Annotated in this window: 117 protein-coding genes, 1 pseudogene, 1 riboswitch and 2 other annotated features (2 of these 121 only partly in view); of the genes and pseudogenes, 22 read left to right on the top strand and 96 right to left on the bottom strand. The window is 42.4% G+C overall.

Annotated features, from left to right (window positions below):
- The 7 genes from sdaAB to CYL18_RS04145 form a co-directional block, all read right to left on the bottom strand.
- On the bottom strand, positions 1–179 hold the start of the coding sequence (gene sdaAB / locus CYL18_RS04175) for an L-serine ammonia-lyase, iron-sulfur-dependent subunit beta (RefSeq protein WP_104848172.1). The gene continues 487 nt to the left of window position 1, outside the view; 179 of the gene's 666 nt are visible here — the first part of the coding sequence; the start codon lies at positions 177–179; its stop codon lies off the left edge, out of view.
- A 25-nt stretch (positions 180–204) separates the two neighbouring features.
- Positions 205–1,266, bottom strand: coding sequence for a PTS sugar transporter subunit IIC (locus CYL18_RS04170; protein WP_104848171.1), 1,062 nt, complete (start codon positions 1,264–1,266; stop codon positions 205–207).
- A gap of 55 nt (positions 1,267–1,321) precedes the next feature.
- Complete coding sequence (locus CYL18_RS04165; RefSeq protein WP_236636225.1) at positions 1,322–1,987, bottom strand: helix-turn-helix transcriptional regulator; 666 nt, start codon at positions 1,985–1,987, stop codon at positions 1,322–1,324.
- Between the two features lie 421 nt (positions 1,988–2,408).
- A complete protein-coding gene (locus tag CYL18_RS04160) occupies positions 2,409–4,211 on the bottom strand; it encodes a multicopper oxidase family protein (protein WP_104848170.1) in 1,803 nt (600 codons plus the stop codon).
- A gap of 641 nt (positions 4,212–4,852) precedes the next feature.
- Positions 4,853–5,002, bottom strand: a complete 150-nt coding sequence (locus tag CYL18_RS04155; protein ID WP_104848169.1) for a lmo0937 family membrane protein — start codon at positions 5,000–5,002, stop codon at positions 4,853–4,855.
- A gap of 75 nt (positions 5,003–5,077) precedes the next feature.
- Positions 5,078–5,542 (bottom strand): dCTP deaminase/dUTPase family protein, encoded by a 465-nt coding sequence (locus tag CYL18_RS04150; protein ID WP_104848168.1) that lies wholly within the window; start codon positions 5,540–5,542, stop codon positions 5,078–5,080.
- 18 nt (positions 5,543–5,560) lie between these two features.
- Positions 5,561–7,879 (bottom strand): ATP-dependent DNA helicase, encoded by a 2,319-nt coding sequence (locus CYL18_RS04145; RefSeq protein ID WP_104848167.1) that lies wholly within the window; start codon positions 7,877–7,879, stop codon positions 5,561–5,563.
- A gap of 137 nt (positions 7,880–8,016) precedes the next feature.
- Between CYL18_RS04145 and CYL18_RS04140 the strand changes: the two genes are divergently transcribed.
- The gene (locus CYL18_RS04140; RefSeq protein ID WP_104848166.1) at positions 8,017–8,511 is read left to right on the top strand and encodes a hypothetical protein; all 495 of its coding nucleotides are present in this window, start codon (positions 8,017–8,019) and stop codon (positions 8,509–8,511) included.
- Between the two features lie 163 nt (positions 8,512–8,674).
- Here CYL18_RS04140 and CYL18_RS04135 read toward each other — a convergent pair whose 3' ends face one another.
- Together CYL18_RS04135 and CYL18_RS04130 are read right to left on the bottom strand one after the other, a co-directional pair.
- Complete coding sequence (locus tag CYL18_RS04135) at positions 8,675–9,091, bottom strand: CBS domain-containing protein (RefSeq protein WP_104848165.1); 417 nt, start codon at positions 9,089–9,091, stop codon at positions 8,675–8,677.
- Between the two features lie 82 nt (positions 9,092–9,173).
- Positions 9,174–9,824: a GTP pyrophosphokinase gene (locus tag CYL18_RS04130; RefSeq protein ID WP_104848164.1), complete on the bottom strand. Its 651-nt coding sequence runs from the start codon at positions 9,822–9,824 to the stop codon at positions 9,174–9,176.
- A gap of 190 nt (positions 9,825–10,014) precedes the next feature.
- On the opposite strand from CYL18_RS04130, the gene CYL18_RS04125 reads away from it, so the two are divergent.
- Positions 10,015–10,452 carry a hypothetical protein gene (locus tag CYL18_RS04125; RefSeq protein WP_104848163.1) on the top strand — a complete coding sequence of 146 codons (438 nt, stop codon included), beginning with the start codon at positions 10,015–10,017 and terminating at the stop codon, positions 10,450–10,452.
- Between the two features lie 112 nt (positions 10,453–10,564).
- Here CYL18_RS04125 and CYL18_RS04120 read toward each other — a convergent pair whose 3' ends face one another.
- The 7 genes from CYL18_RS04120 to CYL18_RS19675 all read right to left on the bottom strand — a co-directional run bounded on the left by CYL18_RS04120 (position 10,565) and on the right by CYL18_RS19675 (position 14,701).
- Positions 10,565–10,759 carry a hypothetical protein gene (locus CYL18_RS04120; protein ID WP_104848162.1) on the bottom strand — a complete coding sequence of 65 codons (195 nt, stop codon included), beginning with the start codon at positions 10,757–10,759 and terminating at the stop codon, positions 10,565–10,567.
- A gap of 19 nt (positions 10,760–10,778) precedes the next feature.
- Entirely contained in the window at positions 10,779–11,231 is a 453-nt protein-coding gene (locus CYL18_RS04115; RefSeq protein WP_104848161.1) for a hypothetical protein, read from the bottom strand.
- Positions 11,232–11,317: 86 nt separating this feature from the next.
- Positions 11,318–11,515 carry a cold-shock protein gene (locus tag CYL18_RS04110; RefSeq protein ID WP_104848160.1) on the bottom strand — a complete coding sequence of 66 codons (198 nt, stop codon included), beginning with the start codon at positions 11,513–11,515 and terminating at the stop codon, positions 11,318–11,320.
- Positions 11,516–11,594: 79 nt separating this feature from the next.
- Positions 11,595–11,795, bottom strand: a complete 201-nt coding sequence (locus tag CYL18_RS04105) for a cold-shock protein (protein ID WP_049670717.1) — start codon at positions 11,793–11,795, stop codon at positions 11,595–11,597.
- A 216-nt stretch (positions 11,796–12,011) separates the two neighbouring features.
- A complete protein-coding gene (locus CYL18_RS04100) occupies positions 12,012–12,566 on the bottom strand; it encodes a mismatch-specific DNA-glycosylase (protein ID WP_104848159.1) in 555 nt (184 codons plus the stop codon).
- A gap of 126 nt (positions 12,567–12,692) precedes the next feature.
- Positions 12,693–13,778 carry a YecA family protein gene (locus tag CYL18_RS04095; RefSeq protein ID WP_104848158.1) on the bottom strand — a complete coding sequence of 362 codons (1,086 nt, stop codon included), beginning with the start codon at positions 13,776–13,778 and terminating at the stop codon, positions 12,693–12,695.
- Positions 13,779–13,948: 170 nt separating this feature from the next.
- A complete protein-coding gene (locus CYL18_RS19675; protein WP_407984513.1) occupies positions 13,949–14,701 on the bottom strand; it encodes a 3D domain-containing protein in 753 nt (250 codons plus the stop codon).
- A 351-nt stretch (positions 14,702–15,052) separates the two neighbouring features.
- Between CYL18_RS19675 and CYL18_RS04085 the strand changes: the two genes are divergently transcribed.
- Positions 15,053–16,645: an ABC-F family ATP-binding cassette domain-containing protein gene (locus CYL18_RS04085; RefSeq protein WP_104848157.1), complete on the top strand. Its 1,593-nt coding sequence runs from the start codon at positions 15,053–15,055 to the stop codon at positions 16,643–16,645.
- A gap of 182 nt (positions 16,646–16,827) precedes the next feature.
- Here the strand turns inward: CYL18_RS04085 and CYL18_RS04080 are convergent, their stop codons facing one another.
- The 6 genes from CYL18_RS04080 to helD all read right to left on the bottom strand — a co-directional run bounded on the left by CYL18_RS04080 (position 16,828) and on the right by helD (position 23,288).
- Entirely contained in the window at positions 16,828–17,427 is a 600-nt protein-coding gene (locus CYL18_RS04080) for an HAD-IA family hydrolase (RefSeq protein ID WP_104848156.1), read from the bottom strand.
- 10 nt (positions 17,428–17,437) lie between these two features.
- Entirely contained in the window at positions 17,438–18,295 is an 858-nt protein-coding gene (locus CYL18_RS04075) for a CvfB family protein (protein WP_104848155.1), read from the bottom strand.
- Positions 18,296–18,345: 50 nt separating this feature from the next.
- On the bottom strand, positions 18,346–19,245 hold the full coding sequence (locus CYL18_RS04070) for a DUF1848 domain-containing protein (protein WP_104848154.1): 900 nt from the start codon (positions 19,243–19,245) through the stop codon (positions 18,346–18,348).
- A 24-nt stretch (positions 19,246–19,269) separates the two neighbouring features.
- The gene (locus tag CYL18_RS04065) at positions 19,270–20,031 is read right to left on the bottom strand and encodes an ABC transporter permease (RefSeq protein ID WP_104848153.1); all 762 of its coding nucleotides are present in this window, start codon (positions 20,029–20,031) and stop codon (positions 19,270–19,272) included.
- A complete protein-coding gene (locus CYL18_RS04060; protein WP_104848152.1) occupies positions 20,012–20,932 on the bottom strand; it encodes an ABC transporter ATP-binding protein in 921 nt (306 codons plus the stop codon). Before CYL18_RS04060 ends, CYL18_RS04065 begins: the two co-directional genes overlap by 20 nt.
- Positions 20,933–21,053: 121 nt before the next feature.
- Complete coding sequence (helD, locus tag CYL18_RS04055; RefSeq protein ID WP_236636222.1) at positions 21,054–23,288, bottom strand: RNA polymerase recycling motor HelD; 2,235 nt, start codon at positions 23,286–23,288, stop codon at positions 21,054–21,056.
- 79 nt (positions 23,289–23,367) lie between these two features.
- Here helD and CYL18_RS04050 point away from each other — a divergent pair, with 79 nt between their 5' ends.
- Positions 23,368–23,625, top strand: a complete 258-nt coding sequence (locus CYL18_RS04050; RefSeq protein WP_104848150.1) for a hypothetical protein — start codon at positions 23,368–23,370, stop codon at positions 23,623–23,625.
- Positions 23,626–23,667: 42 nt separating this feature from the next.
- Here CYL18_RS04050 and CYL18_RS04045 read toward each other — a convergent pair whose 3' ends face one another.
- Complete coding sequence (locus CYL18_RS04045) at positions 23,668–25,200, bottom strand: hypothetical protein (protein ID WP_104848149.1); 1,533 nt, start codon at positions 25,198–25,200, stop codon at positions 23,668–23,670.
- Positions 25,201–25,378: 178 nt separating this feature from the next.
- On the opposite strand from CYL18_RS04045, the gene CYL18_RS04040 reads away from it, so the two are divergent.
- Both CYL18_RS04040 and CYL18_RS04035 read left to right on the top strand, forming a co-directional pair.
- Entirely contained in the window at positions 25,379–25,930 is a 552-nt protein-coding gene (locus CYL18_RS04040; RefSeq protein ID WP_236636221.1) for a biotin transporter BioY, read from the top strand.
- 102 nt (positions 25,931–26,032) lie between these two features.
- The gene (locus CYL18_RS04035; RefSeq protein WP_104848148.1) at positions 26,033–26,734 is read left to right on the top strand and encodes a type 1 glutamine amidotransferase domain-containing protein; all 702 of its coding nucleotides are present in this window, start codon (positions 26,033–26,035) and stop codon (positions 26,732–26,734) included.
- A gap of 89 nt (positions 26,735–26,823) precedes the next feature.
- On the opposite strand, the gene trhA is transcribed toward CYL18_RS04035, so the two are convergent.
- The 20 genes from trhA to CYL18_RS03940 form a co-directional block, all read right to left on the bottom strand.
- Complete coding sequence (gene trhA, locus CYL18_RS04030) at positions 26,824–27,468, bottom strand: PAQR family membrane homeostasis protein TrhA (protein WP_104848147.1); 645 nt, start codon at positions 27,466–27,468, stop codon at positions 26,824–26,826.
- A 125-nt stretch (positions 27,469–27,593) separates the two neighbouring features.
- Positions 27,594–29,045: an NAD(P)H-hydrate dehydratase gene (locus CYL18_RS04025; protein ID WP_161497075.1), complete on the bottom strand. Its 1,452-nt coding sequence runs from the start codon at positions 29,043–29,045 to the stop codon at positions 27,594–27,596.
- A 215-nt stretch (positions 29,046–29,260) separates the two neighbouring features.
- A complete protein-coding gene (locus tag CYL18_RS19215) occupies positions 29,261–29,419 on the bottom strand; it encodes a hypothetical protein (RefSeq protein WP_161497074.1) in 159 nt (52 codons plus the stop codon).
- Positions 29,420–29,579: 160 nt separating this feature from the next.
- Entirely contained in the window at positions 29,580–30,251 is a 672-nt protein-coding gene (locus tag CYL18_RS04015) for a 5'-methylthioadenosine/S-adenosylhomocysteine nucleosidase family protein (protein ID WP_104848144.1), read from the bottom strand.
- Positions 30,252–30,512: 261 nt separating this feature from the next.
- A complete protein-coding gene (locus CYL18_RS04010; protein ID WP_104848143.1) occupies positions 30,513–30,986 on the bottom strand; it encodes a DinB family protein in 474 nt (157 codons plus the stop codon).
- 70 nt (positions 30,987–31,056) lie between these two features.
- On the bottom strand, positions 31,057–31,851 hold the full coding sequence (trpA, locus tag CYL18_RS04005) for a tryptophan synthase subunit alpha (RefSeq protein ID WP_104848142.1): 795 nt from the start codon (positions 31,849–31,851) through the stop codon (positions 31,057–31,059).
- The gene (gene trpB / locus CYL18_RS04000) at positions 31,832–33,049 is read right to left on the bottom strand and encodes a tryptophan synthase subunit beta (protein ID WP_104848141.1); all 1,218 of its coding nucleotides are present in this window, start codon (positions 33,047–33,049) and stop codon (positions 31,832–31,834) included. Before trpB ends, trpA begins: the two co-directional genes overlap by 20 nt.
- Entirely contained in the window at positions 33,049–33,663 is a 615-nt protein-coding gene (locus CYL18_RS03995) for a phosphoribosylanthranilate isomerase (RefSeq protein WP_104848140.1), read from the bottom strand. The genes trpB and CYL18_RS03995 overlap by 1 nt, the downstream gene beginning before the upstream one ends.
- On the bottom strand, positions 33,663–34,451 hold the full coding sequence (trpC, locus tag CYL18_RS03990; RefSeq protein WP_104848139.1) for an indole-3-glycerol phosphate synthase TrpC: 789 nt from the start codon (positions 34,449–34,451) through the stop codon (positions 33,663–33,665). Before trpC ends, CYL18_RS03995 begins: the two co-directional genes overlap by 1 nt.
- Complete coding sequence (gene trpD / locus CYL18_RS03985; RefSeq protein WP_104848138.1) at positions 34,436–35,476, bottom strand: anthranilate phosphoribosyltransferase; 1,041 nt, start codon at positions 35,474–35,476, stop codon at positions 34,436–34,438. Before trpD ends, trpC begins: the two co-directional genes overlap by 16 nt.
- Positions 35,469–36,062: an anthranilate synthase component II gene (locus tag CYL18_RS03980; RefSeq protein ID WP_104848137.1), complete on the bottom strand. Its 594-nt coding sequence runs from the start codon at positions 36,060–36,062 to the stop codon at positions 35,469–35,471. The genes trpD and CYL18_RS03980 overlap by 8 nt, the downstream gene beginning before the upstream one ends.
- Entirely contained in the window at positions 36,043–37,425 is a 1,383-nt protein-coding gene (locus tag CYL18_RS03975) for an anthranilate synthase component I family protein (protein WP_104848136.1), read from the bottom strand. Before CYL18_RS03975 ends, CYL18_RS03980 begins: the two co-directional genes overlap by 20 nt.
- Before the next feature lie 50 nt (positions 37,426–37,475).
- Positions 37,476–37,701 (bottom strand) — a binding site (T-box leader).
- 42 nt (positions 37,702–37,743) lie between these two features.
- Positions 37,744–37,992, bottom strand: a binding site (T-box leader).
- Between the two features lie 415 nt (positions 37,993–38,407).
- Entirely contained in the window at positions 38,408–39,667 is a 1,260-nt protein-coding gene (gene odhB / locus CYL18_RS03970) for a 2-oxoglutarate dehydrogenase complex dihydrolipoyllysine-residue succinyltransferase (RefSeq protein ID WP_104848135.1), read from the bottom strand.
- 15 nt (positions 39,668–39,682) lie between these two features.
- Complete coding sequence (sucA, locus tag CYL18_RS03965; protein WP_104848134.1) at positions 39,683–42,529, bottom strand: 2-oxoglutarate dehydrogenase E1 component; 2,847 nt, start codon at positions 42,527–42,529, stop codon at positions 39,683–39,685.
- Positions 42,530–43,439: 910 nt separating this feature from the next.
- Positions 43,440–44,117, bottom strand: coding sequence for a DUF2642 domain-containing protein (locus CYL18_RS03960; RefSeq protein WP_104848133.1), 678 nt, complete (start codon positions 44,115–44,117; stop codon positions 43,440–43,442).
- A gap of 506 nt (positions 44,118–44,623) precedes the next feature.
- Positions 44,624–45,979, bottom strand: a complete 1,356-nt coding sequence (locus CYL18_RS03955) for an arsenic transporter (protein ID WP_104848132.1) — start codon at positions 45,977–45,979, stop codon at positions 44,624–44,626.
- Positions 45,972–46,109 (bottom strand): hypothetical protein, encoded by a 138-nt coding sequence (locus tag CYL18_RS19210; protein ID WP_161497073.1) that lies wholly within the window; start codon positions 46,107–46,109, stop codon positions 45,972–45,974. Before CYL18_RS19210 ends, CYL18_RS03955 begins: the two co-directional genes overlap by 8 nt.
- A gap of 612 nt (positions 46,110–46,721) precedes the next feature.
- A complete protein-coding gene (locus CYL18_RS03950) occupies positions 46,722–47,372 on the bottom strand; it encodes a hypothetical protein (RefSeq protein ID WP_201741230.1) in 651 nt (216 codons plus the stop codon).
- A gap of 1,212 nt (positions 47,373–48,584) precedes the next feature.
- Positions 48,585–52,025: a methionine synthase gene (metH, locus tag CYL18_RS03945; protein ID WP_104848131.1), complete on the bottom strand. Its 3,441-nt coding sequence runs from the start codon at positions 52,023–52,025 to the stop codon at positions 48,585–48,587.
- A complete protein-coding gene (locus tag CYL18_RS03940) occupies positions 52,022–53,872 on the bottom strand; it encodes a bifunctional homocysteine S-methyltransferase/methylenetetrahydrofolate reductase (RefSeq protein ID WP_104848130.1) in 1,851 nt (616 codons plus the stop codon). The genes metH and CYL18_RS03940 overlap by 4 nt, the downstream gene beginning before the upstream one ends.
- A gap of 85 nt (positions 53,873–53,957) precedes the next feature.
- Positions 53,958–54,065: riboswitch (SAM riboswitch) on the bottom strand.
- Between the two features lie 123 nt (positions 54,066–54,188).
- Here CYL18_RS03940 and CYL18_RS03935 point away from each other — a divergent pair.
- A complete protein-coding gene (locus tag CYL18_RS03935) occupies positions 54,189–54,785 on the top strand; it encodes a class I SAM-dependent methyltransferase (protein ID WP_104848129.1) in 597 nt (198 codons plus the stop codon).
- A 66-nt stretch (positions 54,786–54,851) separates the two neighbouring features.
- On the opposite strand, the gene CYL18_RS03930 is transcribed toward CYL18_RS03935, so the two are convergent.
- The 4 genes from CYL18_RS03930 to CYL18_RS03910 form a co-directional block, all read right to left on the bottom strand.
- Positions 54,852–55,520, bottom strand: coding sequence for a phosphatase PAP2 family protein (locus tag CYL18_RS03930; RefSeq protein ID WP_104848128.1), 669 nt, complete (start codon positions 55,518–55,520; stop codon positions 54,852–54,854).
- A gap of 34 nt (positions 55,521–55,554) precedes the next feature.
- Complete coding sequence (gene dapF / locus CYL18_RS03925) at positions 55,555–56,532, bottom strand: diaminopimelate epimerase (protein WP_161497072.1); 978 nt, start codon at positions 56,530–56,532, stop codon at positions 55,555–55,557.
- A gap of 94 nt (positions 56,533–56,626) precedes the next feature.
- Entirely contained in the window at positions 56,627–57,415 is a 789-nt protein-coding gene (locus CYL18_RS03920) for a hypothetical protein (protein ID WP_104848126.1), read from the bottom strand.
- A gap of 629 nt (positions 57,416–58,044) precedes the next feature.
- The gene (locus CYL18_RS03910) at positions 58,045–58,368 is read right to left on the bottom strand and encodes a DUF4870 domain-containing protein (RefSeq protein ID WP_104848124.1); all 324 of its coding nucleotides are present in this window, start codon (positions 58,366–58,368) and stop codon (positions 58,045–58,047) included.
- A gap of 140 nt (positions 58,369–58,508) precedes the next feature.
- Between CYL18_RS03910 and CYL18_RS03905 the strand changes: the two genes are divergently transcribed.
- Both CYL18_RS03905 and CYL18_RS03900 read left to right on the top strand, forming a co-directional pair.
- Positions 58,509–59,291: an undecaprenyl-diphosphate phosphatase gene (locus CYL18_RS03905; RefSeq protein WP_104848123.1), complete on the top strand. Its 783-nt coding sequence runs from the start codon at positions 58,509–58,511 to the stop codon at positions 59,289–59,291.
- 255 nt (positions 59,292–59,546) lie between these two features.
- Positions 59,547–60,116, top strand: coding sequence for a GNAT family N-acetyltransferase (locus CYL18_RS03900; protein ID WP_104848122.1), 570 nt, complete (start codon positions 59,547–59,549; stop codon positions 60,114–60,116).
- A gap of 51 nt (positions 60,117–60,167) precedes the next feature.
- Here CYL18_RS03900 and CYL18_RS03895 read toward each other — a convergent pair whose 3' ends face one another.
- The gene (locus CYL18_RS03895) at positions 60,168–60,329 is read right to left on the bottom strand and encodes a YflJ family protein (protein ID WP_104848360.1); all 162 of its coding nucleotides are present in this window, start codon (positions 60,327–60,329) and stop codon (positions 60,168–60,170) included.
- Between the two features lie 145 nt (positions 60,330–60,474).
- Between CYL18_RS03895 and CYL18_RS03890 the strand changes: the two genes are divergently transcribed.
- Positions 60,475–61,830, top strand: a complete 1,356-nt coding sequence (locus tag CYL18_RS03890; protein WP_104848121.1) for an MATE family efflux transporter — start codon at positions 60,475–60,477, stop codon at positions 61,828–61,830.
- A 46-nt stretch (positions 61,831–61,876) separates the two neighbouring features.
- Here CYL18_RS03890 and CYL18_RS03885 read toward each other — a convergent pair whose 3' ends face one another.
- Positions 61,877–62,638: an SDR family oxidoreductase gene (locus tag CYL18_RS03885; RefSeq protein ID WP_104848120.1), complete on the bottom strand. Its 762-nt coding sequence runs from the start codon at positions 62,636–62,638 to the stop codon at positions 61,877–61,879.
- Positions 62,639–62,861: 223 nt separating this feature from the next.
- On the opposite strand from CYL18_RS03885, the gene CYL18_RS03880 reads away from it, so the two are divergent.
- A complete protein-coding gene (locus CYL18_RS03880) occupies positions 62,862–63,275 on the top strand; it encodes an Hsp20/alpha crystallin family protein (RefSeq protein ID WP_236636219.1) in 414 nt (137 codons plus the stop codon).
- A gap of 33 nt (positions 63,276–63,308) precedes the next feature.
- Here the strand turns inward: CYL18_RS03880 and CYL18_RS03875 are convergent, their stop codons facing one another.
- A complete protein-coding gene (locus CYL18_RS03875) occupies positions 63,309–63,788 on the bottom strand; it encodes a DUF6385 domain-containing protein (RefSeq protein ID WP_104848118.1) in 480 nt (159 codons plus the stop codon).
- An 85-nt stretch (positions 63,789–63,873) separates the two neighbouring features.
- Positions 63,874–64,281, bottom strand: a complete 408-nt coding sequence (locus CYL18_RS03870) for a FixH family protein (protein ID WP_104848117.1) — start codon at positions 64,279–64,281, stop codon at positions 63,874–63,876.
- Between the two features lie 127 nt (positions 64,282–64,408).
- Here CYL18_RS03870 and CYL18_RS03865 point away from each other — a divergent pair, with 127 nt between their 5' ends.
- Positions 64,409–64,654, top strand: coding sequence for a DNA alkylation repair protein (locus CYL18_RS03865; RefSeq protein ID WP_104848116.1), 246 nt, complete (start codon positions 64,409–64,411; stop codon positions 64,652–64,654).
- Between the two features lie 202 nt (positions 64,655–64,856).
- On the opposite strand, the gene CYL18_RS03860 is transcribed toward CYL18_RS03865, so the two are convergent.
- The 8 genes from CYL18_RS03860 to CYL18_RS03825 all read right to left on the bottom strand — a co-directional run bounded on the left by CYL18_RS03860 (position 64,857) and on the right by CYL18_RS03825 (position 71,947).
- Positions 64,857–66,335, bottom strand: a complete 1,479-nt coding sequence (locus tag CYL18_RS03860) for a S41 family peptidase (protein WP_104848115.1) — start codon at positions 66,333–66,335, stop codon at positions 64,857–64,859.
- A gap of 66 nt (positions 66,336–66,401) precedes the next feature.
- Positions 66,402–67,193, bottom strand: a complete 792-nt coding sequence (locus tag CYL18_RS03855; RefSeq protein WP_407984512.1) for a M15 family metallopeptidase — start codon at positions 67,191–67,193, stop codon at positions 66,402–66,404.
- A gap of 87 nt (positions 67,194–67,280) precedes the next feature.
- On the bottom strand, positions 67,281–67,985 hold the full coding sequence (deoD, locus tag CYL18_RS03850) for a purine-nucleoside phosphorylase (RefSeq protein WP_104848113.1): 705 nt from the start codon (positions 67,983–67,985) through the stop codon (positions 67,281–67,283).
- 98 nt (positions 67,986–68,083) lie between these two features.
- Positions 68,084–68,404: a YodL domain-containing protein gene (locus tag CYL18_RS03845; RefSeq protein WP_104848112.1), complete on the bottom strand. Its 321-nt coding sequence runs from the start codon at positions 68,402–68,404 to the stop codon at positions 68,084–68,086.
- Positions 68,405–68,552: 148 nt separating this feature from the next.
- Positions 68,553–69,236 (bottom strand): hypothetical protein, encoded by a 684-nt coding sequence (locus CYL18_RS03840; protein WP_104848111.1) that lies wholly within the window; start codon positions 69,234–69,236, stop codon positions 68,553–68,555.
- Positions 69,237–69,418: 182 nt separating this feature from the next.
- Complete coding sequence (locus tag CYL18_RS03835; RefSeq protein ID WP_104848110.1) at positions 69,419–71,158, bottom strand: ATP-binding protein; 1,740 nt, start codon at positions 71,156–71,158, stop codon at positions 69,419–69,421.
- 97 nt (positions 71,159–71,255) lie between these two features.
- The gene (locus CYL18_RS03830; protein ID WP_104848109.1) at positions 71,256–71,477 is read right to left on the bottom strand and encodes a YozE family protein; all 222 of its coding nucleotides are present in this window, start codon (positions 71,475–71,477) and stop codon (positions 71,256–71,258) included.
- A 302-nt stretch (positions 71,478–71,779) separates the two neighbouring features.
- The gene (locus CYL18_RS03825) at positions 71,780–71,947 is read right to left on the bottom strand and encodes a YjcZ family sporulation protein (protein ID WP_104848108.1); all 168 of its coding nucleotides are present in this window, start codon (positions 71,945–71,947) and stop codon (positions 71,780–71,782) included.
- 151 nt (positions 71,948–72,098) lie between these two features.
- Between CYL18_RS03825 and CYL18_RS03820 the strand changes: the two genes are divergently transcribed.
- Positions 72,099–73,196 carry an SGNH/GDSL hydrolase family protein gene (locus CYL18_RS03820; protein ID WP_104848107.1) on the top strand — a complete coding sequence of 366 codons (1,098 nt, stop codon included), beginning with the start codon at positions 72,099–72,101 and terminating at the stop codon, positions 73,194–73,196.
- 488 nt (positions 73,197–73,684) lie between these two features.
- On the opposite strand, the gene CYL18_RS19465 is transcribed toward CYL18_RS03820, so the two are convergent.
- The 3 genes from CYL18_RS19465 to msrA form a co-directional block, all read right to left on the bottom strand.
- On the bottom strand, positions 73,685–74,185 hold the full coding sequence (locus CYL18_RS19465) for a hypothetical protein (RefSeq protein ID WP_236636217.1): 501 nt from the start codon (positions 74,183–74,185) through the stop codon (positions 73,685–73,687).
- Positions 74,186–74,661: 476 nt separating this feature from the next.
- Positions 74,662–75,090: a peptide-methionine (R)-S-oxide reductase MsrB gene (gene msrB / locus CYL18_RS03810; RefSeq protein WP_104848106.1), complete on the bottom strand. Its 429-nt coding sequence runs from the start codon at positions 75,088–75,090 to the stop codon at positions 74,662–74,664.
- Positions 75,091–75,095: 5 nt separating this feature from the next.
- Positions 75,096–75,611 carry a peptide-methionine (S)-S-oxide reductase MsrA gene (gene msrA / locus CYL18_RS03805; protein WP_104848105.1) on the bottom strand — a complete coding sequence of 172 codons (516 nt, stop codon included), beginning with the start codon at positions 75,609–75,611 and terminating at the stop codon, positions 75,096–75,098.
- 112 nt (positions 75,612–75,723) lie between these two features.
- Here msrA and CYL18_RS03800 point away from each other — a divergent pair, with 112 nt between their 5' ends.
- Positions 75,724–76,452 carry a DUF4397 domain-containing protein gene (locus tag CYL18_RS03800; protein ID WP_104848104.1) on the top strand — a complete coding sequence of 243 codons (729 nt, stop codon included), beginning with the start codon at positions 75,724–75,726 and terminating at the stop codon, positions 76,450–76,452.
- 53 nt (positions 76,453–76,505) lie between these two features.
- Here the strand turns inward: CYL18_RS03800 and CYL18_RS03795 are convergent, their stop codons facing one another.
- The 10 genes from CYL18_RS03795 to CYL18_RS03755 all read right to left on the bottom strand — a co-directional run bounded on the left by CYL18_RS03795 (position 76,506) and on the right by CYL18_RS03755 (position 83,922).
- On the bottom strand, positions 76,506–77,102 hold the full coding sequence (locus CYL18_RS03795; RefSeq protein WP_104848103.1) for a YpmS family protein: 597 nt from the start codon (positions 77,100–77,102) through the stop codon (positions 76,506–76,508).
- Complete coding sequence (locus CYL18_RS03790) at positions 77,083–77,940, bottom strand: SGNH/GDSL hydrolase family protein (protein ID WP_104848102.1); 858 nt, start codon at positions 77,938–77,940, stop codon at positions 77,083–77,085. Before CYL18_RS03790 ends, CYL18_RS03795 begins: the two co-directional genes overlap by 20 nt.
- A 121-nt stretch (positions 77,941–78,061) precedes the next feature.
- Positions 78,062–78,646, bottom strand: a complete 585-nt coding sequence (locus tag CYL18_RS03785; protein ID WP_104848101.1) for an SCO family protein — start codon at positions 78,644–78,646, stop codon at positions 78,062–78,064.
- A 208-nt stretch (positions 78,647–78,854) separates the two neighbouring features.
- Positions 78,855–79,007, bottom strand: a complete 153-nt coding sequence (locus CYL18_RS19205; protein ID WP_161497071.1) for a hypothetical protein — start codon at positions 79,005–79,007, stop codon at positions 78,855–78,857.
- Between the two features lie 101 nt (positions 79,008–79,108).
- Complete coding sequence (locus CYL18_RS03780; RefSeq protein WP_104848100.1) at positions 79,109–79,951, bottom strand: DegV family protein; 843 nt, start codon at positions 79,949–79,951, stop codon at positions 79,109–79,111.
- A 159-nt stretch (positions 79,952–80,110) separates the two neighbouring features.
- On the bottom strand, positions 80,111–80,863 hold the full coding sequence (tatC, locus tag CYL18_RS03775; protein ID WP_104848359.1) for a twin-arginine translocase subunit TatC: 753 nt from the start codon (positions 80,861–80,863) through the stop codon (positions 80,111–80,113).
- A gap of 82 nt (positions 80,864–80,945) precedes the next feature.
- Positions 80,946–81,140, bottom strand: coding sequence for a twin-arginine translocase TatA/TatE family subunit (tatA, locus tag CYL18_RS03770; RefSeq protein ID WP_104848099.1), 195 nt, complete (start codon positions 81,138–81,140; stop codon positions 80,946–80,948).
- Positions 81,141–81,264: 124 nt separating this feature from the next.
- Positions 81,265–82,533: a threonine ammonia-lyase IlvA gene (ilvA, locus tag CYL18_RS03765; protein WP_104848098.1), complete on the bottom strand. Its 1,269-nt coding sequence runs from the start codon at positions 82,531–82,533 to the stop codon at positions 81,265–81,267.
- A 141-nt stretch (positions 82,534–82,674) separates the two neighbouring features.
- Positions 82,675–83,403 (bottom strand): lysophospholipid acyltransferase family protein, encoded by a 729-nt coding sequence (locus tag CYL18_RS03760; protein ID WP_236636215.1) that lies wholly within the window; start codon positions 83,401–83,403, stop codon positions 82,675–82,677.
- Between the two features lie 18 nt (positions 83,404–83,421).
- Positions 83,422–83,922, bottom strand: coding sequence for a dihydrofolate reductase (locus CYL18_RS03755; protein WP_104848096.1), 501 nt, complete (start codon positions 83,920–83,922; stop codon positions 83,422–83,424).
- A gap of 523 nt (positions 83,923–84,445) precedes the next feature.
- Between CYL18_RS03755 and CYL18_RS03750 the strand changes: the two are divergent.
- Positions 84,446–84,934: pseudogene (locus CYL18_RS03750) on the top strand (transposase); the annotation flags it as partial.
- A 187-nt stretch (positions 84,935–85,121) separates the two neighbouring features.
- Here the strand turns inward: CYL18_RS03750 and CYL18_RS03745 are convergent.
- The gene (locus CYL18_RS03745) at positions 85,122–85,469 is read right to left on the bottom strand and encodes a DUF1360 domain-containing protein (RefSeq protein WP_104848358.1); all 348 of its coding nucleotides are present in this window, start codon (positions 85,467–85,469) and stop codon (positions 85,122–85,124) included.
- 131 nt (positions 85,470–85,600) lie between these two features.
- On the opposite strand from CYL18_RS03745, the gene CYL18_RS03740 reads away from it, so the two are divergent.
- The gene (locus tag CYL18_RS03740; RefSeq protein ID WP_104848095.1) at positions 85,601–86,083 is read left to right on the top strand and encodes a CotY/CotZ family spore coat protein; all 483 of its coding nucleotides are present in this window, start codon (positions 85,601–85,603) and stop codon (positions 86,081–86,083) included.
- A 410-nt stretch (positions 86,084–86,493) separates the two neighbouring features.
- On the opposite strand, the gene CYL18_RS03735 is transcribed toward CYL18_RS03740, so the two are convergent.
- The 5 genes from CYL18_RS03735 to CYL18_RS03715 form a co-directional block, all read right to left on the bottom strand.
- On the bottom strand, positions 86,494–87,081 hold the full coding sequence (locus CYL18_RS03735; RefSeq protein WP_104848094.1) for a CotO family spore coat protein: 588 nt from the start codon (positions 87,079–87,081) through the stop codon (positions 86,494–86,496).
- Positions 87,082–87,211: 130 nt separating this feature from the next.
- Positions 87,212–88,192 (bottom strand): thymidylate synthase, encoded by a 981-nt coding sequence (locus tag CYL18_RS03730; RefSeq protein ID WP_104848093.1) that lies wholly within the window; start codon positions 88,190–88,192, stop codon positions 87,212–87,214.
- 115 nt (positions 88,193–88,307) lie between these two features.
- A complete protein-coding gene (gshAB, locus tag CYL18_RS03725) occupies positions 88,308–90,602 on the bottom strand; it encodes a bifunctional glutamate--cysteine ligase GshA/glutathione synthetase GshB (RefSeq protein WP_104848092.1) in 2,295 nt (764 codons plus the stop codon).
- Positions 90,592–91,914: an MATE family efflux transporter gene (locus tag CYL18_RS03720; protein ID WP_104848091.1), complete on the bottom strand. Its 1,323-nt coding sequence runs from the start codon at positions 91,912–91,914 to the stop codon at positions 90,592–90,594. Before CYL18_RS03720 ends, gshAB begins: the two co-directional genes overlap by 11 nt.
- A 354-nt stretch (positions 91,915–92,268) precedes the next feature.
- Positions 92,269–92,979, bottom strand: a complete 711-nt coding sequence (locus CYL18_RS03715) for an anthrax toxin lethal factor-related metalloendopeptidase (RefSeq protein WP_104848090.1) — start codon at positions 92,977–92,979, stop codon at positions 92,269–92,271.
- A gap of 30 nt (positions 92,980–93,009) precedes the next feature.
- Between CYL18_RS03715 and CYL18_RS03710 the strand changes: the two genes are divergently transcribed.
- A complete protein-coding gene (locus tag CYL18_RS03710; RefSeq protein ID WP_104848089.1) occupies positions 93,010–93,432 on the top strand; it encodes a GIY-YIG nuclease family protein in 423 nt (140 codons plus the stop codon).
- A gap of 78 nt (positions 93,433–93,510) precedes the next feature.
- On the top strand, positions 93,511–93,951 hold the full coding sequence (locus tag CYL18_RS03705) for a nucleotidyltransferase domain-containing protein (RefSeq protein ID WP_104848088.1): 441 nt from the start codon (positions 93,511–93,513) through the stop codon (positions 93,949–93,951).
- A gap of 70 nt (positions 93,952–94,021) precedes the next feature.
- Here the strand turns inward: CYL18_RS03705 and CYL18_RS03700 are convergent, their stop codons facing one another.
- The 4 genes from CYL18_RS03700 to CYL18_RS03685 form a co-directional block, all read right to left on the bottom strand.
- Entirely contained in the window at positions 94,022–94,786 is a 765-nt protein-coding gene (locus CYL18_RS03700) for a TerC family protein (protein ID WP_236636212.1), read from the bottom strand.
- Between the two features lie 97 nt (positions 94,787–94,883).
- Complete coding sequence (locus CYL18_RS03695) at positions 94,884–95,480, bottom strand: YpjP family protein (protein WP_104848087.1); 597 nt, start codon at positions 95,478–95,480, stop codon at positions 94,884–94,886.
- Positions 95,481–95,532: 52 nt separating this feature from the next.
- Positions 95,533–96,312, bottom strand: a complete 780-nt coding sequence (locus tag CYL18_RS03690; protein WP_104848086.1) for a class I SAM-dependent methyltransferase — start codon at positions 96,310–96,312, stop codon at positions 95,533–95,535.
- Between the two features lie 70 nt (positions 96,313–96,382).
- Positions 96,383–96,814, bottom strand: a complete 432-nt coding sequence (locus CYL18_RS03685; protein WP_104848085.1) for a BrxA/BrxB family bacilliredoxin — start codon at positions 96,812–96,814, stop codon at positions 96,383–96,385.
- A 457-nt stretch (positions 96,815–97,271) separates the two neighbouring features.
- Here CYL18_RS03685 and ilvD point away from each other — a divergent pair, with 457 nt between their 5' ends.
- The gene (ilvD, locus tag CYL18_RS03680; protein ID WP_201741238.1) at positions 97,272–98,960 is read left to right on the top strand and encodes a dihydroxy-acid dehydratase; all 1,689 of its coding nucleotides are present in this window, start codon (positions 97,272–97,274) and stop codon (positions 98,958–98,960) included.
- Positions 98,961–99,266: 306 nt separating this feature from the next.
- Here the strand turns inward: ilvD and CYL18_RS03675 are convergent, their stop codons facing one another.
- The 8 genes from CYL18_RS03675 to CYL18_RS03640 form a co-directional block, all read right to left on the bottom strand.
- On the bottom strand, positions 99,267–100,217 hold the full coding sequence (locus tag CYL18_RS03675; protein WP_104848084.1) for a bile acid:sodium symporter family protein: 951 nt from the start codon (positions 100,215–100,217) through the stop codon (positions 99,267–99,269).
- A gap of 82 nt (positions 100,218–100,299) precedes the next feature.
- Entirely contained in the window at positions 100,300–101,433 is a 1,134-nt protein-coding gene (locus CYL18_RS03670) for a conserved virulence factor C family protein (RefSeq protein WP_104848083.1), read from the bottom strand.
- 78 nt (positions 101,434–101,511) lie between these two features.
- A complete protein-coding gene (locus CYL18_RS03665) occupies positions 101,512–103,404 on the bottom strand; it encodes an ABC-F family ATP-binding cassette domain-containing protein (protein ID WP_104848082.1) in 1,893 nt (630 codons plus the stop codon).
- Entirely contained in the window at positions 103,401–104,015 is a 615-nt protein-coding gene (locus tag CYL18_RS03660) for an HD domain-containing protein (protein ID WP_104848081.1), read from the bottom strand. The genes CYL18_RS03665 and CYL18_RS03660 overlap by 4 nt, the downstream gene beginning before the upstream one ends.
- Positions 104,016–104,030: 15 nt before the next feature.
- A complete protein-coding gene (locus CYL18_RS03655; RefSeq protein ID WP_104848080.1) occupies positions 104,031–104,870 on the bottom strand; it encodes a DegV family protein in 840 nt (279 codons plus the stop codon).
- Positions 104,871–104,956: 86 nt separating this feature from the next.
- On the bottom strand, positions 104,957–105,433 hold the full coding sequence (locus CYL18_RS03650; protein ID WP_104848079.1) for a glutathione peroxidase: 477 nt from the start codon (positions 105,431–105,433) through the stop codon (positions 104,957–104,959).
- A gap of 33 nt (positions 105,434–105,466) precedes the next feature.
- Positions 105,467–105,973: a hypothetical protein gene (locus CYL18_RS03645; protein WP_104848078.1), complete on the bottom strand. Its 507-nt coding sequence runs from the start codon at positions 105,971–105,973 to the stop codon at positions 105,467–105,469.
- Between the two features lie 156 nt (positions 105,974–106,129).
- Positions 106,130–107,818: a formate--tetrahydrofolate ligase gene (locus CYL18_RS03640; protein ID WP_104848077.1), complete on the bottom strand. Its 1,689-nt coding sequence runs from the start codon at positions 107,816–107,818 to the stop codon at positions 106,130–106,132.
- Between the two features lie 181 nt (positions 107,819–107,999).
- Between CYL18_RS03640 and metA the strand changes: the two genes are divergently transcribed.
- On the top strand, positions 108,000–108,908 hold the full coding sequence (gene metA / locus CYL18_RS03635) for a homoserine O-acetyltransferase MetA (protein WP_104848076.1): 909 nt from the start codon (positions 108,000–108,002) through the stop codon (positions 108,906–108,908).
- A 180-nt stretch (positions 108,909–109,088) separates the two neighbouring features.
- On the top strand, positions 109,089–109,295 hold the full coding sequence (gene cspD / locus CYL18_RS03630) for a cold-shock protein CspD (protein ID WP_104848075.1): 207 nt from the start codon (positions 109,089–109,091) through the stop codon (positions 109,293–109,295).
- A 42-nt stretch (positions 109,296–109,337) separates the two neighbouring features.
- Here the strand turns inward: cspD and CYL18_RS03625 are convergent, their stop codons facing one another.
- Positions 109,338–109,535 (bottom strand): zinc-finger domain-containing protein, encoded by a 198-nt coding sequence (locus CYL18_RS03625; protein ID WP_236636211.1) that lies wholly within the window; start codon positions 109,533–109,535, stop codon positions 109,338–109,340.
- A 1-nt stretch (position 109,536) separates the two neighbouring features.
- Positions 109,537–110,202 (bottom strand): reverse transcriptase-like protein, encoded by a 666-nt coding sequence (locus tag CYL18_RS03620; protein WP_104848074.1) that lies wholly within the window; start codon positions 110,200–110,202, stop codon positions 109,537–109,539.
- Between the two features lie 192 nt (positions 110,203–110,394).
- Here CYL18_RS03620 and CYL18_RS03615 point away from each other — a divergent pair, with 192 nt between their 5' ends.
- Complete coding sequence (locus CYL18_RS03615) at positions 110,395–110,787, top strand: reverse transcriptase-like protein (protein ID WP_104848073.1); 393 nt, start codon at positions 110,395–110,397, stop codon at positions 110,785–110,787.
- Positions 110,788–111,174: 387 nt separating this feature from the next.
- On the opposite strand, the gene CYL18_RS03610 is transcribed toward CYL18_RS03615, so the two are convergent.
- From CYL18_RS03610 to CYL18_RS03595, 4 genes are all read right to left on the bottom strand, one after another.
- Complete coding sequence (locus CYL18_RS03610; RefSeq protein WP_104848072.1) at positions 111,175–111,444, bottom strand: DUF6123 family protein; 270 nt, start codon at positions 111,442–111,444, stop codon at positions 111,175–111,177.
- A 137-nt stretch (positions 111,445–111,581) separates the two neighbouring features.
- Positions 111,582–112,469: a 5'-3' exonuclease gene (locus CYL18_RS03605; RefSeq protein ID WP_104848071.1), complete on the bottom strand. Its 888-nt coding sequence runs from the start codon at positions 112,467–112,469 to the stop codon at positions 111,582–111,584.
- A 104-nt stretch (positions 112,470–112,573) separates the two neighbouring features.
- Complete coding sequence (locus CYL18_RS03600) at positions 112,574–113,404, bottom strand: sulfurtransferase (protein WP_236636210.1); 831 nt, start codon at positions 113,402–113,404, stop codon at positions 112,574–112,576.
- A protein-coding gene (locus tag CYL18_RS03595; protein WP_104848070.1) for a dynamin family protein crosses the window boundary here: on the bottom strand, positions 113,382–115,343 show its 3' portion. Its footprint extends 1,677 nt past the window's final position; 1,962 of the gene's 3,639 nt are visible here — the last part of the coding sequence; its start codon lies off the right edge, out of view — the gene reads right to left on this strand; the stop codon is at positions 113,382–113,384. Before CYL18_RS03595 ends, CYL18_RS03600 begins: the two co-directional genes overlap by 23 nt.

The following is a 115,343-nucleotide window of genomic DNA, read 5'->3' as shown; positions in this document are numbered from 1 at the left end:
GTTCCGTGCCCCTTATAAGTCTTGGCAAAAGAACCATATAATGAGATGACTGCTCTCTTGGGTTTTTTACCAAAAATAGTCCTGGCTGCCCGTCCAATTTTCGCAGCACCAGCAGTATGTGAACTCGATGGTCCAATCATGACCGGGCCAATTATATCAAATGCTGAGCGATACTTCATTGTATTTTACTCCTCCACTGCTTTTTTAGATAGCTAGTTTTTCTTCTGCCTCTTCAAGCTTCTCTTTGCTTTCTTCTCGACTTATTTGATCGGCAGTTTTAATCTTAACGTTTTTAAACAATAAAGAGCCAATATAACCGCTCACCAAACCTGCAGCCGCACATCCAAGGGCGACCAATGTGACTTTAAACGGATCATTGAATCCATACATAACGGCCAGTCCGGCTATTGGAGTGGCGGTACCGGTCGCGTTATTTATTAATCCGGATAAAGCCACAATGACACCAGCACTCGCACCTCCGATAAAATTCGTGATATAGATCGGAATTGGGTTAGCTGAGATGATATGGGCCTGTGTCAATGGCTCGATGGCCACGGCAATCGTCGTCTTGCGGTCACCAAACTTCATTCGTTTAAATAAAATAAAATTCATGAAGGATGAGCCGAAAACGGACAAAGCCCCAATTGCCATCGGCACACCAGTCAGTCCAAGCATAGCTGTTAATGCCATTGAGCTAAGCGGTGCTGTTGCGACTGTAGTAATGACGCCTCCAAGAATAATTCCCATTAGGATTGGGCTGCTATTGGCTGTTTCCGTGATGATTCCGCCAATATTCAGTAAGGTAGCATCCACTACCGGCTGCATCCATACAGCTACCAATCGAACAAGTGGTGCTGCCACAATAATCGTAACAATTAAATCCAATCCGCCCGGTATTCTTTTCTCAATCCATTTCACCAAAAAGGCAATCAAATAACCAGCAATGAAACCAGGCAGTAGACCAAGACCCGCTACAGATACACCCATCATTAGAGCATAAACAGGTGAAACCCCAATCGCAAGGGAAACGAGTGCGGCCGCTGCCACCCCTCCCATACTTCCCGCTGCGTCTCCTACCTCTCCAAGAAACTCTATTTTCAGCAGATCTCCGCCAACAAACAGCTGGAAGGCTTCGACCAGGAAAGCGGCTACTGCGGCATTGGCCAGTGCTCCCATCGCCTTCATCCCTTTAGGCGCCTTATAGCTAAATAAAGAAAATAACCCCAAAACAATCAGTAACAATAACGTCCCTTTGATAATTTCCATGATGCTTTCTCCCTCTTAAGTAAATTTTGTATGTAGGAATTGCTTCAGTTTGAATCTAGCATTCTAGTTGGTATTCCGCTTGTATTCGTATTTTTTGCAGATAATTATAGATGGTAAACTTCGATACACCTAAAACAGATGCTAAATATTCGGTTGAACCTTTGATTAAGAATGCGCCCTTATCCTGTAATTGTCGTACGCATTCAATCTTTTCTTCTAAGCTCAGCATTGAAGGCGCTTTCTTAAAGCCAGATAAAACCTGACCGACCATGTCTTCAATCACTTCTTGTACGGTAGAATAGAACGTTTCTGATTTCTCTTCTGTCCCATTAAACATAAGGAATTCCTGCATTTCTGTCTCGTATTGCATCATCATGGATATATCATAGTTAATGCAAAGAGCCCCAACCACCTGATTCCCTGCATCCCTTAAGAAAATTGTTGAAGATTTCATCGTGATTCCGTTCGGCAATCTCGTTTTATAATTTGGAATATCCTCTATTTCAGCTACAGGTTTTGTTAATTCATTTAAGACTAAATCTGTACTCGGGCTGCCCATTTCCCTGCCCGTAACATTTCCAGCCAAATAAACCAGAGATTTTTTCAAGTCAGAAAAATCATGCACGGCCACTTCACATCGAGGACCAAACATGTTAACGAGCATATCTGCTGTACGCATTGCCATATTAAAAATTGGTGCATCTACATCTTCCCTCATCATCTCACCCCTCCATGTAAACGATTTCAATATAAGCAAAAATAAAAACCCATCAAATTATGGGATTTTTTGGCAGCACAAATATCATAGCATACATTTGATAGATTTCAAATATTTTTGTAATCGTTACAAAAATATTGTAATTTCTATTAAATAATTTTATTGTTTGAAGGAAGATGACCAGCCTAAACAGCTTAAATATACAATGATAAACTGATATCCCTTTGCATCATTGCTACAGATACATTTATTCAGTCATTTCTTTCACACGCAGACAGCAAAATAAGCTAGTCATCAACTAGCTTATTTATAGGTTTTTATCAAAAATAGTTGGACAGAGGTTAAAACTAAGCCCCGAATCGCTTTATCTAAAGTATCAGCAATTCGTGCTGTTGCTGATAGTTTCAACACATCTTATAAATCTCTACTTCCGAAAAATCCACTTCCAAAACTTTCTCCACTTATCCATAAATGGCGCAGACCTGACTTTATATGGTCTCATCATCTCATTATCCTCATGCTCTAATATATGGCAATGCCAAACGTAGCCTGGACCATTGCTTGGGTTAAAAGGAAATGGTGTGCCGTCTTGAGAGGTAAAGCGAACTAAAATTCTCGTGACTTGACCAGGATTCATTCTAATCGTATCCTTCCACCCGGCTTCATTTGGAGCTGGCGGAATAGGCGGGTCCTGTAAATATGGCCTAATATCCAATGTCTTAGGTTCCATCATATAAGGAGGCGGACCCCCATTTAATGTCTCCCAATCTACTAAATATTGATCCGCATCTACATTCTGGCGATTCTTGAGCAGGAATTGGATTAAATGTAAATGAATGGGGTGGGTGTCTCCGGTAAGATTGATAATTTGCCATTCTTCGGTTGTTCCTGCTTTTGGAAGTTCCGTAATAGCACTGTTATAAGGCTGGCCATTCAGCAAAAGCTGCACAGGACCATCAGGGCCACTCAGTTCGACAAGAGTTAAGGTTCTCGTTTTTTTAGGTCTTAAAACAGGAATCTTGTTTAATTTTCGTGGGATTGGCCTTTTGACAGAAGGAGTATCAGGGACGACAGTAAACATCATGATTTGCCCTGTCGTTTCAGGATCTGGCGCATCGCCAGCAGGAAATGGCGCATTGGCGTCATTTCTCAAGATAAGCTTAGTGCCAGGTGCAAGTTTGGAAAAATCGATAATGACATCAGCACGTTCTGCAGGGGCAATTAAAAGGGATGTTAACTCAGCAGTCTCTGGTAAATAGCCTCCGTCACTTCCAATCTGCGTGAATGGCTGATTATTCGATAGTGATAAATGATAAAAGCGGGCGTTTGATCCATTGAGCATTCTGAACCGATATTTTCTAGGCTTCACATTCAGGTTAGGCCACACCTTTCCATTTACGACAATCGTATCGCCAAAAAATTCCGGCACCCAATAAGGATGAATATCAGGATTCACACCCACCTGATCATAGAAAAATGAACCGTCTGTGTTAAAGCTCCGATCTTGAATAAGCAGCGGAATCTCAAATTCCCCGCTCGGGAGATGTTTAGCAAGTTTATCCTCCGGGTCCCTTAGCAAATAAAAACCAGCCAATCCTGCCAACACGTTCAGTCTCGTTATGCCTAGCGCATGATCGTGATACCAAAGAGTCGTTGGCTCCTGTTTATTTGGGTACGTATAATGCCGCGTGTCAAATTTCGGACCTGTTATTCCATTTGCCGTAAACCAAGCTTCGGGATGACCGTCAAAGGCTGAAGGGTTCTCCCCTCCATGCAAGTGCGTCACAATGGGAACCGGAAACTGCGCCTCGGGATATCCAGGCGGAAAGGGAATAAAGGGTGGTGATGGCGGCGGGAAACGATTAGGGTTTGCCCAATCGATTGTTGGGTCTACAGGAAATAGATGTGGCCCTTTTAGATTATTAATCCATTCTACATTGATTGGGATTCCCCTGACCGCTTCAAAGGTCGGACCCGGGTAATGCTGGAAGAACACCTTCTTTCCTGTTCGCTTATCCTTGATATCTCCCCCATACCCCCACACGGTTGTTTGCGGATAATTATCAGGAAGGACCTGTTGCTTGAATTCACTAGCCTTCACTTTATATTTATGGGCTTGTACCTTCCCTTTTTTCCGGTCTTTCACGATTTCTGGTACAAAAGCCGGCGGGATTGCCAATTGATTCACATATTTCGGAATTGAAGCCGAATTAATTCTATCCATCATCTTCCTCCTTTCGTTATTCCATTAAATGCGAAGGGTTGTCCATTTGCTACACGGCAACTGTTTGTTTTATTGAAAATGGGGATTTGTATGATGCGAAATTAAAGCTGGAGGGTAAATAAAGTCCGGACCAGTTTGAAATAATCACCTTCGATGAATCGGTTTGACTTCCTGGACCAATAATTTGCTAACATAAAAAAAAGATGACGCAGCTATACCACCGTCATCTTCTATTAACTAGTTATAAGCCATTCATTCAATCTTTAACAAGCTGTATCTGAATTAATTATTTGTTTTTTCGCCAAGATTCTCGCATATCTATCGTAATTCACTAGAAAGAGAGTCGACAAGTTAGGAAAACACTAGTTTACTTATTTTCCCAGTAGTTCAAAACCACTAATAAACGAATTTTTCAGAAATCAACATAGAGAAAATAACCTAAGTCCCACAGGGCTTACGGCTCCTGCCTGGTATTTTAAAGCGAGACAGTGGAAGAGCTATTCGTTAATAAGGCGGGGAAAAACATAATTTTTAAGAAAAATAGCATCCTTCAAGCAGGTATAGCTACTAGACAAAAAGGAAAAAAGGTCACCAAACCGTCCTTATAAAGGACAATCAGGCAACCTTTTTTACTTCTACTCTATTCAGGCTCGAGTACCTCTTCCACGAATGATATTGATGACAAACACAATCGCAGCCACCGCCAACAAGATATGAATCAAGTTCCCGGCTACATCAAACAGGAAACCAAGGAGCCAAACAGCTAATATAATTCCAATAATCGTCCAAAGCATCTAATTCACTCACTTTCTTTAATTGATTTAATGAATTAGTACCCTATATGGAGCGAATTGAAACAATTGGTTTATTTAGCGATTGCTGGAACCAAATCCACCTTCTCTTTGCTGATGAAGGACTTGGTCATCATCTGCGACTAAGTATTTTTTAAAAATGCCTTGAGCTATTCGTTCTCCCTTCTCAATTACGACAGGCTCACTTCCACAGTTAACAAGACAAATGCCAATATTGCCGTCATTGCCGGGATTCCCATAATAAGAGGAATCAATAATACCTGTCCCGTTCGCTAACGCCAGCAAGTGCTTAACTCCGAGGCTGCTCCTAATGTATACTTCAAGCACCTCATCGGCAAGCATATAAGCTTTTACGTCTGTCCAGAAGAGGTGCTTGTCCCTTGGTTCAAGCGTGATTGTTTCATTGGAGAAAAAGTCGTACCCAGCAGAGCCGCCATCTCCTCTGATTGGCAGTTGAATGCTCAATTCACCATGCTTTCTGAACGTATTTTCTACTGTTTCAAATCCTCTTGTTTTCTTCATCTTGTTTTTCCTCACTGTTCAATTTCTTTTCAAGCATGACATCCATAGCTCTGGAAATAGCGCTTGATATTTCTTTGTCAAAAAACGGTCATCGATCAGGATCAGCTTCCCACGGTCCTGCTCAGACCGAATCAGTCGCCCGCCTGCCTGCATCACCTTATTCATGCCCGGATAGACATACGCATAATCAAATCCATTTACGCCGATTGATTGGTAATAGTCTTTGATCAGGTTACGGTCCTCATTCACTTGCGGCATCCCTGCCCCAATGATAATGACGCCGCTTAAGGCTTCGCCAATTAGGTCAATTCCCTCTGAGAAAACACCGCCCATCACGGCAAATCCTATGACAGCCTTCTTCCCCTTCTTTTCAAAAGCTAAGAGAAACGCATCCCTCTCATCCTCATTCATACCTTGTGATTGAATAAGAACCTCATGCGTCTCTTCTAAATCGTTTAATAAGCCGGTAACTAACATCATGTATTGATACGAGGGGAAGAAGACGAGGCAATTATCGTTATCAGATGTATGGATTCGAATAACCTCTGCTATGGCTTGTGCTGTTCTTTCTCGGTCTTTATATCTCGTCGAAAGGCCAAAGATTTGAACATCCAGCTGCTCATCCGAAAACGGAGATGGTACAGATAATGCATAATCTTCCGAATCACCACCAAGAGCATCCATATAATATTTGGCAGGCGTTAACGTCGCTGAGAAAAAGATTTTTGCCGCAAAACCCTTACACATCGATGCAAGATTGGCAGATGGGTCCAAGCAATAGATTTTCAGCCCCATATTTTGCTGCTCAAAGAATAGCTTTGTCACATATGCCTCACTATAATATTTTGAGATTCTAAGGAAGGCTTGCGCGCTGAAGTACACATCCAGCAAAGCGGCTGCATTTTCTCCGCCTCTGGCAAGCTCACCCTCAAGAACAATCACAAACTGCTCAATTAATTGTATGAAGGCTTCCGGTTTTTCCTTATCGACCTGAATCCTTTGCTGTCCCATCCCTTTTTTCGCATCGATGAAATAGCGATTGACCACCTTAGCGGATTCTGAGAGCGCTGGATTCGTATGCTTAAATTCACGTTGGATTTGGAGAAAATCCTTTTTCCACAAGGTTTTTGAGAACATCTCCCTGCCCCGCTCGACAAGATTATGCGCCTCATCAATCAGCAGCACCGTTCCCTTCCTCTCCTCTTCAAATAATCGCTTCAGGGAGACTCCGGGATCAAATAGATAATTATAATCACAGATGAGAACATCAGAGAGATACGCCAATTCAATCGAATACTCAAATGGGCAAACCTGATGCTTCCTGGAATAGGCCTGTATGGTCTCCTTATCCATGATATCCTCCTGGCTAAGAATATCGAGGATGGCCTCATTAATTCGATCAAAATGTCCTTCCTCATATAAGCATTGCACGCGTCCATAATCATCCACTGGTCCCTCACACATCTTGTCCTTCGCGGTCAAAGAGACAACCTTCGCTTTAAGACCACGGTCAACGAGCATTCTCATCGTGTTCTCTGCCACTTTTTTCGTTGTCGTCTTGCCAGTCAGGTAAATGATTTTTTTGACCTGTTCTCCCGCATCGGCACCCATCTGCTTGATGGAAGGGAACAGGAAGGAAATGGTTTTCCCTGTGCCAGTTGGCGCAAGTGCAAACAGGTTCTTTCTTTCACTTATCGCTTTCCATGCTGCTCCCATCAGCTTGCGCTGACCCGCTCGGTAATCCGAGAAAGGGAAGGGAGCTGAATCAGCGGTGACTCTCTTCTCTTCTATTCGTTTCAATTGCAGCCTCGCAAATGGCAAATAGGCATGCAGGATATCCTGTACACAGCCTTCCAATTCATCGACAGTCCATCTTTCCCTGTGGGTAACGGTTTTTTTCGTCTGTTTTTCCACATATAGCAGCTCTAAGTTGATGGCCTTCAAATGATGCTGCACGGAATATATGTATGCATAGCATTTCGCCTGTGCCCAATGGACAGGGTAACCCTGCTCCTCAAGCTCCTTAATATCCTGGGATGTCGATTTAATCTCCTGAATAATCACTTCTTCTCCGCGATGAAGTATGCCATCACATCTCCCCTCGAGTGTGAACAAAATGCCCTCCTTCTCAATTTGGTGGCGAAGGAATACCTCTTTCTCATCCTCAGGTTCATAGGCTGACTGTATCTCCTGATGGATTCTCGTCCCCTCTGACATGGATGTGGCCACCCTGAAACGATTATCCAAATCCCCGCCCCGATATACATATTCCACTAAATGACGGATTGATATCCTGTATTCCTTCTGCATGTCGCCATCACCACCTTGTCCGTTCATATCCCTTCTATCTTACCATATAACGTACAGATGTTCTGGGTTAGACAGGATATATTGATTTGTTAAGAGGAGTTCACCCATAAGGAAAATTATGTAATATACTAATGAGTAATAGGATATTTTTAAGGAGTGATTTGATGAAAAGAATCTCCAAGATGTTCATTTATGTGATTATGCTTCTTTTTATGACAGCATGTACCTCAGAGAACACGGTTATAAGCAAAACCGTTTTACCTGCTGGTATTCCTGAATTTGTTCAAGAAATCGATTTTGACAAAATCAATTGGGATAGGAAAGCGGTTGAATTCGGTTCCAATGGAATAATTGGAAATGAAAACAAATCAGGCGTTATCGGTGCTGATATGCCGAGCTTAGAGGGTCAAAAGTGGATGTGGCATCTTTGGGGAGTTGAAAATGCCAAAAAGCTAACTGTCGTTGGCTATCATAAGGCATCTGAAACCGCTCATCAAATTACAAAAGACCGTTGGACACTGGAACTTGGCGGACCGAATAACAATGCCGATGCACATATCCCTTCTTCCGTGAAGATACCTGACCCTGGGGAATGGGCTGCTCTTATGTATGTTGATGGGAAATTATTTGATATCTTGGTTTTTGACATTAATGAATAATCCAATTCCTAATATCGCGTAAATCTTTTAAAACTCTGCAAGATAAATGGTACTCCGAGAAACCGCTAAGCCGCCGTTAACACTTCTTAAAATTACCGCAATCTAAAGGGAGCGCCAAATTGGCACTCCCTTTTTCTTTAACAGGCATTAACATCGCCCGCTTTTAGTTATCCTTTGAAATATCCTCTAACGCATCACCAGCTTCATCCCCGAAACCAGATGTTACTGCCAGGTCTCCTAAGGAAACAATCCCAACAAGCTTGCCATTCTCAAGAACGGGCAACCTCCTAATTTGGTGCTGGGCCATCAGAGCGGCAGCTTCATTATCTGTTGTATCGGGATTAGCCGTGACGACATTTGCATGCATGAGGTCTGTCACCTTGGTTGAGCCTGGATGCTTTTCTGCAATCCCGTCTACAACAAGATCCCGGTCTGTAATAACTCCGAGCAATGTTCCATCCTCACAAACAGGAATGATGCCGACATCGTCGTTCTTCATTTTCACTGCAACTTCATAAACATTATCAAGCGGCGTGACGTAATCTACATTTGTTGTCATTATATCGCGTAAGTAAGGCATATGATTTCATCCATCCTTTTTTAGTCATGTGCCTCTATCATTCCCCTAACAGGTTCATTTGACACATCAAGGAATGGATACTTTAGCCTTGAGGAACTATTTCTGCCTGTTTCTTCAAGAGATTCACTTCATCATTGATGCATTCCATCTTTTGATCAAGCTCAGCAATCATTTCAGCTGATTGCTTAATTTCTTCAAGGATATGACTAGGCACTTCCTTGTCAAATTTATAATAAATCTTATGCTCAAGGCTAGCCCAGAAATCCATTGCCACGGTCCGAATCTGAATCTCCACCTTCATCCATCTCTTGTGATTAGAGAAGAAAACAGGGATTTCTGTAATGATATGCAGGCTTCGATAGCCGTTCGGCTTCGGATTTTGGATATAATCCTTTATCTCAACAATTCGGATATCGTCCTGCTTCCTCAAAGCATCTAGGATGGCATAAATATCTTTTGTAAATGAGCAGGTAATCCGGATCCCAGCTATATCACGAATATTCGCCTCTACGTTCTCTTGGGTCATATCTAATCCTTTAAATTTCATCTTTCTGATAATGCTCTTAGGACTTTTCAAACGGGATTTGATATGCTCTATCGGATTGTGGTTATGTATTAATTCAAACTCTTCATTTAAGATGGTTAGTTTTGTGTTCATTTCATTTAAGGCAAATCGATAGCCGATGAGAAAATTTTTCCACTCATTAATTTCCGCTGTTTCAAATCTGTGCATGTCAGGTGAACCCTCATTTCGAAAAAAGTTACATTGCTATTTACACTATTTACGTTTGTTCACAATAAATTGTTTCATTTTTATTAAGATAAACTCTAGGAGCAAAATGATATCTTATGTATGTTTTTTGCAAAAAATATTATAATAAAACTGAACATTTATTATTTTATAATAGGAAAAGGAGAAAACCATGAAGAAATTATTACCATATGCTTTATCACTCGTAATGCTCTTGGCACTAACCGCATGCAGCGGTAACAAAGAAAGCAGCGAGAAAGAAAATTCACAAAAGCCACTAGACCTTTCAGGAGAATGGATTCAAACCAATTCTAATTCAGAAGATGCATGGCAAGAAGCCACTATAACCGAGGATGTCATCGAAATCAATTGGATAAGTGATAATGGGGACACTAAATCATTGTATTGGTCAGGCAGCTTTATTGCACCAACTGAGGCTGCAGAATCTTATTCTTGGACGTCCAAAAATGACACTTCCAAGACTGAAAATGCTCTATTAGCTTCAACTGCTGAAACAAAGGACTTCACGTATGAGGATGGAATATTAAGCTATGAGGCATCTGCCTTAGGTTCCACAACGGTTGTTAAGCTTGAAAGGAAATCAAAATAAAGAAGACCGGGCAGCACAGCCCGGTCTTTAAATTCGTCTTAGTTTCTCCATATAACTTGATATCCCTAAAGTCTGTCATTCATTTTAGATTTTTAACATCATTCATCCTTTTTTAGTCCTGTTTCGCTTTCTTCTGGGTTTGCCATGTGTGAATCATACACGGCACCCCAGCCATTATGGCCACTATGAAACTCCACATCAAATATCGCCAATCATTCGCAATGATAGCGATACTCATAAAAATTATGAGCTGTCCCACAAGCGCAAACCAAGAGGCAATCCAGGCAACTTTCACGTTTTCTTTCATACATTTACCCCCTAGATGGTCATTTGACCTCAATGACAAATGCATAGACAGCATCGCCATTATCCCAACTAGCGGATACATCATACACATAGGTCCCTTTTTCATCTGGTAGCAGAAATTTATTTCCTATCAGCGGAACTTGAAGGCTCTCTTCCTCATTCAGCCATCTGCTAAGATGAATCGAATCTTTTAATGGTTTCTTATCAAAATCTATCGTTACTTCAGTTCCAGGTGCAGCAGTAACTGGCTTATGATTATCAATAGATATCATTCCGGGCGGCGCTGCTGTATCGACACAAATACCCTTCAACATTGAACTCCAGCAATATGTGCCTCGAATAGCTGGCACTTCCTGTTTACCGATGGCAATAGCAGGTTCTGGCGGCCCTACTCTATATTGCTTCCTCTCGAGTAAATAGCCGCCAGCCCCTATCAAAATAATTATCGCAGCCGTTATGATATATTTTTTCATTCTGCTCCCCCTTCTGTCCGGCACACACAAAAAAAGAGACCCGATTCTGTCAGGTCTCTTGGTGTCCATATGAAAGCTATTCCGGCTTAATCGATCCGTCTTGGATTATTAATCGCTTGAAGCATTTTAGTTCCTTCTGTCATATCGCTTGAGCACAAAGGACAGGAAGGGGTTTCTGTACTCTTGAAATTGTCGCGAACCCAGGCATTGCAATCATCAGCTGTACACTCCCACACTTTTGTTTCCTCAGGGATTACTTCCTCAACATTTTTTCGATTGTACATTACCGGCACACCTTTCGTTTTAAGTCATTTATGTAACAAAAGGCTATCCGTTCAATGGATAGCCTTTATATGCTAAATCTTAAAGTTTAATTACGTTTTCAGCTTGAGGTCCGCGAGCGCCTTCAGTTACGTCGAATTGTACGCTTTGGCCTTCTTCTAAAGTTTTGAATCCTTCGCCTTGGATAGCGGAGAAGTGTACGAATACATCGTTTTCGCCTTCAACTTCGATGAATCCGAAACCTTTTTCTGCATTAAACCATTTTACTTTACCGTTTTTCATTTTGTTACCTCCAAAAATGTGTTAATAAATAAAATTCACCTAGTATAAAATGTACCGCTCAGTAAAAAGGCTACACTTTATAATAAGTGAACGTTCAATTTACGGGTAATTTTATATAGATAAATAATATAGACTATTTTAACAACCATCCTGCGAATTGTCAATATGTTCGCTATCCATGATTATTTATATGTCATTTCCGTCCATCTTATTCATCTATTTCAAGATTTGATTCTTGTACTCATTCAATTGCTTGAAATAGCCAATTCTCTCTTCCCTGCTGAAACCCGCATTCAGTCCGCTCGTTGATGGGGCCACAAAGACTCGGCAGCCCTGCCAATCCTCAGTCGCATAGAAAAATCCCTCCTGCAAGCCCGGCTTGACTTTTTCCTTATGGATTTGGAATGCATGACGAAAGGCTGTTATGCCGACAAAACAGAGGATCTTTGGACGATATTCCTTGATTGTCTTTTCAAGCTGGGCAGCTCCTTCTAGCATATCCTTCTTGGTTAGCTTCGAAGCAGTTCTTGTCGGTCTTGCCACAATATCGGTGATTCCGTAGCGGTAATCCAAGAGCTTCTGTGTTTCATCAGGCCGAAATTGATAGGGGGTTAATCCCCCTAAATGGAGCGCCTTCCAGAACAGATTGCCTGGGTTAGCGAAATAATGACCTGCTAAGGCCGAGACTCTTCCTGGATTGATGCCGCAAAATAAAATATCTAAATTATGCTCTATATAAACCGGCAGCCGTAAATGTTCGAAATCTTCCATTCTTGATCCCTTCCTTATGGTGATGAAGTAACTGTACCATAATCCAAGAGGCATTACAGTCAAAAAACTTTTGCCATTCTATAAAAAAATGCCCCCGCTTAGGACAAGACAGGGACATACTTTTGATTACTTCATGCAGCAGCGCTTATATTTTTTGCCGCTTCCACATGGGCACGGAGCATTACGCGGGATTTTATTGTTTTTTACAGGTGCTTGATTTTCGCTTCCTTCTAATTGAGGGGCAAGCTCCAATGGAGTGAAGCCTTTCAATACCCATAGGCGTGTGTTATTGACGACCTTTGCAATTTGCTCAACGATTGCGTTGAAATCCTTCTCGGTCTTCAATTCTACTTTCTCGCCAAACCATTTGACGACATCCTGTAATCCATGGCCAAATTGGACTTTATAGAGGAATTGTTCCATAAGCTCGTTTACTTGGGCAGCCTCTAAGGAGTAAGTATCTTGCAGGAATTGATTGAATTCTGCCATTTGCTCCGTTTTCTCAAAGCTTTCGTAGCGATTGAGGTTCAGCATGCTTTCCGCAGGAATAGGGTAGTATTTTAAGTCTCCTCTTGTCTCAAGTACTTGCTTGAAGCTATCAAGCTCGCGAATCGTTTGATGGATTAAATAGCCATCCTTCGCATAGAACATACCATAATAGTCAGCGAGATAGCTGATATAGTTGTTTAACCATTCTGCCTCTACTTCTTCCTCAAGATAGGTCTCAACCAATTGCTTAACCATTGCTAGATCGGCAAAACCGTAATAGCGTACGATGCCAAAGAGAATATTGGAAACCTTTTGGTTCCGATTCACGTCAGCCATCACGTCCTTCGGATCGAGGCTGAAGAATTGTTTCATAACCTGCGTAGGCATCACGACAACCGGCTTGTCTTCCTGTTTAGATGGGTGGATATACCCTATGCTAGATAAATAGAACACATCCTCAAGCGCGATTTGCTCAAGCGGCATGATTCCGCTCTTTGTCATGAGGGCAACAATCGATGTATATTGCTGCAGATCCATCATTTTCGTTCTTTCAGGCACCGATGCAGGGATGTGTTCCGTAAGTGCTTGAACAAGCTCTTTTTTTCTTAATGAACTCATATTCTTTAAGTTTAGGTTTCGTCGAATATTTTTAAGAGCATCCATTTTCAAGGCGTCCAATAACGCATCTAATTGATACTCATCAACTTGTGTAGCTGTTGTCATTCTATTTCCTCCATCATATCGTAAAACTTATTTAAAATAGCACTCCGTCAAAGACCTTGATTTTACTACAAAATCCACAAAAAATAAACTGTTCGTATATTGCGAATATTATCAATGATAAATAAAAAAAGAAGCGATTGGTCCATATCCGAATCGCTCCCTCTAATCTATCACTGTATGATGGTGACATCAACCGTCTTCATTCCCCAAGCTTCTGCAGCGTCCTCGTTTGGAATGAAGACATCGATCTTATCCCCTTTTATCGCTCCCCCGATATCAGCTGCAACCGCATGGCCATATCCCTCTACATATACCTCTGTTCCAAGCGGGATAACAGCTGGGTCAACCGCGATTACCTTCGCGTCAGGATTCGCTTTCAAATCAACGCCTGTGTAGGTTACGCCAGTCCCTCCCTCGCAGTCCGCTGTATAGGCAGTGGCCGTGACTGTAATCACCTTATTATCAGCCACTTCTTCTGGAGCAGTTTTTTCCGCTTTCTCTGTTTCTAGAGCTGCAGGCTCTCTTAGCTCCCCGTCTTTCGTCACAGTAGCTTTTTCTGCGCCTTTTGCTACTTCTGCAACAAGCTCAGATTCAAGCTTTTTATTTTTCACTTTCTCCTTGCTTCCTTTATCATCAACGGACACTTTCTTATCTGGTGTTTCCGTGATATCGTCTGCCTTGGCGGCAATCGCAGCACCTTTTGAATTAATTTCCTCCTCATCCGCCTGCTTCTCAATCTTCATGGAAGCCAAGCGTATAAAGTCGGGTGATATATGGGATGTATCTTCATGTATTTGCTTCATTTTTGTTTCTTTAGCATGCGTTACAAATGTGATAGGCTCCTCTTGTTTTGGTGCATAAAGACATTGTACAGAACCAATGATTGATGCACATGCCAAAAATGTCATACAAATCTTCTTCAAAACAAAATCCTCCTGTCATCTGCCATCATTTCTAGCAGAACATATCGTATCAGCGATGGGAGATTCTTGTTAAGAACAATTCTGTAATAAGAGCATGACGTTATTTACAGCGATATTACATATATGTAACAAATAGACAGAATAGTCATATTGAAACCGCTTAAGCAGGCATCATTATTGGCTCTAAGTCCTCTTTAGTTTTTTACGCAAAGATGCTGATTACCCACAACTTACCAGCATAATTTCGTCTTTTTAGCATTTTAAATACCTTCTTCAACCAGCTCTCTTTCACTAATGGGGATAATAATGATATAATTTGCTAGATACCAGTTAACGGAGGAATTTTATTAAATGATAACAGTTAGTAATGTTGGTCTGCGTTTCGGCGACCGAAAATTATTCGAAGACGTAAATATTAAATTTACGCCTGGAAATTGCTACGGTTTAATCGGCGCAAATGGTGCAGGTAAATCCACATTCTTAAAAATATTGTCTGGAGATCTTGAGCCGCAGCAAGGAAATGTAAGCATGGGACCTGGCGAGAGACTCGCTGTCTTAAAACAGAACCACTTTGAATATGAGGACACAGAAGTCATCCAAGTTGTCATCATGGGTCATGCGCGTCTGTATGAAGTGATGCAGGAGAAGGATGCTATCTATATGAAGGCTGACTTTACGGATGAGGACGGGATGAGAGCCGCAGAGCTTGAAGGCGAGTTCGCGGAACTGAACGGCTGGGAAGCTGAGCCAGAGGCAGCCATCCTCTTGAAAGGCCTCGGTATTCCAGAAGAATTGCATAACAAAAAGATGGCCGAGCTTGATGGTGGAGACAAGGTGAAGGTTCTCCTTGCTCAAGCACTATTCGGTCAGCCTGATGTCCTTCTTCTCGATGAGCCGACGAACCACTTGGACATTAAAGCCATTCAATGGCTGGAAGAGTTCCTTATTAACTTCGAGAATACAGTCATTGTCGTATCCCATGACCGTCACTTCTTGAATAAAGTGTGTACCCATATCGCTGACCTTGATTTCGGTAAGATTCAGCTTTATGTCGGAAACTATGACTTCTGGTATGAATCCAGCCAATTAGCGCAAAAGCTGACAGCTGAATCCAACAAGAAGAAGGAAGAAAAGATCAAGGAATTGCAAGCCTTCGTCGCTCGTTTCAGCGCGAATGCCTCTAAATCCAAACAAGCAACCTCCCGCAAGAAATTGCTTGAAAAGATTACACTTGACGATATCAAGCCATCTTCCAGACGTTATCCATATGTCCACTTCACGCCAGACCGTGAAATCGGAAATGATTTATTGCGTGTGGAAGGTCTATCCAAAACAATCGATGGCGAGAAAGTATTGAATAACATTAGCTTTACAATGAACAAGGATGATAAGATCGCTTTGCTCGGAGCGAATGATAATGCGAAAACAGTCCTGTTCAAGATCTTGATGGGTGAAATGGAAGCCGATGAGGGTACGTTCAAATGGGGAATCACAACCTCTCAATCCTACTTCCCTAAAGATAACTCTGAGTTCTTTGAGAACAGTGATTTAACATTAGTTGAATGGCTGCGCCAATTCTCACCACAGGATGAGAGTGAGTCCTTCCTGCGCGGCTTCTTAGGCAGAATGCTCTTCTCTGGCGAGGAAGTTATGAAGAAAGCCTCTGTCTTGTCAGGAGGCGAGAAAGTCCGCTGCATGCTTTCTAAAATGATGCTAAGCGGCGCCAATGTGCTTTTGCTTGATGAACCAACCAACCATTTGGACTTGGAATCCATCACAGCTGTCAATAACGGAATGATCAACTTTAAGGGATCCATGATTTTCACATCCCATGACCATCAGTTCATTCAAACAATTGCCAACCGTATCATTGAAATCACGCCTGACGGTTTGATTGATAAGCAAATGACCTATGATGAATACCTGGAAACAGTGAAAAACTAATACCATAATAAAGCCTGCTTGAATTATCTCTCAAGCAGGCTTTATTATGGTCATCAACTCTTCTTTTGTTTCAAACTACCCCCTTCCATCCATGTCCCACCTCTTTATTTCTACGACATTATTTCATTCAACATCCTATTTACGCCCTGTGTAAACGATGTGAAAAATTGAAAAAGGGAACCCTATTTTTCAGGATTCCCTTGCTTCTGATATTTGTTTAAGAGGAGGACTTTTTTAAAAAACTCCCTGTAATCATCCACATAATAATCAGCCTCAGCCTCATGGTTTTGGAATAGGCAAGTCTGAATGCCAAGCTTCTTAGCCGGAATGATATCAAGCTCACGATCACCTACTGCTAGGTCAATCCGGTATTTTTCATGTAAATATCGATAGCTTGCCGGATCCGGCTTCCTCGGATAGCCATCATCAATCGCGACGATTTCCGTAAAATATTGATTGAGATCATTCACCTCTAGAATGGCTTGCGCAAGTGCTCGTTCTTTATGGGTCATGATGACATTCATATCGGCCGCTTCAAGCACCTCTCGCAATCCAAGGAATGGTTTGAAGTCCTCAGGAGCCAAGCTTCTCTCAAGCTCTTTAATATGCTTGATTTCATCCTCAGACAAGCCAAGCTCACTGAAGGCATGGCCAAAGGAGACCTTCAATAGAGCAAATATTTCCTCATCCTGAAGGGCGGATTGGCTGGCCTCCTTGACCATCTTCGTATAGGAAGGATACGTATCCATCAATGTACCGTCAAAATCCCATAATATGTTCATCTTGTATCTCCTATTTCTTTACCGTGGTCCAGCCGTCCGCTTGGCTGACTTTTCCTTCTTTCATTAAACGTCCCAAGGCACGCTTGAACGCTGCCTTGCTCATACCAAAACGCTTTTGAATGTCCTCCGGGTCAGATTTATCCCAGTAAGGCATACTGCCCCCGCGGCTTTCCAAATAGGTCAGGATTCCTTCTGCATCCTCATCTAGACGCTCATGTGTTCGCGGCAGAAGGGAACCATTCAGACTTCCGTCTTCCTTGACGCCAATCACACGACCCTTAACGAGCTCGCCTAAACGAGGCTCGACAGAACGCTCACTTTCATGCACGAAGCAGCGATAGCCTTCCGTAGTCAGAATGAACGTACCAACCTTCAAGAGGCGATAGGCACGCCCTTCAAACTCCTTATTCATAAGTGATTGCGGAGCTGGTTGGCTTAATTCCTGTACAACTGTCTCTGTCGCGAGGCGTCCGAATAAACGGCCGCGACTATCGACCATAAGAGTTACGTAAAGTTCATCGCCAACCTCCGGCCAAATTCGTTTAATACGTGGAAGGTCGTCAGCAGAGATAAGCAAATCTTTCTGAAGGCCAATATTGAGGAAAACCCCATGACTTGGGTGAACATCCACAACCGGCGCCCATCCGTATTCCCCTTCTATAATGGATGGAAGGTGCATGGATGCGGTCAAGCGGCCTTCTTTATCATTGAACAAGAATACTTCAATCTCCTGGCCAATCTCAATCTCTCCAACAATCTCATTCGTATGGAGCAATACATCCTCTTCCCCATTAGAGAGGAAATAGCCGAAGGATACCTCCCTTTCTACTGTTAACTGCGCTTTCATTCCTGGTTGTAATTGATTCATTAACTTTCACCGCTTCCTTAAATTCAAAAATTGATTCATTTCATTATTACCTATTCTCCGATCAAATACGGACTTTTTGGGTCATGTTTTTGTTGATTTGACCGAACTAGCTTATCGCTTCTGACCGCATAGCAATAAGGGCATCCGAACGGACAAGTGTCATAGCTTCCCATATCAACCGACTCCATGCATCCGCATTCTGCCCGCTGATATTTATCCTTCTTTCCGCCAATTGTCCTGTTCAGCACCGTTTCTATGTGTGCTTGGTCTATACATGCTCCATGCCTGATTCCATATTTATCCAAATTCACCTGCTCCGAGCATGTCACAACAGACATCCCGTTAGCAGCTGCTATATCATTCAAGCCCTTAGCCAGGGCAGCTAGCCTGTCTGAGTTACTAGGATTGAGCCAGTCAGAGAACTGATACCCCTTCTCTGCCTCAATCCGGCTAAGTCTTCCCTTCGTCTTCGCATAAAAGTCCATGAAGCTGATAGTGACCCGACTCGTCCATCCCTTAAGCACATGAGCGACATCACCAAATACATCCAGATGATAATCAACATCCGTTTTGTCACTTAAGATGATTGGGTCATATCTCCAAACCATTTGCTCTGTGCCAATCCTCTCTGATATGCGCTGAAACGTATTAATCCGATAGGAGAGGCTTGGAACTCCAGGCTCAAGCTCTTCAGGATAATCATTCAATGTATAATGCATCAGTGGGGTATGGCCCATCTCCATAAGCTCCGGAAGATGGCGAAGGACAGGCCTTGGGTTCTTAGACCAAAACACGATTGCATCGACATCGTTCGGCGTCAAGGAAATTTGCTTTGTTTGCTTCCTGTTATACGGGTTGACTTTCATGAAATAGCCAGCCCTGATCCGATTCATGAACCATTCGGCATAAAACGCCGGGATGTCTGTACGCCTGCTCGCGCTAATGATCATTGTCCTTCTCTCCTTACCTTTATCTTAAACGGAAATATCCCTTTTGACAAAGAACCACCAAGCAACTCCATAAAAGAAGCAAAAATGAAATCCTAAGATTGCCAAGGAAAATGTTAAACTCATCTCATCATAGACTGGTTTGTTTCCGAAAAAATACTGATCCAGCTTCGTATTGGCAAATAAGAGCATCATCCCGCCCTTCCATTCTAGCAGGCGGGAGACCTCTGTCGCCAATTTCCCTCCGACTAAGGCTGCCATGCCGACACCGATGGAAAATGCGCCATTCTTGAAAACGGCAGATACCATATAAGTGAACGTCACAATCATCAAGGCCTCTGTAAAACCCGTTGCATAATTAAGCAAAATAGATCCGAACATATGCCCATTTGCCCCAAATCCTTCAAACCCAAACAAGAGGGTGCCAACAGCCATAGATAGGACGAACGTCAATATAAAAAGATAGAGCAGATAGAAAATGACGGTAAGCCATTTCGAAAATAATAACGCCGCCCGTGAAATGGGCCGTACCATAATCAGCTTTATCGTTCCATTTTGGAATTCATTTGATAGGATAGTACCTGCGACACCGATTCCCAAAAACGAAATGACCACCAATGTGCTAGCTATGATAGACATATAATTTAACATATTTCCATTGTTGACTTTCACTAAATCTAAAAAAAATATCGCAAGAAGGCAAATAATCACAGGCATGACCAGAAAGGAAAGCTGGACGAGACGATTTCTTGCCAGACGATAATGCTCATTAACCAGCATCGAAATCATTCTTTTTCAACCTCCTATCTGCCACCGATTGCAGAAACATCTGCTCAAGCCCTTGATTTTCATAAGCCAAATGATAGACATTTATTTGGTTATGGACAAGGAGGGCATTGAGGGCAGGGACTTCTGCTTTTTCAACCGCCAGCCGAATTTGTCCCTTGTCAGATGCTAGAACAGAATAACGCTCATTCAATAATACACATGCTTTTTCATGCTCGTCCGTTTCAATAACCAATACCTCTTCTTGCACGGTTTGTCTAATATCCAGCAGCCGCCCATCCTTCATAATGGCGATTCGGTCACAAAGCATTTCTACCTCAGATAGCAAGTGAGTGGATAGAAAGATAGCCGTCCCTTCCTCTCGGGCTAGACACAATAAATGCCCACGCAAATCATGAATTCCGCTCGGGTCGAGGCCATTGGTCGGTTCATCCAGTATGAGAAGCCTCGGTTTATGAAGAATGGCTTGGGCGATGCCGAGCCGCTGCTTCATACCAAGAGAGTATGTATCGACTTTATCGTGGATGCTTTCTTCAAGTCCGACGAGCCCGGCTACCTCAAGTATGCGTTCCTTTGTTATTCCTTTATATAGATTAGCGACCAGCCAAAGATTCTGCCAGCCTGTTAGATCCAAATAAAAGGCCGGATTTTCAATCACGGCACCCAATTCTCTGATTGCTGCTCGAAATGAGCTATTAATATCATGATTCATGATGCGGATTTCACCTTCAGAATGCTTCATCAACCCGCAAATCATGCGAATTAAGGTCGTTTTTCCAGCTCCGTTCGGACCAATCAAGCCAAATATTTCCCCTGCCTGAACCTCCAGGGTAATATCCTCCAGTATTTGCTGACGACCAATTTTCTTGCCAACTGCTTTTATATGAAGCACGGTTTTTACCATGTTCATTCCTCCCTCTGCAACACTCCCATTTTACACTATTTATATAACTTTTTCTTTATCGATTAATCAGCTTTCTTCCTCCATATAAAAAGGAACGGTATACGTTCCTTCACCTAGACACTTATCCGAGGATAAATGCCCCTTCTTCTTTGCTTGTCAGCTGAAGTCTATGCATGGCCCTTGTCATCGTCACGTACAGTAATTTTAAATCTGTTTCATTTTCTTCCCTATAAACTTCATCGTAACTGAAGGCGATGACGCAATCAAACTCAAGCCCTTTCGATAGATAAGAAGGAACGATGACTGCCTCATCCTTCGGAATGGACATCTTTTCTTCCAGCAGGCATGCCTTATACCCGTTCTCATGGAGCACTTTATGGGCAATCCTCGCATCACTCGCTGTTTTAGTAATGATAGCAAATGTATGGTAACCTTCTTCTCTCCACTTTGCCGTTTGTCTGGCAACGCCTTCTGCCCATTGCTCTATATTTTCGTATTGTATATACCGCGGCATTTCACCATGTCGGACAATCGGTTCAACGACTGGAAAGTCATAAGGCAGCTTATCGAGAAGCTTGTTTGCCTCATTCATGATTTCAATGGTGGTCCTATAGCTTTTTTTCAATTCTTTGTAGCTTGCACGCGGGAAGATTTTTTCTGAAATTTCCTTCCAGCTTGTAATGGAGCGATAGGAGTGAATCCCTTGGGCAAGATCGCCTACCAATGTGAACATATCGGTTTCAAGCGCTGTTTTTAAAGCGGCAATTTGCATGAAGCTATAATCTTGGGCCTCATCTATGACCACATTTTTGGCCCGATGGTCTGGATGAACCCCATAAAGCTTTGCATGCAAATAGAGAAGCGGACCAAGATCCTCGATTTCGTATTTCCTTTTTGCGAAGATTTGCTGGCTATAGGCACATAAATCTGCCGCATCCTCCATCATCAGCGCCCCTCCTGCATAATCATACATCCTTTCAGGATTGGAAAAGAGATCTTTATAATGGGTGAAGGTGCTGCTTTTCTTGACCAATCTGATATAGCGCGGGACAGTGTTCCTCAGCTCATCCTTAAAAGCTGTTAATCGCATGTCCTTTCGTTTTAAGACTTCTGAAATATAGGCTTTTCTCTTTCTCTCGTCCCCTTTGAAATTTAGCCCCTTCTCAATTTTGCCGTCATAATGGGCCGTGATTTTCTTTAGCATTTCATCCTTTTGCCGCTTCACCTGCTGCTGCAGCAGACTCTTCAGCTTGTCGACACGTTTATAGAGCGGCAGGTATGTATATTCCTTCGTAAGTAAATGATTTAATTTGCTGGCTGGGTAGAGCTTGAATTTATCGACCTTGAAATCCTCATGGAAATAAAGACCGCTTTTTATTTCCTCACAAAAATGGTCCAATATCTGCTGAAAAAGGGAACTTCCCTTAATTCTGGAAAGCTTAGCGGTCGAATTTCCTCCAGAAAGAACCTCCGTCAATTTTTCGTCTTTAGCGAGAGGGATTCTTTTCCCGATAGCCTCCTCGACATATTGGGCATAGGTTGCTTGCCGTACACGCTCAGCCCCCAAATCAGGCAAGGCTTCTTGTATATATTCCATGAAGAGGACAGTTGGTGTCAGTATCAATAAATCTGCCGGGTTAAATACATCCTTGTAATGGTAGAGAAAATAGGAGATGCGGTGCAGCGCGATTGTTGTCTTCCCGCTTCCGGCCGCTCCTTGAACAATGATTGGTTTATTAAGATCAGCCCGAATGATTTCGTTTTGCTCCTCTTGGATGGTCTCTACAATCTCTGTGAGCCGGCTCGCCGAGCTCTTCGCTAGAGTTTCCTGCAATAATTCATCCACCGTTGTCAAATCAATATCCCGCAAGTCCACAAGCTCGCCATCCTCAATCATCAGCTGGCGCTTTAACGTAATCTCTCCATCGTATGTTTCTCCCTCAGACGTATAGGAAACATGCCCTAGCCTTCCGTCATAATACAGATTGGCAATCGGAGAACGCCAATCAATAATCAGCTGCTCCTGATTGTCCCTCTGGAACAAAGAAGTCTTGCCTATATATAATCGTTCGGCTTGACCAGCCTCAGAAGGCACGAAATCCACTCGGGCGAAGTACGGTTTTGGCAAGGCGCGCTTCAGGCTCTCCCATTCATCATTGGACATTTGATAAAATGTGGCCGTCGTCAAAAGCTGGCCATATTCCGTATTTTCCTCCCAATCGGTATCGGCGAAGGTTTCCTTCATCTTCGCCAGAAACCGTTCCTTGCTCGTTCTCGCGGTATCAATTACAACGCTCATATATTGCCGGATAAATTCCAGCCTTTCCTGCTCAAGCTTAAAAGCTGATTCTTCCACAAAACTGCCCCCTTCCATCCTCTTTTAAATGAATAAATCACCCACGTCCATCCGATACTGTTTGCTAGAGGTGAGAAAAATGCACAAAACACAAATAGAAGCCATATTCATGGAAAATGGCCTTTCATCCCTTTATCAAACATATGAATACCCATTATATCTTCACGGACTCCTTGATGACAACGAATTTACCGAACAATTAGAGCTGTTCCTATCCTCCTATGATTTCCAGGATGAACCACTTCCATTCGACGCGTTCCTTTATCATTACCGCATCTTCAATCATATGCTGAAGCAAAGAGAGCGCTCAGAATTTCTTCCGTATAAGACACAATAAAACCAGACATTCTCCTCAGAAAGAGAATGTCCGGCAAAAGAGTCAGATGAGATAAGGTCCAAATAAACCAGTCATCATCAAAATGTTCAATCCTATATAGTATGAGATTCCGGCATATAGCCCAATATCTTTATCAGTCACATATTTATAGAGAAAATAAGATACGACTCCAATCACCAATGGCCATACGACCATGCTGTATGGGAAGGTCAGATAGGCCGGTGCCAGTGAAAACAATTGTTCTGATAAGACATTATTAAAAACGAATACGACCGTTACTATATAGATAATAACCCCGGCCGGTTCAGCCCAATTTTTATCCGTTTCAAAATCATCCCTTCGCACAAACGTCAACACTGCATAAAAGATTATAAGCGGGATGACCCATACAAATCCAAAGAAAATCATAACAAAGCTGCTGAAGATTCCGCTGATAAAATCATACATAGCTGTACGATAATCGTCCTTAGTCTTCGCCATCGTTGACTCAACATACTCATTACCGTTATAGGTGCCAAAGGTATGATACTCCTTGCCGTCAAAGGTTTGCCATAAGATATGGCTATCACCGGCCCAGCGAGGGTTCAAGCTAGTTTCAAGAGAGGTGCTTCTTCTCATTCCTATCCATTGGCCATCCTGGGTGGCATTCGCATAATAAACATTATACCCGGTCTTCTTTCCCTCTCTTTGCCCCTCCGATACGAATAAAAACTCTCGTCTGCCGTCAAGATACCGGAAATTGAAATACCGCGGATTAGCAAGCTTTGCCCCAGTTCTGCTATCTGCAAATAACATCTGCTCATTCCCGCTCACCTCCATATCTTTATGGCTGAAGGTGATGAGATTGGCCATATTGGTGCGTTCTCCTTGCGACATATTAAAGGATTCAATTAATATAGACCCTTCCTGGCCATTTGAATCATAAAGAATATTTTCAACCGTAGCACTATTAAAGGAAGACCAAGAGGTAAGCTCCAACAGATCGTTTCCTATGTATAAATAAAATTGATAATCCTGCGGTGTAGGATTAGTAGAAATAAGTACGCTGTCATCCCCGTTCGCAGTAGCAACATGACTGATTGGTGCCTTCATGGTAATCAGCAAGCTGGATTTATTAACGCTTGCCTTATAGGTAAAAACCTCTTTCTCTTTCCAATATATAATCTCCTCTTCACCAGGGTAAAAACAGACAACTCCTTCGTCTATGATTGCTGATTTCCCATTATCATATAATTGCAAATTGCCATCCTGTAAATATAAAATTCTCTGGCCATCCCCCCAAATCGGCGTGTTGATATCTGCATCAATCGGGATAATCGACTCATCGACTTTCTTGTAATTCTCATCCGATACGTTATACCTTACATCATTATCGCCCGGAACATAAGTATGAATCTTATCACCCTCAACAAAGCTGTATTGCTGCATAGGGTAAGTTGAAGCTCCATCCATTTGTGTTGCCCGTCCCCAGTCATCATCCGGCAAGGCAGTTGCTACATTAAGATTATAAAAGTAAAACAAACTAAAAAGAGCCAACAGAATGACTATTGGCAGCACCTTCGCCTTTTTGCTCACATTATTCCCCCTTTTCAATTCATAAATTTATAGGTATTTCTTCATTAATTATATCATCATTGTAAAAAAATGTATGATAATTTTAGAATTTTCTGACCGCGGTTTCACTACCCAAACGGAAATTAATGTGTTAACCTTAAACAAATATTAGTTAACTTATAATCAAGGAGGAAGAACCGTGAGCAGTTTAAAGACTAGAAATATGATGTTCATCGCCATGTATGCAGCCATTCTTTCCATTTTGGCTCAAGTCACAATCCCTCTCCCGCTCGTCCCGATCACAGGCCAGACGTTAGCGGTCGGCCTTTTTGCAACCATCATTGGTTCACGCTTCAGTACATATACGATTCTTGTCTACTTAGCTCTAGGGACCATTGGCCTTCCTGTCTTTGCCGGCTTCACGAGCGGTCTCGGTATAGTATTCGGACCGACAGGCGGCTACTTATTCGGATTCATTCCCGCCGCATTCCTGACCGGGTATTGGCTCGAAAGGAAAGGCTTCACAACCCCACATGCCATTGGGGCCAACTTATTGGGCATGGTAATCACCCTTGCCTTCGGGATGGCATGGTTGAAATTTGTCGCATCCATTTCCTGGAATGCAGCTTTTATGACAGGGTTTATGCCATTCCTTCCTGTGGGCATCCTAAAGGCTATTATAGCGGCATATTTAGGCATTCTGATTCGAAAACGACTCCTTTCAGCTAGACTGCTCCCCAGTACTTTATAAGAAAAAATTGGCAAACAAATTTCTTGCGAGTGAGGAAAAAAGGCAAATATCGCGAAAATGTGATAAAATGTGTTCTTATCGCACCGTAAAGGAGGTTTTCCATTGAAAAAGAAAGTATTGGCAATCGTCACAAGCCATGGAACCATGAAAAAAGATTCCGACAAGACCGGGTTATGGTTCAGTGAACTGGTACATTTCTATGATGTAGTCAGGGTTGCTGGCTTCCCTATCGATATCGTAAGCCTCAAAGGCGGCAAAGTTCCCATTGACCCGCGAAGCCTATTGCCGGTGTTAATGGACCAAACAACTAAAACATATCATCTCGACCCTTATTTCATTAGCAAGCTTGACCATTCCTTGTCACTGGATGATATTGATGGTCAGGAATATGATTGTGTCTTTTTCGCCGGTGGTCATGGAACGTTGTGGGATTTTCCAGAATCAAAAAAAATCCAGGAAATCACTGCTGCTATCTATGAAAATGGCGGTCTAGTAACAGCTGTCTGCCACGGACCTGCCGCATTGCTCCACACGCGATTAACTGATGGCACTCATCTCCTTGAGGATGTTGAGGTAACAGGGTATAGCAATATAGAGGAAAAGCTTATCTTCCAAGGAAGTAAGATCCCGTTCTATCTCGAGGATGAACTGCGTTCTGTAGCCAAATCCTTCAAGAAATCCACGATTCCGTTTACTAGTCATGTGATTGAAGACAAACGAATCATTACCGGGCAAAACCCGCAAAGCGCTCGCGCGGTAGGCGAGAAAACCTTAAAACACCTCCAAGCTCACGTTTATAGATAAGAAGCTTGCTATAGTGATCAATAAAAAGCCGATTCACTCCGTCCTGACAATCAAATCAGGAAGAACTGAATCGGCTTTTTCTGTCTCTATTAAAGAGGCAATATATAAAGAAAGATGGACAAGAAATGCAAAATTGACGCAACCAGCACCATTAAATGCCACACAGCATGATGATAGGGAAATCCTCTCCACACATAAAAAATCGATCCAAGCGTGTACAGCAGTCCTCCATAAATAAGCATCTGCAGCCCTATAGGAGGTACTGCATGGGATAGAGGCTCCCAGGCCACCACAATCATCCAGCCCATCACGATATAAATCAAGGTCGACATGATCATGAACTTCCTTAAGAAGAATGCCTTAAAGATAATCCCCAATACAGCTAATCCCCAAACCAGCGCCAAAAGGGTGTATCCGGTCTTTCCGCCTATCGCAATAACTGCATAAGGCGTATATGTTCCCGCAATGAACAAATAAATGGACGTATGGTCCAATAATTCCATGACCAGCTTAGCTTTCCCTTCCGGAAAGGCATGGCAGAGGGTCGAAAAGGTAAAGAGCATCAGCATGGATATTCCGTAAATCAGCACAATGGCAAGCCGTCCGTTTGCTCCGTTTACAACCGTATTAGAAACCATCAGCACTAAAGCCGCAATCGATAGGCATGCTCCTATCCCATGTGTAATAGCATTGACTACTTCTTCTTTTTTTGTATACGTATAGACACGATTCATGACATAACTCCCTTCATGTTTTCTTAGTCTATTCCCGATTTTTTTAGGTTTTTAGCATCAAAAACGACAAAATTTTCACCATTGCTCTGCTATTAACTTTCCATTCACCCTACTGTGTGATTTTTCTATGAAAGTTCCATCTTCCTTAATAACACGGGCCAAATCTGCATGATGTCAGAAGCAAGCATGGAGCTTGGCGCTTTTTCCTCTGCATAAAGCTCGGCTGTTTTTCCATGAAGATAAACAGCATTGGCTGCCATTGATGGTTGATATCCTTGAGAAGCCATGCCAAGCAGGATACCTGTCAATGTATCGCCTGTTCCGCCCTTTGATAGTCCTCTATTTCCTGTTACATTCACAAAACCAGTTCCGTCCGGAAAAGCAATAACCGTATTCATTCCCTTGAGAACGACTGTAACATGATGAGAGATTGCATAATCACTCGCTAGCTGAATTCGATTCTCATTCACTTCTGCAACCGTTTTGCCGGTTATTCTGGCCATCTCTCCTGGATGCGGTGTCAAAATAACCGGACTTTTCCGCCCCTTTGGATAGCTGCGTTCAGAAAGAGCCCCAGCATCCAGAATAACAGGGAATTCACTCTCTTCAAGAAAGTCGGTAATCAGGTTCTCTAGTGAATCATCCGGTTTTAGGCCAGGCCCTATCGCTACAGCTGCAATCTTGCTGATTGAGGGGTCTTTCCGCCATTGCGAATCTTCTCGATCAACATAGGTCGCCTCCGGCAGTGATATCACACAAGAATCAGCCACTGTTTTCTCAGTCGCCATCACAAGCTTCCCGACGCCAGCTCGCATGGCGCCCGTTCCCGCAAGTATGGCACAGCCTGGCATCTGCCTGCTTCCAGCAATCAGCAATCCAGTTCCAAACGTTCCTTTATGTGTATAATCCTTCGCAGCAGGCCAAGTACCGCGGACATCCTCCTCCGTCCAAACTCGAAATCGAGCCCGCTGAGGTAGCCCAATATCCACAATATGCAATTCGCCATAATAGGTGCCGGACGGATACAAGAAAGCAGAGGGCTTAGCGCCGTGAAGACAAAAAGTATGATCCGCCTGAAAAGCTGCCTCAACTCTTCCATGATTCGCCTCAACTCCTGATGGGATATCAATGGCGATTTTCAGTGCATTGGATTTCTTCCAGAAATCCAAGCATCCTATCATCTGTTTCGTAAATGGCGGTCTAAAGCCGATTCCGAACAATCCATCGATTAAGACATCATATTCCCCTTCCATTTCAGTGGAATAACGATACCCGCATGTTTTATAGTAATCCAAATGATCTTGGGCAACTCTAGAAGAAGGAAGCCCCAGCGGAAAAATCAATTCCGCCTTGTACCCATGGTTAAGCAAAAGGCGTGATAGCACAATTCCATCTCCGCCATTATTGCCGCCTCCTGCCAGGATGCCAATCCTCTGCTTCTTATGCAGCAGCTTGCTCATACCTTCAAACAAGGCATGTCCGGAATTCTCCATCAACGAAAAAATCGATAATCCGCTATCTTCAGCCAACCGATCACATTCTCTTATTTCTTCCGCAAAATAGATATTCACGTTCATCAACCCTCCTATGAAAATAGTATACAAAAATACTATCATATAATCTAAAAATTCAGTGTTTACTAAATTTACCCATCCGCTTTAACCATATAAACCAGACTCACTCGCAAGGATTATTGCTAATTCCATAAAAAAAAGACAGCTTTTTTGCTGTCTCCGACTTTAAACAAAATCCATTAAGGGTTTGGTCTAAAGTTTTTTTATACTCTCGCAACCTATTTGGACATGAAAGCTATTTTCGGCAGAATGGACTCAGCGAATCGTGGGGGAGCTGCTTTCGCCAGCTCGCCTCGGCAAGAGCTGTCATCAGCCTGCCTCCTTCTCCGTACCGAGAGTCTCGCCCATTCTGCCGATAATAGGAGTCTGCGCTTCATAAAAATAGCACTCATAAAACCAATATTACCCTTTTTCAGTATAATAGAGTTAACCTTTCTTACCATAGGTAATGATGACATGTTAACCAATATACCCTTAAAAACCGAGAACAATTAGAATGATTACATTGATGAAATTCATCATTTTAACTTGAAATTTTCAAATAAATCTATTTAAATATTCACTAAAAATTTTGTTCATAACTTTTGGTGTGTTCTCTAAATAAACATTAATTTGTACCATGTTCGATTCTACTTTATCCGATTTTCTTTCATCTGTTGGAAAATCAGATATACCTTTAATGATTATGCATTCAACATCATTCTTCTTACAGATATAAGCTATTGCACCTGCTTCTGTATCAGCTATCGTTATTTTGTTTTCCTTTAATTCTAAATAGTCCTTCCACATAACTACTGCTTTATCAGCGGTGGCAATTGTTCCAGTATAAAAATCAGTTCCATATTTTGATAGAGCGATATCGACTATGAAGGACTGTTTAATAAGAGGCTCGATTTCTTTTACTGTACAATCATATTGAACGGCTTTATCGGGTATAAATATATCCAAAATACTAAATTGATCATCTATTCCCGCACACGTTCCAGCAACGATAACTTTGGTTAAATTAAATTTAGAAATCATATACTGATTACCGCCAACGCCATTTACTTTTCTTACACCTGTACTATAAAAAATGAGTTTCGTATCATTCATTGTTCTTGTGAAATACTCGCCATACGGATAACTGAAACATTCGTTATCTTTTATGCCAAAGTACTCCAATGTCGCTTTAAATTCCCACTTCGTTGCAATACTTATTCCTACCATCAGCTTATCACCCTGTAAATATAATTTTTCACGATTGAGTGTCTATACACGGTCAGAATCCTTCTTTACTGTGTTTATCATCTATTCGTTATTAATATATAAATATCCTTTTACTACCTGTCCTCTTTTTTGTTCAAGAAGGCAGTACCTAATTTACTGTAAAAGCTCCCCATTTTATTCAAAAGCCGCAATATTTACGAAAACAGCTCATAAAAAAGGCATCCAGATTTAAATAATCTGAATGCCCTCCAGTCTCATATTTTAATGACTTTCGACTGCACTCAGCCGTTTAATGGATTGTATTTGTCCCAGATGCATTGCCTCATGATGAAGAAGCAAATGGAATAACTCTTCCCGGTCTTCAATCTTCAATCCAGGAATAGGACTTGAAATCTTCTCACTCCAATAGTCATCCGGCAAGTTTTCAATCCTTTTTTCCTGTGTTTCCAATTGCTTTATCAGTTCTTTCAATGACGGGGCACTTCGTTGCCAGCGCGATGGTGCTGTCCCGCTTTCAAAAAAGCTTGCATACAATTCCGGAACAGGAGATCCAGCCTTCGGATAACCAAATAGGAAGCTTTCTGCGCTTACTAAGAGATGACCAATCTGCCATCTTACTGTATTAGAGAATCCTTCCGGCTGAATATCCGCTTCAGCTTCAGAAAGATCACTTACTGACTCTTTCAATTTATTGCGTGTCAGATAAAATTGATTTTTCATCCCTGCCGTTTTCATCCTTTTCCCCTCCCGCTGCAACTATTTAGTCCACATAAGTGGCATCTATATTCATACCCGATTACAGCTTTTAGAAAACAAATGGAGCTTCTGATGAACGTTTCACACCCCTAACAAACCCTTCGATTTCCTCTTTATCTTTTTTGTGAAGAGCATTGACGATTTTGGATCCAACGATGATTCCATCACAAAACGCCAATAGGGCATTCGCCGTTTTCGGATTGGAAATGCCAAACCCGGCGTAGATCGGCACTTTGGTCAACCCCTTCAAATACTCTACCCTTTCTTGCAGATAGCGATATTCAAGCTCTGCCTTCTCACCTGTTATTCCATTAATGGTTACGGCATATAAAAAACCTTCCGCTTCATTGCTCAAATCCTCAAGCCGCTCTAAGGAGGCTGTTAATGGGACGAGCCGAATAAGAACAATACCCTCTCCCCTGAGAGGCTCCTTAAATAGGGCTTCCTCCTCAAGCGGAACATCCGGTATGATGCAGGCAGATACACCAGCACGCCTTGCCGCTTCTGCAAAGGTTTTTAGCCCCATCTGCAATACTGGATTTGCATAAGTCATAATGATAAGCGGAACAGAGAAATCATGCTCTGATAACACTTCAAGGATGCTTCGTAAATTAACCCCTTCCGTGAGCGCGCGAAGCCCTGCTTCCTGAATGCTTGGACCGTCAGCTACCGGATCGGAGAAGGGGATTCCGATTTCGATAGCGGAGGCTCCTAACCCCTCCAGATAACGAATCGTCTCAGGCAGCTTTTGCAGCCCTCCGTCACCAGCCATAATATAGGGAATGAAGCCATTTTCTCCGTCCTCTTTCAGATTCCGTAACTTCTCAGATAATTGATTGCTCATTTTCATATCCTCCCAGTTCTTTTATGACCGTGTCCATGTCTTTATCTCCTCTTCCAGAGAGGCAGACGATGATGGATTGATCTCTGCTCATATGCGGGGCTCTTTTCATAACCTCAGCGATGGCGTGGGAGCTTTCAAGCGCGGGCAGAATCCCCTCTTTTGACGTTAAAAGCATGAATGCCTCTAGCGCTTCTTTATCCAATATGGATGTATATTCCACACGGCCAGCATCCCTTAAGAAGCAATGCTCCGGTCCTACCCCCGGATAATCAAGTCCGGCTGAGATGGAATGTGCCTCCTGAATTTGTCCGTCTTCATTTTGGAGCAAATACATATAGGCCCCATGCAGGATTCCCTTTTTGCCTTTCGTGAGTGACGAAGCATGAAAATCCGTTTCCAGTCCTTTACCTGCAGCCTCAACCCCAATCAATTCGACTGCCGTATCAGCCAGGAAGTGATAAAACATACCCATTGCATTGCTTCCCCCGCCAATACATGCAATGACCACATCAGGCAATGCCCCTGTCAATGCCAGACTTTGCTCCCTTGCCTCCTTGCTGATGACACTCTGGAAATCACGCACAATCAAGGGAAAAGGATGCGGACCAAGGACAGATCCCATCAAATAATGCGTATCCTCGATATTAATAACCCAATAGCGCAAAGCCTCATTGACGGCATCCTTTAACGTCTTGCTTCCGGATGTAACCGGCACGACCTTTGCCCCTAATAGCTCCATACGGATGACGTTCTGTTTTTGTCGTTCCACATCCTTTTCACCCATGAAGATAATCGGTTCAAGACCGAGCAAGGCACAAACAGAGGCTGTCGCCACCCCATGCTGCCCGGCGCCTGTCTCAGCAACGACTCTCCTCTTCCCCATCTTTTTGGCAAGAAGTGCCTGACCAAGCGTATTATTGATCTTATGGGCCCCTGTGTGATTCAGATCTTCTCTTTTTAGATAAATGCGGGCTCCTCCCAGATGCTCCGTTAAGTTTTTCGCATAATAGAGAGGGGTCTCCCGGCCGACATAATCGCTCAAAAGCGATTGATACTCATCCAGAAAATCATCGCTCTTTCCAATTCGTTCATAGGCTTCCTCCAGCTCCTTTAAAGCTGGCATTAATGTTTCCGGTACATATCTCCCGCCATATTCCCCATACTTTCCGCTGCTTGCTTGTTCTGTTTGCATTGGCATTACGCCATCTCCTCTCTCTTCACTGCGTTCATAAAGTCGCCCATTAATTTAGGGTTCTTCACTCCGTTCGTTTCTACCCCGCTAGAGACATCCACCATATATGGCTTGATTATTTGAATGGCTTCACTTACATTTGCTGCATTTAACCCTCCTGCCAAGATAATCCTGTCAGTTCCCTCGCCAATTCCTTGAACCCGATCCCAATCAAAAGGGATTCCCATTCCGCCTCTTGCTTTGCCTCCTCCAGTGTCTAGAAGATAATAATCAGCCGTTCCGTACTTGTTGAGGTCAACCTTCTCTCCCTCTATCACAGGTATGGAGCGGATAAGGGGCAAACCAATGGACTCATAATCACGGGTGTGTTCGTCCCCATGCAGCTGAATGGCGCCTAGATTGCAGAATCTCGCAATGTCTCGCACCATCAATGGATGCTCATTCACGAAAACCCCTACCTTCAAGCATTCACCCGGTACTTCTTCCGCGATTGACCTGACAATGGCTGGACTCACTCTCCTTTTGCTCTTAGCAAAAACAAACCCTAGTGCATCGGCTCCAAGCCGGACTGCAGCTCTGGCATCCTCCCTCGTCTGAATGCCGCATACTTTGACCTTCATTACAATGGCCTTCTTTCAATTCGATTAATCTGTGCTAGCAACTGTTCAGGATTAGGATGCTTCATGCACGCTTCCCCCACGAGGACAGCATCTGCTCCAGCAGCGGCGATGCGCTCACAATCTTCTACGCTCTTTATTCCGCTCTCACTGACTATGATGATGTCAGGATCTGTAATGAGGCGCATGAGGGACTCCGTTGTCGATAAATCCGTTGAAAACTCATGCAAATTACGATTATTAATGCCTATCAGCTCGGGCTTCAAGGACATTGCCAATTCTAGATCTTTTTCATCATGAATCTCTAATAGAACCTCAAGACCTAACCGAATGGCATGCTGATATAAAGTGTGGAGCTTATCCTTCTCAAGAACACGAACGATGAGAAGGATCATTCCCGCCCCTGCTTGATAAGCCAGGTTGATTTGGATCGGCTCAATGATGAAATCCTTGCACAGGACTGGCACTTCCACCTCTGCGGCTACGGCTTCTAAATCTCTTATATGCCCATTGAAATAAACCTCATCCGTCAAAATAGATATCCCATCCGCCCCGCCAGTGACATACTTTCCGGCCATAACGGTAGGAGCAACTGAATGATTAATGACGCCAAGAGATGGGGATGAACGCTTAAATTCAGCGAGTATGCCAAGCGTTCTCTTATTGCGCACTCGTTCGGTAAAGCTTAGTTTCTTTTTCCGCGCCGGCTTGGGCTTTTCCCTTAATTCAAGCTGATGACTCTTTAAATACTCTTGCTTGCTTTCGATGATTTTCGTTAAATAATTTGACATTCGCTCTCCCCCATCCTGACTTCCTCTTGCCTTAATGCCTCATATTTCTGAAATGCTTTTTTCGAATCAATTAATTCAGCCGCTAATTGTACTCCCTCCACAAATGTTGCTGCTTTTTCCCCTACGTATAGCCCAATACCAGCATTTAAAAGGACAATGTCTCGATAGGCCGATTTTTCGCCTCTTAATAAACGAACGAGAATTTCGGCATTTTCTTCAGGGCTGCCCCCTTTGATGGAGTCATTCGCTCTCACTGTCAACCCAAGCTCTGAAGGGTGAAGATTAATTCGCTTCATTTCATTCTTATTGACCAAGACAATCGCATTATCACCCGCAAGTGACGCTTCATCCATTCCCCCTGCACCGTGAATGACTGCAGCCCTCTTCCTGCCTAATTTCATTAATGCTCTCCCATATACCTCTAAGAGACTTTCGTCGTAAATACCGACCATCTGATAGTCGAGCGGGACAGGGTTTGTCAATGGTCCGATAACATTGAAAATGGTCGGAATCCTCAGCCGCTTTCGTACAGCAGCGATGCTCTTTAAGCTTGGGTGGATATGCCCCGCATTCAGGAACACTAAATTGTTCTCAGCCAAGAGCCTTCTCGCCTGTGCCTCGTCATTGATGGTATTGATGCCCAATGCCTTAAGAACATCCATGCTGCCAGAGCGGCTCGTCATATTCCGGTTACCGTTTTTGGCCACCTTTATGCCTGCAGCTGCGAGAATAAAAGCGGCCGCCGTACTGATATTAAAGCTGTTGCTATGGTCGCCTCCTGTCCCGCAATTATCCATCGCACCTGTAATATCGGAGAGATGATGACTGGATGCCTGACGAATGGTTTCCGATATAATATAAAGATCCTGCTCATCCGCCCTATGGTCAGGATGGTTCATCCCCATCAGAAAAGCCGCAATTTCTGCTTCAGAACAAGCTGGAGTCATAAGAGCCTTTATGGCCTCTTCAAGGTTTTCTCCCCGAACTTTCTCTCCCTTACTTAAACCGAGTAAATATTCATGCATAGATTGCTCTCCCCTTTCGATTCAATTGAAAAAAATTCGTTAATAACTGCTTGCCGACCGGTGTACCAATGGATTCAGGGTGAAATTGAACGCCATAAAGCGGATATTCCTTATGGGCAATAGCCATAATCTCCCCGTCATCGAGAGAGAAAGCGGTTAGCTCAAAACATTCAGGCAGGCTATTTCGCTCAATGACAAGCGAATGATATCTCATCGCATCAAAGCATGGTGCAATCTCTTCGAATAATTCTCCGGATTGATGGGTTATTGGGGAGCATTTTCCATGCTTGATTTCCTTGGCCTGTGTAATAATTCCCCCAAAGAGCTGGCCAATTAACTGATGCCCGAGGCAGACGCCTAGAATAGGAATCTCCTCATAAAAGGCATTGACCACCTCAGCACATACCCCGCTGTCTTCTGGCCGTCCAGGACCCGGAGAGAGGATAATCGCATCTGGCTGCATCATAGCCACCTCACTGACGGAAATCGCATTATTCCGTCTCACCTCCACCTCTTTTCCAAGCTCCAAACAAAGCTGATAGAGGTTATACGTAAAGGAATCAAAATTATCGATAAGTAAAATCATTTAGCCCTGCCTCCTTCACTCCTGCTTTATGCAGTGTTTCATGCCATTCATTTTCCGGAATGGAATCATGGACGATTCCTGCTCCTGCTTGCTGATGAATCATCCCATCCTTCACGACCGCCATCCTGATCGCAAGCGCTAAATCGCTGTTCCCTTCGAAGGAAAAGTAGCCGACACCGCCGCCATATACCCCTCTTTTTTCCTGTTCATAGGTGGATATGAGCTCCATTGCTCTGATTTTCGGCGCTCCTGATACAGTTCCTGCAGGAAGGCAGGCTTTCACGGCATCTGCGGGATGAATATCCTCTGCGAGCGTCCCTGTAATCTCTGAAACTAAATGAATCACATTCTTATATTTTTCAATCTCCATGAATCGATTCAGCAAGATGCTCTCTTTACGGCATATCTTGCCGAGGTCATTTCTGGCTAAGTCAACGAGCATCAAATGCTCCGCTTTTTCCTTTTCATCGGAGAGCAAGTCCCTTATCAGCTGCTCATCCTCTCTATTCGTACTTCCTCTTCTCCGTGTCCCGGCGATTGGATTGGAATGCACGATGCCCTGATCAACAGCTAGCAGCCGTTCAGGCGAGCATCCTAGAACCTCATAGTTTTCGAAGGGAAGATAGAAACTGAAGGAGGAGGGATGCTGAGCCTTAATCTTCAAAAAATACGTCAAGCTATCACCTTTGAATTCTCCTGACCATCTCTGCGATAGGACGGCTTGAAAGATATCCCCCGCCCTGATGTGACTTTTTATAGAATCGACAGCTTCCATAAAGGAGGCCTTCGTAAAGTTACTGCTTAATAAGCCAATAGAATAAGAGGGTTCTGCTCGCCTGCTAAACGAAGCCTGGTCAAGAACACTAGCCATTCGTTTTTCTGCTTCATTCGCCTGAATCGGACTGCCATAATGAACATGAACCTGCTCGCACTCCTCTCCTTTTGCCCCGCTGAAAATGAAATAGTCTGAATGAAACAGCAGATGAAGGTCATTCATATCAAGCAAGTCTAGCTCCGGCACATTCAAGTTCTCAAACTGAAAGCTATACGAATAGCCAATATAGCCAATCGCTCCTCCTGAAAAGGGAAGACAGGATTCACTCTCCGCATGGCCATCAATCCAGTGCTGGAGGTGTTTTTGGGCATCCTCCGTGACCGTTTCTACTCTGCCGCGAGACTTAACCGTCATGATTCCATTCTTTTGAGAAAGCTCGGCATGCACATTCAATGCAAGTATTCTTACCCTCCCATGCTGAAGTGACGGAAAATCCAATATAGCAATGCCCTTCATTTTTTCGAGCTCAGCTGCTCGCGCTCTCTCTTCTCCCGAAATCGTTCGTCTAAATACATGGCGCTCTTTCATCCAAATCCCCCTCCAAATAAAAAATCCTCCATAAGCAAAAAACTATGCTTATGGAGGACGTATGATCGTGGTGCCACCCCCGTTGGGACTCTGTTCAGGTACGGAAAAATATTTCGATACCCTATCCTTTTAACGGCGGAAACCCGGATCTCCCTACTGACAGTTCAAGAGATCACTCGAAAGCCCATTCACGAAAAGCCAGCATACCGGATCTCACCAATTCCGGCTCTCTGTTATGCATCACTTAACGCTACTCCTCTTTCTTTACGCTATAAACAATATTTGATTGTACGCAAAAAGGGTCTTCCATCCTTATTAGATAAGGACGGAAGACCCGCGGTGCCACCTTAATTGATTGTCCAAAAGAACAATCCGCTTTAAAGACAGCTAGCTTCAACTGCCTGGCCTATTGTAACGATTGCCACCACCGTTCAGCGCATACTAATCCTCAGATGTTCTGCCTGAAAGCTCAGAAGTCCATTCGCCAAAGAATTCGTACCGGTTCCCACCAAACACCGGCTCTCTAAAACTCCTTCAAAGGTTACTCCTCTTCCTCATCGCCTGTAAATGATTCAATTAAACGAAATGCTGGTTATCCAGAATAATCCAGCGGTTTTTATTATCATAATTTAATAATTCTGAATTGTCAACCTAATATTTACTAAAAAAGAGAACAGCTAGATTACTGGCTATTGTCTCAAGTTATATACAAAATCCAGCTAGGATTAAGTCTACAGTTTTTTATGTTCTAAAATTAAATTCGTATATAAAAGCTACTTTTTGCAGAATGAGCTCGCTTTCCGCGAGCAAGCATCGAGCTTCCTCGCGCTTCGCACTGTGAGGTCTCGATTTGTTAGCTTTTCCGTGCCGAGAGTCTCGCCCATTCTGCCAAAAGTGAAGAAAATGGCCAATTAGTTGTCGAAAACATCAAAAGGGATTAAAAAAGAAAACAGCCTAGTTAAAGGCTGTTTCTCTTATTCTATCAACCTTCAAGCAATAAGCTTTCAGGGTCTTCAACCAATTTCTTGATATTGGCTAAGAAGCTTACAGCTTCCGCTCCATCAACGATTCGGTGATCATAAGATAGCGCAATGTACATCATAGGGCGATTTTCGATGGTTGTCTCATCAATCGCGATTGGGCGAAGCTTAATACCATGCATGCCTAGAATACCTACCTGTGTACCATTTAGGATAGGTGTTGACATGAGGGATCCAAATACACCGCCATTTGTGATCGTGAATGTACCGCCTTGAAGATCTTGAAGAGCTAATTTATTGTCACGCGCTTTTTTCGCAAGGTTACCGATTTCTTTTTCGATCTCTGCGAAATTCATACGGTCTGCGTCTCTAACGACTGGTACAACCAAGCCTTCAGGAGCAGATACAGCCACGCCGATATCGTAGTATTTCTTGATAAGCAGCTCATCGCCTTGGATTTCTGCATTCAGCATCGGGAATTTTTTCAATGACCCGACAACCGCTTTTGTAAAGAAGGACATAAATCCGAGCTTCACATCATTTTCTTTCAAGAAGGCATCTTTGCGTTTGTTGCGCAAATTCATAATGTTAGTCATGTCAACTTCATTGAAGGTTGTCAGCATTGCTGTATTATGCTGAACCTCAACCAAGCGTTTCGCGATAGTTTGACGTCTTCTGGACATTTTCACGCGTTCTTCCGGTTTGCCGGATGGAGCTGGTTGAGCCGCTTTCGCCTCAGGAGCTTTTTTCGGCTCAGGCTTCGCGCTCTTCGGTGCCTGTGCTTTAGTTGGATCGTATGATTCCACATCTTGCTTGCGCACTCTTCCAAGAGGGTCTACAGTTGGTACTTCTGATAAATCAATGCCTTTTTCACGCGCTAGTTTTCGTGCAGAAGGAGAAGCGACTGGCTGTTGTCCTTTTTTCACTTCTTCTTGTGCAGGTGCTTGGGAGCTTTGCTGCTGCTCTTCTTGAGGTGCTGCTGCCTGTTTTGGCTCTTCTTTCTTCTCAGCCGGAGCACTGCCTCCGCCATCGCCATCCACGATAGCAATTGCTTCACCGACTAATACAGTGTCGCCTTCCTCTTTCAGTTGTTCTTTCAGCACACCCGCATACTCAGAGATGATTTCAACATTTACCTTGTCTGTTTCCAGTTCAACAATATAATCACCTTTTTCAACGGTGTCACCCGGTTGTTTAAGCCACTGGGCGATTGTTCCCTCTGTAATTGATTCTGCTAATTCTGGTACGATAACTTCTGCCATTATTGTTCTCCTCCTCTATTCGCGTGTTAATGCACTTGTGATGATATGGTTCTGAATTTTTTTGTGGATAGTTGGATCTCCCTCAGCCGGAGATGAACGTCGTCTTCTTCCGATATAATCCACTGTTACCCCTTCAGGAGAAGCCGCACGCAAACGCGGTTCTACGAATGTCCATGCACCCATATTCTTCGGCTCTTCTTGCACCCACTTGATTTCTTTCAAATTCGGATAGGAAGCAAACAGTTCTTGAACACCTGCAAACGGGAATGGATAAATCTCTTCGATTCTGACAATATGAAGCCAGTCCATATCCTCTTTTCCATCGACTGCTTGCGCAAGATCAATCGCCATCTTTCCTGTTGTACAGACGATTCTTTCAACAGCATCCTTATTTTTCCCAAGGCCAGGCTGTTCGATGAAGGATTTGAATTCTCCTTCACTGAATTCTTGAGGTTCACTCGCAAAGATTTGATTTCTCAATAAGCTCTTTGGTGTCATCAATACAAGCGGACGCACCTCTTCTTTGCCAAGAATAGCCGCCTGCCTTCTTAAAATATGGAAATATTGAGCTGCACTGCTCAAATTCGCCACTGTCCAGTTATTCTCTGCCGCAAGTGAAAGGAATCGTTCAAGGCGGGCGCTGGAATGCTCTGGCCCTTGTCCTTCATATCCGTGCGGAAGCAGCATGACAAGACCGGATTTTTGTCCCCATTTCGCCCTTCCAGCTGCGATAAATTGATCAAAGAATACTTGTGCCGTGTTGGCAAAGTCACCATATTGGGCTTCCCATAAGACGAGTGTATCTTCTGAATACACATTATAGCCGTACTCAAAACCGATAACCGCTGCTTCAGATAACGGGCTATTATGAATAGCAAAGGATGCTTTCGCACCATCTAGTGTATGAAGCGGAGAGAAGGTTTCTCCTGTATCAGGGTCATGAAGCACGAGATTGCGGTGCGCGAAGGTTCCGCGCTCTGAATCCTGTCCTGTCAGCCTGACTGGCGTACCATCCTTCAGAATAGATGCAAAGGCAAGAACCTCAGCCAATGCCCAGTCCACTTTATTGCCTTCATTCAATGCATCGCTTCTTCTCATCAAAATCTTATCGAGCTTTTTGAAGACATTGAAATTATCAGGACGCTTGAGCAAATCTTGATTGATTTTTTGCAATTCCTCAAGACTTACCTTCGTTTCAACGGCCGGAATTCCAGACTCAATGACCTTCGGCACATCGGCATCCTCAAGATTGCCATCCTGCTTCTCGCCGACTTGATCATAATAATCTTTCAGCATCGCCGCATGCTCATCAACATAGCGCTGTGCCTCTTCCTTCGTGATAACACCTTGCTCGACCAAGCGCTCTGCATATACCTCCCGAGGAGTTGGGTGGGCATGCACAAGCTTGTACATTTCCGGATTAGTCGTCATCGGCTCATCCATTTCGTTATGACCGAATCGTCTGTAGCCGATTAAATCAATCAAGAAGTCTTTTTTGAATTTTTCTCTATACTCATACGCTACAAGAGCTGCCGCAAGGACCGCTTCCGGATCATCCGCATTGACATGAATGATTGGAATTTCGAACCCTTTTGCAAGGTCAGATGAATACCTTGTAGAGCGGGAATCTCTGCTCTCTGTCGTGAAGCCAATCATATTGTTGGCAATAATATGAATGGTTCCGCCCGTTTGATAGCCATTCAATTGACTTAAGTTGAGCGTCTCTGCAACAACACCCTGACCAGGGAATGCCGCATCTCCATGAATAATGATCGCCATGCTGGCTTTTGGATCATGGACCGGATATCCGCTTTTCGTACGGTCGTCCTGAGCTGCTCTTGTGAAACCATTGACAATTGGGTTTACAAACTCAAGGTGACTAGGGTTATTGGCAAGTGAAATAACCGCTTCCCTTGTATTTTCTTCTTTGATTTTCCTGCCCGCACCAAGATGATACTTCACATCTCCTGTCCATCCGAAGGTAACCCCGATTGAACCTTCCGAAGGTACGAGTTCCTTGTTTGGCGCATGCTGAAACTCAGAGAATATATTTTTATATGGTTTACCCAAAACATGGGCAAGCACATTCAATCTTCCTCTGTGAGCCATTCCGATATTAATGGACTTCGTTCCGCCTCGAACCGATTTAGAGACAATTTCATCTAAAAGCGGCACAAGGGAATCGACACCCTCTATAGAGAAACGCTTCTGGCCAACAAAGGTTTTATGAAGGAACTTCTCAAATCCATCTACCTCAGTCAAACGTTTCAGGACTCTCTTCTTCTTCTCATCTGGAAGCTTAAATCCTGAAGCCGTGCTTTCGACCATTTGCGTGAGCCATTTCTTTTCTTCAAGGTCATGAACATGATCCAATTCAAATGAAATCGTCCTCGTATAAAGCATTTTCAAATATTCAATAGCTTCATAGCCATTTGTATATTTTTTCGGTATAAATTCGCTAATAATCGACGCTGGCATCGCTTTCAAATCCGCGGTCGTCAAACCATACTGTTTCAAATCAAAGTCGATGCCATTTCGTTCCCTCTTAAATAGAGGATAAATATCCGCGGCCAAATGACCATTCGTGCGAATATCCTCTGCCAGTTTCACTGCTTGTGCAACCTTATAAAGAAAATCGGTTGCTTCATACCCCTTCGCAGTAAACGCTTGTTTGCCGTTCTCATTTACTTGACCAGCTTCCTCAAAAACCGGAGGCCCCCACTGCTCAAATAACCTCGCTAATTCCGGATCCACCGAATCTGGATCCGTTTCGAAAACTTCGTACATTTCCTGAACATATCCCAAGTTAGGACCTTGAAAGTCTAGCCAAGGGTTTGTCGTATCAGGTGTATTAGGTTTCATCAAGAAATCCCCCTGTTATCCTTTGTTTTGTTTTACACTCACGACCAAAATACTATATTGTAATATCTTTTTCAAAAAAGTCGAAAGGATAAAACATTTCCGACATTATTCTACCATGATTTGGCTCCAACACTCAAAGTTTTGAACTCAAAATTGAAAAGATTATGAACTTTATTGATGAAAAGAATGATATTGATGTAATAATGAATAACTATTCAGTTCATAGAGGATGAATTGCTCAAAGCTTGGCAGAGTACTAGTCAGCATTGTGACAAATAGAGCTTACGCAAGAAAATAGATGATAAAACCAATTAATCTATGCCATACGGGAAGAAATCTATGTAATTTAGTCAATTAACAAAGACGATTAAAATATTTTATTGATGTTTTATAGTGTGAGTACAGGCGTCCTTTCTATAAAGATTGCATGATTAATGCCTTAACTGGTTTAAACGGAATACCTCGTTTTATCTTGTTATAGAAGGAGTGTATTTACCCTTGTTAAAAAATCGACCGTTCTATGATTAAAGACCTTTTCTTCAAGATATACAGCTTTTGATTCAATTTCCATAGACGGCCCCTTTGTTTTTCCATCAACTGTATATATTAAGGAAATCTATACAAATCCAGAAGATAGACAATCTGCCTAATAATGCTTTGACGATATTTCACATCATTCAATTCCGTGAATTAACCCAAAGGCTATCAAAGTATAAAAAGCTTGAAAATTATTCTGTAATGACTTTTGTTCCATCTTTCAAGCTCTTTGCTTTTAATGACATCTTCTCTTGCCTCTTTACATGAAAGGATGTCTGCAGAATGCTCGTTTTCAGAATTATGGCAAATTAGCCAGAAACTATCTAAATAAGCAATCTTCCCATAATAAGCCCATCATCTACTTCACAGACTCTCATACTAAGTGCAGAGTCTTTATATGATGAAGATTTATCATAATGGGCTGATTCCTTGCTGCCTGTAATTCGACCATCTGCTCTTCAATATTATTTATTTTTCCTATATGATAATTACTTTCCCCAACATTAAATATGACAATATGATTTTTGAACTTTTCTATTTGAACTTCAAAGGTTCTAGCTAATGATGTATGAATTGCTGGCACCGGGAAGTTTTGATTCTCCAAACCATATGGAGGTTGACTGTTCGTATAAGGGATCAGCCATTTCAGGTGTTTGATTGCTATATACATCGTTTTATATATAGGGGAATGGAATACAAAATAGTTATTCATAATACTTGTTATATAGCCGTGCAAAGGCTTGCCTGCCGTGACATATATTTCAACAAACGCACCCTTTGCTTGTGTCAGAACCTTTCTTAATGAGATATCGTCTTTATCATATTCGGAAGTGATACTTGGAGAGTCTGTCGGTATCTCAATATCCCTTTTCTCATTGTCATCAACTTTCATTTTTTGGATATGGACTAACGGCATGTAATAGTAATCTTTCCCATCAAACAAAACCAGCGTATCGCTGCCTAATTTAACCAACCTGCCGCTAATATATATCTTCCCGGAGATTTCTATCCGTACCACTCTATTTACTAATCCTTGAATCATTTTATTCATGTCCATTCCTCCTTTCTCAAGCTTAAATAAAATCAGAGGGGCAACACTTAATCTGACATAAATCAACAAGGTCTGTTGTTTAACTTTCACCTGTCATTTGAACGACTAAAAAGTCCGCTAAATCACCAGCATCTCGTATAATAAATTCGCGATCTGCTACCAAAAGCTTGTCCTGTTTGAATAGATGCAGAAATTTATTCCGGATGGCTCCTTCTTATATAGTTATTTGTATAGTTGAACAGATTCATTGTAGGTTAGTTAAGGCCAATCCCTACCCATTATTCATACAACTGTTTCTTGGCAAGACCTTGGTCCGTTCATTTTGGCGAGCATCATCATGTTCAATCAGCATGAGATTTCCCTACTTTTAGCTGTAAAGCATAAGATTACTAACACTTTATAATGTATATGCAGGGCATCCCTTGTTTTCGTGAAAAGGGATACTCCTGTATATGGTCATTACACGATTAGCTGCCGCTTTCTCTCCATCTTTCATAGATATACTCCTAATGAAATAACAGGCTTACCCATACATAAAGACAAAACAGACTTACAATAAGGCCAATTGGAATGACAAAGGCTGTCACTCTTAGATATTGCCCCCATGTCATTTTAATCGAGTGCTTTTTTAGTTCATACATCCAAATCAGGGTGGCTAGTGTTCCTATAGGGGTTAATAATGCACCAATATCTGCTCCAATGACATTTGCAAGATAAGTAATCTTTAATAGCATAGGATCTAAATTCATATCCGTTATTGATAAAGTGGCAATCATAACGGCAGGAAGATTATTAAATAGATTTGAAAGGAGAGTAGATACAAATCCCATCACGAATGTAGCGTTTAAAGTACCTTGTACAATGGTTTCCCTTAATAAATGGACGATAAAATCATTTAACCCAATATTACGCAGTCCATATACGAGGACATACATATTAAATGCAAACAACAAGATATGCCATGGGGTTTTTTTTACTATATCAACAGGAGTGGTCCCCATTTTAAACCACCTTAAAATGATCAGTACAGATGCACCAACTAGACCAATCCATTCAGTAGGAATTCCAAATGGAGCAAATGCGAAAAAACAGGCCCTGGTAGCTACAACGATGACAATACTTATTTTTATTGACTTCCAGTCAATATTCTCATTTTCTCTACTCACATCAATTGGCTTAGACTCCATGAGTCGAGAGTATCCTGCTTCGGTTTTTCTATAAGGTGAGAAGATTTTACGGGGAATATTTTTTTTATGATAACGATACATCAGATAGTAAATTGTTAAGATACCAATCATTGAAGGAACAAACATCATATATACATAACTATTTAAACTTAATCCGACAATTTCCAATGCTATTAGATTGGATATATTACTGACGGCAATCGGGGCGCTTGCTGCAGTTGCAATGATTGCACCGGAGATTAAATAAGGTGAAAACTGGCGTGGGCTTAACTTCAACATCGTAATAATATGAATGATTATAGGTGTTGTAATAAGAATACTGCCGTCGTTATTAAATAACATCGTCATCAGAAAGCAAAGAAGATTCGTATATATATATAATCTAATGCCTGAACCTCTTGATCTGTTTACTATATTAATTGCAATCCACCTGAAAAGACCTATACTCTCAAGCACAATTGTCATCATGATGGTGGATAATATCGTCAGAGAAGGACCACTAACAACATTGAGTATCCCAAATACATCGCCCCAAGAAACGATACCTGTCATTAAAACGACTGCCGCACCAATAGATGTGGGGACGATTTCATTTATCCCCCTTGGTCTCCAAAGCATAAATATAATGGTTAGTGCAAAAACCACTAACATTATAGTTACAGTGTTTTCAAGCATGTACATTCCCCGCTTTTTCTTCAGCAATTATAAGTTCATCAGCATGCTTAACGGCTTTTCTCTCATATGGCAATTTGATAAAAATTTTATAAAACAATCCACCGACCACTGTAAAATATACTACCATCATTGTTTTATCCCCCCTTTTTTATATCATCGTTCTACTGCTATCATTAGCCTTCGGATTATTGAAGTTACACTCTTTCCTCATCTTAAATAGTTTCCACTACCATGATTTCCAAAAGGATGTTGTCTAGATGACGTCTCTCATTTCTTCTACGTTTTTACTAAACTTGTCCGGTAATAAAGATGAATATGCAAAAAGGGGGTTCCTGAACAACTTCCTTTTTCATACAATTGTGCTGTTTTATATAATCGATAAGAATGGCCTTATCATTTTTAACCTAATATAATCAACCGTAGTACCGATAAACAGTCCACTTAGGCATTTATAGTCACCCATTTATATTGCAAAGAGTTCAAAACATGAATAAAATAAACTCTCTCAAGAATCAGGAACAACCGCAGGAACTGACTTGATAGCCATTGACACTCTTCGGAAATTCAAGAACCCCCTCTTATGAATTCTGCCGCTCCTCCATATAGTAGTGATTGAAATTAAGTTAGATCAATCAGCTTTACCTATTCATCATTTTTCTACTCCGTTTTTCCCTCTTTTGCCTCACCTTTATTTACTGTATTACCTTGTTTTTTGCCGCCTTTTTCTTTAGCTGCGTCTTTTTCATTTTGTTTTATTACCTTGTTTTTTGCCGCCTTTTTCTTTAGATGACTTTTTTCCATTTGCTTTATCATCTTGTTTTTGGCGGTCTTTTTCTTTAGATGACTTTTTTTCATTTGCTTTATTATCTTGTTTTTGCCCGTCTTTTTCTTTAGATGACTTTTTTTCATTTGCTTTATCATCTTGTTTTTGGCTGTCTTTTTCTTCAGCTTGTTCACTCTCTATTTTTTCAACTTTAACTCCATAACTGATGTTGCGGATATGATACATCGAAAGTCGGATAACTTCTTCATTCGAAATAATGGTGATATAATCATCAGCAGCTTCGTCAAGCACACCTTCAAGCTTTTCAGGGCCACCGCGGTTTACCTGTACCCAACGGAATCTTAAGTTGTCTAAAACACTCTTAAAATCCTGCGCTTTTATATTTTCAAAGCCTTCAGGAATATCAAATTGCAAATCTAATCCTTGTTTAACATTATCAGTCACACTCTTGATATGGTGTGTATTATAAAATACTACTCCATCTTCTTTAGTAAGAACTGTAATATAATCATCTGCTACGGAGAGTATTTGTCCAATACGGGACTCAGGGCCGCCTCTGTCTATCTTAACCACTTTACCTTGTAAAAAATGGAACCATTCTTTTTTCATCTTTTCTTTGCCTCCTATAATATTTTCCTGTTATGTATATGTGTCATACAATGACATTGAAACAGCTATTCGCCCTTTTATAGCCTTAACAGATTTAAATTGAATATCATCTGGCAACAAATCTTGCTAGAATTGCTCCGGTATGCGGTCCATTCCCCTAATATAATAAAGGCCCCCAAGACGAACCTTACGTTTACCATCATCCGGAATTTCACTCAACTGTATTTTTCATAAATTTTTTCTCTATATAATATATCGATGATTATTTATTCAGTACCTGACCTGTAGTAAACCGGTTACATACTGTCTGTAATAGTTAATTATCATTAGGTATTATAGATACTTTAAGCAAGCTCCCTATAGTCATTTAGCGATGGATTTTCAGTAAGGTTCCAGACTATTGCTTTCTTAACATATAAGATTGCTTCCATGTACCTAAAACAAGACCTGTTGAGCCTCCTACCTTAAAACGCCTATTAAATTGGTATAACGATATATAAATATTTAACATATTTTATTAATCCCCCCCAATTTCTTTTTTATATTTATCATACGAATGCAAGGTTCCGTTTAGGCAAATAGGCCAATTCTTCATTTTTCTACATAAGCCTGTACACTATTACCGCTTCTCTCATACTCTGAGAATACAAAGCATGAAAAAGTAGTGAAAAGTTTGAGTAATCTTAAGCAATCCAAAAAAAATCAGCAGAAAAAGATGAGGCAATTAGTCTATTTGGCAAGAAGGAATCTGGCGATAAGAAGGCTTCTGACGGCAAGAAAGGACCGGGACATGATAAAAAATCACCAAGGTGACCTAACTTCTTGATATCCTGACAGCAACTTTTCACCGCTCTTGATCACATATCTTAAAATAGGCATGATGCTGCATCTTAAAACAAAAAATCCGCTATACCAACGCATATGTCTAAAAATGACAAACGTTGATATAACGGATTTTCTCGATTAATATCCCAAGAAAGATTCCAGTTCCAGACCAACACCTAAGAAGGTCGTTGGTCTATCCAGTTGAGTACGTAAATACACTATGTTTTTTGTGTACATAGTTTAAACTACGACCTTTATATCTTCTTCCTTAAGTACTCAAATAACTTTTTCATCTACAACTACTAATTGGAGTCGTTTTATTGTAGGATTACCAGCAGGAGGCTTAAAATTTATTTTTTCTTGAATTCACCCGCAACCCTGGTCTCCTCAACCGCGGCTCTCAACATTAAAATACCTAGCATCCGGATGTGAGAACACGAGCGCAGATACTGAGGCCTCCGGCTCCATCATAAACCCTTCCGTTAGATGGATTCCAATGTCCTCTGGCTTTAAAAGACCAAATAGCTTCTCTTGGTCTTCGAGATTTGGACAGGCAGGATAGCCGAATGAGTAGCGCTGGCCTATGTACTTGGCACTGAAGCGCTCCTTCATCGTCATGTCGACGGAATCGTGGATGCCCCAGGCATCGCGCATCATATGATGAAGACGTTCGGCGAAGCCTTCTGCAGCTTCAAGGGCGAGCGCTTGGATGATATGGCTCTTCAAGTACTCTCCGTCCCGCTTCCACTGGTCAGCGATTTCTTTCACACCCTTACCGCTCGTAACAATCATGAAGCCTACATGATTCCGTGACTCTGCTTCCTCATTCGCCACATAATCGGCTAAGCATAGATATGGGTTCTTCCTTTGCCTTGGGAAGGTGAAGCTCTCGATGACCTCTGTCCTGCTTTCATCAGAATAGATCTTTAGCGTGTTTCCTTCACTGGCCGCCGGATAGAATCGGTAAGTGGCGTTTAATTTGATTAAGTCCTGTTCAACAATCTCGTTGACAATGTTGAGCAGGTTCATCACTTTAGGGTCTTCCTCAGCAATCAGCTTTTCAATATTGCCCTTCAAGCCGAAATGATGGCCAAACAGCATTTGCTTATTAATATACGGGTACACCTGCTTTAGCGGGTAATCCCTAAGGATATGCCGATCCAAGTCTTCTGGTAGAGGAGGGTTTTGTTCGTCACCCACGGTCTTATGCGGGATTTCTCCGTCCTCATTTACTTCCGTTTTAGTGGATGCTGTGACCTTGTCAGCTGCTGCGTCTTCTTTGCGGGAAGGAAGAAAATCTGTTTGTTTATCTTTATCATGGAGCTGGTTCACGAGATCAAGCCCATTCATCGCGTCCTTCGCATAGACGACAGGTCCATCATATTCAGGGGCAATCTTATTCCCGGTAAATTTTCTTGTCAGGGCAGCGCCGCCAACGATGATGGGTGTATCAATCCCTGCTTCCTTCAAGTCCTGTGCCGTGATGACCATTTGCTGCGCTGATTTAACGAGCAGACCGGATAGGCCAATAATAGTCGGGTTTTCCTTACGCACTGTTTCAATCAAGGTTTGCGGGGTCACCTTGATACCAAGGTCCACGACCTCATAGCCATTATTGCTTAATATGATATCAACAAGGTTTTTGCCAATATCATGGACATCTCCTTTGACGGTTGCGAGCACCATTTTGCCTTTGACCGATTTGTCACCCGAGCTTGTCATCAGCGGCTCAAGCTGAGAAACGGCCGCCTTCATGGCCTCCGCGCTTTGAAGTACCTCTGCGACAATCAGCTGGTTGTCATTAAACAATTCACCGACCGTTGCCATTCCGGACATTAATGGCCCGTTAATGATATCAAGCGGAGCCATTCCTTCTGATAAGGCTTCTTCAATATCCTCTTTAAGTCCTTCCTTCGTTCCCTCGATGATATATTCAGGTAGTCGCTCCAATAAGGGAAGCTTCTCTTTTTGCTCCTTTTGCACCGGTTTCTTTGTGCGGTAAAATTCCACAAATTTCGAGAGGGTCTCATCAGAATTACGGAATAATAATCCTTCCGACAATTTGATTTCCTCCTCTGGAATGAGGGCAAATCTCTGCAGGTTTTCTGTATTAACAATGGCATAATCAAGGCCTGCCTTTGTGCAGTGATACAGATAGACTGCGTTCAGCACTTCCCTTCCTTCAGAGGGCAGTCCAAAGGAGACATTGCTGATTCCGAGTATCGTTAGCGTGCCTGGGAACTCTTCCTTGATTGCCGCAAGCCCTTTGACTGTTTCAGCGGCTCCGTTGCGGTATTGCTCATCTCCTGTGCCGACCGGGAATACAAGCGAGTCAAAAATGATATCCTCTGGCTGAATCCCATATTTCTTCGTTAATAATTCATAGGAACGACGGGCAATTTCCAGCTTACGACTTGCCGTGACCCCCATTCCCTTCTCATCAATTGTTCCGACGACCAGCGCCGCACCGTACCGTTTAGCAAGCGGGATGATTTTCTCAAACCGTTCTTCCCCATCCTCGAGATTAATTGAATTGATGATGGCCTTCCCTTGGGAATAGCGGAGGGCTCGTTCAATCACTTCTTCATCTGTCGAGTCAATGACAAAGGGCACCTTCACTTTGTTAGTGACAACCTTCATGAATTGCTCCATATCACTAACCTCATCACTATCCGGGTCAGCGAGACACACATCGATGACATGAGCACCCTTTTTCACCTGTGCACGGGCGATTTCTGCCGCCTCTTCAAATGCTCGATTCTTTATAAGCCGTTTGAATTTGCGCGATCCGATGACATTTGTCCGTTCACCGACAAATAAAGGACGCATGGAGTCATCATAGGTTAGCGCTTCAATGCCTGAAAGCATATGTTTCACCTGCGGCTCAGGCGCCTTGCGCGGCTCAATCCCTTTCACCGCTTCAGCGATTGCCTGAATATGATCTGGCGTAGTCCCGCAGCAGCCTCCAACAATGTTGATCCATCCTTTTTCCGCAAATTGTTTAATTTTCTTTGATAAGGATTGCGGCGTTTCATTATATTGGCCGTTTTCATCTGGGAGACCGGCGTTTGGATAACAGCTGACAGCACTCGGAGTCAGCTCAGATAGGCTGCGTAAATGCTCTGCCATGAATTCAGGGCCGGTAGCGCAGTTCAGGCCAATCGCCACTGGATTCATATGTGCGGCAGATATGTAAAAGGACTCAATGCTCTGGCCCGCAAGTGTTGTACCCATCGGTTCAATCGTACCTGATAGGATAAGAGGAAGCTCAACACCTTTATCCGTAAACGCATTTTGCATCCCGATATAGGCAGCCTTGACATTTAGCATATCCTGGCTTGTCTCAAGGAGGAGAATATCAGCCCCTCCGTCAATCAAGCCCTTGACTTGTGTTTCATAGGAATCGACGAGAGTTTCAAACGTCGTACCGCCTGTGACAGACAGCGTCTTGGTTGTCGGTCCCATCGAACCGGCGACAAAGCGCGGTCCCGCTTGCACCCCCAATTTATCGACTGCCTCTCTCGCAAGCTGGGCTGATTTCACATTAAGCTCATACGCAAGATGGCCTAACCCGTATTCATCAAGAACAATGGGAGTCGCTCCAAACGTGTTCGTCTCAATAATATCTGCGCCCGCAAGCAGGTATTTCTCATGAATAGACCTGATTGCATCTGGTCTTGTGATAGATAAGTACTCATTGCACCCATCAAAGTCCTCACCGCCAAAATCCTCTTCTGTAAGATTGAGCGCTTGGATCATCGTTCCCATCGCCCCATCTAAGATAACGATTCTCTCATTCAGTAAACATTTTAGTTTTTGCGCATTCATCGTTCAAACACTTCCCCGCTTATGACAGATTTCTTCTTGCTGGCATAGGAAACTAGTTCCCCGCTTAGCTCATACCTCATAAAAGGCGTAATGATATAATGTCCGTTAAAATATTCCGCAGCCGCATCCAATAGCTCCTTAGAGATGGCAAGGCTTTCCCTCATGCAGGCTTCCGTATTCGTACCGGCACTCTCCATCGCCCGTAAAACCTTTTCTGGCAGAGTGATTCCGGGAACCTCATTATGCAAGAAAGAAGCATTGCGATAGCTCGTCAACGGCATAATCCCGATGAAAATTGGCGCTTGAATATGCTTGGTTGCTTCATAGACCTCACGAATTTTTTCAACCGAGAAGACTGGCTGTGTCAGAAAATAGTCTGCTCCAGCCCCAATTTTCTTCTCCATTCGCACCACGGCCTTGTCTATATACTTCACATTAGGATTAAATGCTGCAGCAACCTCAAAATTCGTCTGACCGCCAAGCGGTTTCCCTGAATAGGAGATGCCTGCATTGAATTGCTTAATCAATGAAATCAAATCAATCGATGATAAATCATAGACAGACGTCGCACCCGGGAAGTCTCCAATTTTAGAGGGATCGCCTGTCACTACGAGGACCTCATTCAGCCCCAATGTGTGCATCCCCATCAAATGGGATTGAAGACCAATCAGGTTATGGTCACGACACGTTAAGTGAACAAGCGGATTTTTCTTATGTTCTGCTTTTAGCATCGAGGCAATCGCCACATTTGATATACGCGGAGAGGCCAGGGAATTATCTGCAAGGGTAATCGCGTCAGCACCCATTTCATGCAAGTATTTGCTTCCCTTCATAAATTCCTCTACCCCGAGCGTTTTTGGCGGATCCAATTCAACTAGAATCGTCGGGTCTTGCTTGACTTTCCCTAGGATGGTTTGCTTTTTGGGATACTTAAACTCATATGTGTAGACATGAGTTTTTCGGCTGATAACCTCCTTCTTCTCCGTCAGAGGCACAAGTCCGAGTATCCCCCTCTTAATTGCTCGAATATGTTCAGGCGTTGTCCCGCAGCAGCCTCCAATCAGTCGAACCCCCTGCTCAATCAGCTGTTTCGCGGCATCCGCAAAATAATCAGCATTAGTTGAATAGACATAACGCCCGTTATCCAAATCAGGCAGACTCGCATTCGGATAGGCTGAATGGTACGTCTCTTTATTTAATGGCACTTCCTCAAAGGATCGAATCATATGATACGGACCCATCCGGCAATTCAGGCCGACGATGTCTGCTCCGTTTTCTTTAATCATCTCAAAGGCATCCTTAACCTGCATACCGTTTTGGAGCAGACCAACCTCATGCAAGGAAATATTGGCGACGATCGGCAAGTCCGTTTCCTTTCTCGCAATCGCCAGCACGCTCAATAATTCCTCCAGGTCATAATAGGTTTCCAAAATCAGTCCATCCGGCTTCTCTTGAAGCAGCGCATCAAGCTGCTCCTTGAAATAGACCCCGATTTCCTCCAAGCTAAGCTCAGACTTCCGGACACTCCGAAGGCCGCCAATCGTGCCTAGTACATAGACCTGACCATTTGCCGCTTCCTTGGCGAGCCGGACGCCCTCCCTATTAATCCTTGCAGTTTCCCCTTCCAGGCCATAGCGCTTCAGTTTATGATAATTAGCACCAAATGTATTCGTCTGTATAAGGTCTGCTCCTGCTTCTATGTATTCCTTATGTAAGGCGACGATTCGCTCCGGATTGGTGAGATTTAATTCCTCATAGCATGTATCTATCCCAAAGGAATAGAGTAATGTTCCGCTGGCTCCATCTCCCACAAGGATTTCTCCCTTAAGCCTCTCTAGTAAATTCATGATTTTCTCCTCCCTTGATATGCAGATGGATAACCGATTATAAAGAAAGAGCCTTTCAAAAATGAAAGCCCCTTGTTCAGTACGGCACTCATCTTCCAAGCTATGCTTGCTGGATTTAGCACCTTGGACTACACACTCGGTCCAGGTTGCTGAGGTTTCCTCGGGCCAGTCCCTCCACCTCTCTAGATAAGAAAATATTGGATTGTTTATTTAATTTACTACAATTTTTCAGTTATTTCAATTTATTTAGAAAATTATCTCCAAAAAGTTATCTACCTTCAGCTTTCGGGTAGTAAATGACAGAGGTGATGTAAACATGAAGGATTTCATTTCAAAACAATTTAAAGAACCGAAGGGTTTAGTGGGAAAAGCGGCCGGGAAAGTGATGGCTTATGAAAATGGCGCTTTATACGACTGGACTTTCCATAAGCTAGGGATCAATAATGGTGATATGGTGCTTGAGATAGGATTCGGTCCTGGCGAAGGCTTGAATAAGCTTCTTTCTTCCTTCCCGAAATGTACGGCCGATGGCTACGACCCTTCAGAGGCCATGGTTGAACTAGCTAAAGAGAAAAATGAGGATTCCATAGAAAGCGGTCGACTTCGAATCAGGAAAGGGACTGCCTTTGACGTACTAACGGAAAATCAATACGATCGCATATACAGTGTCAATAGCTTCCCGATGTGGGAAGAGAAAGAACAGGCCATTCAACACCTGCACTCTATTCTAAAAAATGAGGGAACAATATCCATCACTGTTCAGCCCCGGCAAAAAGAAGCTACCATCAAGGAAGCAATGAGGCTATCCGATGAAATATCAGCCTACCTGAAACAGGCTGGCTTCCATACAATCAAAATGGATGATAAAGAGCTCAAACCCTGCACTGCCATTTGCGTGAGCGGAACAAAATAGCGAAACAAAAACGCCTCCTCGCCAAGCTCATTTAAGAGAGTTGGCAAGGAGGCTTTAATGCCCTTACTATTTCCTCTTCCTTCTTCCCAGATAATCCACATACTTAAATACCACGGCAGAAATAATCAGCCAGACACCGCCGGCTGCATAACCGGCGAGTACATCGCTCGGATAATGGACACCCAGGTAAATACGACTGTAGCCCATAAGCAGGATCATCATGGAACAGACAAAATATACTGGAACTCTTATTTGCCACTTCTTCGTCATCCGTGTAGCAATAATCATCAAAGCACCATACAGAATAAAAGAGGACATCGAGTGCCCGCTTGGAAAGCTGAACCCATTTTCGACGACAAGCGGATTTAAGGATGGACGCTCGCGTTGAAATGTCCATTTTAAATAACGGTTAACGAAGGCACCGGATAGAGTGACATAGATGAGAAAGGCTGTACTCAAATAATTCCGTTTCCAGATAAACCAAATGGAAAAGAGGATGACCAGAACTGTATTCCCCTTCACTGATCCGAGGCTCGTCAATAAAACCAAAAGCTTTGTGCTCAAATCATTAATGCTTCCTTGCACGACGTGAATGATTCCCATATCAAAGCGGTACACGCTCTCTCCATCAATCCCTCTGGCAAGATCAATAAAGAGATAGGTTAATGATACCAGCAGGAGGATTGAAATAAGCAACCTCACTGGTTTAAATTGAAATCGTTCATTCAATGGCACAAGCTATCACACACCTTACTTTGTTAGTATACTATTAGATTGCCCCAACGATTTCCTTCACATGATTGACGAATGCATGATAGGCTGCCACTTCTTCTTCATGTATCTCTTTATTTCCAAACTGGACTTCCCTATGCTTAAGATCAACAGTTATGGTTTGCTTATACTCATAGGTTGCATTTCCAATCAAATCGATCCATGTTTTCTCTGGCATGTCATGAACTTGGCATTTCACCATACCCCCAGGATTGTACACGTTAAGAAGGACTTCATCCTCCAAAGACCTCTCCCATTTGGTCACAAGGCTTGATGCCGACATCGCGGTTCCGCATGCATTTGTAAACCCAACTCCGCGTTCATATGTACGCACAAAGATATCTTTGTCACTCATCACATTTATAAAGCTCACGTTCACGCCATCCGGGAACCATTCATTCTCACCGTTCACATACTTTGCGATTTTCTCCTGCTTGTCCGATGCGAGGACTTCCTGGCTGACAATCGATACAAGATGCGGATTGGGCACAGATAAAGTCGTAAAGATAAGCTCATCATCCAAGAATGGCAATCGCTCTTGAATGATTTCATCCTTTTCCGTATTCATCGGGAGAGCTTTCGTTGATTTTAGCACAGGAGAAATTTCCACTCTGAATGTTGGAATATCCTGATAGATTTCCGGCTCCCTCTTCACCGCGAGGTCAGCCTTCATCGTTTCAATGATTAATTCATCCTTACCCAGCTTCTCAGATACATAACGCCCGACACAGCGGAGCCCGTTTCCGCACATAGATGCCTCCGTTCCGTCTGCATTAAATACTCTCATCTTGGCATCTGCTGTATTTGAGGCTTGTACAAATAAAATACCATCGGCACCATCTTCACCAGTCCGCTTGCAAACAGCAAGGGAAAGAGCACTTCGCTCTTCTTCTGTGATGGCCAATTCCCTGCTCATCTCGTCAATTAAATAAAAGTCATTACTAGAACCATGCACTTTAATTGCTCTAATTTCCACTGCTTCATATCTCCCTTCACACGTATCCTTCAATTAATCAATCATTTCTCTATTATATGATAAAAACTAAAGCATTCCATACGATTTTTCCCTATCAATGATTTTGTCCCTGCAAATAATCCACACAATAACTAAAGGCAATTCGTTTCTCATTCTCTGTAGCCTCAGTAAACGTCAAGACCGGCATATTCGCATCAAGGAACCGTCCGCTGGCATAAGCAGGCATCCAGCCGCTATTACATTCAGCAAACGGGCGTTTATTAATCGCTTGAACGACCTTAAAAGCAGCAGCATGCTCCATTTTTCCTTCATATTGCCTGATGCCGTATTCATTCATCACACCGCTTAACCTCATCTCTTGCTTATAGACACCTATCTCCTGCCTGTTTGCATCCATAATGGAAATCGAACCATTCATCCCATGCTTCACTTTATATTCTGCTACCGGATTGCCCTCATTATCAACTAATAGATATCTTCTTGGCATAAACAGCAGCAGTGATGCCGGAATTATCCACATCCAGATATTGCTCCGTTTATCCTTCAAGCTTCCAGCGTATACACCATCACCAGTAAAAAATAGCAAATGTAGTGTCGGAGATGGCAAAAAGGCGATGAATAATTGTGTTTCTCCTAAAGGCGAGGTTCGTCTTCGCTCTTCGGTTTCTCGCAGCTCCCCCTTTTTCAAGAATAACATTCCAAATCTATTTAAAGACACACATCCCAAAATAAAAAACGGAATAATGCCCAATCCGCTGACCAGGTAATTTCCTTTAGTAAGGAATAACAGCAATCCAAAGCAGCACCCTGAAGCAAGGAAATACACAACCGCTTCCCCTTTATATATCTTAAGGACACGGTCATAATATTCCGATATCGTCATAACCCTTTCACCACCAGCTTGTTTGGCTTTAAGCATCTATCATTCTAGTCTATGTATCTTCTATCAAAATTAGTCATAGAAGTCGTTTTTTAATAGTCTATCTGAATCTTTATCTTTTCAGCCTGCTGATGTTGTGAAAGATGGAGGGACATCCCGCCTGCCAAACCTAAGACAAAAGAGGCTGGGAAATAACTGGCTTTTGATAACGAAAAAAGTGAAATGGATGCGGTCCATATCACTGTTGTCTTGATTGGATTCATTTGTTCTTCTATTGCTCTTTCACATATATCCCATAGGTCATTAAAAATTCTCGTTTTCATTTTGATAGGATATCGTCAGAATTCTGTTCACTTCCATTCCAGGTTCTGCTTCAGCGAGTCAAAGTTATGTTCCTCAATTTGATTTAAGAACGGTATCTGGCCGGGTATCCGTGGGATTCAGGCAGATACTGTGAGTCAAAATGCAGGGTAAGGAAGTTGGCCTGAGACAGCTCTGCTGAAAATAGACTCCACTTCCATAAGGTATAAAAATACCCCTAAATCGTTCTACAATTTAGGGGCGATGATTTCTATAGATCAGGTTTTATCTACAGTCTAACAGCCAGGAGAACCTCCTCGCCAGCAGTTAAATTATTTAAAAAAACGAATAACGAACGGTATTTGATAATATTGACCGGTGAATGCTTTCACAGCGCCAATTACCGTAAATACAAGGATATAGATGCTTATTAGCCATGCCAGTATAATACCGATTCCGATAAACGCCAATATGAATGCAACGAGCGTATAAATGGTATAACTGATCAAAAAATTGAAGTATTCCTTACAATGGTAATCGACAAAGTCAGAATCATTCCTCTTAAGAAGCCAAATAACAAGCGGTCCAAATAAGACGAACACAAAGCTGCTTAAATAGACAGCGCCTGCCCAAATTTTATCATTGCTATGTACCATATATATGTCCTCCTCTGGTGTTGTCTCATCATTAATTACGTTAGAGTTCCCTATATAGTTTCAAAAATCACATACCAATTACCGGTAGGACATACAATGGTTGTAAAGCGAATCCCAGAGCTATAGAAAGGGTGAAAAATATGTTTGCTGAATGGAAAGCCATGATTCTTGGCATCATCCAGGGCTTGACCGAGTTCTTGCCAATCTCAAGTACCGGCCATTTATATATCGGGCGACATTTGTTTGGGTTGGACGAGGCCGGCCTCCTCCTTGATACGCTGCTGCATACAGGAACATTAATTGCCTTACTTATTTTTTATTGGCATGAGATTATGAAGCTTCTTCGCAATCCCTTCTCTAAGATGACAGGTTTGTTGATCATTGGGACTTTGCCGGCAGTCATAGCAGGCGTTTTGTTGAATGATTTCTTTGAGGAAATCTCAAAGACCGGCATCACAATCGGGTGGGAATTTCTTGTCACAGGAATCATCCTTTGGTGGGCAGATGTCATGCCAAAGCAATCGAAGGATATGAAGGATATCACCTATAAAAACGCTCTGTTCATTGGTGTTTTTCAAGCGGCGGCAATTTTCCCTGCCATCTCACGTTCTGGCTTCACACTCGCTGCTGGTTTAATGAGCGGACTGAACAGGGAGACAGCCGCCTACTTCTCTTTTCTTCTATCCATCCCAGTCATTTTCGGGGGGATTTTATTTAAGGGGGCCGACCTTTTGAACGGGTCAGTGGAGGCTATCAGTTTCAGGGGGCTGCTCGTCGGGACTTTATGTGCGGCGATATTCGGTTATCTGGCTGTTTCTTGGATGATTAAATACGTCAAAAATCATTCCTTAAAGCCCTTTTCTCTTTATGTCATAACGCTTGGCATTCTCATTCTTTTCCTGCAGACATTAGGGATTTTTTAGATCGAACAACCCAGAAAATTACAAATAAAATTTTTACGAAAAATGACGAAAAAAAACTATTTGCTTTTTGAAGAAATTCTTGTATGATACTTGCAGTAATATAATTTCATAAAGCAAAAATTAGGGAAGGCAAATGGTGCGCCACCAGTAATGGTCCTAGTGGGTTCGATTCCCACCCCGAAATTTTTTATCTACTTTAAAAAATTTCGAGGGGAAATCGCAGTTAGCGGCTGCCCTCATACGGAGGCGATCTGTATGTTGAAGAAACGTGATCTATCTGACTGTCCGGTTCTTTTTGATTTGATGACCCATCCTGATGTCTTTCCCTATGTTCGTCATAAAACGAAGCAATATGAGGAATACTTGTTCATCACCAAGCAGACAATCGAGGCGGAGGAACGCGGAGAGCTCATCTCACGCACAATCCTCGATGAATGGGGTAATCCTATCGGGACCATTACACTGTATGACATTTCTAATAATGCCGGTTTTTTAGGCACTTGGCTCGGGAAGCCTTATCATGGAAAAGGATTTAACGCACTGGCCAAACAACAATTCTTTGAAGAATTGTTTTTCAACTTAAATATCGAGACAATTTTCCTGCGCATTCGCAAGAATAATATTCGTTCCTTAAAAGCTGCATTAAAAATGCCCTACACGCTTGCCGCAAACGAAACACGAGCTTCGCTGTATGAGGAAATCAATGCAGAGGGACCTATATACGACCTTTTCGAAATCTCAAAGGATCATTTCATGCTGGCACAGAAGCGGTTTGATACCGAGGTTTCGGCTGAACTGTCCATCTATGGAGCAAAAGAAGCATAAAAAGTGCGTGACAGAGCAAAGCATCTTTGCAGCCCTGTCACGCACTTTTTTTTACATATGCGCCCCTCTCTTCTTTTCACTGGTTTGCTCATAAAGCTGCCGGAGTACGTATGTTTTGTAAAGCTCCAGTTTCCGGCGTTCGATTGGATGCTTCGTCACCCCAAGCTCCTTTAATTTTGCCACGTACCAGCCCTTAGATCCTATGTAGGACATTCTCTCCCCCCAATGCATCCTATACTCCACTCCTTTTAAGATTATGGGGCGACAATTGAGAATATTCATCTTTTTATTCTTCTTTTCTCTTTTTAAGATTATGATAGTAATTAAAGCATAAAGAATTCATTCGGAGGCTACATTCATGGTTCAGTCACTATTCACAAAAGAAAAAACATCCAAGATGATGATCGTTTTCCTGCCTATCCTTATAACCCAGCTCGGATTATTCGCGATCAGCTTTTTTGATACGTTCATGTCAGGTAAATTCAGCCCTGTAGACTTGGCAGGTGTCGCAATTGGAACATCCTTATGGCTTCCCATCTATAATGGCTGTTCAGGCATTCTTCTGGCGGTAACGCCCATTGTTGCCCAGCTGTTCGGACAAAGAACTAAACCTCAGTACATAAGAGAGGCGGTCATGCAGTCAATCTACCTTGCACTCATAATGAGTGCCATATTAATTGTTTTAGGATTTGCCTTCTTAAACTCGATGCTTGATTTCATGAATTTAGAGCAAGAGGTTAAGCGGATTGCCTTAGAATATCTAATTGCATTGTCATTCGGAATTATCCCTTTATTTGTATATACGGTGTTAAGATGCTTTATCGATGCTCTCGGAAGGACATCCGTATCCATGTTTATCACGATTGTGGCCCTGCCGGTAAATATCGCTGCCAATTATGCATTCATTTATGGTAAATTCGGTCTGCCAGCATTCGGTGGTGTTGGGGCAGGTATTGCTTCATCGATTACCTATTGGATTATTATGATCATCGCCATCTTGATAACAGCTTATGTTCATCCCTTTTCCCAATATGGATTGCTGCGCTCCTTGCCTAGACCATCCCTTAAGGAATGGAGTAATACGATGAAAATTGGGCTTCCTATAGGGATGGCCATCTTTTTTGAAACTAGTATTTTCGCCGCTGTGACACTGTTCATGAGCTCCTATGATACCATCACGATTGCCTCTCACCAGGCAGCCTTGAACTTTGCGTCCTTTCTGTATATGGTGCCATTGAGCTTTTCCATGGCACTGACGATTCTAGTCGGACAGGAAGTTGGGGCGAATCATTTCAAGCGTGCCAGAGAATACAGCCTAATGGGAATCTTCTTCGCTGTAGGCTTCTCCTGTATAAGCGCAATCATCCTTGTGCTGTTTCGTGATCAAGTCGCATACCTTTACACGAATGAACATGATGTAGCCATTTTGACAGCAAAGTTTTTGATATTTGCGATTTTCTTCCAGCTGTCCGATGCCCTGCAGGCTCCTATCCAAGGGGCCTTGCGAGGATATAAGGATGTCAATGTCACATTCTTCATGACCTTGCTCTCTTATTGGATTATCGGTTTGCCGGCTGGATATGTGCTAGCAAACTTTACATCATTCGGAGCATTTGGATATTGGATTGGCTTAATAGCAGGCCTGGCCATGGGGGCGACTGGATTGAGCTTAAGGCTCCTTATCGTCCAGCGCAGAATGAAAGCCTCAAATTAAATAAAAAAACTCGCAAGCCTGATTTCCACAGCCCTTGCGAGTTTTTTTAATGGTATTTAGAGAGGACGTTTTGGCCTCCTGTGACTGGGATGACAGCCCCTGTAATAAAGTCTGAGTCTTGTTCGCACAAGAAGGATATGACACGAGCGATATCAGACCCTGTACCAGGTCTTCCGATAGGCACATTCTCAGTCTCCGCGTTTCTGTCAGGCTCTTTCATTTCCTTATATGGATGTACGATATCTCCAGGGCATACCATATTTACGGTAATTCCATGCTCTGCCTCTTCAATCGCCAGCGTTTTCGTCAGCGAGGTCAGACCCGACTTGGCCGCCGCAAATGCTGATCGGTATTTCCAGCCTGGCGCTGTGTTTGATTGGTCAAACCCCATCGTAATAATGCGTCCCCATCCATTTTGCCTCATTGGAGGAATCAATTCCCGGGCAAGGAGAAAGAAGCTTGTCAAGTTCCCATTAATCATGTAGTACCATTCTTCTTCTGTATATTCTGTCATGGTTTTGCGGTCCTGAATATACGGTCCTGCGTTATGTAGAAGGATGTCAAAATGCAAGCCAAGCTTCCTGCATTCTTCCAAGAGTTCTCCGTGTGCCTCTCGCTTGACGGCATTATAAGGGAGAGCCCTGGCGCTTATCTGATACTTCTCTGCCAGCTCATCCATGAAGGCTTCCGCTCGCTCTTTACTATGGAGATAAGTTGTCACAATGGAATAGCCATCCTGAGCTAGTCGCTCAGCTGCAACTCGTCCAAGACCGCTTGCCGAACCGGTAATCAAAGCTGTCCGTTTCATCGACGTATAACCTCCAGACTCATTTTTCAAAAAGATTTCTTCCATCTTATTATACTGAATATTGTATGCCTATGACCATGATGATGATTAACGGAAAGGGCCCATGACGCATATAGTATCATTAACACAATCTGCTACTCGCGAAAGTTGAGGTGATATATTGTTCCCTTGGAATCTATTCCCTAACAATAAACAACAGCAAATGCCTGATTGGATGAAATACTTGAATCAATCAGGGCTGGAAAAACAAATGGAACAATTATTATCCATGTTATCGCCTGAGCAATTCGGAAACTTAATGAAACAAGGATTATCCAGCGGAACCGCTCAAGAAGCTGACCGCGATGAAGAGTCAAGAAGCAGTATTCAACCAGCCATTTTCGAAACCCATGATTATGTATTTGTTCGTTTGCCCATAAAAGAAGAGGAATTGCCGAGCCTCAAGCTATACCACACAAACAACCGGGTCATCCTAAGCGGCTTACCTCCAAATACTGAAGAAAGCTTGACCTACCCCCTTCCATGCCTCGTGAAGAAGAAAGGGGCTAAATCAAGCTATAAAGATGGCATATTAGAAATTATCCTCTTCAAAATTCCTGACTCCCAATACTCTGAAATATCTGTGCCTGAATGGTAATGAATAGACATAGCAGAGATCTATCTGCCATGTCTATTTCTCGCCTTGCAAGAACACAAGACCTTTATCACCTGTCTGTCCCATTATTTCCACCTTAACGAAACGAAGCTTCTTCTGACAATCCAGTATTTCAAGCTTGCCGTTTTCAATCTCTATTTTATGGATTGTTGAAGCATAGTGACCATTATCAGGACTGACATAAAGCGAGCCATGGATCGAGCGGTCATTTGGGTTAGCGATTGCAAGGGTGAAATTTTGCAGCCTTTGAATATCAAAAATAATATGTGCTTTCCCCGTTGATTTGATGAATAGTTCTTTTTTGATGTTGACATATTCATTCTCCCCGAGGCTCCTTGTCATGGCCTGAAATTCCCCTATATCCAAGCCGGCAATTTCCTTAATATGCAGTTCTGTCTGATTATGGGTTTCCTGCAGGTACGAACGTTCTTCTCGCTGAAGCCGGAAGATTTGTCCTTGATCGCGGATAATCCGGTTACTTTTTTCAGTTGACATCCAAATCTCACTCCCCTATTTCCGAGGATTCCTTACATATATGTATATGGCTTGTTAACCAAAAAAAGACATAATCAGATAGCTATTAGGGAGTTATTTCAAATTCTTCAGATGGCATGGAATGCATATCCCTTGCCGTTACATGTGTTGTGATTGTATAGCCGCCTTCTTCAGGGAAGGATTTCTCCATTTGATAAACGCCGTTCTCCTGATTTTTCACCTTGATGATCTCAGTGTCTGGATCCCCTTCACGGGCAAATTCAAACTCCACTTCCTTCGCATCCTCAACAGGCTTACCATCTTGTGTCACTTTTGCCTCAAAAACGACATTCTCATTCACCTTGGCAGGACTAGCTTTTATTGCAATCTCCACCTCTAAAATCCCTGAACTATGATTAGCTTGTTTCTTTTCACTCTCTATTGATTGGCTGCAGCCTGCCACAAGTAAAACCATCATAAGAGCTAATACCATAACTATGGCATTCTTTTTCATCCCTTACATCCCCTTTTTCCCATTCCATCGTTTCCCCTTGCATTCCCTTCTTGGACGCTTAGGGTAATGGACATGCATATTCCTTTCCCTTTTAACAAAAAATAATGTGAAAAGGAGGTCGTTTGTCATGTCACAGCCATATTGCTGTCCTAATTGCAAAACAAATCGCTCACGCTTTAACGTCATCGAGCAAACACCTATTTACGTGAAATTAGATCCGCAGTCCGGAACGATTGTCCAGATGTATGCTGATGATGAACTAGAGGCTTATCATCTTCCATACAAAGGACCCGGCATTCGGGTGCAATGCGCATCCTGCGGCTTAATAGAAGATGAGAAAACATTTATCGCCTTCGGTTCACGGCACATATAAACAAAAAAGGAATACGCTTCCTTTTGTAGTGTATCTCACTTCTAATGTAACAGGCAATGTTTCTATCCTATATAATTTAAAAGTCGAGCTATCTGCTAGATAGCTCGACTTACCTTCATCGAATTTCTTCTTTTCTCCATTAGCCTTCATTTTATATGAGTAAATAAAACCGCCATCCCCAATAACGAGGATGACGGTATTGTTATTTCTTCAGCTCTTCTACAGCAGCCTTCACCTGCGGATTATCCTTATTGATTTTTTCGCGCAGCTGATTCATTAGTTCAGTTGTTGTCTCACCGGTTACAACTCCACTTTCCTTAATACCCTGGTCTTTTTGGAATTGTTTTACGGCTGAAGCTGTGCTTGTATCATATGCAGTATCGACTGTTCCCGGGTCATACCCTAGTGCTTCTAGCATTTTCTCTATGTTTTCAACATCTGCGGAAGATGTTCCTTCCTTTAATTCCTCTTCTGGATTGACATAGGTTAAATTAGCATAAGCAGGGAGCTCAACCTTCACGTCTGGGGTAATTCCCTTCTTATGAATCCAGTTGCTATCAGGAGTCAGCCATTTGGCAGTCGTAAATTTAAGATTTGAGCCATCGTTGAAGTCTTGAGCTGATTGAACGGTACCTTTTCCATACGATTTCACACCGATTAGCGGAATATCAGCCGATTCCTTCAATGCAGCTGCCACAATCTCAGATGCGCTTGCACTGCCTTCATCAATTAACACAGCTGTTGGAAGGTTTACCTTATATCCGTTCCCGGATGCTTTTGTAATTTCTTTGTTGCCATTTCGGTCTTCCACCTGGTAGAGTATCTTACCGCCATCGACGAACATATTGGCAATTTTATGAGCCTGGTCTAACAGGCCGCCCGGGTTTTGTCTCATGTCGAGAATAACGCCTTTAGCTCCATCCTCTTCCGCCTTTTTCAAGGCATTTTCAACCTCTTCTGCCGTATTCTCAGAGAAGCTTGTAATTTGAATCTTGGCGATATCGTCTGAAACCATTTCAGAATAAACGGTTTCAATCGGAATGGTATCACGGGTGATTTCAACCTTCATGGTGCCTGATTGTCCTGGCCGTTGAATGGTCAAGTTTACTTTTGTGCCTTTCTCGCCTCGTATCAAAAGAACGGCATTGCTCGAGGACATACCTTGCAGGCTTTCGCCATCAACCTCAAGAATGATGTCACCAGCTTTTAAACCGGCTTCCTCAGCAGGTGCACCCTTTATTGGGGAAACGATGACGATTTGGTCGTTCTCTTGCTGAATCTCTGCCCCAATTCCTTCGAAGGATGAGGAGATACTCTGATGGAAGCTTTTTGCTTCATCGGTTGACATGAAATCAGAATATGGATCATCAAGGGATTCCACCATGCCATTTATGGCACCGTTAACGAGCGCATCCTCATCAACATCCTCAAAATAGTAATTCTCCAATGTATTGTATACTTCATAAAGTTTGGAGAAGTCTCCATCTGGATTACTTGAGAGGAGCGAGCTTCCGTTTCCGGTGTTCGACTGAGCTTCCCCCTTTAAGAGATATACGGTTGCTCCGGCCGTAAGCAGCACAAGAGCCAAGCCGCTCAAAATGATATAAAACCACTTAACCTTTATGTACCCTTTCTTCTCAGGCTGATTTAGTCCTGGTTCTTGTTCGTGTTCCTTATCCAACTTGATTCACCACTTTCATCGTCACATTTCAACTGAAAACTTACTCCATTATACCAAACTCCTGGTTCATTCTTCCACAAGCTGGACATATTCCTCAAAGGACAGTCCGAGCGAATAAATCTCTTTTGCGACCTCTGTTCCTACATAGCGGACATGCCATGGTTCATACATATAGCCAGTGATATTTTCTTTCCCCTCTGGATAGCGAATGATAAACCCATATTCAGATGAATGTTCCGCTAGCCATTTACCTGCTTCCGTATTTCCGAAGTCCTGGTTTAAGTTATAAAAATTCTCCGCACTGGAGACGTCCATTGTCAATCCAGTTTGATGCTCACTTTTCCCCGGCTCTGCGATAGCTTGCTGAGCATGCTCTGCACCGGAAGCAGCGACTTCTGCTGTATATAGCTGCTGCTGGCGTTCATAGGAGCGGAAGCCTGACACGGCAACAATTTCAACTCCATCCTCTAAGGCAGCATTAAACATTCTCGCTAAAGCTTCAGCAGCCTCTTTTCTCATTAATTTCTTTTCATGCTTTTCGTCAAAAGAAAACTTTACCTCAGGCTCAACTAGATCCTCTGCACGATAGCCGATTGGAAGGCTATACTCCTTATTGACAAGAACCTGTATATTCTCCGGGTTCTGGATATAGTTAATGCCATCCTTGGTTTCTATGATATTCAGCATTTCGGCCGTCAAAGCATACTCTTCTTCCTCGCCCTTCGTCTCCTCTTCTACAGGTGTCTCTTGCATATTTACCGCTTCTTCTGTTTCTTGCTGACTGTTATTCTCAAAAATACCGCATGCTGAAAGCAGCATAGTCATTGATGTCATCAACGCAAGAACTGGTTTCTTCAATAGTCTCATCCCTTATTGTTCATCCTCTATCTAAAATATGTAATGATAAAGGCTCCGGATTAACCGAAGCCTTCTACACTTTCCCTATTATACTTCAATCGCAGCATCTAAAGCTACTTCTATCATATCATTGAAAGTAGTTTGACGTTCTTCAGCTGTTGTTTCTTCTCCTGTAAGGATGTGATCGCTGACCGTTAAGATGGACAGCGCTTGTCTTCCGTATTTCGCTGCCAATGTATATAAAGCAGTTGTTTCCATCTCGATTGCCAAGATGCCATATTTCGCCCAAAGCTCATGATTTGCTTTGTCATTATAGAATTGGTCTGCTGTAAAGACATTTCCGACTTTTAAATTCAGCCCTTTTTGGATGCCTGTATCATAGGCTTTCTTCAATAGATCGAAATTGGCTGTTGGAGCAAAATCAATTCCATCGAACAATAGCTTATTCATATTAGAATCCGTAGAAGATGTCATGGCAAGTATAACGTCTCTGACCTTCACGTCTTTTTGAATCGCCCCGCAAGTACCTACACGAATTAATTTCTGAACATTATAGCTTGCCATAAGTTCATTCACGTAGATAGAAATGGATGGCACGCCCATTCCTGTGCCTTGAACGGAAACTCGTTTGCCTTTATACGTACCCGTATAACCAAACATATTTCTCACTTCATTATAGCAAACCGGATTTTCTAAAAAGGTTTCAGCAATGTATTTGGCTCGTAATGGATCACCCGGCAATAATACTGTTTCAGCTATTTCATTTTCCTTTGCTCCGATATGTACGCTCATCTTTGAATTTCCTCCTTAACGTTAGATTAACGGCAGTCTATCCAAAGATTACTATATCATAAGCTTAGTGAAATGAAAAAAGTCGAATAATTAAGACTTCAACAAACATGCAGACGGTTGACCTCTGTCCACCCGCCTGATTGGAGACGATAATACCGCTTTCGTTCATAATGGTCTACAATCATGATAATATCACCGCTCATTACGGTTCTTCCTTGATAATCTTTCGGAATGAGATCTTTTATATTAAACATTTTGAATACTTTCGATACAACGTCAAAATGGCTATCCCCGTTGATGATTCCCCTATATACCATCTTATAGCCCTTTCTGTCTCTTGGATGCTCTGTTTGGAATAGAGCAATCTCGTAATCTTTTTTCCTCAAGGCTGACCAGCTTAATCTCTTTGATTTCAACATAACTATCCCCTCCTTGAATCATTTAATTATATTAATTTCACAAACTTATCAAAAATTCCTCCAATGAAATATTACTAGTTTTGTCGAAAAAGGGGATTATATATAGGTTTAAAAAAGAACTACTCGAATTAGCTCGAATAGCTCATCTTTAGAGCGGTTCTATCTTATCCTGTTTTTGATTGGCGAGTTTCTCCAATTTCTTAATGGCGGTCTTCATGACCTTCTCATAGCTTTCATCCCCGAATAATTCCCTTAGAATCCGGTAATCATTGTATATATCAAGCAGATGGTTAATCATAGCTTGCCGCTCTTCATCTGTACCGCTTTCACTGGGCAGCTCCAATAGTTCCTTCCGCTTCCGTTTTCCTTTTTGGGAGCGTCTCTGTTCCTCTTGATATTTCACCAGGAACTTTTCTGCATCCTTGGCGTCCGCCAAAAATTTCAAGTCATCTTCACTGCATTCAAGCCATTCCTCGTCATCTATACGGGTAAGTTCATAGATGACATCTTCCCAGGATTCCTCCTGATAGCGCCATATTTCTGTACGAAAACCAATTACCTTAAAGATATCCTTTCCATATCCCTTCACCTGTACAAGATCGCCGAAAAAATACTTGTAATCTATATTGATATGCTCTGCATCAAATAATAGCCCTTCAAACTCTTGTAAATGAATGAGCGCAGATTCGGTGTATACACCTTCCGCTCCCTGGATTTCATACAGGAAGCTATGATTAAATTCCTTCACTTCCGTGACAATGCCGACAATTCCGTTAACCAAGATAACAACGGAATCTCCAACTGCAAACTTCGGTTTATTTCGTTTGCCCATTACTGACACCCCTTGCAGTTCGGATGAATTTTTATCAGTATATGCAAGCGGGATTAACAGGGAGAGCCTATAATTCTTATTGCAGATAATCAGGTAATGCAATCTCATCAAATCATGCGTAGAGTATATAAAAAAGCAGACAGTCTTCTTTTTCTAGAAAGATTCCTGCCTGCTTAATAGGACTATTTTTTCGCCGGGACGGTCAGCACAATTTTTGTGCCTTTTCCGAGCTTGCTCGTTATTTCAAATGACCCCTCTAGCTCCTCCATGATTTTCATGCTTGTCGCTATCCCAAGACCAGTGCCATGCTCTTTCGTTGTATAAAATGGTGTGCCAATCTTACTCAATACACCCTTCGGGATGCCGGGTCCATTATCCGCAATGATAATTCTCACCTTATCAATCGTGCTTTCAAACGAAATGGAGATGATTCCATCCTTTTGGAAGGCATCCCTCGAATTTTGTATGACGTTAATGATGACTTGATATAATTTGTTTCGATCCGTACTAATTAATTTATCACAATCATTATTTCGTATGATTGTGATATTTCTCTTATGAAGCTCTCCTCTTTGAAGGAGGATAATTTCATCCATCAGATCGTTCACATTATAATCCTTCACAACCAATTGATAGGGCTTCGAAAGGTTCAAGAGCTCACCAACAATCCCGTTCATACGATTTAACTCTTCGATAATAATATCAATATAATTTCTGAATACTTTTTCATCATAAGGCTGGTCTTTCATAAGCTGAAAGAACCCGCGAATGGTCGTGATTGGATTACGGATCTCATGGGCAACACCAGCGGCAAGCTGGCCGACATATTTCAGCTTTTCCGTTCGAAGCAGCTCTTTTTCCCGCTGCTCTATGGCCTCAACCATCGATTGAAAAGCACGGTTTAACACATTGATTTCATAGTAGGCACTTTCTTTTTTTGAGAATCTTTCACCCCTAGAATACATCTCAACTCGATCGACCATAACCTCAACCGGCTTAATGATATTCTTCGTCATATAATATGCGGCTGCAATTATGACACCGAGAATTGGGATACTAATGAGCAAATAGCGGATTAAAAGCTCTCTTAACGGGGCATAAACAGCCTTCTTCTCTGTTGTTGTCACGATATACCATTTTTCTTCCGCCATTTCCTTTGTTTCAATTGGATTAACGGCAAACAAGCTCTTGCCATCACTTGATTCCAGAAGCCGGCGCTTGGTCATCGCATCATTAATCTGCTCAATCGTCAGATTATTCGTTGTAAAGAAGTTGCGCTTCATGATATCCTGCTCATTCTGATGTGAAACAATCCAGCCATCCTGATTAATTACAAAGGCAGTATAAGGGAGCTTCTCCTTCTCAAATTCCAGCTTAGAAGCAACCCGCTCCCAAAGAAAGAAAACATCAAAGGATGGTGCAAAAACACCCGCCACCTCATCGCCCTCCGTATAAATGGGCGTACTAATCCAAAAGAATGGCTTCTCACTATCCAATGTATACACCTTAGACAAGAATGGCTGACCATTCATCGAGTGAGCAAATGATTCACTCTTAAGAAACGTTTCCCCAATCTCTGATGGATAAGTCTCGCGCCAAAAATCCCCCTCTTTGCTTACATATGTATAACCGGAATAAACCTGCTTCAGCCTTACGTATTCATCCAAGAATTCCAATGACTCCTTTTTGCTGTCCGTGATTCTGGAATTACGACTCAAATAGTTCAAGTCATTGATTCTTTCCTCGATAAACATATTCGCTGTATCTGTCGCATGGTAGGAGGCAGTTTTCAAAGTGATTTTTGCCTGATTTTCAAGCTGATGCTTTTGATTATGGAAGAAAGTAAACCCAATACACATTAAAGGAATGATTGAAATAATGAGTGAATAGAACAGCAAGCGTGTCTGTAATCGTCCTGGCATTAAAAAGCACCTGTTTCCTTCCTTAGATTCCAGAACAGCAGTTATAGAAAATCACCCAAAGAACATAAACAGGGTACCACCTATTTGCCGGCTTGCTCTATTTCCCGATATTTTGCAAATAAGCATTCCAAGCCTCATCAAATAGGCTCATATCGAGAATATAATCACCATTCATCTCTAAGTAATCGCTGATTTCATGATAGTCAGACGAATTCTTCGGAAACCCATGGTCATAGAACACATTCTCGGCAAACAAGGACATTTCCGTCTTCTTTAAGGCATTTCTGTATGTCATTAAAAATTGATAAAAAGATTTCATCTTTATTCATCTCCACTCTCTTGGCTTAATGCTATATCCATCATACATAATGACACATCATTATGTTACAAATGGTAAGCTATCAGCCCGCAAGCATTTTGTCAAATCACTGTTTAGCCTGCTGAAGCCAAGAGATACATCTATAAAGCCTATAACTTTTACCCTATCCTGTACTAATTAGTATACATGATTTATGTTAAATATGGTAATGAACGCAATTATTGGTTAGAGATATTTTCCCATAACTTTAGATATATTTTATGTAGAAAAGGACGGACAACGCCCATCCTTTTTGCTCATTATTAATTGCAGCAATAGAAAGATGCACCAATAATGACTAACAAGATGAAGAGAACAACAATTAACGCAAAGCCTGAACCGAATCCGCCTCCGCATCCTCCATAACCATAACCGCCATATCCATAACCGCCATATCCTCCGCAAGGATTTCCGCAACCATAACCGTACATTCGATCATCCAACTCCTTTTAAAAGGTCTCAATTACACTGTTACTATATGAGCTTTGCGCCCTCTGGGTATGTGCATTCGCCTATTTTTTGATTGTTTTTTATTCCAAATGTAGGTAATATGAAACCAGATATATACGGGGGGTGGGTCATATGGCTTCCAAAATAAAGCGCAGGGCTTTAATCACGCTTTCTTTCTGTGTCTGCGCGCTAACCATTATCTTTCTTTCGTTGAAGCCAGAAACGGTCGTCATGAGCGACCAAACCCTGTCTGAAAAGCTGAATAATGGCAATACGATTTATTATCTTGTTGTAGGTGACAGCATCGGCAGAGGAGCTGGTGCTGAAACAAAAAGAGATAGCTGGCATGCTCAGCTTGAGCGCCTCATTAAACAGCGATACGGTCTAGAAATGAATGGACAACACATATCTCAAAGCGGGGCAACCGCCTTTGAGGGTTTATACAAACTCCGCAATACCGAGCTTCTTTATCCCGCTGATATCGTCTTCCTTGTTTTCGGGGAAAATGATCGAAAGTATATGGAATCCGGTGAATTCGCGAAGCATTATGAGCTGTTGATTCGTGAGGCAAAAATGCGGACCCCAAAGGCTGAAATCATCACATTCATTGAAAGTCCCTTAACTGATCAAAGCATTGCCGATCAAATCCTTACTTTGAGCGAGTATTACGGTGCTACACCAATCAATATGCGGCAAGAATATGCGGAATCCGGTATGGATGTGAAAAGTCTTAATAGGGATAAAGTCCATCCAAACAAAAAAGGCTATGAACTCTATGCGAAGGCTATTCTCACAGCATTAGACGATTTTCCAAACAGGAAGGCCCCTTCATTAAAGCAGGCACTATATATCCAGGAAGACTCCCCTATTCATTTAACAAAGGCTGTTAGTGCCCAGCAAGGTTTTGAATTTGAGAATAAATATTGGGCTGCAGATAAAAAAGGAAGCTCTATTCGCTATACGGTCCGCGGCAACACAGTCGGTGCGATTATTAAGCGGAATCCGAACGGGGGCATGGTCGATGTTTTTATAGATAATCGCTATTACAGAACAATCAACACAAACTGGCCATTGGTAAAGGAACGAGCTATCATCATTGCGGCAGGACTTGAGACTGGAACCCATGAAATTGAATTCATTACTAATGATCGTGGCCTTCGCTTCAATGGACTTAATGAAAAGCCATTCCAGCTTGCAGGAGTCCTTTCAGCGACCATAACCGGCAAATAAATGACGAAGTAACGAGTGGGCTGGGATAGTATTTCAGTCAATGAAAAACCTGAACTATTAGATGATATTTTACATCAATAGTTCAGGTTTTTAATTTTTTTTCAATAGACTTGTTCACCCTGGATACCATTATTAATAACTAGTGGAATTTAACTGCGGCTACTTGACTGCTGTGAGAAATAGAGGAAAGGCTAAGACCCGTATACACAGCGGAGGAGGCTAAAGCCATCCTCCTAGCTGAATGCGAGTGGCCGCAGCATAATAGAAAGAACTTGTTCATGCAACGCAACAAAGCCGATTAAGGATCATCGTTCGTCTTTTTAGGATTGTTTATAAGCTCTGTTTCTGCCACATCTTATTGATTATTTCAAAGGTACCATCCTCTTGACGGCTGTCTACTAACTGCACTGCCGTTGTCCATCACCTGTTGCCCATCTCATTTGAGGCAAATAAAGAGGCCTTAGGAGGCTCATCCCTGCAAGATATAATCAAAGCACCATACCAAGAATCTTCTCAATCCTCTCAGTCTCTCTTTCTATAGCCAATTGATCACATAAACTTTGATGGATGGCCCGAAACTCAGAGGTCAGCAGCTTGATGACTGATATAATCTCATCTGGAACGGCGGTTGCATTCCATTGCCCTAGAAGAAATTTCTGCGAGTCTGTCAATTTACTTCTGTTCCCTTCAACTTTCGACCAATCTCCCATAGCATTAGGCTGATATCCAGCCGCCATATACCATCCCATTGCCACTGAGTGTCTAAGACCCTCGACATAATGGAGAGCAGAATAATACTCCCCTCTCATCAAACTTCGGTAGGCTTCATGAATATAGGCCAAAAATTTAGAACCCCAGGCTTCCAATTCTTCCATGCAGGGCTTATAGGTCAGCTGCATAGATTGTTCTTTCAATTTGGATAGGCGGCCGCTCGGATCATAGATAATTTTTATGTCTTGCAGAAAAACGGACGGGTGAACTCCCTTCATTTTGTAATAAAAGGCATCCACTTTCACAAAAGTCTCAAAATGAGCGACTGTATGAGCGGTCCAGGGATAGTCCTCAAAAAATAGGACACCCCCCACCTTCTCGCCCGTTCTTTTTTGCTCAGTCTATAAGCTTCAAACTCCTCATCCTTTACGATGATTCTGATGTCGATATCTGAAAATAAATCGGTGTTTCCCTTGCCGATGGACCGCCATAATAAACACCAGTGATGTTTTTATCTTTAAGTAAATCTTCTTCTATTACCTCCATCAAACGGCTGCGGTAAAACGGAAGCCCTTGATTTCTTTCATGATGTTTTGTCTTAAATTCCGAAAATCCCGCTCATTTGCTGACCATCTCCCTTATTCACATTTAATTTCCTATCTAGAAGAAGTTCTCTGTAAACCGTCAATTTCCTTCCATAAAAAAACCGCCTGAATTCATTTTTAGAATCAGGCGGCTTCCCTATAATCTATTTCTATTTAAAAAGACGTAAGTATTCTCCATAGCCTTCTTTTTCAAGCTCATCCTTAGGAATGAAGCGCAAAGCGGCAGAGTTGATGCAATAGCGCAATCCAGCAGGTCCCGGCCCATCCGGGAAGACATGGCCCAAATGAGAGTCAGCTTCCTTGCTTCTTACCTCAGTCCGAATCATATTATGGCTGAGATCCTGCTTTTCAAGGATTTCCTCCGCATCAATCGGCTTCGTGAAGCTTGGCCAGCCGCAGCCGGCATCATATTTGTCTTTCGAACTGAATAAAGGTTTACCGGAGACGACATCCACATATATGCCATCCTCCTCTGTCTGGTAATATTCATTTCTAAACGGGGGCTCTGTTCCGTTCTGTTGGGTCACATGGCGCTGCATTTCATTCAATTGGTTAATGCGTTCCGTGTATATGCCCATTTATCTTACCTCCAATTTTCCTTAATGAACCCAGCCCTGCCTGAGCTTATTTGATATGATTCATAATGTTCCTTGTTTTTTTTGTAAAAATCCTGGTGATAATCCTCTGCCGGATAGAATGTTTTGGCAGGCAGGATAGGTGTCACAATCTCCTTTTGGAAGCGTCCGCTTTCAGCCAATTCCCGCTTTGATTCCTCAGCCGCTTCCTTCTGACTTTCCGTCGTGTAGAAAATCGCGGTCTTATATGAGTCCCCTCGATCGCAGAACTGACCATCCGCATCGGTCGGGTCTATTTGGTGCCAAAATAACTCAACAATTGATTTATAGGTAATGACACTTGGGTCATATGTTATCTCAACCGCCTCGACATGACCAGTTGTTCCGGAACAAACCTCTTCATAAGTAGGATTTTCCTTATGGCCGCCTGTATATCCAGATATAACCTTTTGAACACCTGGAAATGTATCGAAAGGTTTAACCATACACCAAAAACATCCACCGGCAAAAATCGCTTTTTCCATTCAAAACCCTCCAATTATGTATTTATCTTTACTGGGCTATCCTCGTATAGTCACCGCTTTACCCGTTCATGCATATAGGTAGCATAAATGAATACACTGACAGGAGTGAAATATGATGGACCCAATTTCTTATTCACCGTACCCGTTCCCTTCTCAAATCCTCCCGTATGGCATGACTGCCTTCAACTCAGGTTTGAGCCGGAGCAATAATCCATATGAGACTATGCAAATACCTTCTTATTATAACTATACACATAATCTGGAAGAAACAAAAAACAAATGCAAGATTCGTTTTTATCACGGGACCCCTTATTGTAAAAAAGTTGATTTATATATTAACGGAATGAAAACATTTAAAGAAATTCCCTTCAATGCAGCCACCTCATACTTATCCTTGTCCCCAGGATCTTATTATATCGAAGTTTTTCCGACGGGGACTACTTATCCGCTCATCATGCATAGGAAAATCATGATTGGCGATACACCTAACACCCTTTTTCTCTCAGGGACTGAGGACGATTTAAGGCTAGCTGTCATACCAGAAAACCGCCATGTGCCCCATCATGAGTCAAAGGTGAAAACCCTTCACCTTGCCCCCTCCTATAAAACACTTCAAATCTGCGTAAAGGGCCGGGATGTTCTATACCAACGTCTCCCCTATAAACACCAGACAGATTATCTGGGCTTGACTCCCATGTCCATCGAATTTGAGCTGAAGGATGCGGATAAGAACGAGCCGCTGTATAATAGCGGCATCATTCAGTTCCATTCGGATAAGGTTTATATGATGATCATTTATGAGGATGAAACTGGTGGTCTTGGTATCAGACTCCTGGATTAAAGACAAGAAAAAGAGGCATATGGCTAATTGCCATAGCCTCCTTTTCTTGTCTCTCATTCAACCGGGACAAGCAAATTTAGCTGTATATCATCATTACGCAGGTCAAATTTCTTCGCTTCCACCGTGATGCCGCTTTTCAGATCCATCTCACGCAAGGATAGATAAATGGTTTTCTTACCCGGATTGATGGATACCCAATCCGGCATTTTGTACTTTTCATTGATATAGTTCAAGACAAATGTGGCCGGCAAGCTCATCTCCCCGATTTGAATGGAGCGGTGCCGCAGAATTATGTTGCCATCCTCTGTCGTGTAAGGTTCAAATAACACCTTTAGTTGTACTTCTTTTCCAAAAGCGCTTAGCGTTCCGTATAGCTCAAGATTATCACTCAATAATACCTCGTAATCAATAGGACTATCTGCTGCCTCTTCTTCAATATAATGATTGATCACCCGATTGAGATCTTCTTTATTCGAAGAGAACGGAATGCTGACCATCTCTTTATTTCTATTCAGCTCCTCTAAAGATTCCATATCCTTGATTGGCCTGGTCATCCAGTAGAACACTACACCGGCAAACACCAAATTCACAGCCAGCAGCGCAAAGAACAAACTCTTCCATAATCCCCACTCACTCATCCACTTCTTCATCGTTCATCACCCCATTCATTGCTCCCTTAGCATACAGCGTTTCTACTGTTTTCTCTTTCATCTCATCATAAATACGTGCAGCAATCAATTCATATCCCCTGTCATTCGGATGGAAATAATCCTCCTTATAAAGAAGGTTTTCATCAGATGCAGAGAAAATATCATCAATACGAATGAAGTAGGCATTTGGATCCCCGTTGGTCACTTCCATGCCAATCTCATTCCAGTCATCCATAATGATGTCGAGTTCACTAAACGCTGACATCCATTTGCCAAATGGATTATAAAGCCCGACAAAATAGATTTCAGCTTCCTGATTATATTGTCGGACAGTTCGAAATATTTTTTCAACCCTTTTTTCGTATGAAACAGACGCCTTTGAAAAATCACCCATCGTCAAATTGGTGAATTTATCTTTCACCACTTTCATAATATCATTACCGCCAATCGTGATGACGACCGCATCAGCATTCGTAATGTCCCTTTTGATTTGGTCATCTTGAAGGCGGCTCAATAAATCGCTTGTTCGATTGCCTCGGACTCCATAATTAGAAAAGTGAGCATCCTTTATTCCTCGATTTGTTTCGAGATAAGCGGAGAGATAGGGAATATAGCCCTCTTGTTCATTGCTAGCTCCCACTCCCTGAGTCAACGAGTCCCCCACCGACACAACTGACAAATTAGTCGGGATGAAGTCATCAGGGATTTCTTTTTTGAGCGATCTCGTTATATTAGTCTTAGAATGTTCGGCTGATTCCTTTCCGTTCAAAAATGGCAGACCACTGCAGCCAACTAATAATGTGACAAGCAATATAGAAAACATGTTTTTAAAAAACATAGATGCCACCTGCCTAAATAGTCCTTATGGTATATCATATGTTATAACTGCTCATGAAACATGGAATTTTGCTTGGTAATGTTTACTTTTTTGAAGAAAAAAAGACAGGATAACCTGTCCTTTACGATTGCAGCATTTTAATATGCTTAATTATGTCATCCATCGGGATATCATCCAAACCGGAATAGGATTGGACTACCTTTCCCTCTTGGTCAACGAGGGCGAAGCTCACAGAATGGATAACCTGGTCATTGCCGTCTGGCTTCTGGACAGTGACCTTAAAGCTCTCTTGCGAAAAGCTTTCAATCTCATCTTGGCTGTAACCGGTCAAGAAATGCCAATTCGTAAAGTCAGCATCAAATTTCTGTCCATATTCCTTCAATACATCTGGCTTGTCAATCTCAGGATCCACACTAAAGGAGATGAGCTGCACATCCTCTATGCCTTCTTCCGCTATCTGGTCCTGAAGTTTTTTCATATTGGCCGTCATCGGCATGCATACAGTGGTACAATTTGTGAAAATAAAATCAGCCACCCATACTTTTCCTTTTATGTCTTCGAGCGAAACATCTTTATTATCTTGATTTTTGAAGGTAAAGGATTCTACTTCATAATCAGTTGCATTAGGAATTTTTTGTTCATTAGAGCATCCGACAACTAAAAAAACCAAGATTAATGATACCAGCACTTTCAAATAAGTTTTCATAAGGACTCCCTGCTTACGCCAAAATTATATATCTAACTAAATTTTAACAAAAAAAGCATATATAGAGAAAGAGATTTGCCTATTTTCATATAATATCATTTAAATATTTTTATGTTCATACCGGTTCCTATCATTAGTCATTATCACTTCAATCTACGCCCATCTTTGCCATAATGGCTAGCAGACCATCAATCCCAACTCTGTCTCCTTATTCCAGGGAGTAAACGGCGGTTCCAAAACGATGGACCTGTTCATTCATCATCACTGTGTCTGTAATGGAATATAAAATGTATGAATCTAGCGGGATCACGTTAATCACCGTAAAACAGAGGGCCCATACAGGCTGATGATTCATTTTCATGAATCCAGCCCTCTCACAATGCTTTACAAGCTGCCTTCATTGATCAGAGACAAAAAAACTGCAGATTGAGCATGATATCAAGCCCAATCTGCAGCCCTTATTTACTCTGCATAGTACATGAAGCCAATTGCGCCAACACCTGTATGCGTACTAATGACAGGTGTCGTAGCATTAATCGTGACATCTTCTAAGGATGTCACCTCAAGGATTGCTTCCTTTAGTTTTATGGATAACTCCATCGCATCTGCTTCAGTAATGCCAATCCCTTTAATCTCTTTGCCTTCAGAATCTTGGAGCAATTGTTTCACAAGGTATTTCACAATCTGGCTCTGACTTCTCACTTTAGCTACAGGTGTGTATTCCCCTGTATCTAATGAAGCAATCGGCTTAATATTAAGCAAAGAGCTGAGCATGGCCTTGCCCTTTCCGATTCGTCCGCCCTTTACGAGATTATCGAGGGTATCGACAACGACGAAGAGTCTTGTCGCTTTTTGTATTTGGTCCATCCGTGCAACAATCTCTTCAGAGGTTTTGCCCTCTTTCGCCATCTTGGCAGCCTCAAGCACCTGGAAGGCTAATGCATGAGAGATGTATTTAGAATCAATAACCGTGACTTTACCTTCAGCCATTTGTGCAGCCGTTTGAGCTGATTGCACGGTTCCGCTCATCTTAGAAGTCATATGAATAGCGATTACTTCACTGCCATCTGCCGTTAATGAGTTAAACACTTCTAGAAACTGGCCTGCAGGAGGCTGTGAACTTTTAGGGAGTTCTTCTGACTGTTTCATTTTCCGAATAAATTCATCAGGGGCAATATCAATACCATCCACATATGATTCGCCATCAATCGTAATCGAAAGTGGCACAACGATTATGTCATTTTCTTCGAGTATATGCTTGGGCAAGTCAAGGGTGGAATCTGTCACAATTTTGATATTTGGCATGTTTTTCACTTCCTATTTTTTACGACTATGAACATTATACACTTTTTTGTAAATAAATTGAAATCAGTACCTTTATATGTAGATGACAATTCAACTGAAAAGTTAATCAACACAAAAAACAGGCTGCCAATCCTAATGGAATGTTAGCCTGTGCGATTATCATGTTCCTTGCATTTGGTTATTCTCTCGTTCATATTGTGCTTCTTTACGCAGTTTACGCTTATAGACGATTTTTGATAGACTTACACTGATTTCGTAAAGCAGTAAAAGCGGCACGGCAACAATGAAGTCAGATAAGAACTCAGGCGGCGTAATGGATACAGCGATGACAATCAAGATGAAATAGGCATATTTGCGAATCTTCCCCATGACATACGGGTTAAGAATTCCGAGCGATGTCAGGAACATCATCACGACCGGCAGCTCGAACAGGACCGCAAATGGCAAGGACATATTAATGATAAATTTGAAATAGCGTTCCGCTGTGTAAGCGGTCGTCATGACCCCTTCACCAAGCTCATTTAAGAAATTTAAAACAATTGGATAAATGACAAAATAGCCAAAGCAAAGTCCAGCGATAAACAAAAGAAATAAAGCAGGAATATAAAAAAGAGCTGTTTTTCGCTCGTAATCCTTCAATGCCGGTTTCACGAATAGCCAAATCTGCATGGATAAGACCGGGATCGTACAGGCAATGGCCACAACCGACGCCAGCGTGAAATATATCCAAACAACATCGCTAGGACCAAGTATGATAAGATCTTCTGTTAAGTTCCTCGTGAAAAACAGATAAATATCCTTCACGAAGAAGAAGGCCAAGCATAAAAACAAGATAAAAGAGCCTACTGTAATCATGAGCCTGGTTCTCAATTCCTCCAAGTGCTCGACCATATTTAATTCTTTTTCTTCCATTTGCATGAGAATTCACTTCCTTCTAGCAACAATTTAATAGAGGTGCGAGCATGACTCACACCTCTAATCAATGGTCATTGAGTTATTTTTTCGGGTCTCTCTTTGAATCATCCAAGTCACTCATGACTTCGTTGCTGAGGTCTTTTGTCGAATTCTTAAATTCTCGCAAGGTTTGTCCAAAGGCTCTTCCGATCTCAGGCAATTTCTTTGGACCAAATATAATCAAGGCTAAAAGCAAGATAAGGATTAACCCAGGTATTCCAATATTTGAAAACATTCTATCCCCTCCAGTATGATGCTCTCTTCCCATTATAATAGTTTTCAGAAATATGAAAAGGAATAATTCCTATTATTCTCCATTATTTCAACATACTAGCGAAAAAGAATACCGAAGAATTCCTCTAAATCAACAATTGATGAAGGCTGCTGCCATTTTCGACAACGATAAATGAAAAGCCCTTCTTCTCCATCCTTCCCATGAGTTCACGGTAGTCTTCCTTTCGCTGAAGCTCAATGCCGACAAGCGCAGGACCGTTATCTTTATTATTCTTCTTCGTGTATTCAAATCTCGTTATATCATCCCCAGGTCCCAAAACCTCATCCAGAAATTCTCTTAAAGCCCCTGCACGCTGCGGGAAATGAACGATAAAATGGTGCAGCAGCCCCTCATACTGAAGGGATCGGTCCTTAATATCCTGCATCCTGCCAATATCATTATTTCCGCCGCTTATAACACAAACGATATTTTTCCCCTTGATCTCTTCCTTATAGAAATCGAGCGCCGCAACCGGCAATGCTCCCGCCGGCTCAGCAACGATAGCATACTCATTATACAGTTCAAGGATGGTGCTGCACACCTTGCCCTCCGGAACAACAAGGCAGTCATGAAGAAGGCTCTGACAAATCCCATATGTCTTTGAACCGACCTCCTTGACTGCAGCCCCATCGACGAAGCTATCAATCTCTGGCAATCTAACAATCTTGCCCTTAGCAATAGCTGATTTCATCGACGCCGCTCCTGAAGGTTCTACGCCTACACATTTCGTCGCCGGAGAAACACATGTCATATAAGAGGACACCCCTGCCATAAGTCCGCCGCCGCCGACACTTCCAAATACATAATCTAGCGGAACCTCGCTATCATGCAGGATTTCCACCGCCACAGTGCCTTGACCGGCAATAACATGCTCATCATCAAATGGGTGGATAAACATGCGCTGGTCTGCTTGCTCTGATTTCTTCGCCTCCGCATAGGAATCATCAAATGTGTCACCGGAGAGGATGATTTCAACGAACTCACCTCCGAATTTTGCCACTTGATTGATTTTCTGTTTAGGTGTCGTAGTCGGCATATAAATCTTCCCGTGAACGTTCAGCTCATGGCACGCATATGCGACACCTTGAGCATGATTACCCGCACTTGCGCATACAACCCCATTCTTCAATTCGTCCCGAGAGAGGCTCATCATTGCATAGAAAGCCCCACGCAGCTTGAAGGAGCGGACATGCTGCAAATCTTCCCTCTTCAGATAGACCTGGCAGCCATATTTCTCCGATAAACGCTGATTCAGCTGCAAAGGGGTATGAGCCACCTTATCCTTGAGTTTCTGGTAAGCAATAAGAATTTGTTCAACCTGTACCCCTTGTGTAGCCTTTACTAGATGACCCATTCTCTTTCCTCCAAACTTTTCTTAATTTGTAAATTATAGCAGGTCTGAGAGATAAATCAACAGAATTATTTGAAAATTCCATTTTTTATCTATATAAAAACCGCCGAGACAGATATGGCTATCTAACTCGGCAGCATTTCGTTAAGCTCCTTTTACGTGCTGATCTCTTTCCTCATTGATGGCAGCCTTTATTTGATTCGCAACCTGCTCCATTCCCGCTTCCTCATAGTACTCTGCGGAAATAGCCGGTAGAATAACCAGTTTAACAGTTCCTGGCTTAATGCGGTTTTGATTATTTTCGAACATATCCGCTGATCCTTGAATCATGAATGGGACAATCGGTACCTTAGAATCTTTGGCAAGACGAAGACTTCCAGCCTTGAATTCTCCAAGCTCCTTGCCTCTGTTGCGGGTCCCCTCAGGAAAAATCAAGACAGAATGGCCATTTTTCAGCTTTTTAATACCATCTCGAATGGACTGAATGGCCGCCCGCCGATCACTGCGATCCAGGAAAACGCAATTCATCATTTCCATCCAGCCAGCAACTATGGGGATTTTCTTAACTTCAATTTTTGAAATAAATCCGAACGGCTTTGGAATACCTGCCATTAAGACAGGCACATCAAAATCACCTTCATGGTTTCCGACAAAAAGCACCGGACCATCCGGTATATTCTCTAATCCAGAAACCTCAAGCGTGCAGCCAGAATGCTTTAAAAACCCAGCAGCCCACTTCTTTGGCACCACTTGAATCTTCTCGTCATTTTTCGCATTGTTTTCAGCATGAAGCTTTTTAGCTTTTGCGAGACTTGGAAGGCTGTATAAAAGATAGCCGCATAAATAAAAGAACATATACACTAACCGAAACATGATAAAAGTAAATCCTCCTTAGGAAATTGGGGTCATTCTTCTATATTCTTGGAAATAATAATCATATGGATTCTTTTCATCCTTTGGTCCTTTGACGGAGGAAAGCTGTTCCCAGCCCTCTTCAAAATCCACCTGAGGAAAATAAGTGTCGCCCTCAAACTCACTGTCAATATAAGTGAGGTATATCTTGCTTACATAAGGCATGAACATTTCAAATAAAGCCTGTCCTCCAAAAATGATGCACTCCTTATCTGACTGTTCAGCAAATCGGATAATCTCTTCTTTTGTATGAAAGACTTGAACGCCTTCATGACTCCAGCTTTTGTCCTTCGTTAAGACAATATTGACTCTTCCCGGCAAGGGTCTCCCAATGGAATCAAATGTCTTTCGTCCCATAATCAGTACTTTCCCCATAGTTGTTTGCTTCACATGGGCAAGATCTGCAGGAAGACGCCATGGGAGCTGATTATTGATTCCGATAACACGATTCCGATCATATGCTACGACAATTGAAAACATATGTACCTCCAAGTAAATGATAGACTTATTTCCATTATAACAATATATTCAAAGCATTACTTTATTGTAGAAAAATAAAAAGCACCTGTAAAGGGCTTTCTGACTGTAGACAAAATCCAATAAGAGTTTGGTCTACAGGTTTTTTATACTCTAGCACCCTATTTGGGCGTGAAAGCTATTTTCGGCAGAATGGACTCGCTTTCCGTGGGGGAAGCGCTGAGCCAGCTCGCCTTCGGCAAGAGCTGTCATCAGCCTGCCTCCTTCTCCCACAGGAGTCTCGCCCATTCTACCAAAAATAGGAGTCTGCGCTTCATAAAAATTAGCGCTAACAAAACAGATATTTCCTCATTTTAGTACAATGGAGTTAACGATTCTTATCGAAGGGGATGATGACATGTTAACCAAATATACCCCTAAAAATCGCGAACAATTAGAAATGATTACATTAAATCAACTCGTACCCGAGAACCATTTGGTTCGGAAAGTCGAAGCCGCCATTGCCCAATACCTGATGGAAAAGGAAATTCGCCCTGCTTTCCCTTATACAAGACCTAAAACAAAAGATGGCTTCTTGAAAAAGACCGAGTTTATCTACGATGAATATTACGACTGTTACCTTTGTCCGGGAGGACAAGAGTTACCCTATCGTACGACCACAAAAGAAGGTTATCGTCAGTATGTATCCAATCCTCTGCACTGTAAGGACTGTCCATTTCTGTCCCGCTGCACTCAAAGCAAAAATCATCAGAAAGTGATTCAACGCCATGTATGGGAGGAAAACATGGAGGAAGCTGACCACCTTCGTCATACAGAAGAGAATAAAATCATCTATGCAAGGCGCAAAGAGACAATCAAACGAGTCTTTGCCAATGCAAAAGAAAAGCATGGGATGCGGTGGACAACCCTAAGGGGACTTGAAAAATTGTCTATGCAGGCGATGCTTACTTTTGCTGCCATGAACCTGAAGAAGATGGCCAATTGGCTGTGGAAAACGCCAAAATGGCCTAAATAAAAGAGCAGGAGAGGTCTGTCTAGGGAGGAAATATCAAACAATTTAAAATAGACTGAGAATAAATGCATTCACAGTCCATTTTGTCTACAGTCTGAAAGCCCCTGTAAAGGGCTTTTTATGTTAAGGTATGGCACAAAAGGATTTCAAAGTGTCATTAAGTTTGCTCCCGTAGAACATGCAAGATTCCCTATTCCCAATATAACTTTTGAAGGATTGTCTCAATCACGCTCGCCACGGCAGCGACACTTAATATCGCCAAGAACCATATCGCAATCACCGGAAAGATTGCATAGAATGCTACCAAGAAACCGCTCACCCATATACCTGTGCACCAATAGCAGCTAATTAGTTCCCCAATAAATTTCCTTACGCCCTTTCCCCTAGGGACGAAATACACGGTTTCCCCTTCAAGCTCATTCTCTGTCACTTCTTCCAAAAAAATCATGCGCAATCTTTCCGTTATAGTATCAAACACAATTAATCTTGTCAGTCGAAATGCCGCAAGTCCAAGCATGCAAAGGGAGAAAAAATCCATCTCCAGCAAAAAAGCACCCCCATGTATCCCAAATCAACACCAAATTCCTGGAAAATAGGCAATTTAATCAAACAAGATAGGTGAAATCTACATAGTCTGTTAAGGAAATAAAACACCAAGGAGGAAAAATCATGAGTTGCGGTTCTGAGTACGAAACACAAAATTGTATTACCGATACTTTGCTTGCAATTGTAGATGCTCAAGATAAAGTGGCACCTTGTAAAAAAGAAGATGAAACTGGCTGTGATCGTGCTATCAATGAATTAAAAGGCGGCCATAAAAAATCCGATTTCAATACAATCCCAATCATCCTGCAATTGAAATGCTCTGGAAAGCCTTTCAAAGGACAAAGCGGTGTTAGGGAAAAAGGACATTCATCGAAAATCAGCATTGTTTGTTCATCTATTTTCCGGGTTGTAGATGTAGATCCAGAAAACCATTGCGCATCCCTTGAATTGCTAGATACTGAAATCAAGCATGGTAGCGACTCTACATCATCTTTCGATTTATGCGATGAAACCATTAAAAACCTTGCTGGTACTGGTGCCTTCATCACTGTCGACCTTTCTTCTTTTGCTTCTGTTTCTTGCCTGCCTCCAGTCACGCTTACCTAACCATATGTTGGAGACAGATGAAACATGTACTCAAATTATCTCGAAATTTTTTGTCCAGCCTGAGGGCCTAAACCTCAGGCTGTTTTTTGAGTCCTTTTAACCGATAGGCTTGGCCGCACCGAATCCGTAGGTTCCATCGATAGAGGTTACTGTTTTTGTTTCTTACTGGTTTCATTTTCTACTGTATTTTATTAACCAAGCCCTCCATTGGTTTGGACAAAAACCTTATTACCCTAAATATTATTCATTTATTAAAGCTAGGAGGTATTTTAGAATAAATAGATGAAGGTTAAAGCCTGCTCTCAACAAACATTAAGAAAAATGGTTTGGACGGAATCCAAACCATTTCTCATGTAAATGTGAAGCAAATACAGATTGAACTGATTTGCGGGCAAGAGATTAGATTTACTTTACAACAGCTTGACATCCTCAATATCATCAATCGGAATGGATTGGAGGACCTCACCAACTCGCAATCTTATCATTTCACCACGTTTGCTTTCAATGATGGCATTAACTTTCTCTCCTTGAATCGTCAGCTCACAAAGCGGTTTCGGTACGACAAGCGGGTAGCGCGCCAATCTCGTGATTTTCGTTTTTACGTTTTTCTTGTGATTCTCCATAGATTCATCTTGGTACCTATCTTGATCATGTGCCACGACTATTTCCGCTTCTCTAATAGCATCATCTTCCAAAAGAACTGGCCCCTCTTCCATGGCTGCAACTAGTTCCTCCATCTTCTTCATAGCCCTCGTTTGAATGTTACCGGGAATGTTAAATTCCGATGAAAGCTGATTCACTTCTTCCTGGATTTCCTTCTTGGATTGATCCATTACGGTTTTTCCTTGTTCAGCTTCTAACGGGGCAATCGGTGTTTCCACAAAGACTTCCCTGCTATGAAAAATTTCTTGATTATTTTGGGCAGAGTGTTTTAATTCGATCATTGGCTGAATAATATAGAACAAAGGGGCAACTGTGCCGCCTTTCTGTTCATTCATATGGACTCCTCCGTTTCACATAAATGTCATTCATGATATTTATATGCAGCAGGCTCCTGTCCATTGACAGATGAAAATAAAGAAACCGGGGCAATCCTCGCAGATGCGAGACAGCTCCGGTTTCTTGGCTTTATACGGCAATAGGCGCTTTGATGCTTGGATGAGGATCATAGCCCTCAATCGTCAAGTCTTCCATCTCGATATCAAAAATAGATTGCTTGTCCGGATTAATCTTCAAGGTTGGTAGATCACGTAACTCGCGTGATAGCTGCTCCTTTACTTGCTCAATATGGTTTGAATAAATATGAGCATCACTAATACTGTAGACAAACTCGCCAACCTCTAGCCCGCATTCTCTTGCAATCAAATGCGTAAGCAATGAGTATGAAGGGATATTGAAGTTTGCGCCCAGGAAGGAATCCGCACTGCGCTGCAATAGGTGGCAGCTAAGTTTGCCATTTGCCACATAGAATTGAAACATGACGTGACAAGGAGGCAATACCGCCTTACTTCCTTTCGCACCTGCATTGATAACATCCTCTGGATTCCATGCATTTACGATTAAACGGCGTGAATCTGGATTTGTTTTAATTTGATGAATGACATCCTTCAGTTGATCAATCCTCTCACCGCTTGAAGCAGTCCAATTACGCCATTGCTTTCCGTAAACATTGCCCAGGTCTCCGTATTTTTCCGCAAATTCTTCATCATTGAGTATGCGTTCACAGAATGCTTTCATTTCCGCTTGGTATAACTCATTGAACTCTTCATCTACTAAACAGCGGTTACCGAAATCGGTCATATCTGGACCTTTATATTCATCTGATTCGACCCACTTTTTGAAGGCCCACTCATCCCAAATATGGTTGTTGTGCTGAAGAAGGTACCGGATATTAGTATCCCCTTTTATAAACCATAAGAGTTCGCTCGCAATCAAACGGAAAGGCGTACGCTTTGTCGTAAATAAAGGAAATCCTTTTGATAGGTCAAAACGCATTTGATAACCAAATACACTAATCGTGCCCGTGCCAGTACGGTCTTCTTTTTTTACGCCATTATCTAAAATATGCTGTAAGAAGTCCAAATAAGTTTGTTCTAACTCGTTCGCCATTTTACTTTACCTCCGTATGTTTTCACGTCATTTATTATATCATGATTTGCAATCACTACGATTCTTACTTTTTTGTTAGGCGGGATTGAACTCAAGCACCCATTTATCCGAGAAATCAATTTAGGTTTAAAAGCTGAAGAATGCGTAAAGCTATATTCCGCTCTTTCCCTATATATGGATAGGAATGTATGTGGATGGCAGGGTTAAAATTTAATTCTATGATTGAATAAGGAGAATGTTCATCTGACAGCTCTTCAACAATCATATCAACACCGCATATATTCGCCCCAACCGATTTAGAAGCGTCTACAGCAATTTTTTTGAAGAACTCTGGCACTTGATTGGTGACATCAATGCTATCTCCGCCAGTAGATATATTAGAGTTTTCGCGTAAATATTGTACTTTCCCTTTAGGGATAACAGAATCGATTGATAGATTTTGCTGTTGAAGGAAAAGCTTCATGTTATCATCAATCTCAATTTTCTCAAGGGGCGTTTTATACCCGCGGCCCCTTAATGGATTTTTATTTTTTTGGGTAATTAATTGTTGAATCGTTGAAATCCCATCACCTTTCACATTGGCCGCTACCCTATGCAAGACAGCAATCGTTTCATCACCCATGACAAGGAATCGGTACTCCTTCCCCTTTATAAAAGGTTCAATAAGAATAGCTGAATCTTCCCGAAAAGCTATTTCCAAACCTTGCACTAAACTCTCTTTATTCGCTCCATCAGCAAAAATGGAGATTCCCAAGCCGAAATTGGTAGATTTAGGTTTTATAACCAACGGCTTGTTGATCCAACGATTAAGTGCCTCTATAGCAGTCTCTATCTCAAAAAACTCTTCACCCTCAGGAGTTTGGATGCGATTTCTTTTCAGAATTTGCTTGGTTACACTCTTATTTTCCATGATTAATACCGAAACATACTGATCCTTGCTCGTCTTTGTCGCTTGTTTTACATATTGAGTATTATCTTTTTTTGACAGCTCAATGAAATTCTCTCTTCTATCCATTATACGAAATGAAATACCTCTTTTAACACTTTCCTTCAAGAGGATTTGGGTGGAAAGTTCCATATCTGTGTAAGGCTTGAATAAAAAGCGTTCCTGGAAAGCTGCCTCTTTATGTTTTTTGGCTAATTGCAGATGCGCCTCTATATACCCTTTTTCTTGGCAAAGCTTAGTCAGCCTATGAGCATATGTCTTTTCATGGTCGTTCATTATCTCTTCTTTTGCTTGAAGGATTTCTGCAAAAGGTAAATCATATTGTTCGTTCATATCTTTCAAATCATGGATAATTTCCATTCCCCAGCTTTTCAAGGATACCTCACAACCATTATGAAGGAGCTTAAGCTCTGGATCCTGACCTTCCATAGCTGTTTTTTGAAGGTTTTGCTGGCTCTCTAATTGCCAGTTTTCATAGAAGCTCTCTTCTTTTTCTAAGCAATACAATAAGAACAAATGAATGAAATCCAAATCATCCTTGCTGAGCCCGCTTTTTTCAAATGGATTGATATCCACCGTACGAAGTTCAATATATTCAATCCCTTTTTGCCGCAAGTTATCAGGAGAATACTGCCCTGTTCCTTTCAAGCGTACCTGTGTATATAATTCCCTAATATTTCTAAGCTCTCCTTTATCGATATAGGCTTGAATGGAATCTGCATATTTTTCAATAGAGTTATAATCCAGTTGGATGAATTCTTTATTTTGATAACCGCAAATACTATTTCGATAGGAGGTTGCCTTGATGTTCGAATAGGTTTCAGCAGAGATTTCCTCAAGCGTCTCCACACATTGTTTCTCATATGTTTTATGGATGGTGTTTGCAGCACCTAGCATATAAACTAATATCCACTGGTGACGCAAGTAGTTGCGGGTCAGCCTCAGATATAGAGCATCCTTAAAATCCCGGAAGGATATCTGATGCTCCCCTTTCCGATAAAGGGCTTGTAACAAGTCATCTCCAAGAGAGAAATTAATGTGCATCCCAGAAATGAGCTGTTTTTTGCCCCCATATTTATTTCCTAGATACTCCCTATAGCGTTCATCTTCTTCTTGATTTGAAAAGATTGCTATCGGTATATCTTGATCTTCTGGTACAGAAGCAGGCATCGATTGCGGCCAGATGTATTCATCTTCTAGCTCTAATGCTGCTATATTGTACAAGGAGTCTAAAAAATCTATCGCATCATTTGCAGTATGAAAGACAGGCGTAATCAATTCTAACTGGCATTCGGAAAAATCCGTCGTGATATAGGGGTTTTCTTTTTTGTCGCCAAATACCTCAGGATGGGGAGTCAGGGAAAAGGCTCCAGTATTGGTTACACGCAATCCTTCCCGCTCTAGTCCAAAGCTGGCATCCAAAATTCGTTTGTTGGAAAGGTTAGAGAAAAGATTAAATTTCATGCTGGTATTTCCTCCGATATATGATATTGAAAAAGACAAGCGATACAACGCCCTTAACGAATGAAGATATGGCAATACTCCACCAAATCCCGTCAAGTCCAAGTTCAGGGATAAGTATGATGGCCAAAGGTATTCGCATAAATGTGAAAATAATCGAAATGGCCGATGGTACTTTAGGCATTCCAATCCCCGTATAAACGCCCGTACAAATCATTTCCATTGACATGAATATTTGAGAAAGACCAATAATCTCCAAATACGCAGCAGTCATGGCAATGGTTTCCTTATCGCGCGTAAAGAGTCCAGACAATTCTTCTGAGAAGAAGATAAAGATTATACTGGTTAAGAAAGCATAGGTTATGCCAAGAAATAAACTGACACGGAAGCCTCTTGAGATTCGTTTATATTTTTTTGCCCCGAAATTCTGACCAATAAAACTGCTCACCGCGCCATTTAAACTGCCCATGACAATAAAGGTAACGGATTCAATTTGAAGCCCGATCTTTTGAGCAGCAACTGCATCTGTTCCATAAGCGGCAATCAAAACAGCCAGCACAATATTGATAACCGTGAACAGTACCCGTTGAATCGACATCGGAATTCCCAGATTCACGATTTCCATTACCTGGTGAAGGCGGAAATGAAGAATATCCTTATTGAATAGAATGCCTCTGGCTAAATAGACAAATAAGGAAAACATAAGTATTTGCGCAATTAGCGTGGCAATGGCAGCACCAATAACGCCCCACTCAAAGGTATAGATAAAAATCGGATCCAGAATAATATTGAGCAAGAGACCAAAAGCACTAATATAAAAGCTTTGTTTATTATTACCGAAACTACTGAACATTCGGATAAAAAACGTATTAAAATAAGAGAAAAACAACATAATAGCGGACACTGACAGATATTGATAGGCTCCCATTTGTACAGCATCATTATTTAAATCCAATAAATCCAAAAGTTGATTACCAAATAGCCATAACCCGATTAACGTGATAATTCCAAAGAGAAAGTTTAATAACAAAGAACTGCCGATATAGGAGGCATTCTCCGCCTCATTTTGATTGCCAATTGAATGGGCAATTTTGATTCCGCCGCCCACGACAATCATCGCTTGAATGGCATAGCCTAAATTGATGAAAAAGCTTGCCGACCCTACGGAGGCAATCGCATCAGAACCTAAGCCTCCTACAAAAAGCATATCTATAAAGTTATATAGAAACTGAAGCAAAGAACTTCCTATTAGCGGCAGAGACAAAAGAGTAATGACAGAAAGTTCGTTCCCAGTTGTTAAGTCTATTTTTTTCATGTTACCTCTCCTAAACTAGGTTAGCAGCCATACTATCTAAATTGCTATGTTTATGTATTGAAAGGATAGATTGATAGCTATAGTCATCTATTGCTGGAAAATCTAGCTTTCTTGCTTGCTTCATTTGGCTAAACAAAAAGCGCACAGGCGCCACCGTATAATCAATTACTTATATAAGTCATAACTTATATTACATTTTCTATCAATACTTTTCAAGCAGCAAAATGATTGGCGATGTAAAAAGTGATAGATATGACACTAGTAAACGTAAAAGACCATCAAGTTGTCCCTGATGGTCTTCTCTCTCTATATTAGGTCCATTAATCACGAATGATCCTGACCTTTCGATAACCACTATTGGCTTTCAAACTTGTTTAATTCCAATTCCCTAAAAAACGCATAGGTCAATGGTGCATCCTCGTATAACTTATTCCTCGTTTCATCCTGATAAAAATAAAGCGTAAATGCCTCCGCGAAATACTCTTCCGGATGGTCGAGAAAATATTGCCTGTTCGGAAATAATTGATTGACTTCCGTATGCCAGATTGCCTTGAACTCAGCCGAATGGCTTATATCTGATAATATAATTGAATCAACCGAGTGTGCAAGCTCATGAAGCTCTAGATTTGCCGATTCGTGACCCTTTCCTCTCTCACTTGAGCCGACTTTCACCAATACGGTTCTTCCCCCGCCCATACCCGGCACGTCATCCCAATATGTATTGGTATACCCTCTAGGCATGACACCCTTTAAGTGTGCAGCTTCCGGCTGATCAGTCAATTGATTGGTGAATAATCTTATCCGTATGCCATGACTCTCTATTTTAGCTAATAGATATTTCGGCAACGAGCTGATTCTCTTGATGATTCCCTTTGCAGCATTCCAATCCTCTTTATTATCCGGTAAGATAATGATAGCTGCTAGCATATCAGGATTAGCGGTTTCTGGAGTGTGCGCATAAATATATTCCGCCTCCGCATAATTAAAGCTGTAAGGCCATATGATAACCGTGCTCAATACAAACAGCGCCATAACCGCAATGCCATACCTTATTTTTCTTCCCATACTTAACACCTTCTTAGGAGCGTATTGACTATGATAAAAGAATTGTTAACACCGCCTGCCAGCCATGTCTATTACTCTATCTTTCTATGGATTGAGAACGACTGCGAAGCCGAAATAGGCAAACTAGGAACCTATCCCTTCCAAAGAGGTGTCTATGTATATATAGGCAGCGCCAAACGGAATCTGATGAAACGCATTGAACGCCATGTATGTTTAGAGAAGAAGAAGCGCTGGCATATGGATTACATCCGTCCATATGGAACAATCCTAAAAATTATAACATATGATGATTCTTTAACTGAATGTGAACTTGCTGGTAAATTCATAGCAAAAGGAGAGATCCCCGTTCATAAGATGGGGTCCTCAGATTGCAAATGCCCTTCTCACTTCATTTATTTAGGAGACCCCGAGATTCCTTTGTCCGAGGCATATATCGATAGCTTTTTTCAATAGGCTTGGATTTGTGTACTTGGTGATTTTAGAAGCCTTTTTGATTTTCTACGAATAAGAGTTCAGTGGAGGATAAAAAAGTTGGATAACTCATTTTATATGAAGGAAAAAGCCGATTATTTTTTACAAGAATTGAAAAAATGGGCTGAATTTCAAAATCATATAAACGGCGCAGCAGTTGTGGGGTCATTCGCTAGAGGGGACTTTCACTTGAATTCTGATGTCGATCTAGTCATTATCTCAATGAATCAAGAGAAGACCATACAGTGTATTATGTCAGAATTTATGCCGGATTCGATTGGTGAACATCGGCTGGAGCATTGGGGACCATTCGTAACTTCACTCAGAATATTTTATTCTAATGAATTAGAGGTTGAATACAGCGTGGCAACAAATGCCTGGGTGATGGAGCCCCTTGATCCAGGAACAAAAAATGTGGCTGAAAACGGATTTAAAATACTCCTTGATAAAGAAGCGGTATTTTCAAGTGTTATAAAGCATTTAAATGAAAAATCCAAATGAAGGTTCACCTAAAACAGAGCCTTCCAATTAAACAAGCGGCATGGTTGCTTCCCTGCCGCTTGTTGTATATTTACATATTAGCTGTTTGATGCTGATGTTTCTTCCGATAATGATGCAGCCCGATTGCCCCGCCAAATATGGCAGCCAAAATCGCAAAGAATATGCCATGTCCCATATGAATTCCAAAGATTGATAGAAACATTTTAATAGAAATGACGGCAATGAGGATAAATGCGGCACTCTCTAATTCAGGAATCTTCGTAATTAATCGCAGGAATATACCGGCTACTCCTCTCATCATTAAGACACCGAGGATACCGCCGACAAATAAAATCCAGACCTGCTCACTGACGCCAAAAGCTGCGAGGATACTGTCAACGGAAAAAGCAATGTCCATTAATTCTACTGACACGACCGTTCCCCAAAACGGGCCGAAAAGACGAATAATGATTCCCTTCTTATTAAGCTCGATTTCCTCCCCTTCAATCTTAGGCCTGCGAAAGAAATGATCGAAGGCAAGCCAGGCAAGATAGGCAGCACCCAATACTTTCACCCAAGTTAATTTGATGAGGTAAACCCCAATCCCAATGGCAAGAAAGCGGAAAAAGTAAGCGCCAAGCAACCCGTAAAACAAGGCTTTCTTTCGTTGTTTAGGCGGCAAATGTTTGACCATCACCGCAAGTACCAAGGCATTGTCGGCTGAAAGCAGCCCTTCCATGACAATCAAGGTTCCAATCAGTCCCCAGCTGACAGGGTCCGTTAATACGTTTATCCACATTTCCCAATCAAAAAAAGAGGCATATGTATCAATCAATTGCATAAAAAAGTCATTCATAGATGTTTTTCATCTCCTGTTTTCACCCTTTGTATAGAACGAAAAAATACGTTGTCCCCAACGTATCTTCCCTTAGTCCCCATGGCAGAAACCTTTTTTAGCTCAACCATTTTGGCGGGGTATTTTGGCTCCAATAAATTCTCGCAATCGAATGATGGGCCGTGAAATTGTCTTTATAGGTATGGTAGTGAAACTCAAACCAATGGCCTTCCCCAGGAGGGCGCTCCCTCCTTACATGGAAGCGAATCAAATCTTGCTGGGTCTCACTGTCATATAAATGAAAGATTTTCTCTCCTAAGCCGCCGCTTGGCCTTTCAGAAATCGAGATATCTGATAACCTTTCATGCGGATATTCTGCAGAGAATTGCTCTAATGCTGCCTGCATGCCCGGCAGCACCACAGAATAGAATTCATTCTCGATAACCGGGGCAATCCGCGGGCCAAATTTTTCAATCGATTGTGATTCTGCTTGACTCACCATAAAAGAAAGAAATTCGCCTTTTGGGTCAGCCGGCGTCTCTGCCGCTACAATATCGTGCGGGACGTCGGCTAAGCTATACGGCTTGTCCTTCACATCCTTGGCGCTTGTTCCCTCGTACCAATCCTGGTATTGAGAAGGCGATATCATTCCAAAGCTCAAGACGGAAAGACCAACGACCAATGTCTTCTTCAGTATTCCGGACCAGTTCTTCATCGATTCACCTGCCTGCTATATGGCTCTATCGAAACCAATTATCCAAAATTTTTTAATAATTTAATTCTATCACACCATAATGGAACTTTGCAGACTTTCTTTTATGAACCGTAAAACCAAACTTTTCAAAACGATGACTCCTGAAATGATCCTTCATGACCACGCGCTTTTTCGCTACCCTCTTCGCATGCATGATGGCTTCTTCCGGGACATCCTGATAGGAAGCAAACCCTCTTAGGCCTGACATATTTGCGCTTTCTTCAACCGTTTCCGTGAACATCGGGTCAAGATAAACAACATCATAGGAGTCCGTCTCCGCCTCGCGCAAAAAATCACTATAATCAGCCTGGACCATATTAATTCTTTTTAAAGCATCTTTATAGCGCGATCCGCTCTCTTCGTAATGACGCCTTCCTTCACTCATAATGAAATGAATATATGGATTGACTTCCAATCCAGTCACTCTCCCGGCCTCTCCTGCTGCAAAGGCAGCTACCCATGCATCAGCAGCCATACCCATCGTGCAATCAAGTAAAGACATCCCTTCATGCAGGCCAGTGATTGCGAGAAACGGATCTGCCTCACCTCGTTCAATTCGCTTCATCCGGATGGCGGCCATGTTCGGATGGAAAAACAAAGGCTTATCATCTCCGGTCCCATATAGTTCCGTACGAGCTTTCCCTATCACGATACATGGCTTTTCGTAAATGGCCTGAAGCTGCTTGATTGTCCGTTTCTTCCTTTCTACATAGGGAAGACCCAGTTGGTCAGCAGACATCCTGGCCTTTTGATTTAATTGTTCATTTGTTCTTTCAATCGTTGTGACAAACAAAATCCTAACTCCTTTTCCTGGTTTTGATAAACGAAAGAGAGACTTCCCAAACGGAAAGTCTCAAGCATTCTTACTTGCAGTATTTAGAAAAGGCGCCCAATAAATTGTCGCGGACATCTTCAAGCGTGTAACCCTCGATTTCATGTCTTGGGATAAAATGAACAACCTCATTTCCTTTGAAGAGAGCCATCGAAGGACTTGAAGGAACCTCCGCGATATATTCTCTCATTCTGGCTGTTGCTTCTTTATCCTGACCGGCAAAAACGGTCACGAAATGATCTGGTTTCACCTCAGCCTGGGTCGACTGAGTCGCAGCTGGTCTTGCAAGACCGCCCGCACACCCGCAAACGGAATTAATGACTACAAGCGTTGTTCCTTCCGCATTCTCCATGAATGCGTCAACTTCCTCCGGAGAAGTCAATTCCTTAAAGCCCGCTTCCGTCAGTTCTGCTCTCATTGGCTTAACCATTTGTTTCATATATTCATCATATGCCATGGACATGTATATACCCCCAATTTCTTACTGTTCTTCTGTTAGGATACATCAGAAATCCAGCAGTTGCAAGGATTGAAGAACATCTAGACCGCCCAATATTCGTGGGATGCTTCACCTCTCTATGCTCAACCAAATCTGTCATACCCTCCTATTTGATAAACGGAACACTCGCCCTATAAATTCCCGTCTGGATTACCAGCTTACTCTTTATGATTACAGGCAATTCCTTTACCAAAATCAACATTAAATAGCTTCTTAAAAGACTATAAGCTAACCCTACTACATGCCTATTAACCTGAAAGACATTCTCCATAATCAGTCGTCCCAATCTTAATTTGGTTACATTCATAAGCTACTTTTAAAAAATATTAAAAAATTTATTTTTATATGATAGGATATTCCTTCAATTAATGTTAAAATGTTCAATAATTCTAAATATACAGATAAATATACCTAATTGGAGATGATTGTTATGACTGAAATGCGCAGTAACATGATAAAAAAAGGAGTAGACCGCGCCCCGCACCGAAGCCTTCTAAGGGCAGCAGGAGTAAATGACGAGGATTTCGGCAAGCCGTTTATTGCGGTTTGTAATTCATATATTGATATTGTACCGGGCCATGTTCACCTGCAAGAGTTCGGGAAAATCGTAAAGGAAGCCATCCGAGAAGCTGGCGGCGTTCCGTTTGAATTTAATACGATTGGTGTCGATGACGGGATAGCGATGGGACATATCGGCATGCGCTATTCTCTCCCAAGCCGTGAAATTATTGCGGATTCAATTGAAACAGTCGTTTCTGCTCATTGGTTCGATGGAATGGTGTGCATTCCGAACTGTGACAAAATCACCCCTGGCATGATGATGGCCGCACTGCGCGTCAATATCCCAACTATATTCGTCAGCGGCGGTCCGATGAAAGCAGGTAAAGACAAAGATGGCAACGCTCTTTCCCTCACCTCTGTTTTCGAAGGTGTCGGGGCCTATCAATCCGGACAAATTGATGAAGCACGGCTTCAGGAAATTGAACAGGTCGCCTGCCCAACATGCGGATCCTGCTCAGGCATGTTTACCGCAAACTCGATGAATTGCCTTGCTGAAGGTTTAGGTTTAGCATTGCCTGGTAATGGTACTATACTCGCCGTAGCAGAGGAAAGAAAGGATTTTGTGAGACAATCTGCCAAACAATTGATGCAGCTCATCAAGCAAAATCTAAAACCGCGTGATATCGTGACAATGGATGCAATTGATAATGCGTTTGCCCTTGATATGGCTATGGGCGGTTCGACCAATACGGTTCTCCACACACTTGCATTAGCCCATGAAGCTGGCTTTGAATATCCAATGGAACGCATAAATGAAATTGCGAGCCGCGTACCCCATCTGGCTAAAATAGCGCCAGCATCTGATTATCATATTGAAGACGTGCATAATGCTGGCGGTGTTAGCGCCATTATCAATGAATTGCTGAAAAAACCTGATGCCTTGAAAGGAGATTGTCTAACAGTATCCGGCCAAACCTTGCGGGAAAATGTTGCAGGCTGTGAAATTTTAGATCAGGATGTCATTCGGCCTTTGAGCAATCCGCATTCTGAACAAGGAGGATTAGCCGTTCTGTTTGGAAATCTGGCACCAAACGGCTCCATTATTAAAGTTGGAGCAGTTGACCCTGAGGTTGGCGGCTATCACAGGGGCCCTGCCATTTGTTTTGACTCCCAGGAAGATGCACTATCAGGCATCATTACCGGCAAAGTAAATGAGGGCGACGTGGTCGTTATTCGTTATGAAGGTCCAAAAGGCGGTCCGGGTATGCCGGAAATGCTCGCTCCAACCTCGCAAATTGTCGGAAGAGGATTAGGAGCGAAAGTCGGATTAATTACAGACGGACGTTTTTCAGGAGCATCAAGGGGAATTAGTATCGGTCATATTTCACCGGAAGCAGCTGAAGGCGGTCCGATTGCATTCGTTGAAAACGGAGATATCATTGAGCTGGACATGAATAAACGGACCATTCAATTGGAGATCTCTGACGAGGAATTTGAACAGCGCAAAGCGAATTGGAAAGGCTTTGAACCTAAAGTGAAGACAGGCTATCTCGCACGCTATTCCAAATTAGTCACTTCCGCCAGTACGGGCGGTGTGATGAAAATCTAAGTCAAGGCAAGTAAAAGCACCTGAATTAGCCCTTCAAAAAAACAGCATCGGATAAATCCGATGCTGTTTTATTACTCCATCTATTCTTATTTATCTTAAGGGTCCTCATAGGTTGATAGATGCTCTTACAGGGCTATTTCGTCTGATTACTCGACTCAACCCCTTCACAGAATCCCCGCTGCAATGCTTGCCTCTTTAATATGGCTAATCGTGAAAAATAGTGAAAGAAAAAGCAATGTAATCCTGAATTAGCAAAGTGAAAATCTAGCAAATCGGGAAACTGCTAAGCCCCTTCCACCCTTCCTCTCAATCTTCTAATAAATGCAATCGTTTATTCAGGATTTTTCCGAACAGGGTTGCACATAATTGCTGAAATAGCATGCCAAGCACGACCGGAACGGCAGCAGATGGAGGGAAATAGGCTGTTGCAAGGACGGCTCCAGCACTGATATTACGCATTCCTCCAGAGAAGGTCATCGAAACGATGGTTTCCTTGTTGTGCCCTGTCATTTTAGCAATATAGAAGGAAATCAAGTAGCCAGATATAGCGACCACTAACACCGTGAGCCCGACAAACAACAGTTTTATATCCATTTCTTCTTTAATATATGGAGCGATGACCGCTCCATTTAGCATGACGACAAACCCAAGCCCAAATTTCGTCAATGGTGTTAAATATCCATCCAGCTTAGTGATCGTATCCTTGCCTGCGAAGGAGTTGAAAAGCATTCCAAGCAGGGATGGGAACACAACCATCCACCATAATCCCTCCATGATTTGCAGGGAGTCTATATGGACACTTTCTCCGACCAGTACCGAAAGATTGAACGGTACGATGAAAGGAGATAGCAATGAGCTAATTAAGATGATGGCTAAAGTTAACGTGCGATTCCCGTGATAAATGACGACCCAGACAAAACTTGTGATGCCGGCCGGAATCGTCATGGCCAAGACGATGCCTGTTACTGTATATTGGTCATTTGGGTATAATAGCTGCCCTGCCCCATAAGCGAATACCGGCATAATGATATGCAGGGTTATCAGCGTGATAATAATCGGACCCGGGTGCTTAACAATGGCTTTGAAGGAAGAAAAACTTGAGTTCAGGCTTCCCGAAAAAGTCATAAAAGCAAAAATCCACGGGATTAGGGCTGACATCCATATCAACTGATCGGTTAATAGGAATCCGATAATGAGACAAGCTGGTATGAAAAAAGCCATAATGGAATTCATTATTCTGTTAATTGATTGAAGCATGTGTACATCTCCTTGGTGTTATCTCTATATGAAACGAACAGAAAAATGCTGCCGGAATCATACCGGCAGCGAGCATTCGTCTTTATTTCCCTTTTCGCGCCTCGGTCATTTGCTTCCATACAGAACCTAGCGCTTCTTCGCCTTTTTCTATCCGTTCAATGGCCATCTTCACCTGCAAGGCCACCTCAAACTCCTCGTCATCCTCTGCTTCACGGAGAGCTGGCAAGGCGGATTCATCCCCTACCTCATACAAATACATCGCCGCTCTCCAGCGTACGAGCTTGCTAGAATCTTTGAGTGCTTCCATCTGTGCAGGTATTGCTTCCGGGTAGCCCAAATCGGACAGACAGTCACCAGCCGTTCTTCTTACTGTCACACTCTTATCCTTCAACCCCTTATACAAGTATGGAAGGACTTGTGTATCTTCTATCATCCCAAGATAAACAACTGCGAGCCGTCGGATGGAGGCTTTCTCATCCTGAAGAGCTTTATCAAGGAGCGGAATATCATCAATGGTCGGATCCTCCATCAAATCTAACGCTTTAAAGCGTTCCCGCCAATCCGGATGATCTAAGTCCTCTGCTGTCAGCTTCTTTCTTTGCACCCTTCTGATTTCAATGCTTTCGCTTTTTGAATTCTTTGCATCCTTAACAAGCTGATCCAGGCGCTCAGCCGGATATGTCGCTAGCAGTTCATCCATGACCTCCTGGCCAATCTGATCCAAATTGCCGTACCTGCTGCCATAATCACTCCACTTTCGGATTAAGACCGCATTGTCCGTGCCAAACTGAGCTTGCTTGAACGCATGAAGGAACTCATCAGGCATGGACCATCTCTTTTCCTCAAGATCGCTGTTTGCCTTAATTTGAATCGGAATTCCCTTGAACATCTGGATTTGGACCTTCACTTCTCCAAATCCTTGTCCAGTTGCTAATTGGCTCAATCCGCTCTGCTGGTCGCCATCGCCAAAAATCGTTCTCACCTGCATCAACAGGGCTGGCCAATCATATTTCGCATTCCGTTCGACCGCGAGAAAGTCAGCGACATGATAAACGCCCTTGACCCCTTCAATCTGCAGGATATCTTTGATAAAAGGCGGGGCTGTCTCAGCCGCATCCTTTTTGTAATTTGTGCTTTTGCCCATTGGCAGCTCTTCATCGAGTATGACCTTCATTGTGTTCGGGCTTGGTGTTGGTTCAATAGATAATATTTTCATATAAGTAAAATCCCCCTGACCACTTATCTCTAGGGGGATTGTAGCATATTTAGGCGAATATTTACATTCGTATGATTTTTAGCTCTCCTGCTTTTCAGATAAATATGTCCAGCGTTCAATGAGGAATTCGAGTTCCTCATTTAGCCTGCTCTCTTCCTCCGTCAACCTTGCGGCAAGCTCAAAATCACTTCCGGTATTCGCCAATTCCGCTGCTAGCGCCTCAAGTCTCTCTTCTACTCCGGCAATCTTTTCCTCGATGCCTTCCCATTCGCGCATCTCATGATAAGAGAGGCGTTTTTTCTGCTTCGATTCATCTTTCCTTGCTGGTTTTGGTACCGCACTTTTTTGCTCGGCAGCAGATTCTTTTTCCTGGGATTGCTTCCATTCGAAATAATCCGTTGCCTGGCCAAGGTATTCATTAATCTCGCCATGTCCATTAAATATCCAAAGCTTCGTACAGGTTTTATCAAGGAAATAGCGATCATGTGATACCGTTACGACGACACCCGGAAAATGCTGCAAATATTCCTCTAGAACCGTCAGCGTTTGGATATCCAAATCATTGGTCGGCTCATCCAAGAGGAGCACATTAGGTGAACCCATTAATATCTTAAGCAAATAAAGACGCCTTCTCTCACCACCGGATAATTTACCAATGATGGTTCCGTGCGTGTACGGCTCAAATAAGAAACGCTCAAGCATCTGTGCTGCTGACACTCGTTCCCCGTTTGCAAGCGTAATGGCCTCGGCGGTTTCACGAATATATTCAATCATCCGCTTGTTCAGTGGAAGGTCTTCATTTTCCTGTGTGTAATAGCCAATATTGACCGTTGTCCCCCGGTCTATCTCACCGCCGCCAACAGGAATTTCGCCAGCGAGCATTTTCAGCATCGTAGTCTTACCGCTTCCGTTTGAACCGATAATCCCTATCCGGTCACCTTTTTGCAAAATGATGGAGAATGGCTTAAATAGAACCTTCTCCCCGAAGGATTTCTCCACATCCTTCAGTTCAAGCACCTTCTTGCCAAGTCTTGAAGAGGAGACATCAAGGCTCAAATCGTCTGAACTGCTCGTTTGATTCGTCTTTTCCTGGAGGCTTTCAAAGCGCTGAATTCTCGCCTTTTGTTTCGTCGTCCGCGCCTTAGCGCCTTTTCTCATCCAAGCGAGCTCGTTAGCGTACAGTCTGGATAATTTATGGGCTGCCCTTGCCTCCACTTCATCACGAATGGATTTAATTTCAATAAACTTCTCATAGTTCCCCTCATAAGAATTGAGGATACCCCGATCAAGCTCCCAGATTTTCTTCGTCACCTCATCAAGGAAGTATCGATCATGCGTAACGAAAAGAATCGAGCCTTGATAGCTTTGCAAATATTCCTGAAGCCAAGCAATACTCTCATAATCCAGATGGTTTGTCGGCTCATCAAGGATGAGAAGGTCCGCTTTTTCCATTAAGGCTTTAGCTAAAGCACATCGTTTTTTCTGGCCGCCTGATAAATGGCCCATCTTAGCGTTAATATCTGTTATCCCCAGCTTATTGAGCATGATTTGCGCATTGGAATGAATCTCCCAGCCACCTTCAGCATCCATCTTAGCCTGCAGACTGAACATTTTATCAAGAAGCGCTTTATTATCAGGGAACTGCTTCATTTCTTCAAGCAATTCCTCATATTCCTTTACTACACGAAATACCGGGGAATCGTTACGATAAATAAAGGATAAAACCTTCTCATCGTCTTCTACCTCGATATTCTGGCCAAGATAGGAGATTCGGTAGTCCTTAGGCTTATCAATAGTACCGCCATCTGCCTCTTCTGCCCCTGCGATGATTTTCATCAAGGATGACTTTCCTGTCCCATTCAGTCCAATCAATCCGATTTTTTCGTTTTCGCTGATGGAGAACTCAATATTGTCGAATAATACTTTTTCACCATATTCCTTCTTTAAGCCTATGCCCTTTAATACTTTCATTCTTTCCATTCCTTTTTAAACTGACAGAGAAAGTCCTGCATGAACTCATGCCTCTCTTCGGCCATTTCTCTGCCTGTCTTTGTATTCATTAGGTCTTTTAATACTAGTAATTTATCATAAAAATGAGCCACGGTGCTACCGCTGCCTTTATCCCTCATTCGGTCGTTAAGGTCATCCTTATGACAAATCATCTGGCCGCTCTTGGCTCCATAGGCAAATGCCCGGGCTATTCCGATAGCACCCATGGCATCCAGCCTGTCGGCATCTTGGACGATTAACGCTTCAGGAGAAAGCAAAGATCGTATGCCCTTCCTATAGGAGATATTCGCCGTATCTGTCAATAGATTCTGCATGAGGTCTTGTTGAACCCCCATGTTTATAAGCCAGTCCTTTAGCGTGTGGGTGTGCTCTTTAGATGCGAGTTTATCATCATCGACATCATGCAGGAGAGCGACTAAATCAATATAAAGCGGGTCCCCTGCCCTCTCATGCTCCCAAATTAAGAAAGAAAGCTTGCGAACCCTCTCCATATGAAGCCAGTCATGGCCAGTCACTTCCTCTTTAAACCGGTCCTTTACGAAAGCCTCTGCTTCTTTTATCAAATGTTCCAAATGATCGATTCCCTTCTACTTCTCCAGCCATCCAATTCCAACTGTTCCTGTGCCGGCATGAAGGACGAGGGCTGTTCCAAGCGGATTTGTACTGACTTTAGCATCTATATTCCCGGCCTCGACCAAGTCTTTCCATTCTTTAGCCTGACTTTCATCTCGACCGTAAAGCATAAAGATTTCCTCTATTTTCCCTCTTGTCTCGGACTCCTCCAAATAGCTGCTGATTTTCTCCGTTGCTTGTTTCCATGTCCGCACCTTTGTCTTGATTTCAAGCTTTCCTTCCTCAAAGGTGACAATAGGCTTAATTTTCATCAAGCTCCCCAGTAAATACTTGCTTGCTGATAATCTTCCACTTTTATGCAGCTGCTGAAGAGAGCCGATCCATACGAAAATCTTTAGTTTCGATTTAATCGCATGGATGCTCTGGATGACTATCTCAGGTTCATGGAAATGATCCCAAAGCTTGATGGCCTTTTTCAACAGGAGTGTTAATGGGTAGGACAAAAAGCTCGAATCCACACTGTAGACAGGGATATTGACCATTTTGCCTGCCTGTAGGCTTGTTGAATAGGTACCGCTTAATGCACTGGATACATGAATAGAGAATATCAAGTCATATCCATCAGCCAGTCGTTCATACAACTCAACAAAATCCCCGACTGATGGCTGTGATGAGGAAAGGATATCTCCATTATCCATTGAGCGAACGAGATCTTCCGTCGTCAAATCAACACCATCGAGATAGGATTGACCGTTAATGATCAGGTGAACAGGCAAAACATACACATGAGGATGCCTCTTCAACTCCTCATCTAAAACCGCAGAGCTATCCGTAACCCAGGCTACCTTTTTCATCCTTCTCCTCCTACTATATGAATATACCAATTTCGTTTGCAACTTATCCCCCTAGTATGAGGAATCCCTCCCGGCGGGAGGGATTTTCATAGTAATTCAATGATGCTTTGTTCGACCTCAGACATTTTCGTAGAAGGAGCAAATCGCTTGATGACATGGCCATCTCGGTCAATCAGGAATTTGGTGAAATTCCATTTTATTGCTTTTGAACCCATAACACCAGGGGCTTTTTCCGTTAAGTATTTGAATATAGGGTGGGCATGCTCCCCTCTGACATCAATCTTGCTGAACATCGGGAAGGTTACACCATAATTTGTCTTGCAGAATGCTTGAATATCCATATCATCGCCTGGCTCTTGCGCCATAAATTGATTACATGGAAAACCAAGAACAACAAAGCCTTTTTTATTGTATTTCTGATAGAAACCTTCTAATTCCTTATATTGAGGAGTAAAACCGCATTTACTTGCGGTATTGACAATCAGCATGACTTGACCGCGATACTCGCTTAATGAGATATCATGACCTGATATTGATTTAGCCTCTAAATCATAAAGAGTCATATCATTATCCTCTCCATTCGTCTGGTTTGCGGGCTACATCCCCGTACTTAAAATATGCTGAATCTCCTGCACATACGTAATTAGCAAGGAAATATCATCCTCATAGATTGGCTTTTCTCTTTCTATTTCAATCGTAACATAGGACCCGTCTCGATTATAACCGATTGGTACATGCTTAAAAACGCGATAGCGATGCCCTGAATCCCATTTTTGCTTCAAGATATGAATATTCTTAAGCGGGTGCTCCGGGTCAATAAAACGAAACGTAAATTTAAGCGTACAGCCAGGATTCCTTTTCGAGAAAGCAGGCAGTTTCTCTTCAGCAAAAGCTGACAAGGAGGCCGATAAAGAAAAGGTACATTCCATATCCTTTTCCTTGTCAGCATCATATCTGACGATTATCTCAAATTTACGTGACATATGGGCTAGGTCAATAAAGTCATGCCGGTCAATGACAGCAATGTCACCGTCAAGGTCGAAATCATAAAAAGCCCCTTCTGCGACGACCTTCAAATTTTCAAATACAGTTGGATCAAACAAGCGATCACTCCCAATACCCCTAAGTATTAACGTGCAGCTGATCTCCACCTCTCCAGCTTGTAACAGGCGGGAGACCAACTCCGCGTATATTTCAATTCATTCAGCGAACAATCAGCTGAGATAAGCCTCATCTTGATTGAAGTCCCCTTTTTCTTGTCAGAAGAGACCTGCCGCATTTCCTTTAGCATCTACATCCATTTGCAAGGCTGCAGGTTTTTTCGGCAGACCCGGCATGGTCATCACATCACCAGTCAGAGCGACAATAAAACCAGCCCCGATGGATGGCTTTAATTTTCTGATGTGAATCGTGAATTCTTCCGGACGACCAATCTGACTAGGGTCATCTGAAAGGGAATATTGGGTTTTCGCCATACATACAGGAAGTTTCCCCCACCCTTCATCCTCAAACTGCATAAGCTGTCTCCGTGCCTCTTTAGAGTATTCAACCCGGTTTGCACCATAGACAATGCGTGTTATCTTGCTGATCTTCTCGCTTATCAAATCAGTATTGTTATAGAGCCTTTTGAAGGATGAGGATGTCTCTTCAATCAGTTTCTCAAGCTTTTGAGCTAAATCTAATCCGCCTGCTCCACCTTTTTCCCACACCTCTGTCAACGAACAAGTATATTGATGTTTCTCGCATAGCTGAAGGAATAGAGCAATCTCTTTCTCTGTATCACCTGAGAATTTATTCATAGCAATGACAAACGGCAAACCAAAAGCTGAAATGGTCTCACAGTGCTTCACCAAATTAGAGAAGCCTTCCTCAATTGCCGCTAAATTCTCTTCTTTCAAATCTTCCGCAGGTACTCCGCCGTGTAACTTCAAGGCTCTAAGCGTAGCGACGATGACGACTGCATCAGGCTTCAAGTCTCCGGCAGCGGTTTTGATATTCAAAAATTTCTCCCCGCCAAGATCTGCGCCGAAACCAGCCTCTGTCACGCAATAATCCCCAAGCTTCAAGGCCATCTTCGTCGCAATAACACTATTGCAGCCATGGGCAATATTCGCAAATGGGCCGCCATGTATGATCGATGGAGTATGCTCAACTGTCTGCACGAGGTTCGGCTTAAGTGCTTCCTTCAGCAATAACGTCAGGGCTCCTTCAACCTTTAAGTCCGATACAGATACCGGCTTATCTTCATATGTATATCCAATGATAATCTTTCCTAGTCTTTCCTTAAGATCATCTAAATCCTTCGCCAGGCAGAGAATCGCCATAATTTCTGAAGCAACCGTAATATCAAAACCATCTTCACGCACAACGCCTTGTTTTGGTCCGCCAAGCCCAATGACAATTTGGCGCAATGCACGGTCATTCATATCGAGCACCCTTTTCCAGATGATTTTCCTTGGGTCAATATTCAAATCATTCCCTTGATGAAGATGATTATCTATGAAGGCCGCCAAAGCATTGTTAGCTGTCGTGATGGCATGAATATCTCCTGTAAAATGAAGATTGATTTCATCCATCGGAAGCACCTGAGCATATCCTCCTCCAGTCGCTCCCCCCTTCACCCCCATAACCGGGCCGAGTGAAGGTTCACGCATGGCAATGACTGCTTTTTTTCCGAGCTGTGAGAGGGCATCTCCAAGGCCTACAGTGACGGTTGATTTCCCTTCTCCTGCTTTGGTCGGGTTTATAGAAGTAACGAGAATCAACCGGCCATCTGGCAGGTCTGCTTTATTTTTCAAGACATCCAAGGATATCTTTGCCTTATACCTTCCATATGGTTCCCACTCTTCCTCCGTTATGCCAAGCTTCTCAGCAATTTGGTCAATCGGTTTCAATTCCGCTTCCATTGCAATTTCAATATCGGTTTTGAAAACTGTGTTCGATTTCATGGTAGTCCCCCTCTATCTTTCTCCCTCTAGTTTATCAAAAATTATATCAGAGACACAGATTTTATATTTGCCAGCCAATAAAAATATGAATACAATAGTAAATATTGCAAGTGATGATTGAATTTTCCAATTATTATAATAATATCGGATTCACATCCGCAACGAAAAGGAGGCTTGCAGCATGCCAATAACCATTCCTAAACTTCTTCCAGCCAAGAGGATTTTAGAGAACGAAAATATCTTCGTGATGGATAATGAACGGGCCATGAGCCAGGATATCCGCCCTCTCAAAATATTGATCCTGAACCTCATGCCTGAAAAAGAGAAAACGGAAACACAGCTTCTTCGCCTTCTCGGAAACACTCCCTTGCAGGTCGATATCACCTTTCTCAGAATGCGCACTCATGAGAGCAAACATACATCTGCAACTCATCTGAATCAGTTTTATAAAACCCTCCGCGAAATATCTAACATGCGCTTTGACGGGATGATCATTACGGGAGCACCCGTCGAAAAGATGGAATTCGAGGATGTGAACTACTGGCAGGAACTGCAGGAAATCATGGACTGGACAAAGGATCATGTCACTTCAACCATGCATATATGCTGGGGCGCCCAAGCAGCCCTCTACCATCATTTTGGAATAAGAAAGCAATTATTGTTGAAGAAATGTACAGGCATATACAGTCATCGTGTCCTAAAGCCCCACGACCAGCTGGTCAGAGGGTTTGATGATATCTTTTACGCTCCTCACTCTCGTTATACGGATGTGGAAGCAGAAGAAATCCGTCAACACGAGGATTTAATCGTTCTTGCCGAATCAGACCAAGCAGGCTTATTTCTCATCTCATCAAAAGACGGCAAGCAAATCATGGTGACCGGCCACCCTGAATATGAGCTATCCACTTTAGCACAGGAGTATGAGCGTGACTTGACGAAGGGCTCGGATGTACCAATTCCGGAGAACTACTTCCCGAATAATAATCCGGCGGAAAACCCATTACATACGTGGAAGAGCCATGCCAGCCTTCTATTTTCAAACTGGCTGAATTACTATGTCTATCAAGCGACACCATATGACTGGACTTAAGTTAATACTGATATGATGAATTTACCAACAATGTTATTTATAATATTCTATTTATTTTAACAATTCATTTTGACACTCTCTAATTAAATATTGTATATTGTTATTGTCATTACCTTCTTTACGGTTTTGATAATATGTTCTTGGCTCAGCCAGAGCCACAGTTTTAGGAGGAATAAAGAAATGCAAACTGGTAAAGTAAAATGGTTTAACAATGAAAAAGGCTTTGGATTTATCGAAATTGAAGGCGGAGACGATGTATTCGTACACTTTTCTGCTATCCAAGGCGAAGGCTACAAATCCTTGAACGAAGGCGAAGAAGTCACATTCGAAATCGTCGATGGAGAAAGAGGACCACAAGCAGCAAACGTTCAAAAAGGACAATACTAATTCACTAACAAACAGCCGCCATATTCCTATATGGCGGCTTTTCTAATTCTCATTCAATTGACTCCCTAAACTCTTAAGCTGCTCTCCAACTGTGCATTTCGTAATACAAAACCGATGTGCATGCCTTCTTCCTTGCTCAGCGACCAGCTGCTTATGCAAAAAACAGCCATGGCAGTACGTATTCAACAAATGATTGACTTGCCTAAACGTGTGCTTCTTATGCCCTTTCTCCCTCATCATCTCATCCTCCAGCCGGCATTTCCATTTGACTGTTAATGAAAGTTCCCTGCAATGCTTGCTGTGCGAGCCTGTGCGCTTCCTCATTCGCTTTACGATTGACAGGCTGGACTTCAAATTCAAGGCCAAGTTCTTTGAGCTTATTCTCAATTCGGTCAAGCCATCTGTTAAGTGCCTCATCAAAGCAAGGCCATTCTCCTGATAGCTGATTCAGCACGACCTGTGAATCTCCCTTGATCATAATCCTTTGGTGCTTAACCCCAATCTCTTCTAATCTTAGGCAAGCAGCATAAAGGGCACAATACTCCGCCTCATTATTGTCTTCAATTAAATCAAAGCGTTCATTGTACCGGGCACGGAAAGTCTTCCCGTTTTGTTTGTAATATACGACTGCACCAGCACCTGCTGCCGTCTCACCCGGAACATGGCTTCCATCGAAAAGAACCACACAATCATGAGGTTCATCCTTCACCTTCTCGTGAAGCTTCAAGAACTGTTTCTTTGTCCATTCCTGGCCAATTTCATCTATAAACAAAATCTCCTTTGCCCGCCCAAGCTTCTCCAAATCCCCAGCAATCTGAATGGCAATCTCCCCGTCCATTTCTTCGGAGGTGAATGGAACGTTTGGCAGCTTCGATTTTGTATACACCCATTTTAATGTAACCTTCATGGAGGTCTCCTTTCGAATAAAATGTTCGGTGTTTAACTTCTTATATGCCAAAAAGGCATCACTCATACTTAAGGTAACCGTTTTTTAAGTCGGGTATAACTATAGACTTTTCCCTTGAACTAGGATACTTTTTATCTAGAAGCTCTATCCCGCTATCTGTCATAGAGCAATATGGAAAAGGATGTTTTAGATATGATTGAAGTATATATTGACGGGGCCTCCAAAGGCAATCCCGGACTAAGCGGTGCCGGTATATTCATTAAGTCAGGCGAGGGTCAGGAACGTTATTCTATTCCCCTTGGCGTTCATGATAATCATGCGGCAGAATATTTAGCGTTGATTCATGCCCTCAGAATTTGTCAGGAAAAAGGGTATGAAGATATCATTTCAGTCAGAACCGATTCAAGACATGTTGCTGACGCAGTTGAAAAGGAATTCGTCAAGAAAGAGCCTTACCGCTCCCTTCTCGCTGAAGCACTGGAATTAGCTTCAGCATTTCCGCTGTTTTTCATCAAGTGGATTCCCGAGTCACAGAACAAAACAGCCGACCAGCTTTCGCGGGAGGCAATCCGGAAAAACGCCTAAATAGGAAATGTTGCTAGGACATAACTTATAAACAATCCTGAAAGACGAACGATATCTAAATAAATCATAATAGACTTTGTTTCTTATTAATGAGGTACGCTGAAAAAAAAGGTTCGTTCTATTGCGCTTTCGTCCACTCGCTTTCCGCGGGGAGGAAGGCTTTAGCCTCCTCGGCTACGCCTGCGGGGTCTCAGCCTTTCCTCTATTTCCCGCAGGAGTCGAGTAGCCGCAGCGAAATTCCACTGGTTATTAAATGATATACAAAATGAACAAATCTATTGAATACATCTAAAAAACCCAACCTATTAGACGAAATATTAATTAAAATATCGCCTAATAGCTCGGGTTTTTTATTGACTGAAATACTTTTATCCCAGCCACATTATATTAAGAAACCTGTATTCCGTATTCCTCCATCAAATAATAGGCTTCTTTTCTGGAAGAGACCTGATTATTCATAAACGTTTCAAGCAAAGACACATAAAATCCGCCATCAAAGCGCCTTTGCGCCTTTAGAGTATATTCAATCGCTATATTGGCGAGCCAGTCCGGAGCCGAAGTCATCTCTTTTCCAAAATAGATAAAACCGATTTCTTCTTCTCCAAGCTTGAATCCTTTCGAAGACAATCTACATAAGTATTCTTCTAGATTATTCATGACCCCAGAAACACACTCCTTCATGTCAATACAAGATAATTGTAAAACATTTTCGAGTTGTTGGGTATAGTTTTTTGTCGAATTATCTGAAAAGGGCCATAGTGAAAGGCAGCCGGTGACCGGCTGCCTTCCGCCATTTAACGAATCCGGATATTCAATTCCAGATTCTCAAGCTCCGCCTTCAATCGATCATGATTTGGGTCATACATTAATTCTTCATGTGTCCAAGTGGAAAATTCCTCAATATCACAGATAATTTGTGCGAGTTCCTTGCTAATGAAGGCGGATTCCCTGCCTGCATGCAATTTCTTTCGGCACCGGTTGAACTTCGGATCGAGCTCCTCTAATTGCTCATATATTCCTTCCAGCGTTTCATAGTGCTGGATTAACGGGAGAGCCGTTTTCTCTCCAATCCCCGGGCAGCCTGGGATATTATCGCTCGAATCCCCGAGCAGGGCCTTAACATCCACCCATTGCGCCGAATCGATGCCATAGTCAAGCCGGAATTGGTCAATGGTGTAATGTATCTCTCCAGCCTTTCCAGCAATGATTTGAGTCGTCCGCTCGTTCAATAATTGGAATAGGTCTCTGTCATTGCTATAAATATAGCAGTTTCCAAGCTCATTTGAACTCCATAAAGTTGAAATCGTTCCAATTACATCATCTGCTTCAAAAGAAGGAACAGACAGCTGTTTGACACCCGCCTTATCCAGAATGTCTGTAAGCACTTCATATTGCATAATCAACGGTGCCGGCAATTCCCCTCTAGTCGCTTTGTAAAAATCATACTTCTGGCGCCGGGAGGATTCTTCCCTCTTCACATCCCAGGCCACAGCAAGATGGGTGACCTCATTCGTACGCACCAAGGCGAACATCTTTTGAAAAAACACACGAAGTGCATTCGTATAAATACCCTTGCTGCTTTTATACAGCTGATCTTCTGTCTTTCCGTAGGCTGTCGCAAAATAGCCTCGGCTCAACAAATTGAAGCCGTCGATTAATAATAAATTCCGATTCTCTTGCATCATTATTATCCCCTGTTCTATTCGTTCTATGTCCATCATGATTAATCCATTTTAGCACAGGAGCTCATGACCTGCGCCAAATAAAAATTGGCAGAGGTGGTTTCTCATTTTGTGTCTACAGGGTTTTCATCATATGAAATCCAATCACTGAAGCTTCCGGCATAGACTTTCACTTCTTGATAGCCAGCCTGCTTGAGTGCGACGTAATTCACGCAGGCAGTAATGCCAGAGCCGCAATAAACGGTAATCGGTGTTTTAGTATTAATCTCTTGAAAGCGGGATATAAGCTGATTCTTCTCCAGATAAAGCCCGTCAGCCAGATTGCCCATCCATTCATAATTGAGCGCATTCGGAATATGGCCGCTTTTAGTATCAATTGGTTCATAGAGACCTTTATAGCGCGCCTCCTCCCGCGAATCGATAAGCAGCCCTTTCCTTTGGCCAATTGATAGTTCCTTTACCTCTTCATAGAAAGCCAATATATCCTTATTTCCAGCTGGTCTATAGGCAGAACTTTTGATAACCGGCTCATCAACGGTTAGTGGATACCCTTGTTCTTTCCATGCTTTTAATCCGCCATTCAGGACATATACCTGCTCATACCCATAAAGCTGGCTCAGCCAAAGGAAGCGGGCCGCAAATGCCCCTTCCCCTCCATCATAGGCAATGACTATCGTATCCTGGTTCACTCCTGAACGTTGCATGAAACGTATGAAAGCTTCTCTAGATGGTATTGGATGTCTGCCGCCATGCTCACTAACTTCAGAGGATAGGTCCTTTCCGATATCAGCATAAACCGCTGAAGGGATATGCTCCTTCTGATACCGTTCTCTCCCTTTATTCTCATTAGACAAATCAAATTGGCAATCCATCACCAGAACATGTTCATCTGACAAATGACGGTAAAGCCATTCAGCTTCTCGTATAAGAGTCAAACTGTTTATCCTCCTCTCCTGACTTCAATAAACAGCCGAGACGTTCAGCAGCCTTTTCGTATACTGCCGGGGTTGCCTGCTCTTCCAATGTTTGCTTAAGACCAACCACAATCTCATTTCCATCTCTAAGCATCGATTCGGTCAATTGCCCGCCTAGTAAATGGACCCTATTTATCACATATTCCATCAGCCTTACCTGCTGATGCTCATAGTATTCATTGATCTTCCGCTCTAACTTGGCATAGACGGATTGCTCCATCTGCTTTCGTCCGTCTTTCTCGAAGAAGGCGTTCGTCCCCTTGAATTTTTTCAATTCATCCTTAAATTCCGCCGCATTTACATTCTCCAATGGCGGCTCTTGCTCGAATTCCTCTTGGATGGTCAATACTGGCTCACTGAATGCCCAATCTCTCTGAATGGCTTGGGCAGATTCGACAAGCCGGACATAAGACTCACGCATCATCTTCTCAACCGCCACTTCCAAACGAAGAGTGGCAGCCTGCCATTCATTTGTGATGACTAATTTCATATCATCGAGCAAGAGATTCATGCTGTTAAAGAGTGTTTGCTTCTCATTTGTAATACGACCCGGGTGGAAATACTCTTTAAAAACGCTTGGAAAATTAAGCCCTAAACGCTGCTTGCTATAATGCAGCAGCTCCTTAGCCTCCTGTTTTGCCCGTTCTCCTTCATGGTCAAATCCTTTCTCAAGAAGAAGGGTACGAATCTCTTCCCAGTTGCGCTCAAGCGATTCTTTTCTTTCCTGTTTCTTCTCCTCACTCTCGCTTGCTAATTCCACGGAACGGCATAACAGCTGGTAGGCTTTCTGCATTTCTGTCCAGCTCGAAGCGAGCAGCAAGGATTTCAAATCATGGTCGATGAATTGATGGAAAGCTTTCTCAAATTCATCAAACAAATGAATATACTGTTTTGCATTCTCATCTTCCGAGCCGGTACGAACCTGAAGTGCAGAACGGCTGGAGATCGGGTAAATACGCGGATTTCTGATGCCGGATTCCCGCAGCTGAGAATCCAAATATTCTACTACCAGCTCCCGCTCTTGCTCATCAGCAGCAAGATCGGCCGCATTTAAGAGAAAGAACATCTTATCTCGGCTGAAGGAATCCTTCACGCGTCCAAGCTGGTCAAGGAAGGTCCTGTCTGCCCTTGAAAATGGGTGATTATAATACGTAATAAAGCAAATTGCATCCGAATGCTTAATATAATTGAAGGAGGTTCCCGTATGCCTTGCATTGATAGAGTCTGCACCTGGTGTATCAACAAGGATGACACCTTTTCTCGTAAGCTCACAATCATAATAAAGATCAATCTTCTCTATGAAACAGGATTTGGATTCATCAGTCGCATAAGCGGCAAATTCGTCTAAATTGACAGTAAAGATTTCACCTAGATGACCTTTGAAATCGTCTATGCCGTTTACGAATGCTTCGAGGAAGGAGGCACGAAGACCGAGTGCTTCCTTTTTCTTCGCCAAAAGAGATTTGGCCTGCCGTTTAGCAAGCTCTAAATCTTGCACTTTTAGCCCTTCCTCTGTCCAAAGACTGTTTAAATCATCAATCAGCATCTTTTCTGTCTTAGCAAAGATGACCGCTGTCCCATTCACGTGTTCATTTGAAGGCGGAAGAATGCGGTTGATGACAGCCGTGGTCGGATTGGGTGATACAGGCAGCAGATTAGATCCTAAAAGAGCATTAGCGAAGGAAGATTTGCCCGCGCTGAACGCGCCAAATAAAGCCAAGGTATACGTCTGATTTTGGAAGCTCTCCGAACGAGCGCTCAATTCTCTCGCTTGCTTTTGGAAGCCGGGAACTTCGCCCAAGACCTTTGATGCCTTGATGAGTCGAGACATAATCACATCTGCCGCTGGAATACCTGACTCACTCTTTTCTGCCTGGTCTTCAATAGTCTCTTTGGAATT

Source organism: Pradoshia eiseniae, from assembly GCF_002946355.1.
Taxonomy (GTDB): domain Bacteria; phylum Bacillota; class Bacilli; order Bacillales; family Pradoshiaceae; genus Pradoshia; species Pradoshia eiseniae.
This window is presented reverse-complemented; position numbering and strand designations above follow the sequence as displayed.

Excerpts from the sequence above, each read along its gene's own strand:
- CYL18_RS04170 (WP_104848171.1), bottom strand. The coding sequence starts at position 1,266 with ATGGAAATTATCAAAGGGACGTTATTGTTACTGATTGTTTTGGGGTTA.
- CYL18_RS04165 (WP_236636225.1), bottom strand. The coding sequence starts at position 1,987 with ATGATGAGGGAAGATGTAGATGCACCAATTTTTAATATGGCAATGCGT.
- CYL18_RS04160 (WP_104848170.1), bottom strand. The coding sequence starts at position 4,211 with ATGATGGATAGAATTAATTCGGCTTCAATTCCGAAATATGTGAATCAA.
- CYL18_RS04155 (WP_104848169.1), bottom strand. The coding sequence starts at position 5,002 with ATGCTTTGGACGATTATTGGAATTATATTAGCTGTTTGGCTCCTTGGT.
- CYL18_RS04150 (WP_104848168.1), bottom strand. The coding sequence starts at position 5,542 with ATGAAGAAAACAAGAGGATTTGAAACAGTAGAAAATACGTTCAGAAAG.
- CYL18_RS04145 (WP_104848167.1), bottom strand. The coding sequence starts at position 7,879 with ATGAACGGACAAGGTGGTGATGGCGACATGCAGAAGGAATACAGGATA.
- CYL18_RS04140 (WP_104848166.1), top strand. The coding sequence starts at position 8,017 with ATGAAAAGAATCTCCAAGATGTTCATTTATGTGATTATGCTTCTTTTT.
- CYL18_RS04135 (WP_104848165.1), bottom strand. The coding sequence starts at position 9,091 with ATGCCTTACTTACGCGATATAATGACAACAAATGTAGATTACGTCACG.
- CYL18_RS04130 (WP_104848164.1), bottom strand. The coding sequence starts at position 9,824 with ATGCACAGATTTGAAACAGCGGAAATTAATGAGTGGAAAAATTTTCTC.
- CYL18_RS04125 (WP_104848163.1), top strand. The coding sequence starts at position 10,015 with ATGAAGAAATTATTACCATATGCTTTATCACTCGTAATGCTCTTGGCA.
- CYL18_RS04120 (WP_104848162.1), bottom strand. The coding sequence starts at position 10,759 with ATGAAAGAAAACGTGAAAGTTGCCTGGATTGCCTCTTGGTTTGCGCTT.
- CYL18_RS04115 (WP_104848161.1), bottom strand. The coding sequence starts at position 11,231 with ATGAAAAAATATATCATAACGGCTGCGATAATTATTTTGATAGGGGCT.
- CYL18_RS04110 (WP_104848160.1), bottom strand. The coding sequence starts at position 11,515 with ATGTACAATCGAAAAAATGTTGAGGAAGTAATCCCTGAGGAAACAAAA.
- CYL18_RS04105 (WP_049670717.1), bottom strand. The coding sequence starts at position 11,795 with ATGAAAAACGGTAAAGTAAAATGGTTTAATGCAGAAAAAGGTTTCGGA.
- CYL18_RS04100 (WP_104848159.1), bottom strand. The coding sequence starts at position 12,566 with ATGGAAGATTTCGAACATTTACGGCTGCCGGTTTATATAGAGCATAAT.
- CYL18_RS04095 (WP_104848158.1), bottom strand. The coding sequence starts at position 13,778 with ATGACAACAGCTACACAAGTTGATGAGTATCAATTAGATGCGTTATTG.
- CYL18_RS04085 (WP_104848157.1), top strand. The coding sequence starts at position 15,053 with ATGATAACAGTTAGTAATGTTGGTCTGCGTTTCGGCGACCGAAAATTA.
- CYL18_RS04080 (WP_104848156.1), bottom strand. The coding sequence starts at position 17,427 with ATGAACATATTATGGGATTTTGACGGTACATTGATGGATACGTATCCT.
- CYL18_RS04075 (WP_104848155.1), bottom strand. The coding sequence starts at position 18,295 with ATGAATCAATTACAACCAGGAATGAAAGCGCAGTTAACAGTAGAAAGG.
- CYL18_RS04070 (WP_104848154.1), bottom strand. The coding sequence starts at position 19,245 with ATGATCATTAGCGCGAGCAGGCGTACAGACATCCCGGCGTTTTATGCC.
- CYL18_RS04065 (WP_104848153.1), bottom strand. The coding sequence starts at position 20,031 with ATGATTTCGATGCTGGTTAATGAGCATTATCGTCTGGCAAGAAATCGT.
- CYL18_RS04060 (WP_104848152.1), bottom strand. The coding sequence starts at position 20,932 with ATGGTAAAAACCGTGCTTCATATAAAAGCAGTTGGCAAGAAAATTGGT.
- CYL18_RS04050 (WP_104848150.1), top strand. The coding sequence starts at position 23,368 with ATGCACAAAACACAAATAGAAGCCATATTCATGGAAAATGGCCTTTCA.
- trhA (WP_104848147.1), bottom strand. The coding sequence starts at position 27,468 with ATGAATCGTGTCTATACGTATACAAAAAAAGAAGAAGTAGTCAATGCT.
- CYL18_RS04025 (WP_161497075.1), bottom strand. The coding sequence starts at position 29,045 with ATGAACGTGAATATCTATTTTGCGGAAGAAATAAGAGAATGTGATCGG.
- CYL18_RS19215 (WP_161497074.1), bottom strand. The coding sequence starts at position 29,419 with ATGAAGCGCAGACTCCTATTATCGGCAGAATGGGCGAGACTCTCGGTA.
- CYL18_RS04015 (WP_104848144.1), bottom strand. The coding sequence starts at position 30,251 with ATGGTAGGAATAAGTATTGCAACGAAGTGGGAATTTAAAGCGACATTG.
- CYL18_RS04010 (WP_104848143.1), bottom strand. The coding sequence starts at position 30,986 with ATGAAAACGGCAGGGATGAAAAATCAATTTTATCTGACACGCAATAAA.
- trpA (WP_104848142.1), bottom strand. The coding sequence starts at position 31,851 with ATGAGCAATCAATTATCTGAGAAGTTACGGAATCTGAAAGAGGACGGA.
- trpB (WP_104848141.1), bottom strand. The coding sequence starts at position 33,049 with ATGCCAATGCAAACAGAACAAGCAAGCAGCGGAAAGTATGGGGAATAT.
- CYL18_RS03995 (WP_104848140.1), bottom strand. The coding sequence starts at position 33,663 with ATGAAGGTCAAAGTATGCGGCATTCAGACGAGGGAGGATGCCAGAGCT.
- trpC (WP_104848139.1), bottom strand. The coding sequence starts at position 34,451 with ATGTCAAATTATTTAACGAAAATCATCGAAAGCAAGCAAGAGTATTTA.
- trpD (WP_104848138.1), bottom strand. The coding sequence starts at position 35,476 with ATGCATGAATATTTACTCGGTTTAAGTAAGGGAGAGAAAGTTCGGGGA.
- CYL18_RS03980 (WP_104848137.1), bottom strand. The coding sequence starts at position 36,062 with ATGATTTTACTTATCGATAATTTTGATTCCTTTACGTATAACCTCTAT.
- CYL18_RS03975 (WP_104848136.1), bottom strand. The coding sequence starts at position 37,425 with ATGAAAGAGCGCCATGTATTTAGACGAACGATTTCGGGAGAAGAGAGA.
- odhB (WP_104848135.1), bottom strand. The coding sequence starts at position 39,667 with ATGGCAGAAGTTATCGTACCAGAATTAGCAGAATCAATTACAGAGGGA.
- sucA (WP_104848134.1), bottom strand. The coding sequence starts at position 42,529 with ATGAAACCTAATACACCTGATACGACAAACCCTTGGCTAGACTTTCAA.
- CYL18_RS03960 (WP_104848133.1), bottom strand. The coding sequence starts at position 44,117 with ATGAATAAAATGATTCAAGGATTAGTAAATAGAGTGGTACGGATAGAA.
- CYL18_RS03955 (WP_104848132.1), bottom strand. The coding sequence starts at position 45,979 with ATGCTTGAAAACACTGTAACTATAATGTTAGTGGTTTTTGCACTAACC.
- CYL18_RS19210 (WP_161497073.1), bottom strand. The coding sequence starts at position 46,109 with ATGATGGTAGTATATTTTACAGTGGTCGGTGGATTGTTTTATAAAATT.
- CYL18_RS03950 (WP_201741230.1), bottom strand. The coding sequence starts at position 47,372 with ATGAAAAAAGAATGGTTCCATTTTTTACAAGGTAAAGTGGTTAAGATA.
- metH (WP_104848131.1), bottom strand. The coding sequence starts at position 52,025 with ATGAATGCGCAAAAACTAAAATGTTTACTGAATGAGAGAATCGTTATC.
- CYL18_RS03940 (WP_104848130.1), bottom strand. The coding sequence starts at position 53,872 with ATGAATTTACTAGAGAGGCTTAAGGGAGAAATCCTTGTGGGAGATGGA.
- CYL18_RS03935 (WP_104848129.1), top strand. The coding sequence starts at position 54,189 with ATGAAGGATTTCATTTCAAAACAATTTAAAGAACCGAAGGGTTTAGTG.
- CYL18_RS03920 (WP_104848126.1), bottom strand. The coding sequence starts at position 57,415 with ATGACGATATCGGAATATTATGACCGTGTCCTTAAGATATATAAAGGG.
- CYL18_RS03910 (WP_104848124.1), bottom strand. The coding sequence starts at position 58,368 with ATGGTACATAGCAATGATAAAATTTGGGCAGGCGCTGTCTATTTAAGC.
- CYL18_RS03905 (WP_104848123.1), top strand. The coding sequence starts at position 58,509 with ATGTTTGCTGAATGGAAAGCCATGATTCTTGGCATCATCCAGGGCTTG.
- CYL18_RS03900 (WP_104848122.1), top strand. The coding sequence starts at position 59,547 with ATGTTGAAGAAACGTGATCTATCTGACTGTCCGGTTCTTTTTGATTTG.
- CYL18_RS03895 (WP_104848360.1), bottom strand. The coding sequence starts at position 60,329 with ATGTCCTACATAGGATCTAAGGGCTGGTACGTGGCAAAATTAAAGGAG.
- CYL18_RS03890 (WP_104848121.1), top strand. The coding sequence starts at position 60,475 with ATGGTTCAGTCACTATTCACAAAAGAAAAAACATCCAAGATGATGATC.
- CYL18_RS03885 (WP_104848120.1), bottom strand. The coding sequence starts at position 62,638 with ATGAAACGGACAGCTTTGATTACCGGTTCGGCAAGCGGTCTTGGACGA.
- CYL18_RS03875 (WP_104848118.1), bottom strand. The coding sequence starts at position 63,788 with ATGTCAACTGAAAAAAGTAACCGGATTATCCGCGATCAAGGACAAATC.
- CYL18_RS03870 (WP_104848117.1), bottom strand. The coding sequence starts at position 64,281 with ATGAAAAAGAATGCCATAGTTATGGTATTAGCTCTTATGATGGTTTTA.
- CYL18_RS03865 (WP_104848116.1), top strand. The coding sequence starts at position 64,409 with ATGTCACAGCCATATTGCTGTCCTAATTGCAAAACAAATCGCTCACGC.
- deoD (WP_104848113.1), bottom strand. The coding sequence starts at position 67,985 with ATGAGCGTACATATCGGAGCAAAGGAAAATGAAATAGCTGAAACAGTA.
- CYL18_RS03845 (WP_104848112.1), bottom strand. The coding sequence starts at position 68,404 with ATGTTGAAATCAAAGAGATTAAGCTGGTCAGCCTTGAGGAAAAAAGAT.
- CYL18_RS03840 (WP_104848111.1), bottom strand. The coding sequence starts at position 69,236 with ATGGGCAAACGAAATAAACCGAAGTTTGCAGTTGGAGATTCCGTTGTT.
- CYL18_RS03835 (WP_104848110.1), bottom strand. The coding sequence starts at position 71,158 with ATGCCAGGACGATTACAGACACGCTTGCTGTTCTATTCACTCATTATT.
- CYL18_RS03830 (WP_104848109.1), bottom strand. The coding sequence starts at position 71,477 with ATGAAATCTTTTTATCAATTTTTAATGACATACAGAAATGCCTTAAAG.
- CYL18_RS03825 (WP_104848108.1), bottom strand. The coding sequence starts at position 71,947 with ATGTACGGTTATGGTTGCGGAAATCCTTGCGGAGGATATGGCGGTTAT.
- CYL18_RS03820 (WP_104848107.1), top strand. The coding sequence starts at position 72,099 with ATGGCTTCCAAAATAAAGCGCAGGGCTTTAATCACGCTTTCTTTCTGT.
- CYL18_RS19465 (WP_236636217.1), bottom strand. The coding sequence starts at position 74,185 with ATGAAGGGAGTTCACCCGTCCGTTTTTCTGCAAGACATAAAAATTATC.
- msrB (WP_104848106.1), bottom strand. The coding sequence starts at position 75,090 with ATGGGCATATACACGGAACGCATTAACCAATTGAATGAAATGCAGCGC.
- msrA (WP_104848105.1), bottom strand. The coding sequence starts at position 75,611 with ATGGAAAAAGCGATTTTTGCCGGTGGATGTTTTTGGTGTATGGTTAAA.
- CYL18_RS03800 (WP_104848104.1), top strand. The coding sequence starts at position 75,724 with ATGATGGACCCAATTTCTTATTCACCGTACCCGTTCCCTTCTCAAATC.
- CYL18_RS03795 (WP_104848103.1), bottom strand. The coding sequence starts at position 77,102 with ATGAAGAAGTGGATGAGTGAGTGGGGATTATGGAAGAGTTTGTTCTTT.
- CYL18_RS03790 (WP_104848102.1), bottom strand. The coding sequence starts at position 77,940 with ATGTTTTTTAAAAACATGTTTTCTATATTGCTTGTCACATTATTAGTT.
- CYL18_RS03785 (WP_104848101.1), bottom strand. The coding sequence starts at position 78,646 with ATGAAAACTTATTTGAAAGTGCTGGTATCATTAATCTTGGTTTTTTTA.
- CYL18_RS19205 (WP_161497071.1), bottom strand. The coding sequence starts at position 79,007 with ATGAAAATGAATCATCAGCCTGTATGGGCCCTCTGTTTTACGGTGATT.
- CYL18_RS03780 (WP_104848100.1), bottom strand. The coding sequence starts at position 79,951 with ATGCCAAATATCAAAATTGTGACAGATTCCACCCTTGACTTGCCCAAG.
- tatC (WP_104848359.1), bottom strand. The coding sequence starts at position 80,863 with ATGGAAGAAAAAGAATTAAATATGGTCGAGCACTTGGAGGAATTGAGA.
- tatA (WP_104848099.1), bottom strand. The coding sequence starts at position 81,140 with ATGTTTTCAAATATTGGAATACCTGGGTTAATCCTTATCTTGCTTTTA.
- ilvA (WP_104848098.1), bottom strand. The coding sequence starts at position 82,533 with ATGGGTCATCTAGTAAAGGCTACACAAGGGGTACAGGTTGAACAAATT.
- CYL18_RS03760 (WP_236636215.1), bottom strand. The coding sequence starts at position 83,403 with ATGTTTCGGTTAGTGTATATGTTCTTTTATTTATGCGGCTATCTTTTA.
- CYL18_RS03755 (WP_104848096.1), bottom strand. The coding sequence starts at position 83,922 with ATGTTTTCAATTGTCGTAGCATATGATCGGAATCGTGTTATCGGAATC.
- CYL18_RS03745 (WP_104848358.1), bottom strand. The coding sequence starts at position 85,469 with ATGGATTTTTTCTCCCTTTGCATGCTTGGACTTGCGGCATTTCGACTG.
- CYL18_RS03740 (WP_104848095.1), top strand. The coding sequence starts at position 85,601 with ATGAGTTGCGGTTCTGAGTACGAAACACAAAATTGTATTACCGATACT.
- CYL18_RS03735 (WP_104848094.1), bottom strand. The coding sequence starts at position 87,081 with ATGAATGAACAGAAAGGCGGCACAGTTGCCCCTTTGTTCTATATTATT.
- CYL18_RS03730 (WP_104848093.1), bottom strand. The coding sequence starts at position 88,192 with ATGGCGAACGAGTTAGAACAAACTTATTTGGACTTCTTACAGCATATT.
- gshAB (WP_104848092.1), bottom strand. The coding sequence starts at position 90,602 with ATGAAATTTAATCTTTTCTCTAACCTTTCCAACAAACGAATTTTGGAT.
- CYL18_RS03720 (WP_104848091.1), bottom strand. The coding sequence starts at position 91,914 with ATGAAAAAAATAGACTTAACAACTGGGAACGAACTTTCTGTCATTACT.
- CYL18_RS03715 (WP_104848090.1), bottom strand. The coding sequence starts at position 92,979 with ATGGGAAGAAAAATAAGGTATGGCATTGCGGTTATGGCGCTGTTTGTA.
- CYL18_RS03710 (WP_104848089.1), top strand. The coding sequence starts at position 93,010 with ATGATAAAAGAATTGTTAACACCGCCTGCCAGCCATGTCTATTACTCT.
- CYL18_RS03700 (WP_236636212.1), bottom strand. The coding sequence starts at position 94,786 with ATGAATGACTTTTTTATGCAATTGATTGATACATATGCCTCTTTTTTT.
- CYL18_RS03695 (WP_104848087.1), bottom strand. The coding sequence starts at position 95,480 with ATGAAGAACTGGTCCGGAATACTGAAGAAGACATTGGTCGTTGGTCTT.
- CYL18_RS03685 (WP_104848085.1), bottom strand. The coding sequence starts at position 96,814 with ATGTCCATGGCATATGATGAATATATGAAACAAATGGTTAAGCCAATG.
- ilvD (WP_201741238.1), top strand. The coding sequence starts at position 97,272 with ATGATTGTTATGACTGAAATGCGCAGTAACATGATAAAAAAAGGAGTA.
- CYL18_RS03675 (WP_104848084.1), bottom strand. The coding sequence starts at position 100,217 with ATGCTTCAATCAATTAACAGAATAATGAATTCCATTATGGCTTTTTTC.
- CYL18_RS03670 (WP_104848083.1), bottom strand. The coding sequence starts at position 101,433 with ATGAAAATATTATCTATTGAACCAACACCAAGCCCGAACACAATGAAG.
- CYL18_RS03665 (WP_104848082.1), bottom strand. The coding sequence starts at position 103,404 with ATGAAAGTATTAAAGGGCATAGGCTTAAAGAAGGAATATGGTGAAAAA.
- CYL18_RS03655 (WP_104848080.1), bottom strand. The coding sequence starts at position 104,870 with ATGAAAAAGGTAGCCTGGGTTACGGATAGCTCTGCGGTTTTAGATGAG.
- CYL18_RS03650 (WP_104848079.1), bottom strand. The coding sequence starts at position 105,433 with ATGACTCTTTATGATTTAGAGGCTAAATCAATATCAGGTCATGATATC.
- CYL18_RS03640 (WP_104848077.1), bottom strand. The coding sequence starts at position 107,818 with ATGAAATCGAACACAGTTTTCAAAACCGATATTGAAATTGCAATGGAA.
- metA (WP_104848076.1), top strand. The coding sequence starts at position 108,000 with ATGCCAATAACCATTCCTAAACTTCTTCCAGCCAAGAGGATTTTAGAG.
- cspD (WP_104848075.1), top strand. The coding sequence starts at position 109,089 with ATGCAAACTGGTAAAGTAAAATGGTTTAACAATGAAAAAGGCTTTGGA.
- CYL18_RS03625 (WP_236636211.1), bottom strand. The coding sequence starts at position 109,535 with ATGATGAGGGAGAAAGGGCATAAGAAGCACACGTTTAGGCAAGTCAAT.
- CYL18_RS03620 (WP_104848074.1), bottom strand. The coding sequence starts at position 110,202 with ATGAAGGTTACATTAAAATGGGTGTATACAAAATCGAAGCTGCCAAAC.
- CYL18_RS03615 (WP_104848073.1), top strand. The coding sequence starts at position 110,395 with ATGATTGAAGTATATATTGACGGGGCCTCCAAAGGCAATCCCGGACTA.
- CYL18_RS03610 (WP_104848072.1), bottom strand. The coding sequence starts at position 111,444 with ATGAATAATCTAGAAGAATACTTATGTAGATTGTCTTCGAAAGGATTC.
- CYL18_RS03605 (WP_104848071.1), bottom strand. The coding sequence starts at position 112,469 with ATGCAAGAGAATCGGAATTTATTATTAATCGACGGCTTCAATTTGTTG.